This window comes from Piezobacter thermophilus (assembly GCF_055386745.1).
In genome coordinates this window covers 816,603-927,315 of sequence record NZ_AP042380.1, presented here as the reverse complement: position 1 = coordinate 927,315, position 110,713 = coordinate 816,603, and the positions used below count along the sequence as shown (strand labels likewise).

Genomic DNA, 110,713 nt, shown 5'->3' with positions numbered 1-110,713 from the left:
ACTATTACTGGTTCTGCCAGAAACACGTGCGCGAATACAATCAGAAGTGGAACTTCTTCGAAGGCACGACCGAGGCCGAGATCAACGCCCAGCAATCGCGCGACAAGGTGTGGGAACGCAAGACCCGGCCGATGAGCGACCCCGAGGCGCGGGCCTGGGCGCGGCTGGGCATCGAGGATCCGCACCAGGTTCTGGGCCCCAACGCCACCCGCAACCCCGGCCGCGCGGCGGGGGGCGGGCGGCGCCTGCCGCCGACCGAACGGCGCGCCATCGAGATTCTCGACGCCAAGGACACCTGGACCAAGGCCGAGGTACGCGCCGCCTACAAGAAGCTGATCAAGGTTCTGCACCCCGACATGAACGGCGGCGACCGCAGCCAGGAAGAGCAACTGCAACAGGTTGTCTGGGCCTGGGACCAGATCAAGGACAGCCGCTATTTCAAATAGGGCGCCGCCCCCGAAAACGGGGCAGGATGCGACTTCACTTCGTCCCTCCCGGCCCCCATATCAAGGCCAAGGGCCGGCATCGAGGCCGGCACGACAGCGCATGGCAGCCCTGCCGCGGATGCGCCCGCTCGCAACGTTCCGGCCCGATCGGCGGCCGGGCGCGGGTGAGTCTCTTGCCCTTGCCCGAGATATGTTGCACCACGGGCCGGGCAGCATGTGCCCGAAGGAAAAGGACGAATACCGATGGCCGACGGCGTGATCGACATCAACGCGAAACCCACCGAAGAGATCTCGGTCCGCGAGACTTTCGGGATCGACAGCGACATGAACGTCAAGGCGTTTGCCGAACGCAATGAACGCGTGCCCGAAATCGACCCCACCTACAAGTTCGATCGCGACACGACGCTGGCGATTCTCGCCGGCTTCACCCACAACCGCCGGGTGATGATCCAGGGCTATCACGGCACCGGCAAGTCCACCCATATCGAGCAGGTGGCCGCGCGGCTCAACTGGCCCTGCGTACGGGTCAACCTCGACAGCCACATCTCGCGCATCGACCTGATCGGCAAGGACGCCATCAAGCTGCGCGACGGCAAGCAGGTGACCGAGTTCCACGAGGGCATCCTGCCCTGGGCGCTGCGCAACCCCACCGCCATCGTGTTCGACGAATACGACGCCGGCCGGGCCGACGTGATGTTCGTGATCCAGCGGGTGCTGGAGCATGACGGCAAGCTGACGCTTCTGGACCAGAACGAGATCATCACCCCCCACCCCTATTTCCGCCTCTTCGCCACCGCCAACACGGTGGGGCTGGGGGATACGACGGGGCTCTATCACGGGGTGCAACAGATCAACCAGGCGCAGATGGACCGCTGGTCGCTGGTGGCGACGCTGAACTATCTCAGCCACGATGCCGAATGCGCGATCGTACTCAGCAAAGTGCCGCACTACAACACCGAAAAGGGCCGCCGCACGGTCAGCCAGATGGTGACGGTGGCGGATCTGACCCGCACCGCGTTCATGAACGGCGAACTCTCCACCGTGATGAGCCCGCGCACGGTGATCACCTGGGCGCAGAACGCCGACATCTTCCGCGACATCGGCTATGCTTTCCGCGTCACCTTCCTCAACAAGTGCGACGAACTCGAACGCCAGACCGTGGCCGAGTTCTACCAGCGCTGCTTTGACCAAGAACTGCCGGAAAGTGCGGCCAGCGTGAGCTTGGGGTGAACGGACACAACGCCACCTCCGCCGGCCGGACAGCCCCATACCGGCACTTTTTCTGGCTTCAAATATCCCCGCCGGAGGCAGGCGGGCGCCAGCCCGCCTCCCCGTCCCTGACGCCCCCGGCCCGCGACCGCGGCCCCGCTAATGCCCGACCTCGAGGCGACGGTTTCCCGACCCTTGCCATTTTTCGCGCCATGCCCGACAACATCGTGAGCAGACCTGCCAGCGCGGGATGAGTTTCAAGCCCGCAAGGACCGAACCCGCATGAAGAGATCCGATAACCCCGCCGATCCGTTCAAGAAGGCCCTGGCCGAGGCCGCCCGGGTGATGGCGGACGACCCGGAACTGACGGTGAACTACTCCATCGACCCCTCCGGGCTTTCGGGGGACACGATGCGCCTGCCGCAGGTCAGCCGCCGCATGGGCCGCGACGAGGTGATGCTGGCGCGCGGCACGGCGGATACCCTGGCCCTGCGTCACCGCTATCACGACGAGGCGGTGCATCTGCGCTACGCGCCCAGCGGCGACATGGCGCGGGATCTTTACGAGGCGATGGAAAATGCCCGCTGCGAGGCCGTGGGGGCACGCCACATGCCGGGAACCGCGACCAATATCGATGCCAGGATCGGTCACGAGGCACGGCAAAAGGGCTTCGACCGGATCAAGGATCCGGCCGAGGCGCCGCTGGCCGCCGCCGCCGGCTATCTGATCCGCCATCTCGCCACCGGGCGCGACCTGCCGCCCGGCGCCGACAACGTGATGGAGCTGTGGCGCGCCCACATCGAACGGCACGCCGGCGAAGCGCTCGCCGATCTGGACAAGGTGCTTGAAGATCAGGCGGCCTTTGCCCGGCTGGCACGCCAGGTGATAGCCGATCTGGGCTATGGCGACCAGCTGGGCGAGGATCCCGACACCGAAGACGACGATCGCGACGAAGAGGCCCAGCAGGACGAGGATCAGTCGGAACCGGATTCTTCGGGCAGCGAGGACCAGGACGACAGCGAGGCCGAGATCGACCCCGACGCCGAGCCCCAGGACCAGCCCGATCAGATGCAGGTGACGGCCGACGAGATGTCCGACGAAGAGATGGGCGACGAGGCTGACATGCCCGAGGCGGATGCGCCGCTGGAGCCCCCTCCCCCGCCGCCGGCTTCCGAGGCCGATCCCGAATATCGGGTGTTCCTGTCGGACCATGACGAGGAGGTGGCAGCCGAGGACCTGGCCGAGCCGGTCGAGCTGGAGCGCCTGCGCGCCTATCTGGACCAGCAGCTGGAGCCGCTCAAGGGTGCGGTGGGGCGGCTGGCCAACAAGCTGCAGCGCCGCCTTCAGGCGCAGCAGAGCCGCAGCTGGGAATTCGACCGCGACGAGGGGATCCTCGATGCCGGGCGGCTGGCGCGGGTGGTGGCCAACCCGACCACGCCGCTGAGCTTCAAGGTCGAGAAGGACACCGACTTCCGCGACACGGTGGTGACTCTGCTGCTGGACAATTCGGGCTCGATGCGGGGGCGGCCGATCTCGATCGCCGCGATCTGTGCCGATGTTCTGGCGCGCACGCTGGAGCGCTGCGACGTGAAGGTGGAGATCCTCGGCTTTACCACCCGGGCGTGGAAGGGCGGGCAGGCGCGCGAGGCGTGGCTGAATTCGGGCCGGCCGCAGCAGCCGGGGCGTCTGAACGATCTGCGTCACATCATCTACAAGAGCGCCGATGCCCCCTGGCGGCGCACCCGTGACAATCTGGGTCTGATGATGAAGGAGGGGCTGCTGAAGGAGAACATCGACGGCGAGGCGCTGGAATGGGCGCATCGGCGGATGCTGGCGCGGCCCGAGGCGCGCAAGATCCTGATGGTGATTTCCGATGGCGCTCCGGTCGATGACAGCACGCTGAGCGTGAACCCGGCGGATTATCTGGAACGGCATCTGCGCAAGGTGATCGACATGGTCGAGCGGCGCAAGGCGGTGGAGTTGCTGGCCATCGGCATCGGCCATGACGTGACTCGCTATTACGAGCGTGCCGTGACCATCACCGATGCCGAGCAGCTGGCCGGCGCCATGACCGAGCAGCTGGCGGCGCTGTTCGATTCCGATCCGCGGGCGCGGGCGCGGGTGATGGGGATCAGGAAGGCGAGTTGACGCTCGCCTGCCTCCGGCGGGGATATTTGGAGCCAGAAAAAGGACCGGCATGTTCCAGACGTTCGAGGTAACGGCCCGTCCCGAACAGGGGCCGCCGCGGCTGGCGGCGCTGAGGGCCGAAATGGTGCGCGAGGGGCTGGACGGCTTCCTGGTGCCGCGGGCGGATGCACATCAGGGGGAATATGTCGCCCCCCGCGACGAACGTCTTGCCTGGTTGACGGGGTTTACCGGCTCGGCCGGGTTTTGCGCGGTACTGGCGCAGGTGGCCGGGATTTTCGTGGACGGGCGCTATCGGACCCAGGTCAAGGCGCAGGTGGCCGAGGTTTTCTCCCCGCTGCCCTCGCCCGAGGTGAAGTTGTCCGACTGGCTGGCGCGGCACCTGCCCGAGGGCGGGCGGGTCGGATTCGATCCGTGGCTGCATGCCACCGGGCAGATCGAGACGCTGAGGGCCGAACTTTCCGGATCGGGGGTCGAACTGGTGGCGAGCGCGAATCTGATCGACCGGATCTGGGAGGATCAGCCGCCAGCGCCGATGGCACCGGTGCGGCTGCATCCGCTGGAATTCGCTGGCGAGAGCTCCGGGGACAAGCGCGCACGTCTGGCCGAGGATCTGCGGGCGGAAGGGCAGCGGGCAGCGGTCATCACCTTGCCGGATTCGATCATGTGGCTGCTCAACATTCGCGGCGGCGACATTCCCCGCATTCCGGTAGCGCATGGTTTCGCCGTTCTCCATGATGACGCCCGGGTGGATCTGTTCATGGCCGCGGCCAAGCTCGAAGGCATCCGGTCGGGGCTGGGCGAGGGCGTGACGGTTCGCGACCCCGGCGGGTTCGAGACCTTCCTGCGCGGGCTTTCCGGGCCGGTGCGGCTTGACCGTGCAAGCGCGCCGCAGGCGGTGGCCGACGCGCTGGGGGATCGGGCGGTGGAGGGGCAGGATCCCTGCCTGCTGCCCAAGGCGCGGAAGAACCCGGTCGAAATCGCGGGCAGCGCGGCGGCGCATCTGCGCGACGGCGCGGCGATGGTGGAGTTTCTCAGCTGGCTCGATGCGCAACCAGCAGGAACCCTGACCGAGATCGAGGTGGTCAAGCGGCTTGAATCCTGCCGGCGGCGCGACCGGCGACTGATGGATATCAGTTTCGAGACCATCGCCGGCACCGGCCCGCATGGGGCGATCATCCATTACCGGGTGACCGAGGAAACCGATGCGGTGCTGGAGGACGGTCAGCTTCTGGTTCTGGACAGTGGCGGGCAGTATCTGGACGGCACCACCGACGTCACGCGCACCATTGCCATCGGCACCCCCGGCGAGGAAGAGCGCCGCGCCTTCACCCGCGTGCTTCAGGGCATGATTGCCATGTCGCGGCTGCGTTGGCCAAGGGGGCTGGCCGGGCGGCATATCGAGGCCCTGGGCCGGGTGCCGCTGTGGCTGGCCGGGCAGGATTTCGACCATGGTCTTGGCCACGGCGTGGGTTCGTATCTGAGCGTGCATGAGGGGCCACAGCGGCTCAGCCGTCTTGGCGACGTCCCGCTGGAGCCGGGCATGATCCTGTCCAACGAACCGGGATATTACCGCGAAGGCGCCTTCGGCATCCGGATCGAGAATCTACTGGTCGTGCAACCCGCGCCCCCTTTGCCCGGCGGCGACGAGGGGCGCGAGATGCTGTGCTGGCGCACGCTGACCTTCGTGCCGATCGACCGGCGGCTGGTGGTGACCGAGATGCTGACGCGCGCCGAACGCGATTGGCTCGATGCCTATCACGCCGAGGTTGCCGAGCGGATCGGGCCGCACGTGAACGCGCAGGCCCGGCTGTGGCTGAACGCCGCGACCGCGCCGCTTTGACATTGCAGCAGCTTGGCGCGAGTCTGCCCCTCACCGTGCGAACGCCGGGGCGGGCCCGGGCCGTGGGCGAAACAAGGCGGGCTGACGCTCGCCTGCCTCCGGCGGGAGTCTTTCCGGCAAGAGGGAGCGGCGAGGAATCGCCAAGGGGAGGAGAACGAATGGCGGGCGAGATCAGTATCCGCAGGCTTGACGGGGTATGGACGGTGCGAACGGGGGGCGCGGTTCTGGCAGAGACCCGCAACGCACTGGAACTGCGGGAAGGGGACATGCCCCCGGTCGTCTATTTCCCGCGCGAGGACGTGGCGATGGCGATGCTGGACCGGAGCCGGAAGGTCACCCGTTGTCCGCACAAGGGCGATGCCAGCTATTTCACGATCGTCAATCGCTCGGGCCGGCTGGAAGACGCGGCCTGGAGCTACGAGGCGCCGCTGGAAGCGGTCGCGGCGATCAGGGGGCATCTTGCCTTCGATACCGGCGATGCGGTGACGGTGGAACGCTTCTGAGCCACCGGAGCGGGACGGCCGGGGCCCGGGTCAGCTGGCGATGTTGACGGTGCCACTGAGCTGTGCGCGCAGGGCATGGCGCACATCGTGGTCATCCACCGGAAGCCGCATCAGCAGGGTTCCGTCGACGTCGAAGATCTCGACCACGCGGTCGCTGAAACGGGCGCAGCCCAGCGTGTCGTAGCTGCGGCGCAGCACCGCTTGCGGGCGGCCGCGCTTGTCCTTGCGCAGCACGCGCACCTCGTTGCGAATGGGATCGAAATAGGCATCGGGCCGGTTGTCCACATGGTGGATCATCAGCATGGCCAGCCCGCACAGAAGGAAGGTCACGGACAGGCCGAGCTTGATCAGCAGGATGTCGGGGCCGACCTCGCCGCCCGGCACCACCCACATCATCCCGGCCCCGAGCACCAGCGCGGTACCGGCAATCCTGAACAGCGTCGCAACCAGCGGCCAGCTTGGCGCGAAGGAAATCAGGAGCGGCATCGCCTCCTGGAACCGCGGTGCCGGATCGGCCATTACCCGCGCATGGCTGGCGGCCATTTTCATCGTCGCGGCCATCTGCTTCATCCTGTCCCAATATCGTCGTTTTCCGGTCCGACGCCGGATTGTTTCCAGTTCAACATCGCAAAACGTCAGGAATTGGGCACGGGTTGGGAATTTGCCTGGCAAGGCACCGAATCCGGGCCGCGGGGCTTGTCCGCGCGGGCAGAGCGTGTATATGGGGCCATCCTTTCGCAAACGACATGAACCGCGCATCCCTCGTGGTGGGGCCGCGGAAGGACATCGCCCCGCCTTTGAAATGCGCCCGGACAGAAGAACAGGAGTGCACATGCCGCTGTACGAGCATGTAATGATCGCGCGCCAGGATCTTTCCAGCGCGCAGGCCGAAGGGCTCATCGAACATTTCAGCGCCATTCTTGCCGACAATGGCGGCAAGGTCGTGGACAGCGAATACTGGGGCCTCAAGACGATGGCCTACAAGATCAACAAGAACCGCAAGGGCCATTATGCCTTCATGAAGACCGACGCGCCGGCGACGGCGGTGCAGGAGATGGAACGCCTCATGCGCCTGCACGAGGACGTGATGCGGGTCCTGACCGTCAAGGTCGATGCCCACGAAGAGGGCCCGTCGGTCCAGATGCAGAAGCGCGACGAACGCGACGGCCGTCGCGACCGCCGCTGAACGCCAGCCTGAAGGAAAGGATGTAAACCATGGCCGCAAGACCGTTTTTCCGCCGCCGCAAGGTCTGCCCCTTCTCGGGCGACAACGCGCCGAAGATCGACTACAAGGACACCCGCCTGCTGCAGCGCTACATTTCCGAGCGCGGCAAGATCGTGCCCTCGCGCATCACCGCCGTATCGGCCAAGAAGCAGCGTGAACTGGCCCGCGCCATCAAGCGTGCCCGCTTCCTCGCCCTGCTGCCCTATGTCGTGAAGTAAGGAGTGGGTCAGATGCAAGTCATCCTTCTTGAACGCGTGGCCAAGCTGGGCCAGATGGGCGACGTCGTGGACGTCAAGCCCGGCTATGCCCGCAACTACCTGCTGCCCCAGGGCAAGGCGCTGTTCGCGTCCGAGGCCAATATCCGCCGCTTCGAAGAGCAAAAGGCGCAGCTGGAGGCGCGCAACCTCGAAACCCGCAAGGAGGCCGAGGCGCTGGCCGAGAAACTCGACGGTCAGCAGTTCGTCGTGATTCGTTCGGCCTCGGATACCGGCGCGCTTTACGGTTCGGTTTCGTCGCGCGACGCGGCCGAAGTGGCCACTGCCGAGGGCTTCTCGATCGACCGCAAGCAGGTGGTGCTTTCGGGGCCGATCAAGGAGCTGGGCCTGCACACCATTTCGGTGGTTCTGCACCCGGAGGTTTCGGTGGAAATCACCCTGAACGTCGCGCGTTCGGCGGAAGAGGCCGAACTTCAGGCCTCGGGCAAGTCGATCCAGGAACTGGCCGCCGAGGAAGAAGCCCAGGCAGAATTCGAAATCTCCGAACTGTTCGACGACATCGGGTCGGCCGCTTCGGACGAAGGCGAAGCACCGACCGAAGTCGCCGAAGATGCCGGCGAAAAGGAAACCGACGCCTGACCCTGAGTCACCGGTTGAAAGAATCGAAGCCGCGCGAGACTTCGCGCGGCTTTTTCGTGTTCGGGAGGTATCACTCGGCATGATCCGGCCCATGAGCCCGACAACCTCCCGGTGACGGTTATCGAATCAATTCACCATATGGTAAATTCTGCCCTGCAAATTGAGCCGGTCAGGTGCTATGACTGGAAAACTTTCACAGTACGGGGCCACCTTTCCGCTTGTGCGCAGGAACATTGATTGATCGATCGGGTACGACATGAATGACGTGGATATTTTCGTAGGAGCCCGGATACGTGCTCAGCGGATTGCCCTGGGGATGAGCCAGACCGAACTGGGCGACATGATCGGCGTGCGCTTCCAGCAGGTGCAGAAATACGAATCCGGCATCAACCGGGTCAGCGCCTCGCGCCTGTGGACCATCGCCGATGCCCTGGGGGTGGACATCAGCTATTTCTTCGACGGGATCGACAATCCGCCGGCCGAACGGATCGAGGCCGGGGAGGACTCGAATTTTCTTTCGGATCCGCGGGCGATCGAAACCGCCCGGCTGTTCCATTCCCTCCCCGAGAACCAGAAAGACGCGGTTCTCGGATTCCTTCGGAGCTTGACGCCGGGGCGCAAAGGCGAAAACCTGTCCGGACAGGAGGGAACGGACTAGCCTGCGGGCGGGGGAAAGGGGGCCCTGGATGAAACTGATCGATCTGGCCACGCGGAAGGACATCGCCGACAATGCGACTGCCTTCCTCGAAGACCTGTGCGATCGACTGGGCTTCGACTATGCCTCGTACGCGACGGTGAACCCGGTGACCGGCGACGTGCAGGGCTATGCCACCTATTCCGACGAATGGAAGCAGCACTACGGTCGCAAGGGGTTTCACCATTTCGACCCGACCCTGTACCAGGCCGCGAAAAGCATCGCGCCGGTGGACTGGGCGCGCTTTGCGCAGAACGAGAAGTTCCAGATCATCTTTCGGGATGCTGCCGATTTCGGCATCACCGACCGCGGCATGACGGTTCCGATCCGCGGCCCCTACGGGGATTGCGGCCTGCTGAACGTGACTCGCGACTGCAACGAGGGCGAATGGAAGCAACTGGCCGCACGTGTCATGGGCGACCTTCAGGTTTCGGCCGTCAATCTTCACGATACCATCATGCGCTCGGGCACGCTGTCGGCGACCCTGTTCCATCCGAACCTGTCCACCCGCGAACTGGAAATCCTGAAATGGGCCGCCGACGGCAAATCGCAGCATGACATCGGCGATATCCTGTCCATTTCGCACCGCACGGTCGAGGTTCACCTGCGCTCGGCCCGGGACAAGCTGGGCGCACTCACTACGACGCAGGCGGTCGGTCGGGCCGTCGGGCTGGGACTGATCCTGCCCGGCTGACCCAGCGGCACTTCCACCCACGCGGGTATCAAATAATCCATACGGGAATCCCCTAATAGTACGCTGGTTAATGATCGGTAACGATCACGATGCGTAATCAACTGGTAAGGGGGATACCATGATCATCGCGATCGACGGAATGAACAAAGGGCAATTCGGCGGCATCCTCGCCGACATGCACCGGCTGCGCGCGCGCGTTTTCCAGGACCGGCTCGGCTGGGAAGTCGAGGTGAGGGACGGCATGGAGATCGACAGCTTCGACGCGCTGGACCCGACCCATATCGTCAGCCTCGACGACCACGGCCGGGTAGTGGGCTGCATGCGCCTGCTTCAGACGACCGGGCCGCACATGCTGGCCGATGTCTTCTGCGCCATCCTGGACGGAGAACCGCCCCTGCGCAGCGCCCAGCTGTGGGAGGCGACGCGCTTTTGCGTGGATACCGAGCGGCTGGTGCGGGGCAAGTCGCGCAATTCCATTTCCTACGTCACCAGCGAAGTGATGATCGGCGCCTTCGAATACGCCCGGCGCGCGGGCGTTCTGGATGCGATCGCGGTGATCGACCCGGTGATGAACCGGGTGCTGATCCGGTCCGGCAACGCGCCGGTCGGTCAAGTGGGAACTCCGAAACCAATGGGAAAGGTCAAGGCCATGGCAGTATTGATGGATTGCTCGGAAGAACGCATCGCGGCGATCCGCGCCCATGCGGGAATCGAACACGACGTGTTTCTGAGCGACGACGAGGCGCTGGCGCTCTACCGGAGGTCGGAGAGCGAATCCGCAACCGCGGGCCGGGGCGAGCTTTTCGGCTATTTCGCCGAACAGCTGCAAAGCGCCGAAACCGCCGAAGAGCGCCATGCGGTAATTCGCCTGATCGAGGCGGTGCCCATAGCCGGGGCGGACCGCAAGGCCCTGCAGGCCATGGCCGCCACGCCCGCCGCAACCGGCGGCTGAGGATACACGGATACCGGGTTACCCCCGGCAGCAGTCACCCCTGCGGGTGGCCTGCCCGAAGGGATCGCGGCGCACTCCCCCCGCGGTCCCTTTGCCTTGCCGCCGCTCAGACCCCGACCCTGGGGCCGAGGCAGGTCATCTCCTCGCCCAGTTCCTCGGCCTCGTAAAGCTCGGTCGCCTGCGCGTCGTTCTCGAAGCGGGCGATCAGCCGGCCGGCTTCGAGTTCGAAACTCCAGCACTGGGGATCGGGGCGATCCTCGTAGATGAAGCAGATCAGGCCATCCTCGGCTTCGTACCAGAAACCCTTCCGGCACGCGCCATCGAGAAACGACCAGATCACCCGCCGCCCGTCCAGATAGCGTTCGGCTCCGTAGGGCGTTCCCTGGTAGCCGTAGAACAGCGTCTTGCCGCGGGTATAGGCATCGAATTCCTCGGCCGACATGGGCTGCCCTGCCACGGCGGGGCCGGCAAGGGCGAGAAGGAGAATCACGAAAGACGCGCGCATGGGGCGATTGTCGCAGATCGAAGGCCCCGAGAGCAACCTGCCTCGCCATGCGCGGCCTTCGACGAATTTCCTCTCCTGCCGGTTCGTTCGGTCTTGGCGGATGCGGGCGAAGCCGGCAGATTGCGCACATGACCGCCACACTCTTTCTCGCCGCGCTCTGCGCCGCCGCCTACCTGGTTCTGACAACCCGTCCCCCGGGGCTGCTGCGCTCGCTGGTCAAGACGGCCTCGGTCGCGCTTCTGGCGCTGGCCGCCGGGCTTGCCGGCGGACCGACGCTCCTCGTGCTGGCGCTGGCGCTGTGCGCCGTGGGTGACTGGCTGCTCTCGCGCGAAACCGAAACCGCCTTCGTCGCCGGCGTGGGCGCGTTTGCACTGGGGCATCTGGGCTATGTCGCGCTGTTCCTGACCCGGGCCGAGGCCGATCCGGCGCTGCTCGGCCAACCGCCGCGCCTTGCGATCCTTGTCGCCCTGGCGCTGTTCGGCGGCGGGGTGACCGCGCGGCTTGCCCCGCGCGCCGGCGATCTGCGCGGCCCGGTGCTGGCCTATGTCCCGGTTATCATCGCCATGGGAATTGCCGCGCTCACCCTGCCATTCGAGGGGCGGCTTGCGCTTGTGCTGCCGGCCGCGCTGTCCTTCATCCTGTCCGACCTGGTACTGGCGGCCGAGAAATTCCTGCTGCCCCCAGGGCACCCCGCCCTGCGGATCACGTCGCATGTGATCTGGCTGTTCTACTGGGGCGCACAGGCCGGATTTCTCATCGCCTTCACCTGATCCCTTTGCAACCGCGCCCGTTCGGGATTAGGTGAAGGGAAATCCACGCGGGAGTGCTGCAATGGCGTTTTTCTCGAAACTCAAGGAGCGGCTGTTCAAGTCCTCCTCCCGGATCGAAAAGGGCCTCGACGCCATTGTCGAGGAAGGCGGAACCGTCGAGAACGATCCCGAACCGGCGATCCCCGAACCCGAACCGCAACCTGGCCCGCCGCAACCCGAGGAACCGGCACCGACCCCGGAGCCGACCCCCGTCCCGCCGCCGGAAGAGCCGGTCACCGTGCCTGCGCCCGAGCCGGCCCCCACCGATCCGCAGCCCGGCCCCGCCCCGGTCGAGGTTCCCCTCCCGCCGCCGGAAACCCCGCCCGAAGCGCAGGCCGGTTCCGGTCTGCTTGGCCGGCTGCTGCGCCGGCGCGAAACCGGACCGGTCCTGCGGCGCAGGCTGGACGACGACATGCTGGAACAGCTCGAAGAGCTGCTGATCGCCTCGGACATGGGCGTGGACACCGCCATGCGCGTCACCGCCAACCTGGCCGAAGGGCGCCTCGGGCGGAAACTTTCCGTCGCCGAGATCAAGGAGCTCCTGGCTGCGGAAATTGCCCGCATCATGGAGCCGGTCGCCCGCCCCCTGCCGCTTTATCCGAAAAAGCCCCAGGTGGTGCTGGTGGTGGGGGTGAACGGGTCGGGCAAGACCACCACCATCGGCAAGCTGGCCAGCCAGCTCAAGGCTGCCGGCAAGAAGGTGGTGATCGCGGCCGGCGATACCTTTCGCGCCGCCGCCGTCGAGCAGCTTCAGGTCTGGGGCGAGCGCGCCGGCGTGCCGGTGCTCACCGCCCCCGAAGGCGCGGACCCGGCAAGCCTTGCCTTTGACGCCATGACGAAGGCGCAGGAAGAGGGGGCCGACCTGCTGATGATCGACACCGCCGGGCGGTTGCAGAACCGCGCCGACCTGATGGAAGAGCTGGCCAAGATCGTCCGCGTGATCCGCAAGAAGGACGAAACCGCCCCGCACAACACGATCCTGGTGCTGGATGCCACGACGGGGCAGAACGCGCTCAATCAGGTCGAGGTGTTCAGGAAGATCTCGGATGTCTCGGGGCTGGTGATGACCAAGCTCGACGGGACTGCCAAGGGCGGCGTTCTGGTGGCGCTGGCCGACCGCTTCGGCCTGCCCATCCATGCCATCGGCGTGGGCGAGAAGATCGACGATCTTGCCCCTTTCGATCCGCAGGAATTTGCCGCCGCACTGGTGGGGATCGATCGGTGACAAGGGCCGAAGCCGCCCGCCCGGGCCGTCGGTGCCTGTCAAAAACCCCTCTCAGGGGTGCCCCGAGCCGTCTCCGGCTCTCTCCGCGGTGCCTCTGCCCTGCGGGCACCGACGCAGGCGGCGGCGCTCCATCCATGCGTCCACCATCCGCAACAGCAGCAGAACCACGAGAGTCATCGCGGTGACGAGAACGGCCAGCGACAACCGGCCTGCGCCGCTGGCCATGCCGATCCCGCCCACCATCCACAGGCTGGCCCCGGTGGTCAGCCCGTGCACGGACCCGCCCGAATGGATGATTGCCCCGGCGGCCAGGAAGGCCATGCCGGCAGTGACCGCCTGGATCACCCGGATCGGATCCGAGCGGATCACTTCGGCATTGCCGGCCCCGGCGGCGGCCACCGCGTCGAAGGCCACCAGGGTGAACAGGCAGGCCGCCAGCGCGACCAGGATATGGGTTCTCAGGCCGGCGGGCTTGGCATGGATCTCGCGCTCGATCCCGACAAGGCCGGCAAGAAGGCCGGCCACCAGCAGGCGCAGCCCGGCAACCGCCAGCGGCAGGTCGGTTTCGGGCGGGGTGAATTGGGCAACGATGGCGTCCCACATGACGGCGCCTCCTCCTGATACATCAAGGGGTCGCGCCCGGGCGCGGAACTGTCAAGGGAAACGGCCGGGATGAGCGCGTGGCTGATCGGGCTCGAAGGGACCGAGGCCGGCCATCAGCTTGCACTGGGCCTGGCGGTGATGGCGGCCTTTCTGCACGCGGTCTTCGGCGCGCTTCAGAAGGGGCGGCACGATCCCTGGCTCAGCCGCGGCGCGATCGACGCGGCCTACGGGCTGATGGCGGCGCCATTCGCGTTGTTCGTCGTGCCATGGCCCGAACCACACATGTGGCCGATCTTCGCCGGCGCCTTCGTGATCCACGGGGCCTACAAGCTGCTTCAGGCCACCGCCTATTCCCGCGGCGCCTACACGGTGGTCTATCCGGTGGTGCGGGGAACGGGCCCGTTCTTCGCCGTGATCGGGGCGTGGATCGTGTTCGGGGAAACCTTCACCCCCGGCCAGTGGATCGGCGTCGCGGTTCTGCTGAGCGGAATTTTCGGGCTTGCCGGCTACAATCTTGCCTATCTCACGGCCGAACGCGACACCTTGCGTTCGGCGCTGGCGCTGGCGGTGCTTACCGGCATGTTCGTGGCGCTCTACACCACCTATGACGCCTATGGCATCCGGGCCACGGCCGATCCGTTCACCTTTCTGGCGTGGTTCTTCATGATCGACGGGCTGATCATGCCGCCCATCGCGTTCCTGCGCTGGCGCAGCCTGATCACGCGTCCCGCCGCAGGCCCGCTGATCCTGCGCGGCATCATCGGCGGGCTGGTGGCCTTCGCCAGCTTCGGCGCAATCATGCTGGCCACGCGGCTGGACAAGGTGGGACAGGCCGCCGTGCTGCGCGAAACCTCCACCGTGTTTGCGGCGCTGATCGGCTGGCTGGTGCTGCGCGAAACCGTCGGCCCCCGCCGGGTCGCCCTGATCGCCCTGATTGCGGCCGGTGCGGTTCTGGTTGAGATGGGCGGCTGAAGCGACTACATGGCAGGAATCATGGCAGAGCAGAAACAGATCAACCCGATCCTCAAGCAGGTGCTGGAGCTGGGGCCCCCGCTTGCATTCTTCGCGATCTACATGGCGATCCGCGACAACAGCTATACCTTCGGCGGCACGGAATATTCCGGCTTCATCGTCTCGACCGTGGCCTTCGTGCCGATCATGCTGGGGGCGATGGGGGTGCTGTGGTGGCTGACGGGGCATGTCAGCCGCCTGCAGATCTTCACCGCCTTCATGGTGATCTTCTTCGGCGGGCTCACCGCGTGGTTCAACGATGAACGCTTCTTCAAGATGAAGACCTCGATCGTCTACGGCACCTTCGCCGGGATCCTCGGCGCCGGGCTGGTGCAGGGCAAATCCTACCTGGCCTGGGTCATGGCCGAGATGCTGCCCATGCGCGATGCCGGCTGGATGATCCTGACAAAGCGCCTGACGCTGGGCTTTGCGGCGCTGGCGGTGGCCAATGAATTCGTCTGGCGCACCATGTCCACCGATCTGTGGGTCAAGATCGAAACCTTCGGCTTTCCCGCGGCCCTGTTCGCCTTCCTGTGGTGGCAGGTGCTGGCCCTGCAGCAATACATGATCGACGACTCCGACGGGGACAGCTGAGCAAGACCTGCAAGCAACGGGGCAACGCAACGGGGCCGCCCGCCCACGGCGCACGGCCCCTGTTTCCATCTCCGGGCGTTGCCGCCCCGCCCTGACGGGCCGGGCGCGCCCCTTCAGTCCCGAAGCGCCAGTGCCACGAAGCGCGGCTCGCCCCCGCGGCGCACCAGAAGCAGGATCGACTTGCGTCCGGCATCCCTGGCCTCGTCAATCCTCTTTTGCAGATCGCGGATCGTGCGCACCTTCTGCTGACCGGCCTCGGTGATCACGTCACCCGCGCGCAGCCCCTTCTCAAAGGCCTGCGAGGTTTCATCGATGTCCATGACCACTAGGCCCTGCGCATCCTCGCCAAGCCCGAGCTGCCCGCGCAACTCGTCATTCATCGGCACCAGCGTCATGCCCAGAACCTCTTTCGGGGTTGCTTCGGGCTTTGCCCCGCCATCGCGCGGCCCGGCGGCTTCGGCCTCTTCGCGCCGGCCCAGCGTCACCTTGAAGGTCTGCGTGCCGCCGTCGCGGAAGACGACGACGCGCACGGTCTTGCCGACCTCGGTATTGCCGACGATACGAACCAGAGAGCGGGTGTCCTTCACCTCGATCCCGTCGAAGGACAGGATCACGTCGCCGGCCTTGATCCCGGCCTCTTTCGCCGGCCCGTCGGGAACGTCCGTGACCAGCGCCCCGGCAACCTTGTCCAGGCCGATCGCATCGGCCACGTCCTCGGTCACGTCCTGGATGCGCACGCCAAGCCACCCGCGGCGGGTTTCGCCGAACTGCTTGAGCTGATCGACCACCCGGGACACCACGTTGGAAGCCATCGAGAAGCCGATGCCGATGGAGCCGCCATTGGGCGACAGGATCGCGGTGTTCACACCGATCACCTCGCCCTCCATGTTGAACAGGGGCCCGCCGGAATTGCCGCGGTTGATGGCCGCGTCGGTCTGGATGAAATCGTCATAGACCCCGGAGAGGGCGCGGTTGCGGGCGGACACGATGCCGGCACTGACCGAAAACCCCTGCCCCAGCGGGTTGCCCACGGCAATGACCCAGTCGCCAACCTTGGCGGTGTCGGAGTCGCCGAAGGTCACGAAGGGCAGCGGCTTGTCCGCCTCGACCTTGAGCAACGCGATATCCGTGGTCTTGTCGGTACCGACCACCTCGGCCTTGATCTTGCGGCCGTCGAGAAACTCGATCGAGATTTCGTCGGCACCCTCGATCACGTGGTTGTTGGTGACCACATAGCCATCTTCAGAGATCACGAAGCCCGAGCCCAGCGCCGTCGAACGGCGCGGACGGTTCTCGCCGCCATTGCGGTCCTGAAAATCCTTGAAGAAGTCCTCGAAGGGCGAGCCCTTGGGCACGATGCCCTCGAAGCCGGGACGCCCCTCGATCAGCGTCGTGGTGGTGATGTTGACCACGGCCGGGCTGACCCGCTCGACCAGCGGGGCGAAGCTGTCGGAGCGGGCCTGAACCATCACCGCCTGCGCCAGAACCAGAAGCGTGGCGAGAAAACCCAGCCACAGGGCCCTTGCCCGCGCCGGGGAAAGCCCCCGGACCATCGAAATTGAAACTGCGACGTGCTGCAACGGAATCCTCCTCATACCCGCGGCCGGGGCGGTGGCCCCGTGCCCTTGATGTCCTTTCTGCAAAGATGGGGCGAAAGCGGCAGCAATGCCAGCCCCGCAATCATTACAATCCTGTAATCCTGCGCCCGATCCCGCAACCGGAACCGTCGGTCAGGCGCCGAACTGCTTGGCAATCCAGACGAGGATCAGCCCGATGACCAGGCCGAGCAGCCCCAGCTGCCGGCGCGCCGCCTCTGGCAGGGCGCGCATTTCCTGCAGCAGCCTCTCGACGAGAGAAGGGGCCAGTGCCCAGACCAGCCCCTCCACGATCAGCACAAGTCCCAGCGCCAGAAGCGCAACCGCCATTACTCGGACCGGCCTCGCGCCGCCTTCTTCCCGGCCGTATCCGCCGTGTTCAGGTAGTTGAAGAACTCGGAGGTCGGCGACAGGATCAGCGATGAATTGTTGCCCGCAAGCGCCTTCTCGTAGGCATTGAGCGAACGGTAGAATTCGAAGAACTCGGGATCCCGGCCATAGGCCTCGGCAAAGATCGCATTGCGCTTGGCGTCTGCCTCACCGCGGATGATCTCGGCCTGGCGCTTGGCGTCCGAGACCAGCTCGACAACCGTCCGGTCGGCCTGGGCGCGCACCCGTTGCGCCGCTTCCTTGCCTCGGGCGATCTCGTCGGCGGCCTCGCGTTCACGTTCGGCCCGCATCCGGGAGAAGGTCGCCTCGAGGTTGGCCTGCGGCAGGTCGGTCCGCTTGAGCCGCACGTCGATTACCTCGAGTCCGAGATCGCGCGCCTCGGTAATGGCGCCGTTACGGATGCGCAGCATGAGCGCGGCCCGATCGGAACTGAGAATGTCGTTCGAACTGACCGAACCCAGCACTTCGCGGGTCTGCGCCCGCAGGATCGAGTCGAGCCGCGATTCCGCAAACGCCACACCGCCCGCACCGACCGCTTCGCGGAACTGCATGATATCCGCGATGCGATAGCGCGCGAAGGCGTCCACGACCAGCCGCCGATCATCCAGCGGCGTCACTTCCAGCGGCCCCACCTCGCGGCTGAGGATACGGTCGTCATAGGTGACGACCTGCTGGATCAGGGGGATCTTGAAGGCCAGTCCGGGATCTTCCTTGACCGCGACCACGCGGCCGAACTGGAGAACCAGCGCCTTTTCCCGTTCATCGACGATATAGATCGACGACAGGGCACCGATCGCCGCAAGGATCAGAACGGGCAGTATCAGGGCCGTTTTCCGCATCACTTCGTCTCCCCGCTCTTGCGCAGTTCATTGAGCGGCAGATAGGGCACGATTCCCTGTCCCTGCCCCTGTCCCAGCACGCTCTGGTCGATGAGGATCTTGTCCACGTTGCTCAGGACATTCTCCATCGTCTCGAGATACAGGCGCTTGCGCGTCACCTCGGGCGCCTTGCGGTATTCCTCGAGCACGGCGAGGAACCGGCTGGCCTCACCCTCGGCCTCGTTGACCACCTGCGCGCGATATCCTTCGGCCTCTTCCAGCGTCTGCGCGGCCTCGCCCCGAGCACCGGCCAGCACCTGGTTGGCATAGGCGTCGGCCTTCTTCTGCAGCCGGTCGCGTTCCTGGCCGGCGGACTGCACGGCGCGGAAGGCGTCCTTCACCGGTTCGGGCGGGTCGGCGCCATCGAAGTTCACCCGCACGATGTTCACGCCGCTGTTGTAACTGTCGAGCGTCGCCTGGGTCAGCTCCTTGAGCTTTTCGGCAATGATTCCCCGATCCCGGTTCAGGATCGGCGCGAGGTTCGATTGCGCGATGATCTCGCGCATGGCCGATTCCGACACCGCGCGGATGGTTTCGCGCGGATCACGCAGGTTGAACAGGAACTTGGCCGGATCCGAGATGTTCCAGACCACCTGAAAATCCACGTCGATGATGTTTTCGTCGCCGGTCAGCATCAGCCCGGCCTCGCTCCCGCGCGAGCCGGCGCCGATCTCTTCGGTTTGTTCGACCTTCACCGGAATCACCTCGGCCGTCACGACAGGCCAGGGGGCGAAGTTCAGGCCCGGATTGCCGATGGCCGAGAACTTGCCCAGAAACAGCTCCACCGACTGTTCCTCGGGCTTGACCGTGTAGAAACTGGCCAGCCCCCACAGGATGACCGCGGCCACCACACCAAGGCCGATCGTCCCGCGGGTCAGCATCGGACCGCCACTTCCGCCGCCCTTCCCCGGGCCGCCATTGCCGCGACCCGAACCGCCGCGCCCGCCCATCAGCACGCGCAGCTGTTCCTGCCCTTTCTTCACAAGCTCATCGATTTCCGGAATCTGCGGACCGTCCCTGTCCGGTCGGCGACCACCGCCGCCTCCGCCGGGCTTGCCCCGATCACCACCGCCACCGGAAGAACCTCCGCCCCCCCAGGGGCCACCGCTGTTACCCGCCATGTGCCCTCTTTCTGTCTCTCATGTCCACGCCGCTCGGGCGCCATTATTAAACTGTGCTCGGCAATCCGCAATTCAAGCGGTACGTACCGGGCTTCGCATCGTCACGATCTCTTCGGCCATGGTCGGGTGCACCGCCACGGTCCGGTCGAAATCCTCCTTGGTCGCCCCCATCTTCACCGCGATACCGGCAAGCTGGATCATCTCGCCGGCGCCGGGGGCGACGATATGACACCCCAGAACCCTGCGCGTGGCCCTGCTGACCACCAGCTTCATCAGGATGCGATTGCTGCGGCTCGAAAAGCAGGTCTGCATCGGCTTGAACGAATTCGAGTAGATCTCGATCGGCTCCTGCTCGCGCGCGTCCTCCTCGCTCATCCCGATGGTACCGAACTCGGGCTGGGTGAAGATCGCGGTCGGGATCAGCTCGTGATCCACCGGCGTCGGGTTGCCCCGGAACACGGTTTCCACAAAGGCCATGCCGTCACGGATTGCCACCGGGGTCAGGTTGGCCCGGTTGGTCACGTCGCCGATGGCATAAACCGAAGGCACCGAGGTCTGGCTGTATTCGTCCACGACGATCTCGCCATGGCGCCCCAGCTCGATCCCCAGATCCTCGAGCCCCAGCCCGGCGCTGTTCGGAACCCGGCCGGTGGCCAGAAGCACCTTCTCGAAGACCCGCTCGCTGCCGTTGGTGGCCCGCACGCGCACGCCGCCCGCGTCGGGCTTCATGTCGATAATCGTGGTGCCCACATGCACGTCGATGCCGTTCTGCACCATCTCCTCGCACACCAGCCCGCGCGCTTCGTCGTCAAAGCCCCGCAGGATCTGGGCGCCGCGGTAATACTGGGTCACCTCGACCCCGAGGCCATTGAGGATGCCGGCAAATTCGCAGGCGATATAGCCGCCGCCTGCCACCAGCACCGATTTCGGCAGTTCCTCGAAGTGAAAGACGTCATTCGAGGTGATCCCCAACTCGTCCCCAGGCAGCCCCGGCAGTGACGGCCGCCCGCCGGTGGCGATGAGGATATGCCTTGCCGTCTTGCGGGTGCCGTCGGCCAGTTCGACCGTGTGCGGGTCCACAAGGCGGGCACGCTGATCGAAGGTTTCGACACCGTTCGACTTCAGGATGTTGCGATAGACGCCTTCGAGCCGATCGAGCTCGGCGTGCAGCATGCCCCTGAACCTCTCCCAGTCGAAGCCGCCCCTGCTCACGTCCCAGCCATAGGCACGGGCATCGTCGACCAGGCTGCCGTATTCGCTGGCGAACACCATGAACTTCTTGGGCACGCAGCCGCGGATCACGCAGGTACCGCCATAGCGGTCCTCTTCCGCCAGCCCCACCCTGGCGCCAACCTCCCCGGCCGCCACGCGGGCTGCCCTCACGCCGCCGGAGCCGCCTCCGATGACGAACAGATCATAGTCGAAATTCATGCAGTCCTACTCCTGGTCGGCAAGATCGGTGAACAGGTTGTCGCTTTCCAGAAAGTCCAGCCGGTCATGTTCGATCGTGCCCTCGTTGATGTCGCGCAACTCGACCCGTCCATCCCCGTAGCCGACCACGACGACGTCACAGATATCCATGAACAACCCGTTTTCAACCACGCCGGGCATCTGGTTCAGCACCAGCGCCAGCTGCCGCGGCTCGCCGATGCGCCGCAGATGCAGGTCGATGATGTAATTTCCCTCGTCGGTCACGAACGGCGCCTCGCCGTTCATCCGCAACGTCCCGGTGCGGCCCAGCACGTCCATCGAGGTCAGCGTCTCCTCGATCAGCGCCAGCGTCGTCTGCCAGCCGAAGGGGATCACCTCGACCGGCAGCGGAAAGGCGCCCAGCGTCTCGACCTCCTTGCCCACATCGGCGATCACCACCATCTGGTCCGAGGCCGTGGCCACGATCTTTTCCTGCAGCAACGCCCCGCCACCGCCCTTGATCAGGTTCAGCTCGCTGTCGAACTCATCGGCCCCGTCGATGGTCAGATCAAGCCACTTCGCCTCGTCCAGCGAGATCACCTCGATCCCCACTTCCCTGGCCAGCTCCGCCGTCCGGGTCGAAGTCGGCACGCCACGAAACTTCAGACCGCCCTCGCGCACCATCTCGCCCAGGCAGCGAACCAGCCATGCGGCGGTCGATCCGGTGCCCAGCCCCACCCGCATCCCGTCCTCGACGAAGTCGGCAGCGCGCTTGGCGGCGACGAACTTGGCCTTGTCGATGGGCGACAATTCTCCGGTCATGGCAGAAACTCCCGTAACTGTTGCCGGCCTTATACGGAATGTCGCCCCCAAGCGCGAGGCCGTATTCGCATTCCCCCTTCACTCGCCCCCTCTTCCTCTTGCCCCAAATACTCCGGGGTGAATTGCCCCGGCACGGGGCAAGAGGGGCAGCGCCCCTCCCCGAAGGACGCCCGGCTTTGAACCACGGCCGCCTTTCCGATAGGAAACGTCGCAAACCGCCCTCCAACGGCCCAGGATACGCCCTATGACCCGTTCCATGACCGCGCCCTACCGCCTGCACTACGCCCCCGACAACGCCTCGCTCATCGTGCGGCTGGCGCTCGAGGAAATGGGCCTGCCCTACAGGACCGTCCTCGTGGACCGCACCCGCGCCGAACAGCGCAGCGCCGAATTCCGCACGCTCAATCCGACCGGGCTGATCCCGGTCCTGGTGACACCGCAGGGGCCGATCTTCGAAACCGGGGCGATCCTGTTGTGGCTGGCCGACACTCACGGCGCGCTGGCGCCAGCCCCACAAGACGACACGCGCGGGCCTTTCCTGAAATGGCTGTTCTTCACCTCCAACACGCTGCATGCGGATCTGCGGATGCTGTTCTACCTGGACAGATACGCCGGCCCCGACCCCGCAGCCCAGGCCGGGCTGCGCGCCAACCTCACCCCGCGCCTGCGCGAACACCTGGCCCACCTCGACGCGGTCGCCGCCGGCACGCCCGACTGGCTGCGCGAAGGGCAGCCCTCGGTCCTGGCCTTCTACATCGCCAGCCTGATGCGCTGGATGGCGCTCTACCCGCGCGGCTTCGACCGCACATGGTATCTGCCCGGCGACACGCCCCACCTGCTGCGAATCCTCGAATATCTCGAAACCCTGCCCTCGGTGCAGGCCGCGCAGAAGGCCGAGGGGCTGGGGCCCACCCCCTTCACCGCTCCGGTCCTCGCCAGACCGCCCGAAGGGAGCGCCACCTGACATGTTCCTGTCGGTCTTCGACATGTTCAAGGTTGGGGTCGGACCGTCCTCGTCCCACACCATGGGGCCGATGGTGGCGGCCGCGCGGTTTCTCGACCGCATGCGCGCCTCGCCCTTCGCCTTCGCCGGGTTGCGCGCCAGCCTGCACGGCTCGCTCGCCTTCACCGGCGTGGGCCACGCCACCGACCGCGCCACGATCCTCGGGCTGGCCGGCTTCACCCCCGACAACTACGATGCCGAGGCCGCCGAGGCCGCACTGGCCGAGATCCGCACAACCCGCACTCTCCGCCCCGAAAACCTGCCCGTGCTGCGCTTCGATCCCGCCCACGACCTGATCTTCGACCATGACCGCCCCCTGCCCGGACACGCCAACGGCATGATCCTCATGGCTACCGACGCCCAGGGCGACGTGATCCTGCAGGAAACCTACTACTCCGTCGGCGGCGGTTTCGTCCTGACCGAACGGGAACTGGCCGAGGGAAAGGATGCCAATGACGGCCCGCCCGTGCCCTGGCCCTTCGAAACCGCCGCCCGGATGCTGGAGATGGCACGAGAAAGCGGCAAGTCCATCGCCGCGATGAAGCGGGAAAACGAGATCGCGCGCGGCTGCGCCACCAGCCTGTCCAGCGGCACGGCGCGCATCTGGGAGGTGATGAACGCCTGCATCGAACGCGGCCTGAATGCGACAGGCACCCTGCCCGGCGGGCTGAAGGTCAGGCGCCGGGCCGGGGAAATCTACCGGAAGCTGCTGGCCGAACGTGGCACGAATCTCGCTGCACCGCACATGATCAACGACTGGATCAGCGTCTACGCCATGGCCGTGAACGAGGAAAACGCCGCCGGCGGACAGGTGGTCACCGCCCCCACCAACGGCGCCGCGGGGGTGCTGCCGGCGGTGCTGCGCTACTACCTCGAACACGTCCCCGGCGCCGTCCCCTCGCAGGTCGAGGACTTCCTCCTGACCGCCGCGGCCATCGGCGGGCTGATAAAATACAACGCCTCGATCAGCGGCGCCGAGGCCGGCTGCCAGGCCGAGGTGGGCAGCGCCTCCGCCATGGCCGCGGCGGGGCTGTGCGCGGTGATGGGCGGCAGCCCCGAGCAGGTGGAGAACGCCGCCGAGATCGCGCTCGAACACCACCTGGGCATGACCTGCGACCCGGTGAAGGGGCTGGTGCAGGTGCCCTGCATCGAACGCAACGCGCTGGGCGCGATCAAGGCGGTCAGCGCCGCCTCGCTGGCCCTGCGCGGCGACGGCACCCATTTCGTGCCGCTCGATGCCTGCATCGAGACCATGCGCCAGACCGGGCGGGACATGCATGAAAGATACAAGGAAACCTCGCTGGGCGGGCTGGCGGTGAACGTGCCCAACTGCTGAAGCGCCCGCGCCGCCCGGGACACTGCGGGGACCCGGCGGAGCCACGTCTCAGGGCAGCGCCACGCCCGGCGCGATGGCCCGGATCGCCGCATCCAGCGCCCGGCGCGGCACCATCACCAGCAGCCCCGGCCCGTCCAGCTCCAGGCGCACCTCGCCCAGCGCCCGGTTCGAGGTGCCCACCCGCCCGTCGGGCGCCAGCTCCAGCCCGTCGATCGGCCATTCCAGCCCGCGCGAACGCCCGCGCAGGCGGCGCATCGGGAACAGCGACACCACATCGCCCGGCACAACCCCCAGCCGCAGCCGCGAAGGAGCGTGAAACACCACCTCGCGCGCACCCAGCAGCAGGCAGGGCCGCTCGGCGCGGCGCACCAGCGCATTGAAGGCGGCCAGCTGGTGATCGACCCGCGCCCCGGTGAACCCCACGCCGATGATCAGCGGCGCATCGATATTGCGCAGGGCCTTGTCGAAATCGGTGCTGTCCTGTTCACGGATCGGAAACAGACGGGCGGCCGGAATCCGCGCGCGCAGGGCCGGAGACAACGAGTCGAAATCACCGATCACCGCCTCGGGGACATGCCCCGCGGCCAGGACCGCACCCGCCCCGCCATCCGCCGCAACGATCCTCGGCGCGCGCAATATCGCCATGTCAAGGTCATTTTCGCCAATCCAGCCGCCACCAACCAGCGTTATCGGCTCCGAACTGCGAACAATGGCTGATGAATCGGGCAATTTATCGCCCATATTGGAAACAGGCCACAATCAGGCCACAAAATGATACGGTGATGCGCATAGATTCGGTCCGCTTTTGTCGCTGTTAACATGGTAAACCGCGGCAACAAAACTGTTAGAGGACGAGCATCCGATGGTACAGAGCAACAAGGTCCTGACCGTTTCCTACGGCACGTTTTCCTGCACGCTGGAAGGGTTCGAGGACTCCTTCGAGACCATGAAGGCGATTGCCGAATACTTCCGGGATCTTGCTGCGGACGACCGGTATTTCGGGGCTGAACCTCCGCAGCCGGATGCCGAGATGCTCGCCCGGATCGCCGAACGCGAGATCGCCCGCCAGGTCGAGGCCCGGCGCGAGGGCAGCGGCATCGTGCTGCGCGCGGCCCGGCCGCTGCCGGGCAAGGCCGCAACCGAACCCACCTCCGGGTCCGCTGGCGAACCGGCCCCCGAATCACCCCCCGTCGAATCACCCCCCGTCGCGCCGTCCATCCCGCGTGAGGCGCCGCAAGCCGGAACCGTCTCTGAAAGCGGGACCGGGCACACCCCCGAAAGCGCCGCCGAAATCGCCGCCGAACCAGCGCCGGAACCGGCCCCCGAAACCGTCGTCGAACCCGCGCCCACGGCCGAGCAGGCCGCGCGACCGGCGGCAGACGAACCCGCGCCGGAAACCGCCCGGGCCGAGACCACCGAGCCCGAAACCCTCGTGGTCGAACCGGTCGCGCCCCGGCCAAGGCCCGCCCCCGACAGCATCGCCGCCAAGCTGGCCCGCATCCGCGCGGTCGTGGCCCGCAACGAACAGGCGGCGCAAGACGAAACCTACGACGAGGATTACACCGAGCCCGTCCCCGCCGGCGATTTCACGGCCATGGTGGCCGAGGACATGACCCGGGCGCTCGAGGCCGATGCCGAAACCGCCGAGGACGGGGCCGAACCCGCAGCCGGCGAAACCGGTGAGGCAGCGCCGGAAACGGCCGAAGGCGAAACCGCGGAAGACATCCCTCCCGAAGAGGACATCACCGACGAATTCGAGGCCGCTCTTGCCGAGGCCGAGGCGCCCGCCGCCCCGGAAGAGACGCTTGCCGCCGAAATCGAATCCCTTCCGCCGGTGACCGCCGCCGAAGACGCCGCCCCCGAACCGGCCGAAGCGATGGAGGAGCAGGAGCCGCAAGAGGTTGCGCAGGCGCCCGAGACCGCCGGGCCGCTTGGCGATGACACGGTCCTGAGCGAAGGCGAATCCCCCGCCGACGCCGCCCCGGAACCGGGCGAGGAAGACAGCCTGTTCGGCGATCTGCAGCAGGATCTGCCCGAGGACGAGGCCAGCGAGGACGCGGCCGGGGACGGCATGTCCAACATCCTTGCCGAAGACGGCGAAGAGGGTGAGGAATACGAGGACGAAACCGACACCGCCGAGGACGGAGAGAGCCGCGAAAGCATCGCCCGTGTCCTGCGCATCAAGCGCAGCCGGATCGAAGCGGCCATCGAGGCGGGCGAACTGGAAGAAGTGACCGAAGACGCCGGGCAGGAAGAGGCGACCGAAGAGAAGGGCGCCACCGAACCGGAGCCGCACGCCGAGGTCGAACCGGAGACCGAACTGCAGGCCGGACCCGGGCCCGAACAGGCCGCCGAAACCGTGGCGACCCCGACTGTCACCTCGCTTTCGCCCGAGGACGAAGCGGATCTCATGCGCGAACTGGCCGAGGTCGAAGCATCGTTCATCGGCGAACAGGCCGCGCAACCGGAACAGCCCGTCGAACAGAAGGAACCGCGCGACGCGGCCGCACCGCTGCTCACCGAAGACACCGATAAGGATGTCGCCCGCCTGCTCGACGAGGCGGACGAGAAGCTGAGCGATCCCGAGGCCGCGGCGCGGCACGAAACCTACGATCACATGCGCGCGGCCGTGGCCACGACCAGGGCCGAACGCATGGCCGGCGGCACCATGGGCACCTATGCCAGCGACGACCCCTATCGCGAGGATCTGGCAAGCGTGGTCCGACCGCGCCGCCTCGAAGAGGAAGAGGGAGAAGCCCCCCGCCCGCAGCGACCCGCAATCGGACGCCAGGCCCCGCTGCGGCTGGTGGCCGAGCAGCGGGTCGATACCGGCGCCGGCATTGCCGCCCGCGGAGCGGTCCGCCCGCGCCGGGTGTCATCGCGGATGATTGCCGCAGACTCCGAGGGCACGGCGATCCTGGGCCGCGGCTTTGCCGAATATGCGGCACAGACGGGCGCGCGCGAGTTGGCCGAGCTGCTTGAAGCCGCGGCCGCCTATCTCACCTATATCGAGAGGCGCGAACAGTTCTCGCGGCCGCAACTGATGTCGATGGTTCAGCAGGTCGCGACCGACCGCTTCAACCGCGAGGACGGCCTGCGCGCCTTCGGGCAGCTGCTGCGCGACGGCAAGATCGAACGCCGCGGCGGCGGGCGCTTCTCGGTCTCCGGCGAAATCGGCTTCCGCCCGGATCAGCGCGCCACCGGCTGAGCCCGCATCGCGCCATCCCTGACGAAAACGGCGGCCCGGCAACCGGCCGCCGTTTTCATTCCCTCCTTCCGGCCTCCTGAACCCGGATCAGTCCCGACCTTCGGTCTCGTCCGGATCCGCGTCCGGGTCAGCCTGCCCGATCCCGCGAAACACGAATTTGAACGGCGTGATCCACAGGAATCCCAGCACCACGTAGACGATCAGCTCTACCAGCAGCGGCGGGCGGTCCAGCCAGTTCACAACGGTGATCGACGCGACGACATAAATCGGCAACCCGACCAGCAGGATCACCAGCGACCAGCGTTTGCGGGCTTTGTACGACAGTGCCATCAGTCTGCGAACGGATCGGTGACGAGGATGGTGTCCTCGCGCTCGGGGCTGGTGGACAGAAGCGCGACCGGGCAGCCGATCAGCTCTTCGACCCGGCGCACATACTTGATCGCATTGGCGGGCAGATCGGCCCAGCTGCGCGCGCCCTCGGTCGATTCCGACCAGCCGGGCATTTCCTCATAGAGGGGGCGGCAGCGGGCCTGATGGTCGGCCGCCGTGGGCAGGTGGTCGATGCGCTGCCCGTCCAGCTCGTAGCCCACGCAGATCTTGAGCGTCTCGAACCCGTCAAGCACGTCGAGCTTGGTCAGCGCGATGCCGTTGATGCCGGAAATGGCGCAGCTCTGGCGCACCAGAACCGCGTCGAACCAGCCGCAGCGGCGCTTGCGCCCGGTGGTGGTGCCGAATTCATGGCCGCGCTCGCCCAGGCGCTGGCCGTTCTCGTCGTCCAGCTCGGTCGGGAAAGGGCCCTCGCCGACGCGGGTGGTGTAGGATTTGACGATGCCCAGCACGAAGTCGATGGCGCCCGGGCCGATGCCGGTGCCGGTGGCCGCCTGCCCCGCGATCACGTTCGAGGAAGTGACGAAGGGATAGGTGCCGAAGTCGATGTCCAAGAGCGCCCCCTGCGCCCCCTCGAACAGGATGCGTCTGCCGGCGCGGCGCTTTTCGTTCAGCACCTTCCACACGGGAGCGGCAAATTTCAGGATTTCCGGAGCTATCTCCCGCAGCGCGGTAATCAGCGCCGCGCGGTCCACCGGCTCCAGCCCCAGCCCCGCGCGCAGCGCATTGTGATGCACCAGCGCCCGGTCCACGCGGGCCTCCAGCGTCGCCGCATCGCCCAGATCGGCGACCCGGATCACCCGCCGGCCCACCTTGTCCTCGTAGGCCGGGCCGATGCCGCGGCCGGTGGTGCCGATCTTGCCCACCGAGGCCTGCGCCTCGCGCGCCCGGTCCAGCTCGCCATGAAAGGGAAGGATCAGCGGCGTGTTCTCGGCAATCATCAGCGTCTGGGGGGTGATCTCGACCCCCTGGGCGCGCAGCGTGGCGATTTCCTCCAGAAGGTGCCAGGGATCGAGCACCACGCCATTGCCGATGACCGACAGCTTGCCCCCGCGCACCACCCCCGAGGGCAGCGCATGCAGCTTGTAGGTCACCCCGTCGATGACCAGCGTGTGGCCCGCGTTGTGCCCGCCCTGAAAGCGCGCGATCACGTCCGCGCGCTCGCTCAGCCAGTCAACGATCTTGCCTTTCCCCTCGTCGCCCCACTGGGCGCCGACAACGACGACATTGGCCATGTCCGGTCCTTCTTGCGGTTTGAACGAAAACCCGCGCCCGTATAGCGGTGCGCGGGCCACAGTGAAACCGCTAATTCGACGCGGGCCCCGCCGGCAGCCCCGATCACGTTTGCGCGAGCCGGCCGGCAGGCGGGTCACGCCCACGAAATACCCGGCCGCCGGCCTGTTGACGCTGACATCGGGCCGGGTCAGTCTGACTTCATTGGTTATTTTGCTCAGTGCAACAGGGAAGAGGATTTCTGAACATGTTCGACCGTCGCCGGTTCCTGATTGCGGGAATTGCCTCGGCATCGCTTGGGTTCGCCGGGCGCGCCATGGCACACAAGAAGGGCGACGCTTACGTCCTTCCCGAAGAATACCAGCCCCGCGAAGTCAGGCTGAAGACGAAGCTTCCCGCCGGCGAGATTCACGTCGATCCGAACCAGTTTGCGCTGTTCTGGACGCTGCCCGGCAACAGGGCGATCCGCTACACTGTCGGGATCGGCCGCGGCAACCTGTACCATGCCGGCGTGTTCCATGTGGGCCGCAAGGAAAAATGGCCGCGCTGGATCCCCACAAAGGACATGATGGAGCGCCAGCCCGAGGCCTACAAGGATTTCCTCGAAGGCGGACGCTTCGAGAACGGCCAGCCCGGCGGCATCAGCAACCCGCTGGGCGCGCGGGCGCTGTATCTGTATTCGGCGACCGGACGCGACACCTATCTGCGGATCCACGGCACCAACGATCCCAGAACCATCGGCATCCCGGTGTCGAACGGCTGTGCGCGGCTCATCAACCCGCATATCGAACAGCTTTATGAACTGGTGCCGCTGAACACGCGGGTGGTGCTTTACAAGCGGGCCGGCGTGGGGCCGGCCCATTCCACCATTCCCGGCACCGAGTTCGACCGGCAGAGCTGAGCGGCAACTGGGCGGAAAAAGCCGCTTCCAAGCGGCTTTCCACGCGGTTTGCAAACCGCGTGTGCAAGGCGTTTCGAAACGCCTTGCCCCGAACCGCCGCGAAGCAGCCCTCCCGCGTCGCCCCTATACGAGACGCGAGGATTCAATGGCCGCGCGCACGAAATCCGCAAACAGCGGGTGCGGGTCGAAGGGCTTGGATTTCAACTCGGGGTGGAACTGCACGCCGATGAACCAGGGATGGTCGGTCCATTCCACGATCTCGGGCAGGCGCCCGTCGGGGGACATGCCGGAAAAGCGCAGCCCGCATTCCTCCAGCCGCTCGCGGTATTTCAGATCCACCTCGTAGCGGTGGCGGTGGCGTTCCTCGATCCGGGTCGAGCCGTAGATCTGCGCCACCTTCGACCCCTCGGCCAGAACCGCGCTGTAGGCGCCCAGCCGCATGGTCCCGCCCTTGTCGTCATCGACATTACGCTGGACGGTGTAATTGCCCTGCACCCACTCCTTGAGGTGATAGACCACCGGCTCGAACCGCTTTCGGCCGGCTTCGTGGTCGAACTCCTCGGATCCGGCGGCGGCGATCCCGGCCACGTTGCGCGCCGCCTCGATCACCGCCATCTGCATGCCCAGACAGATGCCGAGATACGGCACCTTGCGTTCGCGCGCGAACTGGGCGGCGCGGATCTTGCCCTCGGTCCCGCGTTCGCCGAACCCGCCGGGAACAAGTATGGCGTCGAACTTCTCCAGCCGGGGCGCGGGATCCTCGGCCTCAAATATCTCGGCATCCACCCATTCGACATTGACCTTGACCCGGTTGGCGATGCCGCCATGGGTCAGCGCTTCGGCAATCGACTTGTAGGCATCCTCAAGCTGGACGTACTTGCCGACGATGGCGATGTTGACCTCGCCCTCGGGGTTGAAGATGCGGTCGGCCACGTCCTCCCAGCGGTCGAGATTGGGCTTCGGCGCGGGGGTGATGCCGAAAGCGTCCAGAACCGCCTGGTCCAGCCCTTCACGGTGATAGGCCAGCGGTGCCTCGTAGATGGATTTCAGGTCCATGGCGGCGATCACCGCCTCGGGACGCACATTGCAGAACAGCGCCAGCTTGTCGCGCTCCTTCCGGGGGATGGGATATTCCGACCGGCAGACCAGGATGTCGGGCGCCAGCCCGATCGAGCGCAACTCCTTCACCGAATGCTGGGTCGGCTTGGTCTTCAACTCGCCACTGGCCTTGATGTAGGGCAGAAGGGTCAGATGCATGAAGATGCACTGCCCGCGCGGGCGGTCCTGGCTGAACTGGCGAATCGCCTCGAAGAAGGGCAGCCCCTCGATGTCGCCCACGGTGCCCCCGATCTCGCAGAGCATGAAATCGACCTCGTCGTCACCGATGGCGATCCAGTCCTTGATCTCGTTGGTGACGTGGGGAATCACCTGGATGGTCTTGCCCAGATAATCGCCGCGGCGCTCCTTCTCCAGCACGTTGGAATAGATCCGCCCCGAAGAGACCGAGTCGGTCTTGCGCGCCGCCACGCCGGTGAAGCGTTCGTAATGGCCCAGATCCAGGTCAGTCTCGGCGCCGTCATCGGTGACGAAGACCTCGCCATGCTCGAAGGGGCTCATGGTGCCGGGATCGACGTTCAGATAGGGGTCGAGCTTGCGCAGCCGCACGGAAAAGCCGCGGGCCTGCAGCAGCGCCCCCAGCGCGGCCGAGGCCAGCCCCTTGCCCAGAGACGAAACGACACCGCCGGTGATGAAGATGTAACGCGCCATGTCTGTCGGCTGCCCCCCGTGAAATGGTCAATTCTGCGAGTGCCCAGAACGGTCGGACCGACCGCAGCATCACGGGACTCCATTGTTGCAGGATTCGCGCATCCGCGCAAGTGGACCGCAAGATGCTGTTGCGATCACCTTTGTATTTTCAAGGTCTTGTGGATCAGTCCGCCCGCGGCACCTTCGGCGCGTTGTCCCCCGGCACCGGCGGAAGCAGCTCACCCGCCGGCGGCACCGCCGGCGCCGCGGGCTCTTCCGTGGCCGGCACGCTCGTGCCCAGCCGGTCGAGCACCGACGTCCCGGCGGATTTCTCGGCCGCGAGAATCGTCAGCGTGATCGACGTGCCGATGAAGGCGATGGCGAAAATCCATGTCACCTTGCTCAGCGCCGTGGCGGCCGCGCGGCCCGACATGACGCCGCCACCGCCGCCGCCCATGCCGAGACCGCCGCCCTCTGACCGCTGAAGCAGGACGACACCGATCAGGCCCAGGGCCAGCAGCAGGTGAATGATGAGAACGACGTTTTCCATGAAGACTCGCGGCGGTTGGACGTGTCGCGCGGTATGTAGGCAAGTTTGTCCGCAGGGGCAAGTGACGATTGCCGCCGCCTGCCTGCGGCGCGGTCGAGGCGCCCGAAGCCGGGGCGGCACCGGCGGGGCTGGACATGCGCACCTTTGCGGATCACACTCCGGCCCATGCCGCACGATCATCATGACGACCACCCGCACGCCCTTCTGCCACCCGAGCCGGCTCTGCGCGTGAAGGCGCTGGAAACCATCCTTGCGCGCAAGGGGCTGATCGACCCCGCCGCGCTGGATGAGATCATCGACACCTACCAGAACCGCATCGGCCCGAAGAACGGCGCCATGGTGGTGGCGCGGGCTTGGACCGACCCGGAATTCCGCGCCCGGCTGCTGGAGGACGCAACGGCGGTGGTGGCCGATCTGGGCTTCTTCGGGCGCCAGGGCGAACATGTCGTCGCGGTCGAGAACACGCCCGAGGTGCACAACATGGTCGTCTGCACGCTGTGCAGCTGCTACCCGTGGCCGCTTCTGGGCATCCCGCCGGCCTGGTACAAATCCGACGCCTACCGCTCCCGCGCGGTGCGCGAACCGCGCAAGGTGCTGGCCGAATTCGGCGTGACCCTGCCCCCGGAAACCACCGTGCGGGTGTGGGATTCCACCGCCGAGGTCCGCTACCTGGTGATTCCCATGCGCCCCGACGGCACCGACGGGCTCGGCGTCGAGCAGCTCGCCGCCCTCGTGACCCGCGACAGCATGGTGGGCACCGGCCTGCCGAAGGCCCCGGCATGAGCCGCATCCACGACATGGGCGGCCGCTTCGGCCATGGCCCGGTGGACCCCGGCCACCCCGACGATCCGCCCTTCGCCACCGACTGGCACGCCCGCGCGCTGGCGCTGACCCTTGCCGCCGGCGCGCTGGGGCAATGGACGCTGGACGCCTCGCGCCATGCCCGCGAACGTCTTGCCCCCCGCGACTATCTGAACTTCTCCTACTACGAAAAATGGCTGGCCGCACTGGCCGACCTGCTGGTGGAAACCGGCGTGCTGACACAAGAGGACCTGGCCGCCACCGACCTGGACGGCGGCACCGACGCCCCGCATCCACTCTCGACAAGGAAACTGAAGGCCGAGGACGTCAGCGGGGTCCTTGCCCGCGGAGGCCCGGCCGACCGCCCCTGCCCGGCCGAACCCGTCTTCACCACGGGCCAGAAAGTGCGCACCCGCCGCCCCGCCGAAAACCACCTTGTCGCTGGCGGCCATACCCGCCTGCCGGCCTACGCCGCCGGCGCCACCGGCCGGATCATCCGCATCCACGGCTGCCATGTCCTGCCCGATTCCAACGCCCACGGGCTGGGCGAGGCACCCGAACCGCTCTACACGGTCGCCTTCCCCGCATCCCGGCTCTGGGCCCACCCCGAGAACCCCCGCGACGAGGTGACACTGGACCTCTGGCAATCCTATCTGGAGCCCGCATGACCCGCCCTACCCTTCCTCTTGCCCGAAATACTCCGGGGGAGTCCGCCGCAGGCGGACGGGGGCAGAGCCCCCGCGACACCGCCGCCCCGAAAGCCGCGGAAATCCCGGAACCGGCATTCTCCGAACCCTGGCACGCGCAGGTCTTCGCCCTGACCGTGCACCTCAATGAATCCGGCCTGTTCGACTGGCCCGACTGGACGTGGCGCTTCGGCGAGACGCTGGCCCGACACGGGCTGAAGCGGGAACTCGACGGTGGCGACGACTATTTCAACGCCTGGCTGGAAACGCTGGAAACCCTTCTGGCCGAGATGGAAAAGGCCCCGCCGGATGAGGTAGACAGCATCCGCGATGCGTGGGAACGCGCCTATTTGTCCACGCCTCACGGCGCGCCGGTGCGACTGACCACGTGAGGCGCAGCGCGCATCGCGCCGGCCCGGCGCTGGCGGCTCTGCTCGCCGCCGGTCCGGCCCTGTCGCAGATCATGCCCGAAAGCTACGACCTGCTCGCCCGCGAGCTCGACGGGCGGATCGGATTTGAAACCCTGCCGCAGCGGCCCGAACCCGGCTTCAACCTCGACGCCCCGCTGCGTGAACCCGGCGCCTGGATCGGCGAACGCTTCGAGGGACGCGCGGTGTCGGGCCGGCCGCAGGATCGCCTCTCGGGACAGCCTGTCGCCCCGCTGGTAATTCGCGCCGGGGCGCCGGGGCGCAACCTGTCGGTCGCCTTTCACCGCGGTTTCGGCTCGAACGCCCTGTTCCCGCTGGGCCCGGCCGGCTTTCCGGCGCTGGAGGGGCGCGGCGAAGGCGCCGCTGCCATCCTGTTCGACCGCGACCAGGCCGCCATCGGGCTGATGGTGCACAGCGACTACCCCGACCCGCTGGGCACCCGCGCCCCGCAGGGCGCGGCAATCCTGCGCCTCTACACCCGCAAGGGGCAGCTCATCGCCGAAATCCGCCTTGCCCTGCAACCGGGCATCAACCGGATCGGGTTGCGCCGAGAAGGCGGCATTCCCGACATCGCCGGCATCGAGATCACCAATACCGATCCGGGCGGGGTTGCCATCGACGGCATCCTGTTCCAGCTTATCGCCCTGACCGGCTGAAACGGGAGGCGATACATGGCCAAGGGTTACTGGGTTGCACATGTCGACGTGGACGACATCGAAACCTATCGCAAATACATCGAGGCCAACGCCGCCCCCTTCGCCGAATACCGCGCCCGCTTCCTGGTCAGGGGCGGGCGACACATGATCCCCGAGGGGCACGCGAAATCCCGCACCGTGGTGATCGAATTCGACAGCTACGACAAGGCCGTCGCCTGCTACGAAAGCGCCGCCTACCAGGCCGCCAAGGCGATCCGCGATCCCGTCTCGAAGGCCGATCTCGTCATCATCGAAGGCCACGAGGGCTAGTTCCCGCTTGGCGCAGCCCCGATTGCAGGATATTTTTTCCGCCATGCCGCTGCTGAGGAAATTCTTCCAGGCCTTCCGCCCCGCCGCGCCGCCCGAGCTGCCCGATCCGGATGCGGAACTGGCGCTGGGGGCCCTGCTGGTGCGGGTGGCTCAGGCCGACCGCGACTATCAGGTCGAGGAAATCAGCCTGATCGACCGCATCCTGCAACGGCTCTACGGCCACAACGCCATCGAGGCCGCCAAGGTGCGCGCCACCTGCGAGAAGCTGCACGCCGCCGCCCCCGAAACCGACACCTTCGGCAAGCTGATCCGCGAAACCACCGGGCTGGAGGAACGCCTGGCCGCGATCGAGGCGCTGTGGGAGGTGGTCCTGGCCGATGGCGAGCAGAAGGAAGGCGAACTGAAGATCGTCGAGGACGCCCGCAAGGCCATGGGGCTGAGCTACAACGACAGCCAGGCGGCCCGCGAAAGGGTGCTGCAGCGGCGCGAGGGCTGATTCACGGTTGGCTCGGGCGGGAAGTCGGCATATATCGCCCCCATGTTCGGTGACTTCATCAGACGCCTGACCGGCCCCGATCCCGCGCCGCTTGGCCAGGCGGATGCCCGCCTTGCCCTGACCGCCCTGCTGGTGCGGATCGCGCGCTCGGACAACGACTATGCCGCGGCCGAGATCGACCGCATCGACCGCATCATCGCTCGGCGCTACGGGCTCAGCCCGTTCGAGGCAACCGCGCTGCGCCGCAAGGCCGAGGCGCTCGAATCCGAGGCCCCCGACACCGTGCGCTTCACCCGCGCCATCAAGGATGCGGTGCCCTACGAGGATCGCCGCGCCGTGGTCGAGGCCGCCTGGTCGGTCGTGCTTGCCGATGGCCGGCGGGCACAGGAAGAGGACGCGCTGATGCGCATGGTCGCTTCTCTTCTGGGGGTGAACGACCGCGACAGCGCGCTGGCAAGGCAACGGGCTGCAAGGGAATGATCGCCGCTCTGGGTATGTATGACATCGCCCCCCTGCGGGGCGCCAATGATCGATTCTGGGCGCTGATTCGCGACACACTGGGCTATGGGCCGCACCGGCTGACCCGCAACGCGGACCTGCGCGAGGTCTGGGACTCGCCCGACCTGCTGCTTGCCCAGACCTGCGGCCTGCCCTACCGGGCATGGCTGCACGGGCGGGTGCAGCTTGTCGGCACGCCCGATTACGGCCTGCCCGGCTGCCCGCCGGGGCATTACCGTTCGGTGATCGTGGTCCGGGCCGACGACCGGCGCGAGAGCCTCGACCAGTTCGCCGTCGGCACCATGGCCTTCAACGACCCGCTCTCGCAATCAGGCTGGGCGGCGGCGGTGGCGCATCTGCAGGCGCGCGGCCTTGCGCCGGCCCGGCTGCTGCGATCGGGCGGGCACGCGCTGTCCGCCCGCGCCGTGGCCGAGGGGCGCGCGGATTTCGCAGCTCTGGATGCGGTGACATGGATTCTCATGCGCGAACACGACCCGGTTGCGCGGGAGCTGCGCGAAATCGACCGCACGGAGCCGACTCCGGGCCTTCCGCTCATCACCGGACCCGGCCGCAACGCCACCGCCATCGCCGCGGCCGTGCGCCGGGCCATCGCGCTGCTTTCGCCCGAAGACCGCACCTCGCTGCACCTTCAGGCGTTGATCTCCATCCCCGCCGAGGACTACCTGTCTCTTCCCCTGCCACCGGAGCCCGAACGCGCCGCCTGAACCATCATCCCCGCTTCAGCGCCGTTTCACCGCCTGCTTCTGGCCAATTCGGCGCATTCCGATCGCCATTCGCCGTTTTGCAAGTTGCAATGCGACGGATTATCCGCCCTAGTAGCGGCCCAGACCAGACAACATGACGATATCGACCACAACCACCGGATCACCGCGTTGCAGACTTCCAGCCAGGACACGCCCCCCGTCATCGAGATCCGCGACCTGCACAAGAGCTTCGGGTCGCTGGAGGTGCTCAAGGGGGTCAACATCACCGCCCGGCGCGGCGACGTGGTGTCGCTGATCGGATCGTCGGGGTCGGGAAAATCGACGCTGCTGCGCTGTGCCAACCTTCTGGAGGACAGCCAGCAGGGCGAGATCCTTTTCAAGGGCGAGGCCGTGAAGTGGCGGGGCTCGGGCAACCACCGCCACCCAGCCGACCCCGCCCAGGTGCTGCGCATCCGCACCAACCTGTCGATGGTGTTCCAGCAGTTCAACCTGTGGGCGCACATGACCATCCTGCAGAACGTGATGGAAGCGCCGATCACCGTTCTCGGCCGCGACCGGACCGAGGTGGAACGCGCCGCCCGCGCCTATCTGGACAAGGTGGGCATCGGCGACAAGTGCGACGCCTGGCCGGCGCAGCTGTCCGGCGGCCAGCAGCAGCGCGCCGCCATTGCCCGCGCCCTGTGCATGGAGCCCGAGGCGCTGCTGTTCGACGAACCCACCAGCGCGCTGGACCCGGAGCTGGAACAGGAGGTCATCCGGGTCATCAAGGATCTGGCCGCCGAGGGGCGCACCATGATCATCGTGACCCATGACATGAACCTTGCCGCCGACGTGTCGGACCACGTGGTGTTCCTGCACAAGGGGCTGATCGAGGAGGAAGGCCCGCCCGAAACGCTTTTCGGCGCGCCGAAATCGGAACGGCTGAGGGGGTTTCTTTCCCACTCTCAGCCCGCATAATCACAACACAACAGAACCTGAGGGAGTCGATCCATGAAGAAACTGATCCTTGCCACCGCCGCGCTTGCGCTGAGCGCCGGCATGTCGCTGGCCCAGACCGTCCGCATGGGCACCGAAGGCGCCTATCCTCCGTACAACTTCATCAACGACAAGGGTGAAGTGGACGGGTTCGAGCGCGAACTGGGCGACGAGCTGTGCAAGCGCGCCAGCCTGACCTGCGAATGGGTCACCAACGACTGGGATTCCATCATTCCCAACCTGGTGTCCGGCAACTACGACACCATCATCGCCGGCATGTCGGTCACGCCCGAGCGCGACGAGGTGATCGATTTCACCCATGAATACGTCCCCGCCTCGCCCTCGGCCTATGTGGCACTTTCGGATGGCGTGGATCTCAAGGGCGGCGTGATCGCGGCCCAGACCGGCACCATCCAGGCCAACTATGTCGCCAATTCCGGCGCCACGCTGGTCGAGTTCGCCACTGCCGACGAAACCATCGCCGCCGTGCGCAACGGCGAGGCCGACGCGGTGCTGGCCGACAAGGACTACCTTGCCCCGATCGTGGCCGAGAGCAACGGCGAGTTGAAATTCGTCGGCGACGACGTGGCGATCGGCGGCGGTGTCGGAATGGGCATTCGCGAATCCGATCAGGAGCTGCGCGAGAAGTTCAACAAGGCGATCGATTCGATGAAAGCGGACGGTTCGCTCAATGCGCTGCTGAAGAAGTGGTTCGGCGAAAAGGCGCTTTTGTGGTAAATCCCTGAAACCCTGACAGGGGGCGGCCGCGGCCGCCCCCCGCATTTTCCGGCATCTCCGGCATGTTCTCCTTCTGCTCAGATCCCGACAGCCTGTCCGCCCTGCCCTGGTTTTCCTGCTACCTGACCACGGGCAAGCACATGGCGTTCTACTGGTCCTTCGGCACCGTGCTGCTGCTGCTGGCGATCACGGCGCCGGTGGCGCTGGCCTTCGGCTTTGCCGGGGCCTCGGCGGCACGGTCGCATTTTCCGCCCCTTCGCTGGCTGGGCAAGGGCTATATCGCCATCGTCCGCGGGGTGCCGGATATCGCCTTCTTCCTGTTCTTCGTGATCGCGCTGGACCAAGGCTTCGAATACATCCGCCACAAGATCAAGTGCCCCGACTGGGACCAGCCGATCCGGCAGGGCAACGACTTCATCGTCTGTCCCGAGGCCAAGCTGCCGCTGTCCACCTCGCCCCAGATCTGGCACGAAATCTACGGCTTCTCGCTGGCGATCCTGACCTTTGCCCTCGTCTATGGCGCGTTCTCGGCCAATGTCCTCTATGGTGCCATGCGCGCGGTGCCGCGGGCGCAGATCGAAACCGCCGAGGCCTACGGCATGACCCGCCGCCAGACCTTCTGGCGCATCCTCGTGCCGCAGATGTGGGTCTATGCACTGCCCGGCCTGGGCAACCTGTGGATGGTGCTGATCAAGGCCACGCCGCTTTTGTTCCTGCTGGGGGTCGAGGATATCGTCTACTGGGCGCGCGAGCTGGGCGGGGCGAAGATGGCCAAGTTCTCCTCGTACCCGCACCCGGACTGGCGGATGTGGTATTTCCTGGCGCTGCTGGTCTTCTACCTCGGCTTCACTAGGCTGTCAGAAATCGTGCTGGAGCGGATCACCCGGCGCCTGTCGCGCGGGCAGGCCACGCTGGCCGGCGAAGCGCAGAGAAAGGCCGCCGCGTGATGGAGTGCCTCGACACCATCGCGGCCTACGGGCTGCGCGCCATCGGCATCGGAGAGCGGCTTCTGCCCCGGTCCGACTTCACCCTGTGCCAGCAGTTCACGCTGATCGGCTCGGGCATGATCTGGAACATCTATTTCGGCACGCTGGCGCTGCTGTTCGGTTTCTTCCTGGCCACGGCGGTGGCGGTGGCCAAGGGGTCGCGCCGGCGCTGGCTGCGCAAACCGGCCGAATGGTTCATCTTCATCTTCCGCGGCTCGCCGCTCTTCATCCAGTTCTTCTTTGCCTATTTCCTGTTTCTCAGCCTCAAGGGCGTGAACCCGTTCTTCGACCCGTTCACCTCGGCCTGGCTGGGGGCGCTGATCGTGCTGTTTCTGAATACCTCGGCCTATTCGGGCGAAATCTTCTACGGCGCGCTTCAGTCGATCCCCAAGGGCGAGGTCGAGGCGGCAGATGCCTATGGAATGTCCGGCTGGTCGCGGTTCCGGCGGATCATCTGGCCGACCATGCTGCGCCTGGCCTGGCCGGCCTATACCAACGAGGCGATCTTCATGTTCCATGCCACCACGCTGGTGTTCTTCTCGGGCTTTCCGGCGTGGCGGCAGAAGGGGGATGCGCTCTATTACGCCAACTACTTCGCCGACAAGACCTTCAACCCCTTCATCCCCTATCCGATCCTGGCGATGTATTTCATCCTGCTGACCCTGGTCATCATCTGGATCTTCGGCCGCGCCAACCGTTACCTGAACCGCCACCTGCCGCAGGAACGCCGGGCCAGAATGCGATTCCGCCCCAATTTCCTGCGCTGATCTGCCACCACCCCGGACGGCGCGCAATGCAGGCCCGGACGGGCGCGGGGAAATTCCGCTTGCCATTTCCCCGTTTCGGATATTAGAAATTTGATCAAATTATTCAGCACGCGCGGCGGTGTCCCATGAACACGCATGACTGGCTTCGGCACAATCCCCGTATCCGGGCCGTGCATGTGGCCGCATCCGACCTCAACGGCCAGCCGCGCGGCAAGCGGATCCCTGCGCATCGCGCCGACAAGGCAATCGGAGGCGGCATCCGGTTCCCGCTTTCGGCGCTCAACCTCGATATCCGGGGCGAGGACATTCTCGGCAGTCCGCTGGTGCTGGAAACCGGGGACCGCGACGGGGTGCTGCGCCCGACCGAGCGCGGCTTCGTGCCGATGCCGTGGCTCGAAACGCCCTCGGCGCTGCTGCCGATCTGGATGTTTCACGATGACGGGCGCCCTTTTGCCGGCGATCCGCGCCATGCCCTTGACCGGGTGGTGCGGCGATACCGCGAACACGGGCTGACCCCGGTGGTGGCGGTCGAGCTGGAATTCTTCCTGATCGACGATTCCGGCGAGAGACCGCAGGTGCCGCGCTCGCCCCGCTCGGGCAGGCGGCGACGGGCGGGCGAAATCCTCTCGCTCAGGGCGCTTGAGCGTTTCGACCCGTTCTTCACCGCGCTATACGACGCCTGCGAGGCCATGGACATCCCCGCCGATACGGCCATTTCCGAAGCCGGCCCGGGCCAGTTCGAGATCAACCTCATGCATCGCGCCGATGCGCTGCGTGCCGCCGATGACGCGTGGCTGTTCAAGATGCTGCTCAAGGGCATGGCCCGGCGCCACGGGTTTGCCGCCTCCTTCATGGCCAAGCCCTATGAAGACCGTGCCGGATCGGGGATGCACGTGCATTTCTCGGTCCTGGACGAGGAGGGGCGCAACGTCTTCGACGATGGCAGCGCGCGGGGCAGCGACAGTCTCATGCACGCCATCGCCGGCTGCCTCGCGGCCCTGCCCGGAACCGCGCTGGTCTTTTTCCCGCACGATAACAGCTATGCCCGGATCGTCCCCGGCGCACACGCGCCCACCGGCATCTGCTGGGCGCATGAAAACCGCACCGCCGCGCTGCGCGTGCCCGGCGGCGATCCGGCGGCGCGGCGGATCGAACAACGGGTGGCGGGGGCGGACGTGAACCCATATCTGGTGATCGCGGCAGTGCTGGGCGCGGCCCTGAACGGGATCGAGGACGCACGCCTCCCCCCCGCCCCGGTGACCGGCAATGCCTATGAGCAGGACCTTCCCCGCATCCCTTCGCAATGGGCAGACGCCATCGACCGCTTCGAATCCGATGCCGAGGTGGCGCGGATATTTGCGCCGGATCTGATCCGCAACTATGTGATGACCAAGCGGCAGGAACTGGGCTACATACCGGACCTGTCGCCGCCCGAACGCATCGATATCTACCTCGAATCGGTCTGACGCAGCGCCCCACGGCGCCCGGCATGGGCCGAAAGCAATGGTGAGACATGAAGATCGGCATTCTCCTGACCGGACACGCCCCCGATGACATGATCGAACGGACCGGCGATTACGACCGGATGTTCCGCGAGCTTCTGTCGGGGCATGGATTCGACTTTAAAACTTGGGCGGTGGTGGACGGGCAGTTCCCCCCCGGCCCCGGCGCCGCCGATGGCTGGCTGATCACCGGATCGCGCCACGGCGTCTATGACGAGCTGCCCTGGATCGCCCCGCTCGAGCAGCTGATCCGCGACATCCACGCGCGCGGGCTGCCGCTCATCGGCATCTGCTTCGGCCACCAGATCATCGCCCGCGCCCTGGGCGGCCGGGTCGAGAAGTTCTCGGGCGGCTGGGCGGTGGGGCGGACCAAATACGATCTGGGCGGGCGCAAGGTGACTCTGAACGCCTGGCACCAGGACCAGGTGACCGAACCGCCCGAAGGCGCCCGGGTGGTGGGCAGCAACGATTTCTGCAGATACGCCGCGCTGGCCTATGGCGATCACGTCTGGACGCTTCAGCCCCACCCCGAATTCGACAACGCCTTCATCCGCGGCCTGATCGAAACGCGTGGTCGCGGCGTGGTGCCCGACGCGGTTCTGGACGATGCGGCGGCGCGGCTTAACGGGCCGAACGATGCCGCGGCGATGGCCGAAGACATGGCCCGATTCTTCCTCCGGCACGCCGGAACCGACACAACCGACACGACCAAACGGAATGCGAGGGCCTGATGGCCAAGACATGGACAGACCAGTTGCCCGAAGCCGCGCGCGCCTATCTGGACGGCAGGCGCCTGGACGAGGTGGAATGCATCATCCCCGACCTGCCGGGCATTGCCCGCGGCAAGGCGGTGCCGGCCTCGAAATTCGCCCGGCAGGCACAGTTCCACCTGCCCGACAGCATCTTCTTCCAGACCATCACCGGCGAATGGAGCCGCGCCGCGGGCGATGAGGGCTATATCGAACGCGACATGGTCCTGACCCCGGACATGAGTACCGCCAGCGCCGCGCCATGGACCGCCGACTGGACGCTGCAGGTGATCCACGACGCCCATGATCGCGACGGCAACCCGATCCCCTTCAGCCCCCGCAACGTGCTCAGGAAGGTGGTGCAGCTCTACCGCGACCGGGGGTGGGAGCCCATCGTCGCCCCCGAGATGGAGTTCTACATCGTCGCCCGCAACCTCGACCCGGCCCGCCCGATCGAGCCGATGATGGGCCGCTCGGGCCGTCCGGCGGCGGCGCGCCAGGCCTATTCGGTAACCGCTGTGGACGAATTCGGCCCGGTCATCGACGACATCTACGACTTTGCCGAGGCCCAGGGCTTCGAGATCGACGGCATCACCCAGGAGGGCGGCGCCGGCCAGCTGGAGATCAACCTGCGCCATGGCGACCCGGTGAAGCTGGCCGACGAGGTGTTCTATTTCAAGCGCCTCATCCGCGAGGCGGCGCTGCGCCACGACAGCTTCGCGACCTTCATGGCCAAGCCCATCGAGGACGAGCCCGGCAGCGCCATGCACATCCACCACTCGGTGGTGGACATCGAGACCGGGCGCAACCTGTTCTCGGGCCCCCAGGGGGGCGAGACCGACCTGTTCTTCGGCTTTCTCGGCGGGCTTCAGACCCACATGCCCGAGGCCATCGCCATCATGGCCCCCTATGTGAACAGCTATCGCCGCTATGTGAAGGACTTTGCCGCGCCGATCAACCTGGAATGGGGGCGCGACAACCGCACCACGGGGCTGCGCATCCCGCTTTCGGGCCCCGAGGCGCGGCGGATCGAGAACCGCATCGCGGGCATGGACTGCAACCCCTATCTGGGCATCGCCGCCTCGCTGGCCTGCGGCTATCTGGGCATGGTCAACGAGCTGTGGCCGCGCAAGCAGTGCAAGACGGATGCCTACCGCGGCGAAGGCGACATCCCCCAGGTGATGGGCGACGCGCTGGACCAGTTCGAGGCTGCAAGCGCATTGCACGACATTCTCGGCCCCGAATTCGCCCGCGTCTATCTGGCGGTGAAACGGGCCGAATACGAGGAATTCCTGCAGGTGATCTCGCCCTGGGAGCGCGAGCACCTGCTTCTGAACGTCTGACCCCGCCGCCGGCCGAGAGAGGCACGCCATGAACCTTCTCCACTCCAACGACCGGCGCGGGGAATATCCACGCAGCTGGTACGCCGCGACCGCCCGCCCGCTGGACCCCTTCCCGCCGCTCAGGGGCGAGACGCGGGCCGATGTCTGCGTGGTGGGGGCGGGCTATACCGGGCTGTCGGCGGCGCTGCACCTGGCCGAAGCCGGCCTCGACGTGGTGCTGATCGAGGCCCACCGGGTGGGCTTCGGCGCCTCGGGGCGCAATGGCGGACAGCTGGGCAGCGGCCAGCGGGTGGAGCAGGACCAGCTGGAAAGGCTGGTCGGACGCGACGATGCCGCGAAGCTGTGGCAGATGGGCGAGGACGCCAAGGCGCTGGTGCGCGATCTGATCGCGCGCCACCGCATCGACTGCGACCTGAGGCCGGGCATCCTGTGGACCGGCTCGACCCCGGCGGATGTACGCCACCTGCACGAATACGGCACGCTGCTGCGCGAACGCTACGGTTATGAGCAGATCGAGCTGCTCGACGAAGATGCCTGCCGCGCCATCTGCCCCTCGCCGGACTATCGCGGCGGCTGCCTCGACATGGGCGGCGCGCATCTGCACCCGCTCAACTTCGCGCTGGGGCTGGCGCGGGCGGCGGCGAAGGCGGGGGTGCGCATCCATGAGAACACCGAGGTCCACCATATCGAGGAACACCGCCCGGCGGTGGTGCGCACCGAGAAGGGGCGGGTGGTGGCCGATCACGTCATCCTCGCCTGCAACGGCTATCTGGGCGGGCTGAACCGCAAGGTGGCGGCACGGGTGATGCCGATCAACAACTTCATCGTCGCAACCGAACCACTGGGCGAGGATGCCCGGCAGGTGCTGGCCCGCGACGTGGCGGTGGCCGACAACCGCTTCGTGATCAACTATTTCCGCCTCAGCTCCGACGGGCGGCTGCTGTTCGGCGGCGGCGAAAGCTATGGCTACCGCTTCCCGCGCGACATCGCGGCGGTGGTGCGCAAGCCGATGACGAAGGTCTTTCCGCATCTGCGCGACGTGCGCATCGACTACGCCTGGGGCGGCACGCTGGCCATCACCATGAAGCGCCTGCCCTACCTGGCGCGGGTGGCGCCCAACATCCTGTCGGCCTCGGGCTATTCCGGCCACGGGGTCGGCAACGCCACCCAGGCGGGGCAGCTGATGGCGCTGGCGATCCGGGGCGAGACGGAAGGATTCGACACCATGGCGCGCCTGCCCGTGCCCCCCTTCCCCGGCGGGCCGGGGCTGCGCACGCCGCTCCTGGTGCTGGCCATGACCTGGTTCGCCCTGCGCGACCGGCTGGGGCTCTGAAGACCGACCGGAAACGAGACGCTCTGCCCCCCCGCGAACACCCCGGCAACACCCCCTCCTTCCTCTTGCCTGCAAATACTCCGGGGGTGAATTGCCCCGCAGGGGCAAGAGGGGGCAGCGCCCCCTCCCCGGCTCCCCCGCCCCCGAACGCCACCCGCACGGGAAAGGACCCTTGGCTTGACAGGACATCTGATTTAGAATTTCCGAAGGACGGATTAAGGAAAACGAAATATGCAACAGGCTCCCGACGTTCATCAGGCCGAACCCATCCCCGAGGCCGCGCGCGAGGCGATCGAGGCGCTTTTGCAGTCGGGCGACCTGTTCCGCTACACCGCGCCTGAAAACGCCCCGGTATCGCTGCTGGAGGCCGAATTCGCCGCGCTGATCGGGGCGCGCTATGCGCTGGCGGTGTCGTCCTGCTCGGCGGCGCTGTTCCTGTCGCTCAAGGCGCTGGGGCTGCCGCGGGGGGCGCGGGTGCTGATCCCCGGCTTCACCTTTGCCGCGGTGCCCTCTTCGGTGATTCATGCCGACTGCGTGCCGGTGCTGTGCGAAGTGGGGGACAACTACCGCGTGGACCTGCCCGATTTCGCAGCCAGGCTGGACGGGGTGCAGGCGGTCATCATCAGCCACATGCGCGGGCATACCTCGGACATGGACGCGATCATGGAGCTGTGCTCCGCGCGCGCCATTCCGGTGATCGAGGATGCGGCCCACTCGCTCGGCACCACCTGGCGGGGGCGCAATATCGGCACCATCGGGCGGGTGGGCTGCTTTTCCTTCCAGTCCTACAAGATGATCAATGCCGGCGAAGGGGGGATTATGGTCAGCGACGATGCCGACCTGGTGGCACGCGCGGTGATCCTCTCGGGCGCCTACGAGCACAACTGGAAAAAACATCCCGTCCTGCAGGACGCCTTTGCCCGGTGGCAGAACCGGCTGCCGCTGTACAATCTGCGCATGTCCAACCTGGCGGCAGCAGTGATCCGCCCGCAACTGCCCGAACTGGCGCGCCGCGTCCGCCAGGGCCGGGCCAACCACGATCACGTGGCCGCGCGGCTGAACGCCTCGCCCTGGATCGAGGTGCCCGCCCCCCTGCCCGGCGAGGAACGAGCGCCCGATTCCATCCAGTTCAACCTGCGCGGGCTGAGCGACGACCAGACCCGCGCCTTCGTCGAGGCGGCGGCGGCGCGCGGGGTGGGCGTGCAGGTCTTCGGGATGAGCACCGACAATGCGCGCGCCTTCTGGAACTGGCAATTCCTGCCCGACCTGCCCGATCTGCCCCGCACCCGCGCCATGCTGATGCGGGCCTGCGACGTGCGCCTGCCGGTGCATCTGAACCGCGCCGATCTGGACCTGATTGCCGACATCATTCTGGACGCGGTAACCGAGGCGACAGGACCGGCCCGCGCCTTCGGGACCTGACCCAGAAGACGAAACTTCAACTCAGCCTGGACAGCTTCTCCTGCAGCTCGGCAAGCTGCTTGCGGATTGCCTCCAGGTCTTCGGCGCTGCCACCGCCCTTGCCGCCCTCGTCTTCCGCGCCTTCCTGCCCTGGCCCCGACCACTGGCCACCCAGCCCCTTGGTCATCGCCTTCAGGAACGCCTGCTGCTGGGCCTGGATCGCCTCGAATCCCGGCATCTTCGACATCGGGTTCAAGGCGTTCATGTTTTCCATGATCCTGGCCTGGCTCTCGCGCAGCATCTCGAAAGATTGCTGCAGGAACTGCGGCATCACCCCGCCGCCGGGCAGCATGTAGGCGCGCACCAGATCGTTGAGCACGTTCACCGGCAACACGTTCTCGCCCCGGCTTTCGTGTTCGGCGATGATCTGGAGCAGGTATTGTCGGGTCAGGTCGTCGCCGGTCTTGAGATCGATGATCTGCACTTCGCGCCCGTCACGGATGAAACCGGCGATATCCTCGAGCGTCACGTAATCGCTGGTCTCGGTATTGTAGAGCCGCCGGCTCGCGTAGCGTTTTATCAGAAGCGGTTTGTCCTTGTCGGCCACCTCGTTTCCTCCCCGACATTGCGATGCAGAAAACACTATGCGAGCGCAGAACAAAATGAAAGACCGGCGCGAACGGGCAGATCCCCTTCCCCGCCCCACCGCGCGAATGGCCGTTCCCGGGCCGGACAAGAAAATGGGCGGGCCAAAGGCCCGCCCTTACAATTGCACCGACTGGGAGGAGGAGGGTTGGTGCAATGTTGTCCGTATTCTTACTTCGCAGCCGCTTTCCTGGTGGCAGCGGTGACTTCGCTGGTCGCCTTCTTGACTGCGGCGGTCGCGTCCTCGGCGGCGGTCTTGCCGGCAGACATCAGAAGCTCGACGGTATCCATCTGAACCTTCTTTGCGATCTCGGCGAAGGCGGCCATGTTCTCGGCAGCCACTTCGGCCGAAGAGCTGGCGAAATCGGCGAAAGCCTTGGCGTAATCGGCGGGTTCGGCCTTGGCCTTGGACACTTCGGCCAGCTTGGCGATGGTGTCCTTGGTCCACTTGTTCGACAGCTCGACCGATTTCTCGGCGGCGTTCAGCGCCACGCCGGTCAGTTTTTCGTTCAGTGCCGCGGTGTTCCTGAAGGCGCCTTCCAGCGCCGATGCGTCAACGGGGAATGCACCCATGAAGTCTTTCATGATCCCGGTGAAATCCTGAGTCTTTGCCATGTCCTGATCCTTTCATGCTTTCCGGGATCGTCCCGGATCGCGTCATCCTGTCTGAGGACAATATGCATTCTGCAACGCAGCATTTCAAGAGGAAAATGCCGCGTTGCAGCAAAAAAGTTTCAACTCGATATCAACGGCTTGCCCGCGCCCTCACGTAGGTGCCCGGCGCGGGGCACAGTGGCGGGTGAGTCGAATCACCCGGTTTCCGGGCAGGAACCTTCTTGCCCGAGCGCGGTCGCAGCCATGCCTCCCAGCGCGGCCACCACGACCCCTGGTGATAGGTGGCCCCTTCCATCCAGCCTTCGGCATCCCGGCCCAGGTCGTCATTGGTGTAGTGACCGTATTTCTTCTTGCTGGGCGGATTCACGATCCCGGCGATATGCCCCGATTCCGAGACGACAAACGTCTTGTCCTTCGCCCCCATCATCTGCACGCCGCGATAGCAGTCCTTCCACGGCGCGATGTGGTCGCCTTCGCAGGTAATCGCCATCAGCGGCACGCTCACGTCGCGCACGTGCAGGCGATGGCCCATCAGTTCGAACCCGTCGGTGACGAACGCGTTGCGCTGGCACAGGCCGCGCAGATACTGCATCACCATCCGGGCCGGCAGGTTGGTCCCATCGCCGTTCCAGTAGAGCAGATCGAAGGCCGGCGGCGTCTCGCCCAGCATGTAGCTGCGAATGGCCGGCAGATAGACCAGATCGTTGGGCCGCAGATAGCTCATGGTGCGGGCCATGATGAACGAGCGCAGCATTCCGTGCTCCTTCACCTCCTTTTCGATCTCGTCGATGAAATCCTCGTGCAGGAAGGGGGTGAACAGGCCCTGATCGGAAAAATCGGTCAGCGCGGTGAAGAAGGTCGCCGATTTCACCGACCGATCGCCGCGCTGCTTGAGCAGCGCCAGCGTCAGCGCCAGCGTGGTGCCGGCGATGCAGTAACCCACCGCATTCACCTGGCGGACGCCGCAGATCTTCTTCGCCTCCTCGATCGCGGTCAGGAAGCCTTCCTCGATATAGTCCTCCATGCCTGTATCGGCGAAGGATGCGTCGGGGTTCACCCAGCTGACCACGAACAGGGTATAGCCCTGATCGACGATCCAGCGGACGAGACTGTTTTGCGCCTTCAGGTCGAGGATGTAGAACTTGTTGATCCAAGGGGGGAAAAGGACGATCGGAATCCGGTACACGGTATCGGTGGTCGGCGCATACTGGATCAGCTCCATCAACCGGTTGCGAAACACCACCTCGCCCGGCGCGGTGGCAATGTTGCTGCCGATCTCGAAGGCGCTTTCGTCGGCCAGCCGCACCACCAGCTCGCCGTCATTGGCCTCGAGATCCGCCACCAGGTTCTCCAGCCCCCGGACCAGCGATTCGCCATTCGTTTCCAGCGCCTTCTGCAAGGCATCCGGGTTGGTCGGCAGGAAATTCGTCGGCGCCATCATGTCGATGATCTGACGGGTGAAATGGGTCAGCCGCCGCTTTTCCTTCTCATCCAGATCCTCGACCGAGTCGACCGCCCTTTGCAACGCCTCGGCATTGGTCAGATACTGCTGCTTGATGAGATTGAAATAGGGGTTGGAATTCCACAACGGGTTGGAAAAGCGCCGGTCGCCCCGGCTCTCGCCTTCCTCATCCTCTCCGCTGCGCAGCCCTGTCAGCGCCCGCTGGGCCTCGGCGAAATTCAGAACCGACCGGCTCCAGTATTCCACCTGCTGCTCCATCAGCCTGGCCGGGTTCTGCATGGCCTGCGTCCAGAACGCCATGGCCGCCTTGGCAAGCACTTCGTGATCGGGCGCGGTCAGGGCCGGATTGTGCGAGGTCTTGCGGGACATCACCTCGATCAGGCGCCTGGAAAGCTCCTCGACCCGGGCCATGTTCTCCTTGAGCTTCTCAAGGTTCACGGCGGCCGGAACAGCTGCGCCATCTTCGCTTGTTGTCATTTTAACAAATCCCTCATACTCTCGCTGCTGTGCAGAATAACGTGGCCGTCGCCGGGGGGGAAGCGGCGAATGGCCGGGTGGTTTGTGGACGCGCGAAGGAGCTCCGAATGCGTTACCTGATGACCTATGACCTGATGGAGTCGGCCCGCAACGCCAACCAGTGGCTGGGCGCGACGGCACTTTCCTTCGCCTCCTACCCGGTGTTCAGCATGGTGCCGAACCCGATGCTCGACTGGATGGCCGCCTGGGGGGAAGTGACCGAACGCACCTATCAGCGCATGGTCGCCAGGCCCGACTGGGGAATCCGCACCTTTACCTGCGAGGACGGCAAGGATCACCTGGTGGAAATCGTGCCGGTGGTGGAACGCCCCTTCGGCGACCTAATCGAATTCCGCGTCAATGGGCGCAAGCCGATGCCGCGCAAGGTGCTTCTGGTCGCACCCATGTCCGGCCACTACGCCACGCTGCTGCGCAGCACGGTCAAGAGTCTGATCGTCAACTGCGACGTCTATATCACCGACTGGCACAATGCCCGCGACATTCCCGTGTCGGAAGGCAGGTTCGACATCGAGGACTATACACTCTACCTTGTCGATTTCATGCGCGAACTGGGGCCTGACACCCACGTGATCGCGGTATGCCAGCCGGCGCCGCTGACGCTGGCCGCGACCGCCTACCTGGCCGAGCGCGACCCCAAGGCACAGCCGCAGACGCTGACCCTGATCGGCGGCCCGATCGACCCCGACGCCACCCCCACCGAGGTGACTGATTTCGGCCGCCGCGTGACCATGGGCCAGCTCGAGGAAATGGCGATCCAGCGCGTGGGCTTCAAGTACAAGGGCGTGGGCCGGATGGTCTATCCGGGCCTTCTGCAACTGGCCTCGTTCATGTCCATGAACATGGAACGCCACGCCACCGCCTTCAGCGAACAGATCAATCGCGTGATGCGTGGCGAGGCATCGGATCACGATGCCCACAACCGGTTCTACGACGAATACCTCGCGGTGATGGACATGACCGCCGAGTTCTACCTTTCCACGGTCGAGCGCATCTTCAAGAATCGCGAAATCGCCCGAAACGAATTCACGGTGAAGGGCCACCGGGTGGATATCGGCAAGATCACCGATGTCGCGGTGATGACCGTCGAAGGCGGCAAGGACGACATTTCCGCCCCCGGGCAGTGCATCGCCGCGCTTGAACTCACCACCGGCCTTGCCGACGACCGAAAGGCCCATCACCTCGAACCCGAGGCAGGTCATTACGGCATCTTCGCCGGGCGGTCGTGGCGCGACAACATCCGCCCTCTGGTGATCAGTTTCATGGACGCCAACAGCCGTGGCAAGACCCGCACACGCAAGCCTGCCAACCACAACGCCGCTGCGAAATAGCCCGATGGCAAGGCCCGGACAGGACGAACCGCTCGGCTTCTCATGCACCTGCGGGGCTGTCCGCGGCCACCTCTCGCCACGGGCCGCTGCCCGGGGCACGCGGCTGACCTGCTTCTGCCGCGACTGCCGCGATGCGCAGCGCCTTCTGGGCCAGCCCGACCCCGCCCCCGATGGAGTCGATCTGCTTCAGATCACACCGGACATGATCACCTTCGAGACAGGGCTGGACCGCGTCGGCCTGCTCCGGCTGACGCCCAGGGGTCTAATGCGGTGGTACGCAACCTGCTGCGGGGCCCCGCTTTTCAACACGCTCGCCTCGCGCCGGCTGCCATTTGCCGGTGTGGCGGTTGCGCGGCTCGACGACCCCGGCCGCCTGCCTCCGGCGCGCATCCGGCTGTTCCGGCGCGACGCGGCCGGCAAGGTCCGCACCGAAGGCGGAGGCCGCATGGCCGCCGGGGTCTTCGCGCGCATGGCCACGGCCGCCCTGTCCGGCCGCTGGCGGGACAACCCCTTCTTCGACGAGGCCGGCAAACCGATCGCGCCCGCCCGCATCCCCGCCCCCGACGAACGCGCCGCCCTGCGCGATCACGCGGGCGACTGATCCAGCCACGCCCGCATAGCCCGCGTCACCTCCTCGGGCCGCTCCAGCGTCGGCAGGTGACCAGCGCCGGAGATGATCTCCAGCCGCGCATCCGGGATCAACGCAGCCATGAACTCGTGGCGTTTCACCGGGGTCAGCGCATCATGTTCGCCGCACAGCACCAGCGCCGGCGCCTTGCACTTGCGCAAGGTGCCCTGCTGATCTGGACGCCGCTGCAGCGCGCGCGACTGGCGGATGAACAGCTCCGGGCCCAGCTCTTCGGCCATGGCATACATCTTTTCAAGTATCGCCATCCGCTGCGGCCCCGGCGCCAGGAAGGACGGCCTCAGCGCTTCGCGCATCACCTCGCCCAGCCGCCCGGCCCGCGCCTGCGCGATCCACGGCTCGCGCAGAGCAGCGATCTGCGGCGGCTCGGCCAGCGGATCGGTGTCCATCAGGCAGATCCGCGCCACCCGCTCGGGCACCCGGCGCAGAACTTCCATCGCCACGATCCCGCCCATGCTCAGCCCGGCCAGCGCGAACCGGCGCGGCAGCTGATCCAGAATCGCCTCGGCGATCGACTCGATCCGCTCGCCCAGGGAAATCGGCGCCACCATGACCGCGCGCTCGCGGGAAAACTCGGTAATCTGCGGCTCGTAGAGCCGCGCGTCGCACATCATGCCCGGCAGGAAAACCAGAGGTTCGACCATTCTCACCCGCCCCCCAGAACGTCCAGAACGGCGCGCTCGATGATCCCCAGGCAGCGCTCGTCGGAAAAGCGGTGATCGGCCCCCTTGACCAGCGTCAGCCTCATGTCGGGGCACTCGGTATGCTCCAGCAAGCGCAGCGCCGTCTCGACCGAAACCGCCGTATCGGCCGTCCCCTGCAGGCAGCGCACCGGAAACGGCAACCGCAGCGGTGCACGCAAAACCAGATGCCGCCGGCCATCCTCGATCATCCGCGCGGTGACGATATAGGGCTCCATGTAGTCCGAAGGCAACTCCACGTGCCCCACCTCTTCCAGCGCCCGCTTCTGCGCCTCCGAAAAATTCGCCCAATACCCGTCCTCGGTGAAATCCGGCGCCGCGGCGATGGTCACCATGCCGGCAATGCGCCCGGGCATGGCACGGGCCAACAGCAGCGCCTGCCACCCGCCCATCGACGAGCCCACCGGCACCACCGGCCCCTCGGTCAGCGCCGAAACCGCCGCCACCGTATCCTCGTGCCAATCGCCGATGCAGCCCTCCTCGAAACGGCCACTGCTCTCGCCATGCCCGGAATAGTCGAACCGCAGAAAGGCCCGCCCCTGCGCCTGCGCCCAGGCCTCCAGATGCACCGCCTTGGTGCCCTCCATGTCCGACTTCAACCCGCCCAGGAACACGATCCAGGGGCCCCGCCCCTCGCTGCGGTGATAGGCCAGCCGCCGGCCCTGCGGAGTCTCCAGAAACGCCTCGGCAACCATTGCATCTCCCCCTTGCCCGCGCCCATCATGCACGCAGGGCCGGGATGCGCAATTCCCCTTCCTCTTGCCGGAAATACTCCGGGGTTCGGGGCAGAGCCCCGATCCGCGCGCAGCGCAGATCGGCGCGCGCCGCAGGCGCTCCGCCCGACCGCAGCCGCCTCAGCACCCCAGCCCCAGCCGCTCGAGATGCGCCACGCCCTCCACGACCCGGTCGAACTCGCGTACCTCGACGATCAACCGCGGGCGCGCGGCGCACATCTGAAGCGCCTCGAACACCGCATGCCAGCCGATATTGCCACACCCCGGCGGCCAGTGCCGGTCGGCATAGCCGTCGGTGTCGTGCAGATGCACATGCCCCAGCAGCGCACCGGCATCGCTGATGTAGCGATCCGCCGGAGCCGCACCGCACATGTTGTGCGCCCAATGGGCGTGACCGACATCCACCGACAGCCGAAGCGCCGGGCTGTCCGCCGCCTCCACCACCGCGCGACGATCGGCCGGATCGCAGTCCTGAATGTTCTCCAGCACCATCTCCACGCCGATATCCTCGGCGCGCGCAATCGCCGGCTCCAGCGTATCCAGAATCGCCGCGACGCGACGTTCCCGATCCTTCGGCGCATTGTCCAGATTGTGCGCATCCCAATAATCATAGGGCGAATGAATCACCATCTGGGTCGCCCCCAACGCCTCGCAGACCGCCAGCGCCTGATCCAGCCGCGCCTGCACCAACGAGCGGATCTCGCGGTCCTTCACGTCCAGTTCGAACCCGGCAAAGGGGCCGTGGATGCCCAACCGCCCATCCCAGCCGTCCAGCTTCTCCTTGGCCATGGCGATGAAGGGTTCCGGCGCGCGCAGGATGTCCACCATGCTGAATTCGGGCAGCTCCAGGTCGCGATCCCTCTCGAACAGCCAGTCGCTGTGACGGTCGAGATCCAGCACGCTGAGCTGCGCGCCAATCACGGGAAGCTCGGCCATGAACCAACGTCTCCTCACTCGGGGCAGTTTCGGCCATCCTGACCGACACGCCCGCAGAGGCAAGGGAAAAGACAACCGCCCGGCGCCTCCGCATCGGGCGACATGATCGCGGCAATTGCCTCGCATGACCCCCCGCCCCGAACACCGAGGAGACGCGGGGGCCGGGCCTCGGTCAGCCCTTGCCCTTCCAGGGCACCAGCCGGCGCTCCAGCCAGCGCATCAGGATGTCGATGCCGAAACCGATCACCCCGATCAGGATGATCCCCATGATCACGATGTCGGTGTTCTGGAATTTCGATGCCACCATGATCATCATCCCCGCGCCCTTCTCGGCGGCGACAAGTTCGGCGGCAACCACCGTGCCCCAGCACACGCCCATCGCGACCCGCGCGCCGGTGAACAGCTCGGGCAGCGAATTGGGCACGATCACGTGGCGCATGATCTGGCTCTTGCTTGCCCCCAGAGAATAGGCCGCATGGACCTTGGAAATCCGCACCCCGGACACACCCGACCGGGCCGCAATCGCCATGATCCACAGTGCGGCAAGAAACAGCAGCACGATCTTGCCCAGCTCGCCGATGCCGGCCCAGATGATGACCAGCGGAATCAGCGCCAGCGGCGGAACCGGGCGCATGAATTCCACGATCGGGTCGAACCAGCCACGGAACCAGTTGGACAGCCCCATGGCATAGCCCAGCGGAATGCCCACCAGCGAACCGAAGAAGAAACCGACAACCACGCGCATGAGAGAAAATCCCAAGTGCTCCCACAGGGTCGCACCGCGGAATCCCTCGCTGGCGATCTCGATCAGCCGCTTGACCACATCCTCGGGCGGGGGCAGCCAGATCGGCTCCATCTGCCAGCCCGTATAGGGGGTGATGATCAGCGCCCCCTTGTCCGAAAGCGTCACGGTGGCGTTTTCCACCGCAACCACCGGCTTGGGCCGGTCGGCCGCATCGGCCTCGCCCCGCCGGGCCGGGTCATAGTCCACCGACACGCCCGCAATCTCGACGATCCGCGCGCCGGCCTTGCGCCTGAAGCCTTCCTCGTCGTTCCTGTCCCAGCTCAGCTGCGCGCTGCGATAGGCTCGAATGACGATCCCGTCATTTTTCGCCGGCCCCTCGCCGGGATCGATTTCCGGCTTTTCCCCCTTCTTCCCCGGCGCCGCGACCCGCCAGAACACCGTCGCCTCGTCGCGCCGGCCGTCTCGGGCCTCGACGACATAGGTGAACCGGCCGTCGCCGATATAGGGGCCGGGCATGTGCAGAAAGGCCGGAACCAGCGCCGAGCCGGTAAAGATGCCCCACAGCAGGAACAGGGTGGCAATCGAGATGACGCTTGCCACGCGATCGGGGATCACCGCGCTTTCGTCCCCGAACGTCACGGTCTTGCGCGCCGTCAGCCCGGTACGCACCGCGCGCCGAATCGCCCTGTTCACGACGAGATACGAGCCAGCGAAGATCGCCAGATAGATCAGGAACGGAACCATGCTGGTCATGTCGCGACCTCCGCCCGGCCCATGATCTCCTCTTCCATGTTCCAGATCATGTTGAGGATTTCCTCGCGGGTGGGATCGTAATCGGGATGTTTCTTGATCTCGCGCAGGTCCGCGCCGACGCCGAGATCGGCAAAGGGCAGCCGGTATTCCCTGTGGATCCGCCCCGGCCGCGGCGCCATCACGATCAGCCGTTCACCCAGAAGCAGCGCCTCCTCGACCGAATGGGTGATGAGGATGATCGTCTTGCCGGTCTCCTTCCACAGCCGCAGCACCAGAGACTGCATCTTTTCGCGGGTGAGCGCATCCAGCGCGCCCAGGGGTTCGTCCATCAGGATCACGTCCGGGTCGTTGGCCAGGCACCGGGCCAGCGCGACCCGCTGCTGCATCCCGCCGGAGAGCTCGTAGATCGCCTTGTCCTTGAAGTCGGCAAGTCCCACCACGTCGAGCAGGTGATCGACGATCTGCTGCATCTCGGCCTTCGGCATGCCCTTCATGCGGGGGCCGAAACTCACGTTTTCCCGCACGTTCATCCACTCGAACAGTGCCCCCTGCTGGAACACCATGCCACGTTCCGGGCCGGGCCCCGTGACCGTGCGCCCGTTGATCGCGACCCGCCCCTCGGTCGGGGCGAGAAATCCTGCGACGATGTTGAGAAGCGTCGTCTTGCCACAGCCCGAGGGGCCGAGGACGCTCATCAATTCACCCGCCTTCAGGTGAAGCGTGACATCCTTGAGCGCCTGAATCGACGTGCCGCCCGGCAGGTCGAAGCGCATGGAAACGTTGTCGATCGAAAGTTCGGCCATGTCCTTCCCTGTCCCGCGGCCTGCCGGGGCGCGGCGGCATGCCACCGGCCCGCAGCGCCGCTTGAACGTTGCAACGGCCGGCCCGCCCGGGACAGGGCGGGCCGGCCGATTTTCCGGACTACATCCTGCTGGCCGCCGTCAGCGGACCGACATTGACCGCGCCCTCGTAGGATTCGAGCGCCTTGTCGATGCTGCCGGCCTTCACGAACACGTCGGCCACGCCCTTCATGAATTCCTGCGCACCGCCGCCCAGCCACTTGGGCGAAAGCTGCTCTTCGATCGAGGGGAAGACGAAGGTGGCGATGGTTTCGGCAGTGGCGTCCACATCCATGCCGGCATCCCTGGCGATGACCGGGATCATCTCGTCCTTCATCTTGCCGCTGTTCCACATCTCGTTGGCATCCGCCGTGACGCGCAGGAACTTTGCCACCAGATCGCCGTTTTCGGCGATGAAGGATGCCGGCGCACTGGTCACGTCGAAGACCAGGATGCCCAGTTCCTCCTTCTCGGCGCCGGTCAGGAGCACGTTGCCGTGTTCCTTCATCCGGCGCAGCGCGCCACCCCAGCCGCAGGCCATGTCCACATTGCCCTGCGCCAGCGCCGCCGCGCCTTCGGCCGGGGCCATGTCCACCACCGTCATGGTGCCGATATCCACACCGAAGTGGTTCATCTGCTTGAGGAAGCCGTAATGCGCAGCGGTGCCCAGCGGAACGGCGACCTTCTTGCCCTCAAGCTCCTTCGCGTTGGTCTTGTCGATCTCCAGGTCCGAGCGCACCACGCAGTTGTCATTGTCGGAATAGGAGACCGCCACGTCGAGGATCTGCAGATCCTGCCCGGCGCTGACCGCCACGACGAAGGGCGGCACGCCCTGGCTGACGCTGATCTGCACGTCGCCCGACGCCATTGCCGCGCTCATCGCAGTGCCGGTGTCGAAGCTGACCCACTTGACCGGCACCCCCAGCTCCTTGTCATAGGTGCCCATCTGCTTGGCGTATTCGAACGGCATCGGCCATTCGAGGAAATACCCCACCGTGAGTTCCTGCGACAGCGCCGGCAGCGCCCCCGCGAATACGGCAAGTCCGGTCACCGCACCCAAAAGCCTGGCCTTGATCTTCATCGTCATCTCCCTTGTCGCTTCTGACGCCCCTTCCGGGCGGATTTGTTGACGGCGTCCCGTCCGGCGCACGGCCCCTTTCACGGCATTGCCGTACGGACCATGCCCTCGGCCATGATCGGAACGCAATTCCGGTAACCGATCAACGATTTTTCCCGCGGGCCCGTGACCGCCTTCCCACCCCGCTGCCCGGCGCCACGAAAGGAACGGGAAACATTTCCCCGGATTTTCAATCGACTATCGGTGCCCCCAAGTCCGCCGCGACAAACTTCTCCATAAAACTGGCCCCAAATCACGGCCGCAACTGGACCTATAGACGGGCGGCGATTTGGCGTTTCTGATAGGGGAACGACTCTGGCCGCGCTGCGGGCCTGCGGTCGCGCCCGATTTCCTGAACCGAAAGGACATGTCATGGACGGCACGTTCAAGCAAAACGACATTCGCCACATCGTCGAGACCGACAAGGCCCGCATCTGGCACCACCTGACCCAGCACAAGCCGTTCGAGACCACCGACCCGAGGATCATTCTCGAAGGCAAGGGAATGCGCGTTTGGGACCAGAACGGCAAGGAGTACCTCGACGCGGTGTCGGGGGCGGTCTGGACCGTCAATGTCGGATATGGCCGCGAATCCATTGCCAGGGCGATCCATGACCAGCTGATGAAGCTGTGCTATTTCGCCCAGTCGGCCGGTTCGATCCCCGGCTCGCTGTTCGCCGAGAAGCTGATCGAGAAGATGCCGGGGATGAGCCGGGTCTACTACACCAATTCCGGCTCGGAGGCCAATGAGAAGGCCTTCAAGATGATCCGCCAGATCGCCCACAAGAAACATGGCGGGAAGAAATACAAGATCCTCTACCGCGACCGCGACTATCACGGCTCGACCCTTGCGGCGATGTCGGCCGGCGGGCAGGACGAGCGCAACATGCAGTATGGCCCCTTTGCCCCCGGCTTCGTCCGGGTGCCGCATTGCATGGAGTACCGCAAGGACGAGTTGGGTCTGGGCCATCTTTCGGGGCGCGATTTCGGCATCGCCGCCGCCAATCTGATCGAGGAGGTGATCCTGCGCGAGGGCCCCGAAACGGTGGGGGGCCTGTGCCTTGAGCCGGTGACGGCGGGTGGCGGCGTCATCACCCCTCCCGAGGGCTACTGGGAGCGGGTGCAGGAGATCTGCCGCAAATACGACATCCTGCTGCATATCGACGAGGTGGTCTGCGGCATCGGGCGCACCGGCAGGTGGTTCGGCTATCAGCATTACGGGGTGCAGCCCGATTTCGTCACCATGGCCAAGGGGGTCGCTTCGGGCTATGCGGCCATTGCCTGCTGCGTGACCACCGAGGAGGTGTTCGAGATGTTCAAACAGGATCCCTCGGACAAGCTGGACTATTTCCGCGACATCTCGACCTTCGGGGGGTGCACGGCAGGACCGGCGGCGGCGCTGGAAAACATGCGCATCATCGAGGAGGAGGGGCTGCTCGACAACTGCACGGCCATGGGCGAGCGGCTGATGACCAACCTGAACGCGCTGATGGACAAGCACGAGGTGATCGGGGACGTGCGCGGCAAGGGGCTGTTCTGCGGGGCCGAGCTGGTGCGCGACCGCGGCACGAAGGAGCCCGTGGCCGAGGCCGATATTGCCCGGGTGGTGGCCGAATGTGCGGCGCAGGGGGTGATCATCGGAGCGGCCAACCGCTCGATCCCCGGCCGCAACAACGTGCTGTGCTTTTCGCCGGCACTGATTGCCACGGCCGACGATATCGACGAGATCACCGGCGCGGTGGATGTGGCCCTGGGCCGGGTGTTCGGCTGAACCCCTGCATTTCGGACCGTCATGGCCGGTCCGACCGGGGCGGGGGGCTCTGCCCCCCGCACCCCCCGGAGTATTTCGGGCGAGATGAAGATGCGGGGCAGGGCCCCGTGTCACGGCACCGGCCGGACGGCCGGTGCCGCGCATCTGTCGGGGCACTGCCTCAGCCCTTGAACACCCGGTAGATTGCCGGGATCACCAGCACCGTCAGCAGGGTCGAGGACAGCAGGCCGAACAGCAGCGAAATCGCCAGGCCCTGGAAGATCGGGTCCGCCAGGATCACGAAGGCCCCGATCATCGCCGCCACCGCGGTCAGCAGGATCGGCTTGAACCGGATCGAACCGGCGGCGATCAGCGTGTCGATCAGCGGAATGTCCGGCCCGCCCTCGTGGCGGATGAAGTCCACCAGCAGGATCGAGTTGCGCACGATGATGCCCGCCAGCGCGATGAAGCCGATCATCGAGGTGGCCGAGAACGGTGCCCCGAACAGCCAATGGCCCCCGATGATGCCCAGGAAGGTCAGCGGGATCGGCGTCAGGATCACCAGCGGCAGCCGGAACGACCCGAACTGCGCCACCACGAGGATGTAGATGCCCAGCATCGCCACCGCGAATGCCGCCCCCATGTCGCGGAAGGTGACCCAGGTCACTTCCCACTCGCCGTCCCACAGGAGCGTCACCCTGCTTTCGTCCTCGGGCTGACCGTTCAGGCGGATTTCGGGCTTGAGCCCCTCGGGCCAGTCCATCCTGTCCAGCTCATCGGCCACGGCCAGCATCCCGTAAAGCGGCGCCTCGAAGGTGCCGGCCAGCTCGCCGGTCACCATCTCGGCCGCACGGCCGTTGTGGCGGAAGATCGGGAACGAGGCGCGTTCTTCGCGCAGCTCGATCACGTCCCCCAGTTCGACCACACCGCGCGCACCCGGCAGCACGTTGGCCGGGATCGGTGTGGACAGGAAGCGTTCGTCCAGCACCCTGTCGGCCTTGTCGCGCTCGACCCGGATCGGGATCGGACGGCGCCCGCCGCCGCGATGGGAATAGCCCACGGTCCGGCCGCCGTTGAGGATGGCAAGCGTCGAAAAGACGTCCTGCTCCTGCACGCCAAAGAACTCCAGCTGGTCGGTCGAGATGGTCACCCGCAGCCGCCGGCTCTGGGTGCCGAAGCTGTCATCCACGTCCACCACGAAGGGCACCGATTCGAACGCCTGCCGGATCTTGCGCGCTGCCGCCCGGCGGGTTTCCGGGTCTGGCCCGTAGACCTCGGCCAGAAGGGTCGAGATCACCGGCGGTCCCGGCGGAGATTCGACCGTCTTCAGCACCGTGCCTTCGGGCAGGTCGAGCTTCGCGATCCGTTCGCGGATTTCCAGCGCGATTTCGTGGCTGGTGCGTTCGCGTTCGTCCTTGGGCAGAAGCTTGATCTGAACATCGCCCAGCTGCGGTTCCTGGCGCAGATAGTAGTGGCGTACCAGCCCGTTGAAGTCGAACGGCGCCGCCGTACCCGCATGGGTCTGGGTGGTCACCACCTCGGGCATGTCCAGAACCGCCCGGGCCACGTCCTGCGCCACCCGGTCGGTGGCCTCGACCGAAGCGCCCTCGGGCAGGTCGATCACCACCGAAAGTTCGGACTTGTTGTCGAAGGGCAGCAGCTTGACCGTCACATCGCGGGTGTAGAACGCAGTCATGGATCCGAAGCTGAGCCCCGCGGTGATCAGCAGGAAGGCGAGCGAGCGGAACTTCGTCTTCAGGATCGGCCGCGCCACCACGGCGTAGATCCGCCCCAGGATGCCGCCGGGATGGCCGCCATATTCATCGTCCTGGGCATGGGCCGACATGTCCGCCTTGCCGGCGAATTTCAGCATCAGCCAGGGCGTGATGATGACCGCCACGAAGAAGGAAAAGATCATCGCCGCAGAGGCATTGGCGGGGATCGGACTCATGTAGGGCCCCATCAGCCCGCTGACGAACAGCATCGGCAGCAGCGCCGCCACCACCGTCAGCGTGGCGACGATGGTCGGGTTGCCCACCTCGGCCACCGCCCGGATGGCCTTGGTCTTGCGGTCCTCCTTGTCCTTCATCCCCCAGTGCCGGGCGATGTTCTCGATCACCACGATGGCGTCATCGACCAGGATACCGATCGAGAAGATCAGGGCAAAAAGCGACACCCGGTTGAGCGTGTAGCCCATGATCCACGCCGCGAACAGCGTCAGCAGAATGGTCACCGGGATCACGATGGCGACGACAAAGCTCTCCCGCCAGCCGATCGCCACCAGGACCAGGAACACGATCGACACTGTGGCCAGCCCGAGGTGGAACAGCAGTTCATTGGCCTTGTCATTGGCGGTTTCGCCATAGTTCCGCGTCACCTCGACGGCGACGGTCTCCGGGATCAGCTGGCCCTCGAGGCCCTCGACCCGTTCGAGGATCTGCTCGGCCACGACCACGGCATTGGCGCCGGCCCGCTTGGCAATGGCCAGCGTCACCGCCGGCGTGCGGATGATCTCGCCGTTCTCCTCTCGGCTGACATTGGCCACGATCTTGTCCGAAGTGTCGGGAACATAGCTGACATCGGCCACATCGCGCACATAGACCGGACGGCCGTCGCGGGTGGTCAGCAGCAGGTTGCCGATTTCGGCCGGCGCGCGCAGGGTCTCGCCCGCCACCAGCGGGATCTGCTCGCCCTTGTCGCGGATGAGCCCGGTCGAAAACGCCCGGTTGGCGGCCTCGACCTTGCCGGCCAGCTGCTGCAGCGTCACCCCGTAAAGCGCCAGCCTTTCCGGGTCGGGCGCGATGCGGATGGCCTCGGGGCTGTCTCCGACCAGATAGGTCAGCCCCACATCGCCGATCTTGGCGACCTCGACCTGGAGTTCGCGGGCAATCCGCGTCAGGTCGTTGGCGGTCATCTCGCCCGCTTCGGGTTTCGGCGTCAGCGTCAGCGTCACGATCGCCACGTCGTCGATTCCGCGCCCGACGATCAGCGGCTCGTCGATGCCAACCGGGATGCGGTCCATGTTGGCGCGCACCTTGTCATGCACGCGCAGGATCGCGGCATCGGCCGAAGTGCCCACCTCGAAACGCGCCGTGACCATGGCATAGTCGTCGCGGGTCGAGGAATAGACATGCTCGACCTCGTTGATGCCCTGCACGATGGTTTCCATCGGCTCGGTCACCAGCTTGACCGCGTCCTCGGCCTTGAGCCCCGGAGCCTGCATGTGGATATCCACCAGCGGCACCGAGATCTGCGGCTCTTCCTCGCGCGGCAGGCTGATCAGGGCCACAAGCCCCATGGCCAGCGCGGCAAGGATCATCAGCGGCGTCAGCGGCGAGCGGATGAACGCGCGCGTCAGCCCGCCGGCGATGCCCAGTGGCACCGGCTTTTTCTGCTGCTCACTCATCTTCCGTCACCACGACGTCGTTCTCGGTCAGTCCGCTGAGCACTGCGACCATCTCGACCCCGTCGATCTCGTGCCGTTTGCCGAGGACGACGGCGCGATCGACCGGTTCGCCGCCCGGCCCCTTCACCTTCACGAAATCCAGGCCCATGCGGGTCGTCACCACCTCGGCGGGCACCAGCAGCGCCGTGTCATAGGCCACCGGCAGGCTGACAAGGACACGCGCGTTGACGAATTCGCTCGACAGGCCCTCGACCTCGACATCGGCGATCACGCGCCCGTTCTCGATCTTGGGATAGACCTTGGCCAGGCGCCCGGTCTGGCTTTCTTCGCTGCCGCCGATGCGGATATCCATCCCTTCCTTGAGAAAGCGCGCGTGGCGTTCGGGCACCGCCAGGCGCAGGAAGAAGCCGCCGCCGGCAATGGAGGCGACCACTTCGCCCGGCATCAGCACCGACCCGGCCGTGACCGGCACGCGGATCACGCGGCCGCTGATCGGAGCCAGCACGGCCCCTTCGGCAACCCGCTCTTCCAGCACACGACGTTCGGCGCGGGTCGCCTTGATGTTGTTTTCCAGAACCTCGACCTGGGTACGCAGCGAATCAAGCTGCTGGGCGGTGGCCACTCCGCGCTTGAGCAACCCCTCGCCGCGGGCCAGCTCGGTCCGGGCGTTTTCCAGCTGCGACAGCAGCGCCTCGGTCTTCGAATCGATCGACTGCATCTGCAGCGCCAGCTTCGGATCGTGGATAACCCCGATCTGCTGCCCCTTCTCGACAAGGTCGCCCTCTTCGATGGTGATCTCCTGCAGCGTGCCGCCGATCCGCGAGCGGGCCGGCACCGTATCGCGCGCCTCGACCCGACCGAACACCGACTTCCATTCCGTTACCAGCATTTTCCTGACGGGCACTTCGGCCGCCGCCGCCAGGGGCACCAGCGCCCCGATCAACATTCCAAGCATCAGCCTGCGCATCGTCTCAACCCCGCGTTCCAAACTTCGCCGCCCTCATATGCGGTTTCGTGAATATATTTCAATCCCGGTTTTCATGGTCGCAGGAAACAACCGGCGCGAAAACCGGAAAAAGACCGGAAAACCGCCCGGCACAAGGAAATGTTACGCTGCGGCACGGGAAATGGCGGCATCTGCCTCAGGTCGCGCCCGGAAGGTATTTCCCGGTATTTTCCACGATCCAGTCCAGCACCGAACGAACCGCCTGCGCAGGTTCGCTGTCGGCGCGGTGAACGATGAACCAGTGCCGCACGATCGGCATGCCCCGCGCCCGCACCGCCACCAGCCGGCCCGACTCGAGCTCCTCATGCATGGTATGAGCCGACAGGATCGCGACCCCCAGCCCGGCGATGACCGCCTGCTTGATGGTCTCGTTCGATTCCATCTCGGTATAGGCATATTCCCGCCCGCGCCCGATCTCGTCGAGATAGCGCATGGTCAGGATCCGCGTGCCCGAACCGGGTTCGCGCAGCACGAAATGCTGCGACAGGATGTCCTCGGCGCCGACCGTTTCCCCGCAGGCCAGCGGATGTCCCGGCGGTGCAACCAGAAGGTGGGGATGCTCGCCAATCGACTGGGCGGTGACCAGAGGCGCCCTCGGCGGGCGGCCCATGATGACCAGGTCCAGCTCGTCGCTTTCCAGATACTGCATGATCCGTGCCCGGTTGCCGATGCGCAGCACCACGTCGATGTCGGGGAAGGCCTCGCGCAGCTTCACCACCAGCCGCGGCGCATAATATTTCGCGGTGCTCACGACGCCCAGCGTCACCGTTCCCGACAACCCCCGGGCCAGCGTGTCGATCTGCCGGATCGCCTTTTCCAGCGCCGAGTGGGAAATGTGATGGGCACGCAGAAGCGCCCTGCCCTCGGGCGTGGGCTGAAACCCGTCGGCGGTGCGGGACAGAATCGGACGGCCGATGATTTCTTCCAATGCTTTCAACTGGCTGTGAACCGCCGGCGGTGTTAGCGACAACATTTCCGCCGCGGCCGAAATCGTCCCTGTCTCGCAGACCTGCGACAATGCGCGCAACTGCTTGATTGTTATGGCGTTGAGACGCTGCATTCAGAAAAATCTAATCCACATTCAGAAGATTAAAATTTATTAGAATACTGGAACGGCAATATCAACCTTCCTGGAACCCGAGGTTGGGAGGCCTCTCCACAGATGGATCACACCCCTGTCATTTCCGACGACCTGATTCCCGAAAACCTGCGCCCCGTCATCCGGGCGCTGGCCGGGATCGCGACCGAACTGACCCGGACCATCGCCCGCGGCCCGCTGGGCGGCGCGCTGGGGGCCGAGGTGGGCGAAAATACCGACGGCGACCACCAGAAGGCGCTGGACGTGCTCGCCGATGAACGCTTCGCCGCGGCGCTGGCCGGCGCTGGCGTGCGCTGGTATGCCTCGGAGGAACGCGAAGACGTGGTCGAGATCGATGCGGGCGGCACGCTTGCGCTGGCCATCGACCCGCTGGACGGCTCATCCAACATCGACGTCAACGTGTCCATCGGCACGATCTTCTCGATCCGGCCGGCGCGGGAGGGGGGCGAGGAAAGCTTCCTGCGCCCCGGAACCGAGCAGATCGCCGCCGGCTATTTCATCTACGGCCCGCAGACGGCTCTGGTGGTGACCTTCGGCGACGGCGTGCAGCACTACGTGCTCGATCCGGAGGAGCGCGTCTTCAAGCTGGCCGACGCGGGAATGAAGATCCCCTCCAGCTCGACCGAATTCGCGATCAATGCCTCGAACTACCGCCACTGGTCGAAGCCCATCCGCGCCTATATCGACGACTGCCTCGCCGGCAGCGAAGGCCCGCGCGGGCAGAATTTCAACATGCGCTGGGTGGCCTCGCTGGTGGCCGAGACGCACCGGATCATCTCGCGCGGGGGGATCTTCCTCTATCCCGGCGACGCCCGGCCCGGATACGGGCAGGGGCGGCTGCGGATGGTCTATGAATGCGCCCCCATCGCCATGCTGGTCGAACAGGCCGGCGGGCGAGCCACCAACGGGACCGACCGCCTGCTGAACCAGACGCCCGACAAGCTTCACGCGCGCACGCCGCTGGTGTTCGGATCGACCGACAATGTCGATCGCGTGACCGCCTATCACGACCTGCCCGACGAAGAGGTCTCGGCCCTCTTCGGTTCGCGCGGGCTGTTCCGCACATGAGGTGAACAAAGACATGTCCAGGAAGCACCCGATCATCTCGGTCACCGGCTCGTCCGGCGCCGGCACCACGACCGTCAAGGAAACCTTCATGCAGATCTTCCGCCGCGAGGGCGTGAAGGCGGTGACGATCGAGGGCGACGCCTTTCACAAGTACGACCGCGCCGCGATGAAGGCCGAGCTGGAGCGCCGCAAGGCCGCCGGCGACGAGACCTTCAGCCATTTCAGCTATGACGCCAACGAGCTGGAAGAGCTGGAGAAGGTCTTTCGCAGCTATGGCGAGACGGGCAAGGGCTACACCCGTCACTACGTCCATGACGAGGCGGAGGCCGAGATGTGGGGCGCGCCCCCGGGCACCTTTACCGAATGGGAGGAATTCGAGGAAGGTTCCGACCTTCTCTTCTACGAAGGCCTGCATGGCGCGGTGGTCAACGACAAGGTGAACCTGGCCGAACTGGCGGATCTCAAGATCGGCGTGGTGCCGGTCATCAATCTGGAATGGATCCAGAAGATTCACCGCGACAAGGCCGCGCGCGGCTATTCCACCGAGGCTGTGACCGACACCATCCTGCGGCGGATGCACGCCTACGTGCACTGCATCTGCCCGCAGTTCATCCAGACCGACATCAACTTCCAGCGGGTTCCGGTGGTGGACACCTCCGACCCCTTCATCGCCCGCTGGATCCCGACCCCGGACGAAAGCCTCGTCGTGATCCGCTTCAGGAACCCGCGCGGCATCGACTTTCCCTATCTCGTCTCGATGATCCAGGGATCGTGGATGAGCCGGGCCAACTCGATCGTCATTCCGGGAAACAAGCAGGACCTGGCAATGCAGCTGATCTTCACCCCGATGATCGAACGTCTCGTTTCCGAATCAAGGCGCGCCTGAGGTAGACCTAATGAACCAGCAAAGCCGGATCAGCACCGACAGCGAAAAGCTGATGGCCAATGCCATCCGCGCCCTTGCCATGGACGCCATCCAAGCCGCGAAATCCGGCCATCCCGGCGCGCCGATGGGGCTGGCCGACGTGGCCACGGTGCTGTTCAACCGCTTCATCAACATCGACCCCGCGGCCGACCGCTGGCCCGACCGCGACCGCTTCGTGATGAGCGCGGGGCACGGCTCGATGCTCGTCTATGCCATCAATCACCTGCTGGGCTATGACGACATGGGGATCGATCAGCTCCGGCATTTCCGGCAGTGGGGCTATCGCACTGCCGGGCACCCGGAATACGGCCATGCCAAGGGGATCGAGACCACCACCGGCCCGCTGGGCCAGGGGATCGCCACCGCCGTCGGCATGGCCCTGGCCGAGCGGATGCACAATGCCCGCTTCGGCGATGCGCTGGTGGATCACTGGACCTATGTCATCGCCGGCGACGGCTGCCTGATGGAGGGCATCAGCCACGAGGCCATCGACCTGGCCGGGCATCTGCGGCTGGGCCGGCTGGTGGTGCTGTGGGACGACAACCGCATCACCATCGACGGCTCGACCGATGTGTCCACCTCGATGAACCAGCAGATGCGCTTCGAGGCCGCCGGCTGGCATGTGCAGTCGGTGGATGGCCATGACAACGAGGCCGTCGCCGCCGCCATCGCCGCCGCCCGCGCCGACGCGCGCCCCTCGATGATCGCCTGCCGGACGATCATCGGCTTCGGCGCCCCCAACAAGCAGGGCACCGCCGCCACCCACGGGGCGCCGCTGGGGGACGAGGAGATCGCCGCCACGCGCCAGGCGCTCGGCTGGCGCTGGCCGCCCTTCGAGGTGCCGCAGGAGGTCCATGACGCCTGGCACGCGATCGCCGCCCGCGGCGCCGCCGCCCGCAAGGCGTGGGAGGAGCGCCTCGCCGCCCATCCCCGGCGCGCGGCCTTCGAGGCCTCGCTGGCCGCGCCCGATGCCGAGGCGCTGGGCCGGGCGATGAGCGAATACAAGGCGCGGCTGTCGGCGGATGCGCCCAGAGTGGCCACCCGCAAGGCCAGCGAAATGGCGCTGGAGGTGGTCAACGCCACCCTGCCCAACACGGTGGGCGGCTCGGCCGATCTCACGGGGTCGAACAACACCCGCACCGGGGGCATGACCGATGTCACCCGCGAGGATTTCTCGGGCAACTACATCCGCTACGGGGTGCGCGAACATGCCATGGCGGCGGCGATGAACGGGATCGCGCTGCATGGGGGATTCGTCCCCTATGGCGGGACGTTCCTCGTCTTTGCCGACTACTGCCGCCCGGCCATCCGCCTGTCGGCGCTGATGAAGCAGCCGGTCACCTATGTGATGACCCATGATTCCATCGGCCTGGGCGAGGACGGCCCCACCCATCAGCCGGTGGAGACCATCGCCAGCCTGCGGGCAATGCCGAACCTGACCGTGATCCGCCCCGCCGATGCGGTGGAAACGGCCGAGGCCTGGGAAATCGCCGCCACCGCCACCGCCACGCCGACGGTGCTGTGCCTGTCCCGCCAGGGACTGCCGACGGTGCGCACCCGCCATGTCGAGGCCAACATGGTCGCCCGCGGCGCCTATGTGCTGCGCGATCCGGGAGGGGCGCGCGACGTGACGCTGATCGGAACCGGCTCGGAGGTGGAAATCGCGCTCGACGCGGCCGCGACGTTGACCGCCGAAGGGCTGCGCGTGGCAGTGGTCTCGGCCCCCAGCTTCGAGCTCTTCGCCGCCCAGCCCGAGGCGTGGCGCCGCGAGGTCCTGGGCATCGCCCCCCGGGTGGGGGTCGAGGCCGCCATCCGCCAGGGCTGGGATCTGGTGCTGCGTCACAAGGACGCCTTCATCGGCATGACCGGCTTCGGCGCCTCGGCACCGGCGGCCGATCTCTACCGCAATTTCGGCATCACCGCGCAGGCGGTCGCGCAGGCGGCCCGCGCGCTCATCGAACGGGGAAGCGACAAATGACCGTGAAAATCGCCATCAACGGCATGGGCCGCATCGGCCGCTGCACGCTGGGGGCCATCGTGGAATCGGGGCGCAACGACATCGAGGTGGTCCGCCTCAACGCCACCGGCCCGATCGAGACCAACGCCCATCTGCTGAAATACGACAGCGTGCACGGCCGCTTCCCCGGCGAAATCCGCGTCGAAGGCGACACCATGGATGTCGGCCGCGGCCCGATGAAGGTCTTTTCCACCTACAACCCGACCGAACTGGACTGGGAAGGCATCGACGTGGTGCTGGAATGCTCGGGCAAGTTCAACTCGAAGGAAGCGGCCTCGGTCCACCTCGCCCGCGGGGCGAAGAAGGTGCTGGTCTCGGCCCCTGCGAAGGGTGCCGACCGCACCGTGGTCTTCGGCGTCAACAATGACGCGCTGCGCCCCGACGACCTGATCGTCTCCAACGGCTCATGCACCACCAACTGCCTGGCCCCGGTGGCCCGGGTGCTGCATGAGGCGGTGGGCATCGAGCACGGGATCATGACCACGATCCACTCCTATACCGGGGACCAGCCGACGCTGGATCGCCGCCACAAGGACCTCTACCGCGCCCGCGCTGCCGCCATGAGCATGATCCCCACCACCACCGGCGCGGCCAAGGCGATCGGGCTGGTCCTGCCCGAGCTCGACGGCAAGCTGGACGGCTCGGCCATTCGCGTGCCCACGCCCAATGTCTCGGCCGTCGACCTGACCTTCCGCGCCGCGAAATCGGTCACCGCGGCGGATATCAACGCGATCATCGAAGAGGCCGCCAGCGGCGCCATGCGCGGCATTCTCAGCTATGAAACCGAGCCCAAGGTGTCGGTGGACTACAACCACAACACCCACTCTTCGAACTTCGCCGCCGATCAGACCCGGGTCATGGACGGCCGTCTGGTGCGGGTGCTGGCCTGGTACGACAACGAATGGGGCTTTTCCTGCCGCATGGCCGACAATGCGGCGCTGATGGGGGGGATGTGATGGCCCTGCCGCAGCTTTTCGACATGGAGATCCGCGGCCGCCGGCTGCTGGTGCGGGCCGATCTGAACGTTCCGGTCGAGAGCGACCGCATCACCGACAGCACCCGCATCGACCGCTTTGCCGCCGGCATGAAGCCGCTGCTGGCGCGCGGCGCCCGCCTGGTGGTGCTGACCCATTTCGGCCGCCCCGACCCGGCCGCGCCGGCGGCGGAGTTCTCCGTCGAGAAACTGGCCGAACCGCTGGCGAAGGCGCTGGGCCGGCCGGTGCGCTTCGCCCACAGCTGCATCTCGGCCCATGCGGTGGCCGCTTCCGAGATCCTTGCCGATGGCGAGGTGCTCCTGTGCGAAAACCTGCGCTTTCATGCCGGCGAGACGGCCAACGATCCCGCCTTTGCGGCGGCGCTGGCGCGGCTGGGCGACATCTATGTGAACGACGCCTTTTCCTGCGCGCACCGGGCCCATGCCTCGACCGAGGCGCTGGCCCGCCTGCTTCCGGCCGCCGCCGGGCCGCTGCTGAGCGCCGAGGTCGCCGCGCTTGAGGCTGCGCTGGATTCCCCCCGCCGCCCCGCGGTGGCCATTGTCGGCGGAGCCAAGGTTTCGACCAAGATCGCGGTGCTGAAGAATCTGGTGGGCAAGCTGGACCACATCATCATCGGCGGCGGCATGGCCAACACCTTCCTGTTTGCCGAAGGCGCGCCCATGGGCCGTTCGCTGCACGAGCCCGACCGGGTGGAAACCGTCCACGAGATCCGCCGCCTGGCCGGCGAATCGGGCTGCACCCTGCACCTGCCCCGCGACGTGGTGGTGGCGCGCGAACTCAAGCCCGGCGCCCGCAAGCAGGTGGTGGGCGCCCGTGAATGCCCTTCGGACGCGATGATCCTCGATGCCGGGCCGCGGGCGCTGGCCGATTTCGACATCGTGCTGTCGGAATCGGAAACCATCCTGTGGAACGGCCCGCTGGGCGCCTTCGAGGTGCCGCCCTTCGACCAGTCCACGATCCTGCTGGCGCGCTCGGCCGCCGATCTCACCCGCCAGGGTCTGGCCGTGACGGTGGCCGGCGGAGGTGATACGGTGGCGGCGCTGAATCTCGCCGGCGTCGCCGACGACTTCACCTGCGTCTCGACCGCCGGTGGAGCGTTTCTGGAATGGCTGGAGGGCAAGACGCTTCCCGCAATCGCGGCCCTGGAGGGGCCGGCCAAAGCTGCCTGAAGAAGGAAACACCGAAGATGGCTCTCATCACGCTTCGTCAACTTCTCGACCACGCCGCCGAGCATGGCTATGGCGTGCCCGCCTTCAACATCAACAACATGGAGCAGGGCTTGGCGATCATGCGCGCGGCCGATGCCTGCGACGCGCCGGTGATCCTGCAGGCCAGCCGCGGCGCGCGCGCCTACGCCGGCGACATCATGCTGCGTCACATGGTTACCGCTCTGGCCGAGATGTATCCGCATATCCCCGTCTGCCTGCACCAGGACCACGGCAACAACGAACAGACCTGCCTGTCGGCAATCCGCCACGGCTTCACCTCGGTGATGATGGACGGCTCGCTCGAAGCCGACATGAAGACGCCGGCAAGCTACGAATACAATGTCGAGATCACCGAGCGCGTGGCGCGCATGGCGCACTGGGTCGGCGCCTCGGTCGAGGGCGAGCTGGGCGTGCTGGGCAGCCTCGAGACCGGCGAGGCGGCGAAGGAGGACGGCTCGGGCGCCGAGGGCAAGCTGTCGAAGGAGGATCTGCTGACCGATCCCGATCAGGCCGCCGATTTCGTGGCGAAGACGAAGGTGGACGCGCTGGCGATTGCCTGCGGCACCAGCCACGGCGCCTACAAGTTCTCGCGCAAGCCCACCGGCGACATCCTGGCCATCAGCCAGATCGAGGCCATCCACGCCCGCATCCCCGATGTGCACCTGGTCATGCACGGCTCTTCCAGCGTGCCGCAATATCTTCAGGATCTGATCAACGAATATGGCGGCGACATGCCCCAGACCTACGGCGTGCCGGTCGAAGAGATCGAACGCGGCATCCGCTCGGGGGTGCGCAAGGTCAATATCGACACCGACTGCCGCATGGCCATGACCGGCCAGTTCCGCAAGGTGGCGCAGGAAAACCCGTCGCAGTTCGATCCGCGCAAGTTCCTGATCCCGGCCATGGAAGAGATGGAAAAGCTCTGCCGCGACCGCTTCGAGCGCTTCGGCACCGCCGGCAACGCCGCCAAGATCACCGTCATCGACATGGACGAAATGGCCCGGCGCTATGCCGACGGCGCGCTCGATCCCGCGGCAAGCCCGGCGAGCGCCGCCTGAACCCGTCGCCGGGCGGGGCGCGGCCGGGCCCGGCCCGCCGACGCCCGCGCTCCGCCCCCATATCCCTTGCGAGGCTGCCCATGACCATCGACCGTTCCATCAAGATCGCCCCCTCGATCCTGTCTGCCGATTTCGCCGATTTCGGGCGCGAGATCCGGGCCATCGAGGCCCAGGGCGCCGACTGGGTGCATGTGGACGTGATGGACGGCCACTTCGTGCCCAACCTCACCTTCGGCCCGCCGGCGGTGAAGGCATTTCGCCCCCATGTGACGACCTTCATGGACGTGCATCTGATGATCGCGCCGGTGGACCCCTGGATCGAGGCCTATTCGCAGGCCGGCGCCGACATGCTCACCGCCCATGTGGAGGCCGGCCCGCACATCCACCGCACGCTCCAGGCGATCCGCGCGGCCGGCATGAAGGCGGGCGTGGCGCTCAACCCCGCCACCCCGGCCGCGGCGGTCGAGCACCTCCTCGACATCTGCGACATGGTGCTGGTGATGACCGTGAACCCCGGCTTCGGCGGGCAGAGCTTCATCGACATGACCGAGAAGGTGCGCCGGCTGCGGACGATGATCGGCGAGCGCCCGGTCCATATCCAGATCGACGGCGGCGTGACGCCGCAGACCGCACCGCTGGTGGCGGCGGCCGGTGCCGACGTGCTGGTGGCCGGCTCGGCCGTGTTCCGGGGCGGCTCGGCCGACAACCCCGGCGCCTACGGCGAAAACATCCGCGCAATCCGCCAAGCCGCCGAAGGGGCGCTTGCCGGTGCGGCCTGATCCTTTTCATTGTGCAACATTCACCAATGCGCAATCATGAATGGGTGATGACACCGCTGGAAGGGGAGGACCGGCATTGGAACTGACACGCAGATTCCTGTTGCAAGGCGCGGGTGCGGGGCTGGGCCTGGGCGCCCTGGGCATCCGCCCCGCCTGGAGCGCCACGACATTGCGCCTGGGCCCGATGGAGCTGACGACGCTTTCGGACGGCTACCTCGTACAGCCGGCCTCATTCGTTCTGGCCGAGCTGCAGGAAGAAGACTACCAGCCGATCCTCGAACGCTACGGCATCTCGTTCGAGGAGTTTCGCCCCGAATGCAACGTCACCCTGCTGCGCGACGGCGAGCGGGTGGTGCTGTTCGATGCCGGCTCGGGCTCAGGCTTCGTGCCAACTGCGGGTGAGCTGCCGCAGGCGCTGGAGGCCATCGGGCTGGATCCCGTGGAGGTCACCCATGTGATCTTCACCCACGGCCATGCCGATCACCTGTGGGGCATTCTGGACGATTTCGACGAGCCGTTCTTCGCGCAGGCGCAGCACATGATGGGCCGGGCCGAGTTCGACTTCTGGTTCGACCCCGACACGGTGAACAGGGTGCCGGAAAACCGGACCGGCATGGCCGTGGGCGCCAAGCGGCGACTCGACCTGATGGGAGATGCCTTCACCCTGTTCGAAGACGGCGACGAAATCCTGCCCGGCCTCGCCGCGCGGATGACCGCCGGGCACACCCCGGGGCACATGTCCTTCGAGCTGCGCGCGGGATCGCAGTCGGTGATGATCCTGGGAGACGTGGTGACCAACCACCACCTGAACTTCGAACGCCCCGACCTGCCTTCGGCGCCCGATCAGGACAAGCAGATGGCGGCCGCGACCCGCCGCCGCCTGCTCGACCGCCTCGCCGCCGAACAGATACCGGTGATCGGCTTTCACCTGCCCGGCGGCGGTTTCGGCCGGGTCGAGCGGCGGGAAAGCGGTTTCCGCTTCGTGCCGGCCGAGGCCTGAGCGAAAGGCAGGAGACCACCATGGCCGCCATTCCCCCGGTCTGCGAATTCGGCCTCAAGGCCCCCGACTTCACCCTGCCCGGCACCGACGGCCGGACCTGGAGCCTGCGCGACGTGGCCGGCCCAAGAGGCACGCTGATCATGTTCATCTGCAATCACTGCCCCTATGTGCTGGCGGTGATCGACCGGATCGTGCGGGATGCGAAGGATCTGCAGGCGCTGGGGATCGGCGTGGCGGCGATCAGTTCCAATGACGCGACTGCCTACCCCGCCGACAGCTTCGACAACATGAAGAAGCTGGCCGCGCGGCACGGATTCACCTTCCCCTATCTCTACGACGAAAGCCAGGAGGTGGCGCGCGCCTATGGCGCCGTCTGCACGCCGGACTTCTTCGGCTACAACGCCGATCTCGAACTGCAGTATCGCGGCCGGCTGGACGCCTCGCGCAAGCAGACCGGCCCGCCCGACCTGCGCCGGGATCTGTTCGAGGCGATGAAGCAGGTGGCCGAAACCGGCCGCGGCCCGGCCGAGCAGATCCCCTCCATGGGCTGTTCCATCAAGTGGAAGGAATCCGCGTGAGCGCCATCGTCTTCGACCTTGACGGCACGCTGGTGGACAGCGCGCCCGACATCCGCGACATCGCCAACCGGGTGCTGGCCGAACAGGGGGCCGGGCCGATCTCGCTGGAGCAGACCCGCAGCTACATCGGCAATGGCGCCGCCGTCTTCGTCGAACGCATGAGCGCCGCCCGCGGCATCGCCCCCGACCCCGATCGCCTGGCCGCCATGCACGCCCGCTTCGAAGAGCTCTACAACACCGCCGCCGGCCTCTCGCGTCTCTACCCCGGCGTGGCCGAGGCCCTGCGCGGCCTCAGGGAGCGGGGCTTTGCGCTGGGCCTGTGCACCAACAAGCCGATCCGCCCGGCCCGCTTCGTGCTTGCCCATTTCGGGCTGGAGGGGCTGTTCGACGTGGTGCTGGGCGGCGACAGCCTGCCCAAGCGCAAGCCAGACCCGCAGCCGCTGCTTCATGCCTTCGACAGCCTCGGCCGCAGCGCCCGCATCTATGTGGGAGACAGCGAGGTGGACGCCGAAACCGCCCGCCGCGCGGGCATCCCCTTCCTGCTGTTCACCGAAGGCTACCGCAAGAGCCCGGTGGCCGCCCTGCCCCACGCGGCCAGCTTCTCCAGCTACGCCCTGCTGCCCGAGCTGGCGGAAACGATCCTCGAAGACGCCACATGACCCCGAAGGCCCTGATCTTCGACGTGGACGGCACCTTGGCCGAAACCGAAGAAGCCCACCGCCGCGCCTTCAACGAAGCCTTCGCCGCGGCCGGGCTGGACTGGCACTGGAGCATGGCCGACTACGCCGAACTCCTGCGCACCACCGGCGGCAAGGAACGCATGCGCGCCCATCGCGAGGCCACCGGACACGGCCCCTCGGACGCGGAAATCGCCCGGCTGCACGGGGAAAAGACCGAACGCTACGCCCGGATCGTCGCCACCGGCGAACTGGCGCTGAGACCGGGCGTGGCGGCGCTGATCGCGACGGCCCGCACGCGCGGGCTGCGCATCGCCGTGGCCACCACCACCAACCGCCCAAATGTCGAGACCCTGTGCCGCGCCTGCTGGAGAAAACCCGCAGACGAAATCTTCGACGTGATCGCCGCCGGCGACGAGGTCAAGGCCAAGAAACCCGCCCCGGACGTGTATGAACTGGCCCTCGCTCGACTGGGAATGCCCCCGACCCGGGCCATCGCCCTCGAAGACAGCCGCAACGGCGTCCTCTCGGCAAAGGCCTCTGGTCTCCGGGTCGTGGTCACTCCCTCTGCCTACACCGCCGACGACGATTTCGCCGATGCCGACTGGATCATCCCCTCGCTCGAACCGCCGAACCTGCCGCCACCGCTGCACATGACCGAATAGCCCGTCCGGCCCCTTCCTCTTGCCGGAAATACTCCGGGGGAGTCGCGGCCTGCCGCGACGGGGGCAGCGCCCCCACCCCCCCTTCAGATCCACTTGGCAAGGGGGGGCAGGCTCATCAGCACCGCGTCCGGGTCGTGCCCGGTGGCCAGACCGAACTTCGTCCCCCGGTCATAGACAAGGTTGTATTCGGCATAAAGGCCGCGATGGATCAGCTGGACGTCCTTCTCCGCCTCGCTCCAGCCCTGCACCCGGCGCCGCTCCACCAGCGGCAGGTAGGCCGGCAGAAAGGCCCGGCCGATATCCTGTATCAGCGCGAAATCCGCCTGCCAGTCACCGGTGCAGTAATCGTCCATGAAAATGCCCCCCACCCCGCGGGCGCGCCGGCGATGCGGGATGTAGAAATATTCGTCCGCCCAGGCCTTCAGCCGCGGATAGAGCCCCTCTCCATGCGGATCCAGATGCGCCTTCTGCACCGCGTGGAAATGCGCCGTGTCCTCGTCATACTCGATGCAGGGGTTGAGATCGGACCCGCCGCCGAACCACCACCCGTGCGGGGTCCAGAACATGCGCGTGTTCATGTGCACGGCCGGCACATGCGGGTTCTGCATATGCGCCACCAGGCTGATGCCCGAGGCCCAGAAGCGCGGATCATCCTTCATCCCCGGCATGCCCTTGCGCGCCATCATCGCCTTTTGCGCGGCCTCGCCCAGCACCCCGTAAACGGTCGAGACGTTCACCCCCACCTTCTCGAACACGCGCCCGCCACGCATCACGCTCATCAGCCCGCCGCCGGCGTCCCCCCCGTCCTCGGCCGCCCGACGCGTCTTCTTCACCTCGAAGCGCCCCGGCTCGGCCCCGGACAGCGGGCCCTCCGCATGGCTGTCCTCAAGCGCCTCGAAAGCCGCCACGATCTCGTCGCGCAGCTTGCGGAACCATGCCGATGCGGTGGCCTTCTCGTTATCCATCAGGTTGGTCATTCGGGGCCTCCTTGTCGGCGAGCATGTCAGTGGGCAGGAACGGAGACCGCGTCCAGAAGGCTGCGTCCCCCGTCAAGAGTCAGGATCTGGCCGGTCATGAAACACGATGCCTCCGAGGCAAGGAAGCGGGCCGTTTCCGCCAGTTCCCGGGCGTCGGCAATGCGGGCCAGCGGCGTGCCGCCGGCAATTTCCTCGCGCCAGTCGCGCCTGTCGCGCAACACCGCCTGGAGCGAGGCGCTCATGACCGACCCGAAGGCCACCGCGTTGACGCGGATACGGTGCGGCGCCAGCGCCACCGCCAGCGACCGCGTCATCTGGTCCAGCGCGGCGGCGCTGATGGAATAGCCCAGCAGATCGGGCAGGGTCCGGTGCGCGGCGATCGAGCCCAGGTTGATAATGGTTCCGACCGGGCCCTCCTCGCGCCCCTCGGCCTGCCGGATCATCCGCCGGGCCACGTGTTGCGACAGGCGCAGCGCCGGTATCAGGTTCTGCTGCAGCAGCCCCATGACCGAATCATCCTCCGCATCCAGCGGATCTGTGGTGCCGAACTGGCGCGCGGCATTGACCAGGATGTCGATCTGCTCGAACGCGTCGATCGTGGCCGACAGAAGGTTGGCGATGGTCAGCTTCTCGCGCAGGTCTCCGGCGAAATAGCGGACATTCCCCTCCTCGGCCTGCGCGCCGAGTTCCTCGACAAGCCCCTTCTCGTCGATATCGGCGAACATGACATTGGCGCCGGCTTCGGCGAAATGGCGCCCGATGGCCAGGCCGATGCCGTTTGCGGCCCCGGTGACGATGGCGGTCTTGCCGGCAATGGAAAGGGACATGGGTTTTCTCCGTGTTGGCGGGCGGCAGCTTAGCCCGGTTCACCCGCCCGCGCGAGAGGATGTGCGAGAGGGCGCCCGCGAACCCCGCCGCAGGGGGCGGGCCGCGTACAGGATCTTGAAGCGGTTGTCGCCGCCGACCTTCCGGATCTCGCGGAACAGTGCCGCAAGCGTGGCCTCGTAGGGAAGGTGACGATTGGCCACCAGCCACAGGCTGCCCGAAGGCGACAGCACCCGCGCCGCGGCCTCGGCAAACGCCCGGCCCAAGTCCGGGTCAGCGGCGCGGCCGGTGTGAAACGGCGGATTGGTCACCACCGCATCCAGCGGCTCCGGCGGCTGCCATGCGCACGCATCGGCCCAGTGGAACCGGGCGCGCGGGTCAGAGACGTTGATGCGCGCGCAATCCAGCGCCACGCGGTCGGCCTCGACCAGGTGCAGGGTCTCGATGTCCGCGCAGCCGGCCAGGCGGGCGGAAAGATAGCCCCACCCGGCGCCGAAATCGGCAACCCGCCGCCCCGGCCGTTCCGGCAGCGCATCGGCCAGAAGGCGCGAGGCCGGGTCGATCCCGTCGGCCGAAAACACCCCCGGCGCGGTCACGAAGCCGTCGGCGCGCTGTTCGCCGGCGGCCCGCCAGTCGGCGAAGGCGCGCGCGTCCGGGCGGAACCAGAAGATGCGGCCGTGCGCCTTGACCATCGCGCCCGCTACGGCGACGCGGCGCCGGACCTCCTTCAGCAGGCTGTCGATGCCGTCGGTCTTGGCCCCGTCCACCACCACCAGATCCGAAGCGCTGCGGCAGCTTTCGGCAATCATCGCCCGCGCCAGCGCCCTGGCCCGCGGCAGGAACAGGATCGCCGCAGCACATGGCCCCTCCGCCGCGGTGGCACAGTCGAACCCGGCGGCGGCAAAATGATCATGGAAGGGCCGGAAAGGCTGCACCACCCGCAGCCTCTCGCGCGGCAGCGGCGCAAGATCGTGCTCCGGCGTCGGCAGCAGCACCGCAACGGTGCCCTCGGCCGGCAGCACCAGGCCGCCCCCGTCAAGGGCCATCTTCAGGCGACGCGTGTTCATGGCCGGCGGCTCAGTCCTCGCGCTCCATGGTGCACTGGAGCGGGTGCTGGTGACGGCGGGCGAAATCCATCACCTGACCCACCTTGGTTTCGGCAATCTCGTGACTGAATACCCCGACGACGGCAAGGCCCTTCTTGTGCACGGTCAGCATGATCTCGAACGCCTGGGCGTGGTTCATGCCGAAGAACCGTTCCAGCACATGCACGACGAACTCCATCGGCGTGTAGTCGTCGTTCAGCAACAGCACCTTGTAGAGCGGCGGGCGGCGCGTGCGGGTCCGGGTTTCGACAAGAACCGAAGTCCCGTCGCCTCCCCCCCCCGGCTTGTCCGACATCTTCAATGGCTGTAGCAACATCGTGCGTATCGACTTGTCTGCGCCTGGTTTCTGCAGCGTCCCTTATACAACCTTCGCACGCCTTTGGAAAAGAGAAAGCGAACAGCCGCGCCATGACCGCCCCCCTGACCACCATCGCCTTCGACGCGGACGATACGCTGTGGCACAACGAACGCTTCTTTCGCCTCACGCAAGAGCATTTCACCGCGCTGCTGCGCGATTTCGCCGAGCCCCAGCAGCTGATGCAACGCCTGCTGGCAGCCGAGAGGCGCAATGTCGGGCGCTATGGCTACGGGGTGAAGGGGTTTGTCCTGTCGATGATCGAAACCGCCATCGAGGTCACCGACGAGCGCGTGCCGGCGCGGGTGATTCGCGAACTGGTCGCGGCGGGACAGGACATGCTGGCGCATCCGATCGAACTTCTGCCCCATGCGCGCGAGGCGGTCGAGGCGCTGGCCGCTGACTACCGCATCCTGCTCATCACCAAGGGCGATCTGCTGGACCAGGAACGCAAACTGGCGCAGTCGGGGCTGGGCGAGCTGTTCCACGGGGTCGAGATCGTGCCCGAGAAAACCGCCGCCACCTATGCGCGCATCTTCGCCCGCCACGGCGAAGGGGCCGGGCGCGCCATGATGGTCGGCAATTCGATCAAATCCGACGTGGTGCCGGCGATCGAGGCCGGCGGCTGGGGGGTGCATGTCCCGCACGGCCTGACATGGGAGCTGGAAAAGGCCGAGGCGCCGACCGGAGCGCGGCGCTTTCGCATACTGCCGGATCTGGGCGCGCTGCCGGAACTGGTGGCCGAGATCGGCCGGGACGCGGGCGCCTCCGGCCCCTGAGCGCGCCGGATCAGTCGCCGCCGCGCGGCAGTGTCAGCGTTGCCCGCAACCCGCCCCCGGCCCGGTTTTCAAGCGTGATGCGCCCGCCCTGCGCGGTCAGGATCGAACGCGCGATGGACAGGCCCAGCCCGGTGCCTCCAGTTTCCAGCGAGCGCGACTTTTCCAGCCGCACGAAGGGTTCGAACACGCGGGCCAGCTCCTCTTCGGGGATGCCGGGGCCGTCATCATCCACGATGATGGCCCCGTCGGGGCGCAGGCTGACCCGGGCACGCCGGCCATAGCGCACGGCATTGCCGATCACGTTGCGCAACGCCCGCCGCGTGGCCCCGGGACGCAGCCTTGCGGTGACAGGTTCGGACGGCGGCGTGAAGGTCACGTCCTCGCCGGCCTCGGCCATCTCGGCGCACAGCGCCCCCACATATTCGCCCAGATCGACGGTTTCGGCCGACTCGTTCACCGCCATGCCACGGGCGAAGGACAGGGTGGCCTCGGCCATCTGCTGCATTTCCTCGATGGAGGCGATCAGCCGCTCGCGGGTCTCGTCGTCATCGACCATCTCGGCCTGCACCCTGAGCGCCGTCAGCGGCGAGCGCAGATCGTGCCCCAGCGCCGCCAGCAGCTGGGTGCGATCCTCGACGAAGCGGTGGATGCGCTGCTGCATCTCGTTGAATGCGCGCGTCAGCCGCTGCAGCTCTTCGGGGCCGGTGGGCGGCAGCGGCGCGACCGCCTCGCCGCGTCCGAAGCGGGCGGCGCTGTCAGCCAGCGCCCGCAGCGGCCCGATCAGCCGCCCCAGCGCCACCCACACCGCCACGGCGATCAGCACGGCGCTGGTCACGAAGGTGAACACCGCCGGCAGCGCCCATTGCGGCGGCGGGCGGTGAAAGCGGGTCTCCACATTCAGCCAGTCGCCCCCCGACTTTCCCTCCGACAGGCGGATCGATATCGCCATTTCCACCGCCGCCACCGGCAGATCTCCCATCATCCGGCGGTGCATCCGGCGCATCTCTTCGGTCGTCCAGCGGCGAAACCGGCCGTTCGGAGCCTGGCTGCGCGCGTGTATCTCGACCCGGACATCCGCCCCCGGCGGGCGGCCCAGATAGCGCGCCAGCCGCGCCGCCATGTAGGGGCTGGCATGTTCGTCGCCCTGCACCACCGGATCGGGATCCAGCGAAAACTGCACCAGCGGCGAATTGGCGGCACGCAGGATGGCCGGGACGTTGGCGGGATCGGCTTTCTCCAGCAGCATGGCCACATTGGCCGCCCGTGCTGCCGCCTCCTGCCCCAGCGCCGCCTGCACCGCCAGGCTGCGCTCGCCGGCGAAGAACCACAGGCTGGTGAACTGCGCCAGCGCCAGAGCGGCAAGAATGATGAGCAGAAGCCGCCCCCGCAGGGACCGCGGCACCAGTTTCATTCCAGCACCTCGACATCGCAGCTCAGGCAGTATCCGCCGCCGCGCACGGTGGTCAGGATCTCGGGGGTGGAGGGGTCGCGTTCGATCTTGCGGCGCAGGCGACTGACCTGGTTGTCGATGGTGCGGTCGAAGACATGAGCCTCGCGCCCCGTGGTCAGATCCAGCAGCTGGTCGCGGCTGAGCACGAAGCGCGGCCGCTCAAGCAGCACGCTGAGCAGGCGAAACTCGGCCGTGGTCAGGCGCTCCTCGTGGCCCTGCTCGTCGGTCAGCACCCGCCGGTCGGTATCCAGCGTCCAGCGATCGAAGCGGATGCGGCGGCCCTCGATCCGCTCGGGTTCGTGGTTGCGCCCCGCCCGGCGCAGGATCGCCTTGATCCGGGCCAGCAGCTCGCGCGGGTTGAAGGGCTTGGGCAGGTAGTCGTCGGCCCCGATCTCCAGCCCGACGATGCGGTCGGTCTCTTCGCCCAGCGCGGTCAGCATGAGGATCGGCGCCACCCCTTCGGCCGAGAGGCGCCGGCACACCGACAGCCCGTCCTCGCCCGGCATCATCACGTCCAGCACGATCAGGTCGAAGCGCGCGGCCCTGAGGCGTGCGTCCATCTCGACCGCATCACGGGCGGTGGTGGTGCGATAGCCGTTGCGCTCCAGATAGCGGCTGACGGCGTCGCGGATTTCCCGGTGATCGTCGACGATGAGGATATGCGGACGGTGTGTCATGTTTGTCTCTCTAGCGCGTTCCGCCACGCGCGGCACCTGCGGGGGCCGGCGAATTTGTCGCGGAATGTATCAAGGCCGGATCTTGCGACAATTCGATACCAAAATGATCCCTGGCCGGCATTCCCTTGCGACTGAAGCAGCTTAGATTCGTGTCACGGGAAACGAGGCAACTTATGAAAGGTGATGCCATGAAACGCAAAGGCTTCCACGCACTGAAACTGGCTGCGACGACCGCGATCGTGACCGCTCTGGCGGTTCCGGCACTGGCCCATGGCATGAGCGGTTCGGGCTGGTCCACCGGCCCCAAGGGCGGCCAGATGATGGGCCCGCAAGGCGGCAGCATGATGGGCGGCGGCCAGGGCGGCATGATGGGTGCCCAGGGCGGCGGCATGATGGGCCCGCAAGGCGGCAGCATGATGGGCGGCGGCCAGGGCGGCATGATGGGTCCGCAAGGTGGCGGCATGATGGGCATGATGGGCATGATGCGCGGCATGATGGGCGGCGGCATGATGGGCCCGCAAGGCGGTGGCATGATGGGCGGTGGCATGATGGGCATGGGCGGCATGGGCGCCATGGCCGAAAAGTTTGACGCCAACGGCGACGGCAAGCTTACCCCTGACGAACTCCGCACCGGCCTGACCGCGAAGCTCAAGGAATTTGACGCCGACGGCAACGGCTCGCTCTCGCTCGAAGAATTCGAGGCGCTGTACGCCGCCATGATCCGCAACCGGACCGTGGACAAGTTCCAGTTCCTCGATGATGACGGCGACGGCCAGGTGACCGAGGACGAGATCGCCAAGCCCGCGAAAATGCTCGAGCAGATGCAGAAAAAGCGCAAGCAGATGCACGAGCGGTGGGAAAAGAAACATGCCAAGAAGGCCGGCGGCCAGGGCCGGATGATGCAGGGCAACGCCCAGGGTCAGGGCAGCGGCATGATGCAGGGCAACGGCATGATGAAGAATGACGACATGATGAAGGATGACGGCCAGGGCCAGATGATGCAGGGCCAGAAGAAGAAGCAGGGCGACAACTGACGCCCTCCAGCGGGCGGTGGCGGGTCGCCGCCGCCCTTTTGCGGTGACAGGAGGCGGCCATGATGGGTTATGGTTTCGGAGGCATGGGTTTCGCGGGGGGACTGATCGGACTTCTGGTCTTGATTTTCCTTGTCCTCGCCATAGCTGCCCTTATCAAGTATCTTAGAAGCTGAATGTGAAAGGAAACGGACATGTCCTATACCATCGACCGGTTGATCGCCGACGGCAACATCGACACCGTCGAGGCACGTGTGCGCGAGGTGCTGGGCAAGCACGGCTTCGGCGTGCTGACCGAAATCGACGTGAAGGCGACGATGAAGAAGAAGATCGACAAGGACATGCCGGGCTACAAGATCCTTGGCGCCTGCAATCCGAACATGGCCTGGCAGGCCATCGGGCTTGAGCCGCGGGTGGGCGCCATGCTGCCCTGCAACGTCATCCTGCGCGAGGTCGAAGGCGGCGTCGAGGTCAGCGCCATCGACCCGGTCGCCTCGATGCAGGCGATCGACAATGACGGGCTGAAGAACGTCGCCAGCCAGGTCCGGGACATGCTCGAGGCGGTCGTGGCCGAACTCTGAGCGCCACGGGATTGAACCGGATCGAGGGCCGTCCCGAAAGGGTCGGCCCTTTTCGCTGCGTCCCCCCGGTTGCCGGGTGTCGCATCGCGGCAATGGTTCTGCCGCGCTTTCCCGGCAGACCGATTGCGAAGTGGGAAAATTCCGGCCGGCGCGATAGATTGAACCTGCCACCGCGAAATGCTTTCGCGGATCCGTGTTGCAAAAGGTTCAAGAGGTTCCATGAACGCCACCCGACGCTTCTCCGCCCGCTTTCCCGGCCTTGCCGCCCTGACCATCGCCTTCCTGCTGGCCGCCATGCTGCCGGGGGCCCCGGCGCAGGCCCAGTCGGCGCCGTTCAGGCAGGCCTTGGCACAGGCGGTGGCAGGTGATCCCGAAATCGCCGCCTTCTATGCCGCGCGCGACTACAGGCCGATCTGGACCTCGAAACGCGACCGCAAGCGGCGCAACGCGTTCCTCGCAGCGCTTCGGCAGGCCCCCGCGCACGGCCTTCCCCGCGGCATCTACGACGCCGCCGCCGTCCGCGCGGATTTCGCGAACATGCGCGGCGCCAGGCGCGCAGCACAGGTCGAGGCCCGCACCACGCGGCGCTTCGTGGCTTATGCCCATGACATCCAGAGCGGCATCGTCCTGCCCGCGCGGGTGGATCCGAACATGACCCTGCCTCCGCCGCGGCGCAGCACGCGGCAGCTTCTCGAAGCCTTCGCGAAAAGCTCGCCCGCCGGTTTCCTGCGGGCACTGCCGCCGCAGGGCAGCGGCTACGGAGCCCTGCTGCGCGAAAAGGCGCGCCTGCAGAAGATCGCGGCAAATGGCGGCTGGGGGCCGCAGGTCGGCGTCCGGGGGCTGAAACCGGGCCAGTCGGGCGCGGCGGTGGCCAGGCTCAGGGCGCGGCTGGGCCGGATGGGTTATCGGTCCGGCAGTGGCGCCACCTATGACCGGGCGCTCGAACAGGCGGTGGCCCGGTTCCAGGCCGATCACAGCCTGATCCCCGACGGCGTGGCCGGCCCGGCGACGATGGCAGCGGTCGATACGCCGGCCTCGACCCGGCTGATGCAGGTGGTTCTGGGGCTGGAGCGGATGCGCTGGCTGAACAAGCCGCTGGGGCGGCGCCACATCATCGTCAACGAGGCGGCGTTCAAGGTCAACGTCTTCGATCGCGGCCGGTCGGTCTACGAAAGCCGGGTCGTGGTCGGTCAGCCGGGGCGCTGGCGCACGCCCGAATTCCAGGACCGGATGACCCACATGGTCGTCAACCCGTCATGGTATGTTCCGGCCTCGATCGCCGGGCGGGAATACCTGCCGCTGCTCAAGCAGAACCCCAATGCACTGGCCCGGCAGGAGATGGAAATGACCGACGCCTCGGGTCGGGTCGTCAACCCGGCGACGGTGGATTTTTCGCGCTATGACAAGGACAACTTCCCCTTCAGCCTGCGGCAGAAACCTTCGGCCGGCAATGCGCTGGGCAAGGTGAAGTTCCTGTTTCCCAACAAGCACGCGATCTATCTGCACGACACCCCCGCCAAGTCCCTGTTCAACCGCGACCTGCGCGCCTTCAGCCATGGGTGCGTGCGGGTGCACAAGCCCACCGAACTGGCCTACCTGCTGCTGAGCTGGCAGACTTCCGACCCCAGGGGACTGTTCGACCGCACGGTTGCCTCGGGCAAGGAAACCCGGATCGATCTGAAAGAGCCGGTCCCGATCTATCTCGTCTATCGCACGACCTACGTGGACCCGGACGGCAAGGTGAAATTTGCCGCCGATACCTACCGCGTCGACGCAAAGCTGTGGAAGGCAATGCAGGCGCAGGGCGTGTCTCTGGGAAGCTGATCCCGCTGCCCTCAATCCGGTGGCAGGCGGTCCAGCTCGTTGAGCAGGTCGAGCAGTTCCTCGTAGCGCTCAGCGCCCATGCGCCGGCGCACCTGCTCCATCAGGGCCACCGCATCGGCAAGGTTGGCGGCGATCAGCTCGGCGCCCTGGGCGGTGATCTCGACGATCTGCCGGCGCCCGTCATCAGGGTCGGGCTTGCGCCGGATCATGCCCTTGTGCTCCAGCTTCTGAAGGATGCGCGTGAGGCTGGGCAGCAGCAGGCAGGCCAGCTCGGCGATGCGGGTGGGATCGAGGGGCCCGGATTCGTCCAGAACGCGCAGGACGCGCCACTGCTGTTCGGTGATGCCGACATCGGCCAGCATCGCCCGGATCGGTCCCATCACCCGCTCCCGCGCGCGCAAGAGTGCGATCGGCAGCGAGCGGTCGGTGCTGGGCAGTGATCTGGTCATGCCTCCGTCTTACCCATGCCGGGCCGGGATGCAAAGCGCGAACCCGGTTGTCACCCTCCTTGACACCCTCCTTGACACGGGCGCGCCATTCCGTGAACTTGTTAAAGACAGCCTGCGGGAGAGCCGGCGATGCCGCATGTGATCGTGGATTACTCGCCCAACATGGAAGACCGCGTGGACATGGCCGCGCTGTGCGACGTGCTGCGCCGGGCGGCGATCGAGACGGGCGTCCTGCCGATGGCCGGGCTCCGGGTGCGGGCGGTGCGCGCCGATCACGTGTCCATTGCCGACGGCGACCCCGTCCATGGCTATGTGGACATCTCGGTGCGGCTGCGCGGCGGGCGGCCCCTGGCGGCGCGCAAGGCCGCGACCGAACATGTATTTGCCGCCGCACGGGCCTTTCTGGAACCGGTCATGGCACGATATCCGGTGGCCCTCTCGTTCGAGATGCGTGATATCGACCCCGAGCTGTCACCAAAATGCGGAACCATCCGCGACCACCTGCAAGGGAACGCCTGATGGAATGGGAGGAATTCGGCCGCTGGGGTCGGCGCATTGCCGACTGGGCGCGGCAATACCGTGAGACGGTGGCCGCGCGCCCGGTGCGCGCGCAGACCCGCCCCGGCGAGATCCTGAACGCCCTGCCCGCCACACCGCCCGAGGCGCCGGAGGATATGGAGCGGGTATTTGCGGATTTCGAACGCATCGTGATGCCGGGGATCACCCACTGGCAGCATCCACGCTTCTTCGCCTATTTCCCGGCCAATGCCGCCCCCGAATCGGTACTGGCCGAATTCCTCGTCTCGGCCATCGCGCCGCAATGCATGCTGTGGCAGACCTCGCCGGCGGCAACCGAGATGGAAACCCGGATGATGGACTGGCTGCGCCAGGCGGTGGGCCTGCCCGAGGGCTTTTCCGGGGTCATCCAGGACAGCGCCTCGGGTGCCACGCTGGCGGCGGTGCTGACCATGCGCGAGCGCGCCCTGGGCTGGGCCGGCAACCGCGACGGCCTGGCCGGGCAGGCGCCGGTGCGGGTCTATGCCTCGTCCGAGGTGCACAGCTCGATCGACCGGGCGATCTGGATTTCCGGCATCGGGCAGGAGAACCTGGTGCGCATCCCCGTCCGCGGAGAGCGCCGCGGCATGGACCCGCAGGCGCTGGAGGCCGCGATCACCGCCGACCGGGCGGCGGGACGACTGCCGGCGGGGGTGATCCTGTGCGTGGGCGGCACCGGCACCGGCGCCACCGATCCGGTGGCCGAGGTGATGGAGGTGGCCACGCGCCACGGACTTTATACGCATGTGGATGCGGCCTGGGCGGGGGCGGCGATGATCTGCCCCGAATTTCGTCCGCTCTGGGCGGGGGTGGAGCGGGCCGATTCGGTGGTGCTCAACCCCCACAAATGGCTGGGGGCGCAGTTCGACTGCTCGGCCCATTTCCTGCGCGCACCCGAGGATCTGGTGCGCACGCTGGCGATCAGCCCCGAATACCTCAAGACCCATGGCGCCGAGGGGGTGATCAACTATTCCGAATGGTCGATCCCGCTGGGCCGGCGGTTCCGGGCGCTCAAGCTGTGGTTCCTGATCCGCGCCTACGGGCTTGCGGGGCTGCGCGCGCGCATCCGCGATCACGTGCGCTGGTCGCAGGCGCTGCATGAGCGGGTGGCGTCGATGCCGGGTTTCGAGATCGTGACGGCTCCGATGTGGTCGTTGTGGACGTTCCGTTTTGCACCCGGGGGGGCGGCCGATCTTGACGATCTGAACCTGCGGCTGGTCAATGCGGTGAATGACGATGGCCGGATCTATCTGACCCAGACCCGGGTGGATGGCCGGGTGGCGATCCGCTTCCAGGTCGGTCAGTTCGACACCACCGAGGCGGATGTGATGCAGGCCGGCGACGTGATTGCGGAAATCGCGGCCGGGCTGGAGCGATGATCCGGCCGGACGGCCGGCAGAGGAGGAGAGGCAGATGTCCGCACCCGAAAACACGTTCAAGCAGGCGCTGGCGCGCGGGGAGACCCTGATCGGCTGCTGGCTGAGCCTTGCCGACGCGCAGGCGGCAGAGATGATGGGCACGGCCGGTTTCGACTGGCTGGTGATCGACGGCGAGCACGCGCCCAACGACATCCGCTCGATCCGCGACCAGCTGATGGCGCTGGCGGCCAGCCCGTCGCATCCGGTGGTGCGGGTTCCGGTGGGCGAGGCGTGGCTGATCAAGCAGGTTCTGGATGCGGGCGCGCAGACGGTACTGGTGCCGATCGTGGAGAGCGCCGAACAGGCGCGGGTGCTGGTGCGGGCCTGCCGCTATCCGCCGCAGGGCGTGCGCGGCGTGGGCGGGGCGGCAGCGCGGGCGACGCGGTTTTCGGCGATTGACGACTACATCGCCACGGCCGATGCGCAAATGTGCCTTCTGGTGCAGGTGGAGACCCGCGCCGGGATGGCGGCGCTGGACGACATCCTTGCGGTGGAAGGCGTGGACGGCGTGTTCATCGGCCCTGCCGATCTGAGCACCGACATGGGATTTGCCGGCAATTCGGCCGCGCCGGAGGTGCAGGAGGCGATTGCCGGGGCGATTGCCCGTATCCGGGCGGCGGGGAAGGCGCCGGGTGTGCTGGGCGTGACCGAAGCGGCGATCGGGGGCTACCTGGACATGGGCGCCCGGTTTCTTGCCATCGGCATCGATGCGCTGATACTGGTGCAGAATGCGCGTGCCCTGGCTGCAAGGTGGAAGGCCCGTGCGCAGGGTTGATGGCGGGGGCCGGTTTCACGGGGGGCTCTGCCCCCCGTGCCCCCCGGAGTATTTCCGGCAAGAGGAAGAGGCAGGCGCGACCGGGGCAGGGCGCCAAGGGGGAGTGGACGGAGAGCAATGCAGGCAGGTCTGATCGTCTTGTGTCTGGCATATGTGCTGAGCCAGTTCTTTCGCGCCTTTCTGGCGGTACTGGCCGGGCCGCTGCTGCGCGATCTCGGAGCGCGACCAGAGGATCTGGCGACGGCATCGGGGCTGTGGTTTCTGGCCTTTGCGCTGATGCAGTTGCCGGTGGGCTGGGCGCTGGATCATCTGGGGCCGCGGCGGACGGCGGCGGGGCTGCTGTTGCTGGGCGGCGGCGGTGGTGCGGCCCTGTTCGCCCTGGCCACGGCGCCCGTTCATGTCAGCATTGCCATGGCGCTGATCGGGATCGGGTGTTCGCCGGTGCTGATGGCCTCCTATTACATCTTTGCCCGCGAATACCCCCCGGCCCGTTTCGCCACGCTGGCGGCGCTGATGCTCGGGGTCGGCTCGGCCGGCAATCTGGTGGCCTCGTGGCCGACGGCTCTGGCGGCCGAGCTGATCGGCTGGCGCGGCACGCTGGCGGGGCTGGCCGCGCTGTCGGCACTGGTGGCGGCGGGCATCTTCGTGACCGTGCGCGATCCTGTCCGCGCGCAGGGCGGCGAGAAGGGGTCGCTTCTTGATCTGCTGAAGCTGCCCGCGATCTGGCCGATCCTGCCAATGATGTTCGTCAACTACATGCCGGCGGCAACCATTCGCGGGTTGTGGGCCGGCCCCTATCTGTCCGACGTGTTCGGGCTGAGCACGACGCAGATCGGGCAGGCGACGCTGCTGATGGGGGCGGCGATGATTGCCGGCACCTTCGCCTACGGTCCGCTGGACGGCATTCTGGGCAGCCGGAAATGGGTGGTCGTGGGCGGCAATCTGCTGGGACTGGCGGCGCTGGCGGGGCTGGCGGTGATGATCGATGATCACGTCTGGCTGTCGGTGGCGCTGATCGCGGCGGTCGGTTTCCTGGGCGGCTCGTTCCCCGTCATCATGGCGCATGGGCGGTCGTTCTTTCCGCCGCATCTGGTCGGGCGCGGGGTGACGCTGCTGAATCTGTTCGGGATCGGTGGGGTCGGGGTGATGCAGTTCGCCTCGGGGCGGGTGCACGAACGGTTCTCGGGCGGGTCCGAGGTGGCCGCCCCCTATGTGGCCATCTTCACCTTCTTCGCGGTGACGCTGGCGCTGGGGGTGGCGATCTACCTGTTCAGCCGCGACCGGATGGACTGATCTGCCCCTTTTCCCCCGCCGGCTTTCCCGATAGAGAAGCGCAGCCGGCCCGGGCGGCCGGCGCAACTGGACCCGCAGCTGGAGATGGAAAGATGGGTTACCGAGTCGTCGTCGCAGGCGCCACGGGCAATGTGGGCCGCGAAATGCTGAACATCCTGGCCGAGCGCCAGTTCCCGGTGGACGAGATTGCCGCGCTGGCAAGCCGCAAATCGCTGGGCACCGAAGTCAGCTTTGGCGACAGGACGCTGAAGACGCAGGATATCGCGCAGTTCGATTTCGCCGGCTGGGACATTGCCCTGTTCGCCATCGGATCCGAGGCGACGCAGAAATACGCTCCCATCGCGGCAGGCGCGGGCTGCGTGGTGATCGACAACTCCAGCCTGTATCGCTATGATCCCGAGGTGCCGCTGATCGTGCCCGAGGTGAACCCCGAGGCGATCGAGGGCTACGCGAAGAAGAACATCATCGCCAACCCCAACTGCTCGACCGCGCAGATGGTGGTGGCGCTCAAGCCGCTGCACGACCGGGCGCGGATCAGGCGGGTGGTGGTGAGCACCTACCAGTCGGTCTCGGGCGCCGGCAAGGAGGCCATCGACGAGCTGTGGGACCAGACCAAGGGCATGTATGTGCCGGGGCAGGAGGTCGCGCCGAAGAAGTTCACCAAGCAGATCGCCTTCAACGTGATCCCGCATATCGACGTCTTCATGGATGACGGCTCGACCCGCGAGGAATGGAAAATGGTGGCCGAGACCAAGAAGATCATGGACCCGGCCATCAAGGTCACCGCAACCTGCGTGCGGGTGCCGGTCTTTGTGGGCCACGCCGAGGCCATCAACATCGAGTTCGAGGACTTCCTCGACGAGGACGAGGCCCGCGACATCCTGCGCGAGGCCCCGGGCATCCTGGTCGTGGACAAGCGCGAGGATGGCGGCTACGTCACCCCGGTCGAATGCGTGGGCGACTATGCCACCTTCGTCAGCCGCATCCGGCAGGACGGCACCATCGACAACGGTCTGAACCTGTGGTGCGTGTCCGACAACCTGCGCAAGGGGGCGGCGCTGAACGCCGTGCAGATCGCCGAGGTTCTGGGCAACCGGGTGCTGAAAAAGGGCTGACCCGGCGGCATCCGTCCGGCCCGCCGGCACGCAAGGCGGTGGCAGGCCGGGTTGCCGATCAGACCGGAACGAAGGCGTCGCTTTCGGGGTCGTAGCACTCCAGCGTGCCGTCGCCGATATCGGTGCGCAGGCCGTGCAGGCTGAGAACGCCGTTCTCGACCGCTTCGGCCACGAAGGGGAAGGTCATCAGGTTCTCAAGCGAGGTCAGAATCGCCTGCCTTTCCATCTCGCGCGCCCGTTCGGCCGGGTCGGAGATGCCCTCGACCCGGTCATAGCGAGGCCGCAGAAGGTCGATCCAGCGGCCCACGAAACTGTCCTGCCCCTCCAGCTGGGGGGCCTCGCCCCGGCACATGTCGATGCAGCCCTGCACCCCGCCGCACTGGGCATGCCCCAGCACGATCAGGTGCACCACCTTCAGCACCGTCACCGCATATTCCACCGCGGCCGAGGTGCCGTGATGGCGGCCGTCGGCCTCGCAGGGCGGGACAAGATTGGCGATATTGCGGTGGATGAAGAATTCCCCCTCGTCCGCACCGAAGATCGAGGTGACATGGATCCGGCTGTCGCAGCAGGAAATGACCATGGCGCGTGGGCGCTGCCCCTCGGTTGCAAGACGCTGATACCAGCCGCGGTTTTCCTCCCACGAGGTGGCCTTCCAGCCATGATAGCGCTGCACGAGGTAGCCGGGCAAAGGCTTGGCGTGTTTCATGTCATCCCCCTCATCCTGATCGGTTCCTGCGCAGATAGGATGCATTGGCGCAAAATTCGAGAGTTTTCCGGCAAGCGGCGCAACCTTTTGCAAACTTCTTCCCTGTCACATTGAACGCGGTCGTGGGGGCCGGGAAATCGGGGTGACGTGGTGGAAAGATTGTTGACGCTTGCGATAATGGAATCGGTTCGGCTCGATCCGGACCGGCTGGAACAACTCTACCGGCAAATGGGTCCCGGCGCGGCCGAGGACGTGATCTGCCGCGCGGTCGAGGAACTGGCCATACGCCTGACCCGCTGCGAACGGGACTGGCGCGGCGGCGACATGACCGCGCTGCGCAAGCATGCCCGCTCGCTGATTGCCATAGCCGAGCAGATCGGCATGACCGCGCTGGCCCGCGTTGCCGGCGACGTGACCCGGACCATAGATGCCGGCGACTGGCCGGCCATCGGCGCCACGCTGTTCCGCCTGATCCGGGTGGGCGAGCGGTCCCTGACCGCGGTGTGGGACACCCAGGATCTGTCGGTCTGACCGGAGGCGCGGCGTCCTGCCCGGCTTTGGGGGCTTGCGGGCGCCGCCGGTCGGGCTACCTTGTCACCGACTCAGGCAGGAGAGCGACACCATGCCCCCGACCTTCGCCCCGCGCGACGACAGGACCCTTCCCCTTCACGTCATCGACAAGGGCAACTGCCCGGAATGGCTGAAGGAACAGCCCGACCGGCTGCGCAGCTGGGCCGAGGCCAACGGCTTTGACGGCAGCGCCGGGAAGGTGCTGGTGGTGCCGGGCACGGATGGCCGGCCGGAGATGGCGCTGGCCGGCTACGGCTCTGCCGCCGACCGGGCGCGCAAACGCTTCATCCTGGCCGAGGCCGCCGCCCGCCTGCCCGCGGGCAGCTATGACATTGCCTCGGGCCTGACGGGTGCGGCGCTGGAGGTGGAATGCTTCGGCTGGCTCATGGCCGGCCATGCCTTCGACCGCTACAAGGACCGGTCCGGTGCCGCCGCCCGGCTGGTGGCCCCCGAAGGTGTCGATGCGGCGCGCATCGAGGCTTGGGCCGCGGCCGAGGCCCTGACCCGCGACCTCATCAACACCCCTGCCGCCGACATGGGCCCGGCCGAGCTCGAATCCGCCGCCCGCGAGCTGGCAGAAGGCTTCGGAGCAACCGTCGCGGTGACCGCCGGAGAGGCGCTTGCGCGGGGCTTTCCCATGATCCATGCGGTCGGGCGCGCCGCCGCCCGCGACCGCGCCCCGCGGCTGATCGAGCTGCGCCGGGGTGATGCGGGGCCGCGGCTGACGCTGGTGGGCAAGGGGGTGTGCTTCGACACCGGCGGGCTCAACCTCAAGCCCGGCAACAGCATGGCGCTGATGAAGAAGGACATGGGCGGGGCGGCCACGGTGCTGGGGCTTGCCCGGGCGATCATGGCGCTGGATCTGCCGCTGCGGCTGCGGGTGCTGATTCCGGCGGTCGAGAACGCCGTCTCGGGGGCGGCCATGCGTCCGGGCGACATCCTCACCTCGCGCAAGGGGCTGACGGTCGAGGTCAACAACACCGACGCCGAAGGCCGGCTGGTGCTGGCCGACGCGCTGGCGCTGGCGGACGAGGAGGCGCCGGATCTGCTGATCTCCATGGCCACGCTGACCGGGGCGGCGCGGGTGGCGGTCGGCCCCGACATCGCGCCCTTCTATACCGATGACGATCAACTGGCCCGGGCGCTGTCCGAGGCCGCCGCGCGGATGGCCGACCCGGTCTGGAGGATGCCCTTCCACGCCCCTTACGAGACGATGATCGAACCCGCCGACGCCGATCTGGACAATGCGCCCTCGGGCGGATTTGCCGGGTCGATCACGGCGGCGCTGTTTCTGCGCCGGTTCGTCTCGGCCCCGCGCTATGCCCATTTCGACATCTATGCCTGGCAGCCCAAATCCGCTCCGGCCCGCCCGCGCGGCGGTGTCGGGCAGGGGGCACGGGCGATCCTCGACGCCCTGCCCCGGCTGCTGGGGGGGTAAGGCCCGTGCCCACCCCCAACCCGTCGCCCGACACGCTTGCCGACACCGGCCCCGCCGGGCGCAGGCGCCGGATCATCCGCCCCCTGGCCGACCTGCGCGCGGCACCGGACGGTCCGCGCGACAGGCAGCTGCTGTTCGGCGAAACGGTGACCGTGCAGCGCGAAAGCGACGGCTGGGCCTTCGTCCGGGCCTGCCGCGACGGCTACGAGGGCTGGCTGCGCAGCGACCTCCTCGGCCCGGAGCGCGCCGCCACCCACCAGGTCGTCGCGCGGGCCACACATCTCTATGACGCCCCGGACATGAAATCGCCCGAGCGCGCGGCGCTGTCCTTCGGCAGCCGTGTGACGGTGATGGCCGAACATGATGGCTTCCTCGAGACCCCCGAGGGCTTCGTGCCGCGCCCGCATCTTCAGGCGCTGGACAGGCCCCTGACCGATCCGGTCGAGGCCGCGGCCAGGCTTCTGGGCACGCCCTATCTGTGGGGCGGCAACAGCTGCTGGGGGATCGACTGTTCCGGCCTGGTGCAGGCGGCCCTGCTGGCCTGCGCCCGCCCCTGCCCCGGCGACAGTCACCAGCAGCAGGCCGCGCTGGGCACCAGCCTGCCAGAGGGGACCGAGCCGATCCGGGGCGACCTGCTGTTCTGGAAGGGGCATGTGGCAATTGTCGCCGGACCCGAACTGCTGCTGCATGCCAACGCCTTTCACATGGCCGTCACCTATGAACCGATGCGCAGCGCGCTGGCCCGGATCGCGCGCCAGGGCGACGGTCCGATCCTGGCGCACAAGCGGCTGTGACCTCCCCCCGGCGGGGCGGAAAATTGCCGCGCTTGGTGACACTGTCACCGACAGCGCCCGCGTCACCGCGCGACAAGGGGCAGTCACCCTAAACCCGAACGGAAAGGACATCTCATGTCGCACAACGAAGGAACCCTGGACCGCGTGATTCGCATCATTGTCGGGCTCGTACTGCTGTCGCTGGTCTTCGTCGGCCCGCAGACACCCTGGGGGTGGATCGGCCTGGTGCCGCTGGTCACCGGCCTGATCGGAACCTGCCCGATCTACAGCGTCCTCGGCATCCGCACCTGCAAGACCCGAAACTGACGCAGGCAGCGGGGGAACAGCAGAACCGGGCGGCCTGAAGGTGGCCGGCCCGGGCGTTGTCCTGTCTTCCCCGCGGCAGGCCGGGGGCGGCTCAGTCGTGCCGGATCATCGCACGCAGCCGCGCCCAGCCACCGGGGGATACCACCCAGGACAGCCCGTATCCGGTTACGAACCCGCCCAGATCGGCCACCCAGTCGCGGCTGCCCCCGAAGATCAGCCCGAACAGCAGCTGAATGCCCATCAAAAAGGCAATCAGCGTGAACGCCCGCATCTGGTTCGCCCCGATCCGTGCCAGCGAGAACTGCAGCAGCCAGGTGAAGGCCCCGATCAACCCGTAAACCGCCGGGAAACCTCCGATCAGCGGCATCGGATCGTTCAGCAGCACGGCATAGGCCAGCGCGCCGCCAATGGCCGAAACGAAGAACACCGCCAGCATGGCCAGAGCTCCGAAGGATTCGGCCACCATCTTTCCCATCGCCAGAAGGAACACGCCCACGAACAGCGCATGGGTGAACGAGGCATGCACGAAGGGATAGGTGACGAAACGCAGCACATGCTCGGCCGGCCAGCGCCCGTTCTCCCACATCCAGTCGAAGATCTCGCCGGAAAAGGCCCATGACTGGATCGCCGCCAGCCGCCAGCCCACCGCCTGCGCTCCGCCGACCAGCCCCCTTTCCCCAAGGGAAAATGCCGCCTCGATGCCGACGATGATCACGAAAAGCGCCACCACCACCGGAGGCAGCGGATTGACCGGGGCATGAAGGCCCTGCCTGTCGTCCTCGTCATTCATGCCTGTCACCTCCTGGCCTCCTGCGACGCACGCGCGTGCCCCGCGCCGGTTGACGATACCGGGCCCCATGGGTAAGCGACACGCGGCCATATTACCAGACGGGAGTTGCCGCCATGAGCGAAACCAGTTTCACGCCGCGGGTGTTCTCGGGCATCCAGCCCTCGGGCGGGCTGACGCTCGGCAACTATCTGGGCGCGATGAAACGCTTTGTGGACATGCAGGAAGAAGGTCGCTTCGAAACCATCTACTGCATGGTGGACCTGCACGCGATCACCGTCTGGCAGGACCCGACCGCCCTGGCACGCAACACGCGCGAACTCTGCGCGGGCTTCATCGCCGCCGGCATCGACCCGGAACGATCGATCCTGTTCAACCAGTCCCAGGTGCCCGAACACGCGCAGCTGGCCTGGATCTTCAACTGCGTGGCCCGCATGGGCTGGATGCAGCGCATGACCCAGTGGAAGGACAAGGCCGGCAAGAACCGCGAAAATGCCTCGCTGGGCCTGTTCGCCTATCCGGCGCTGATGGCCGCCGACATCCTGATCTACCACGCCACCCACGTCCCCGTGGGCGAGGACCAGAAGCAGCATGTAGAGCTGACCCGCGACATCGCCGCCAAGTTCAACCACGACTACAAGGTGGACTTCTTCCCGCTGTGCGAACCGGTGATCGAGGGCGCCGCAACCCGGGTGATGAGCCTGCGCGACGGCTCGAAGAAGATGTCCAAATCCGACCCCTCGGACATGAGCCGGATCAACATGACCGACGACGCCGACACCATCGCGAAAAAGATCCGCAAGGCGCGCACCGATCCAGACCCGCTCCCCTCGGAGGTCGATGGCCTGAAAGGCCGCCCCGAAGCGCGCAACCTCGTCAACATCTACGCCGCCCTCGACGACACCACCCCCGAAAAGGTGCTCGCCGAGATGGGCGGCAGGCAGTTTTCCGAATTCAAACCCATGCTCGCCGAACTCGCGGTTGCCAAACTTGCCCCGATCTCGGCGGAAATGGCCCGGCTGATGGCCGACCCGGCCGAGATCGACCGCATCCTGACCCGCGGTGCCGAACGCGCCCGCGCAATCACCGCGCCGATCCTGCGCCGCACCTACGACATCGTGGGCATGGTCGGTCCAGCTACCTGAAACCGACCCCTGCCCGAGCTGGACCTCACCCTGCCCCCCTTCCTCTTGCCCCAAATACTCCGGGGGTGAATGGCGTGCTCGCACGCCAGAGGGGGCTGAGCCCCCTCCCCCGCACCACCCACAGCCCGCCTCATGCGGCCGCGCAGGAAAGAGCCTCCCGCACGATTTCCTCGGCCACTTCCTCGGGGCCGACACTGCGACTCCTGGCCCGGTTCAGAATACGCTCCAGCGTCCGGTCCAGCGCCGCCAGCTTCTCGCTCACCCAGACCTCGCGATCCTCGATGCGCAAGATCTCGGTCGCCACATTGATGATCCCGCCACCATTGGCCACGAAATCCGGGGCATAAAGAATTCCGCGCGCATGCAGACGCGCCCCGTCGCCAGCCTGGGCCAGCTGGTTGTTGGCACCACCCGCCACCACCCGAGCCTGCAACCGGGGAATGGTACCGGCGTTCAGGATGCCACCAATCGCACAGGGGGCGAAGATATCTGCCTCGGCCGCCACGATCTCCGACGAAGAAACGACCTCGGCACCAAAGGCCGCACGCGCCCGCTCAGCCGGAGCAGACTCCACATCCGCCACGATCAGCCGCGCCCCGGCCCCATGCAGCAGCCCGCACAGATGCATCCCCACATGGCCCAGACCCTGAACCGCGACGACGCGGCCGCGCAGATCACTGCTGCCCAGCGCATGCCGCGACGTGGTGCGGATGGCGTTGAAAATGCCGCGCGCGGTCACCGGAGACGGATCGCCGCTGGCAAAAGGCCCGTCGGCCAGCCCGGCCACGTAACGGGTCTCGGCCCCGATCAGCCCCATGTCGGCCGGGGTCATCCCCATGTCCTCGGCGGTCCAGTAGCGCCCACCCAGCGACTCCACCACCCGGCCGAAGGCGGCCAGCAGCGCCGGCGACTTGTCGCGCGCCGGATCGCCCATGATCACCGCCTTGCCACCGCCCAGCGGCAGACCGGCCGCGGCGTTCTTGAACGTCATGCCCCGCGACAGGCGCAGCGCATCCTCCAGCGCCTCGCCCTCGCCATCATAGACACGCATCCTGACCCCTCCGGCCGCGGGGCCAAGCTGCGTCGAATGCAACGCCACGAATCCCCGCAATCCGCTGTCCGCATCCTCGAAACGGATCACCCGCTCGTGGCCAGGGGCATCGATTTCGTCAATCTTCATCACTCTCCTCCATGGTCGCGGCACGAGTTTGCCACGCGCAGAAGAGTGATTTTCACCAAGCTTGCCGTTCTTCGCGCCCAGCATTAGTGATATCATCTAAAATCTGATATGATTTTGGAGTCTATCTCCATGGACGCCATCGACCGCAGAATCGTCGCCGCGCTCCAGCGCGACGGACGCATGAAGATCACCGAGCTGGCACAGGCGGTCGGGCTGTCCCCCACCCCCTGCGCCCGCCGGCTGGAACGGCTGGAGCGGGAGGGGGTCATCACCGGCTATGCGGCCATCGTCGATGCCGCCAGGCTGGGGCTGCCGGTGACGATCTTCGTGTCGGTCGAGCTCGACCGACAGGACCGCGACGCCATCGGCGCCTTCGAACGCGCCATTCGCGACTGCAAGGAAGTGATGGAATGTCACCTGCTGACCGGATCGCGCGACATACTTCTTCGCGTGGTGGCGGCGGATCTGGCCGCCTTCGACGCCTTTCTGGAAAACCGCCTGATGCGCATCCCCGGAATCAGCCGGCTGCGCTCGAATTTCGCGCTGCGCACCATGCTGCGGCGGGACGTGCTGCCGATGCCCGACTGACCGCCCCACACGGCCCGGCAGATGCAGAACATGTCTGGACTTCTGACCCATTCCGGCCTTACCCTGCCCCGGTCATCACGGGAGGCACACACAATGGCGACCGGCACCAATATCCGCACCTGGTTCGACGGCAAGTGGCACGACGGAGACGTGCCGATCATGCGCGCGGCCGATCACGGCGCCTGGCTGGGATCGGGCGTGTTCGACGGGGCGCGGTATTTCGACGGGCTTGTCCCGGACCTGGACAAGCACTGCGCGCGGGTCAACAACTCGGCCGAGGCGCTGATGCTGACACCCACCGTCTCGGTCGAAGAGATGGTCGGCATCATCCACGAAGGCCTTGCCGCCTATCCGCGCGATGCGGCCGTCTATATCCGGCCCATGTACTGGGGCATCAATGGCGACCGTTCGGCAATCGTGCCGGACGGGGGCGAAACCGGCTTTGCCATCTGCCTCGAGGAAATTCCCATGGCCCCCGCCGACGCCTCGGTGACCCTGACCCGGACCCGGTTCCGCCGCCCCGTGCTGGAAAACGCGGTGGTCAATGCCAAGGCCGGCTGCCTCTACCCCAACAACGCCCGCATGCTGGTCGAGGCCCGCGCCAAGGGATTCACCAACGCGCTGGTGGCCGATGCCATGGGCAACGTGGCCGAAACCGCCACCGCCAACATCTTCATGGTGCGCGACGGCGTGGCCTTCACCCCGATCCCCAACGGCACCTTCCTGGCCGGCATCACCCGCGCCCGGCACATCGCCAACATGCGCGCCGACGGCATCGAGGTGGTGGAAAAGGTGCTGACCTTCGAGGATTTCGAGGCCGCCGACGAAATGTTCATGTCCGGCAACATGTCCAAGGTCACCCCGGTCACCGCCTTCGAGGAACGGCGCTACCAGATCGGCCCGATCACCCGCCGGGTGCGCGAACTCTACTGGGACTGGGCCGCCTCCACCCGCTGAAGCCACGCAAATGACGCGTTGCCTGACCGCAGGTCCTGGTGCATGATCCCCGCAAAAGGGAACGAATTACCATGCGCAAATTCCTTGTGGTTCTGGACAACAGCACCGAGTGCCTGAACGCCATGCGCTTCGCGGCGATGCGCGCCGCGCATACCGGCGGGGGCGTCACCATCCTGGCCATCATCCCGCCCGAAGAGTTCAATCACTGGCTGGGCGTGGGCGAGGTGATGCGCGAAGAGGCGCGCGAGCGGATCCACGCGCATTTCGAGGTGTTTGCCAAGTGGATGCGCGACAAGCAGGGGGTGGACCCCGAGCTGGTGATCCGCGAAGGCGAAGCGGTGCCCGAGATCCTCGGCCAGATCAAGGACGACCCGGAAATCGGCGTGCTGGTTCTGGGCGCAGGCACGGACAAGAGCGGGCCGGGACCGCTGGTGACCCAGCTCAGCCGTGCCTCGGGGACGCTGCCGATCCCGATCACGCTGGTGCCCGGGCACCTCAGTAAGGAACGGCTGGAGGCCATCACCTGACCACCTGCGGGTCACGCCACCGCCCCCCCACGGCGCATGCCGAAAAAGTCGGGAAATTCCGCCATCCGCCCTTGAAGCTATAGTGACTATAGCTCCTATCTTCCGCGCAATCGGATGATTCGCGCGAGGAGATCATGAATGGCGCATGATGGGCACCGGCACGAGGCCACGGATGGGCATGGGCATGACCACGGGCACGACCACGGGGCGGGCGGCGGCTGCTGCGGGGGCGGCGACGGCGCCATGTGCGGCGACATCGGTCCTGTCGGCAACGTCGATGCACAGGGGCGCAGCTTTCGCGTCAACGGGCTGGACTGCGCCGAGGAAGTCGCGATCCTGAGCAAGGTTCTGGGCCCCGAGCTGGGCGGCACCGAACATCTGGCCTTCGACGTGATCAACGGCCGGATGACGGTGCTGGACACGGCCGGGTCCATCGGCGACGACAAGATCATCAAGCTGGTGGCCTCCACCGGCATGAGCGCCAGGCCGTGGGATGCAGATTCCGCCGAGGCCGACCGCGCGGCACATCTGCGCCGGCAGGGCCGCTTCACCGCCGTGTCGGGCGGGTTCTGGGGGCTGGGCCTGCTGTGGCACATCCAGGAAAACGGCCTGTCCGGGGCAATACGGCTGTTTGCCGGCCACGGACAGGCCCCGATGCCCCTGCCCGAGGCAGTTCTTTTCCTGGCTGCGATCATTGCCGGGGTCTGGCTGGTGGCGCCCAAGGCGTGGTCCTCGGCACGCCGCCTGTCGCCGGACATGAACCTTCTGATGATCATTGCCGTGACCGGCGCCATCTGGCTGGGCGAATATTTCGAGGCCGCCACCGTGGCCTTCTTCTTCGCGCTGTCGCTGTATCTGGAAAGCTGGAGCGTGGGCCGGGCCCGCAACGCGGTTGCCGCGCTTCTGGACCTGGCGCCGCCGGTGGCGCGGATCATCCGCGAAGATGGCTCCGAAGAGGAGGTTCCGGCGGCTTCGGTCACGGTTGGCACCCGCTTCGTCGTGCGCGGCGGCGACCGGATCCCGCTGGACGGCGAGGTGGTCGAAGGCGTGGGCAGCGTCAACCAGGCGCCGATCACCGGGGAAAGCGCCGAAGTGCCCAAAGAGCCGGGCGACGAGGTCTATGCCGGCACCATCAACGGCGTCGGCACCCTGGTGATCCGCGCCACGAAGCCGGCCACGGATACGGTTCTTGCACGCATCATCCGCATGGTTGGCGATGCCCATTCCCGGCGCGCCAATGTCGAACAATGGGTGGCGAAATTCGCCCGCATCTATACGCCCATCGTGATGATCGCGGCCATCGCGCTGGCGGTGCTGCCGCCACTTCTGGCCGGCGGTGCGTGGGATTACTGGTTCTACAACGCGCTGGTGCTGCTGGTCATCGCCTGTCCCTGTGCGCTGGTCATCTCGACCCCGGTGTCGATCGTGGCGGCGCTGGCCTCCTCGGCCCGGCACGGGGTGCTGATCAAGGGCGGCGCCTATGTCGAGGCCCCGGCCAGAATCACGGCGCTGGCCATGGACAAGACCGGCACCATCACCGAGGGCGAACCCGAGGTCGCGTCCCTCCACCCGCTGGGCGAGAGCTCGGAGGAAGAACTGCTGCGCGTGGCGGCGGCGCTTGAATCGCGTTCGTCCCACCCGCTGGCACGGGCGATCCTGGCGCGCGCCAAGGTCGGCGGGCTGGAGGTGGCCGCGGCGGACGAAACCGAAATCGTGCCGGGGCGCGGCGTGCAGGGGCGGATCGACGGGCGCGCAGTATGGCTGGGATCGGACCGTTTCGCGGCCGAAAGGGGCCTCGCCGCACAGATGCCGGAAGAGCTGCGCGAGCGCATCGAAGGCGCAGGCAGCACGCTGGTGGCGGTGGGCGATGGGGAGCGCCTGCTGGGCGTACTGGAGCTGCGCGACCGGATCCGCCCCGATGCGCGCGGGATTGTGGCGCGGCTGCACGATCAGGGCGTGCGCACCATCGTGATGCTGACTGGCGACAATGCCCGCACCGCGCAGGCGGTCGCCCGCGCGGTCGGGATCGACGAGGTGCGCGCCGAGCTTCTGCCCGAGCAGAAGGTCGAGGCCATCGAAGAGCTGGTCGCCAGCCACGACATGGTGGCGATGGTGGGCGACGGGGTGAACGATGCCCCGGCCATGGCGCGGGCGCATCTGGGCATCGCCATGGGCGCGATCGGCTCGGACGCGGCGGTGGAAACGGCCGATATCGCGCTGATGACCGACGATATCGGCAAGCTGCCCTGGCTGATCGGCCATTCCCGCCGGACGCTGGCGATCATCCGCCAGAACATCGCCTTCTCGCTGGGGGTGAAGGCGCTGTTCTTCGGTCTCACCGCCTTCGGCATGGCCAGCATGTGGGGGGCGATCGCCGCCGATGTGGGGGTATCGCTGCTGGTGGTGATGAACGCGCTGAGGCTGCTTGACGGCAAGGCCGAGGGCGCCGCGCCCGGCGGCGGAGAGCCAGCCCGCCGCCCTGCCCCCGCCAAGGAGGCGCTGGCACCGGGGCAGTGACCCCGGCACAGCCGGGCGAGCTGCACAAGGCGAAGACACGCCCGCGGGCGGACCGGAGCCGGAGCCGCGACACCACCCCCCCCGTCCTTCCTCTTGCACCAAATACTCCGGGGGTGAACGGGCCGCAGGCCCGGAGGGGGCAGCGCCCCCTCCCCGCCCCCTAGCTCGCCGCGAACCAGGCCAGCCCCCCACTCCACAGCACGTAATCCGCGATCAGCGCCACGAAATGCAGGAACAGATAGCTGAGCGACTGCCGGAAATAGCGTTTTTCGGCGGCGAATTCGTCCGCCTTCGCCGTTGCATCGTCACGCCGCATCAGCATCCACGCCCCCAGCACGAAGCGCAGGTTGAGCACCCCCGCGGCCGCCAGATAGACCGGCCCGGCGCTGCCCCAGGCAACCGGCAGGAACGCGGTCACCGCCAGCAGGCAGGCGTAGATGAAGATCTGCCGCCGGGTGGCCGGGTGGCCGTGGGTCACGGTCAGCATGGGCACGCCGGCGCGGGAATAGTCATCCTTCATGAACAGCGCCAGCGACCAGAAATGCGGTGGCGTCCACATGAAGATCAGCAGGAACATGAACACGCTTTCCGGCGCGATGCTGCCGGTCGCCGCCGCCCAGCCGATCATCGGCGGCAACGCGCCCGATGCCCCTCCGATGACGATGTTCTGCGGCGTCCGGCGCTTCAGCCAGATCGAGTAGATCACCACGTAGAACAGGATCGTGAAGGCCAGCAGCGCCGCCGCCAGCCAGTTGGCAACCAGCCCCAGCGCTATGACGGAAAATGCCGACAGGGCCAGGCCGAAATTCAGCGTCGCCTGCCGCGAAATCCGGCCCGAAGGGATCGGCCGGTTGCGGGTGCGCTTCATCAGGATGTCGATATCGGCATCCCACCACATGTTCAGCGCCCCCGCCGCCCCGCCACCCAGCGCGATCAGCAGGATCGAAAGAAGGCTGGGCCAGAACTGCAATGGTGCGGGCGCGACGATGTATCCGGTCGCCGCCGTGAACACCACCAGCGCCATGACCCGCGGCTTCAGCAGCAGGACCCAGGTCCGCAGCGTCGGCCGCGCGGGCGGAGCAGGGGCGCGGGCTCCGGTCAGGATTGTCGTGTCGGTCATCGGTATATTCACCTCTTGCGTGCCGGTGCGGGCCGCAGCGCCCGTGCAGGCGCTCCGGCCCGGTATCGGTCACATCTTCATCGCCATGCCTTCGGTGGCCATCTGGCCCATCATCCCCATCTGCATGTGATAGGGCAGCATGCACATGAACATCCACGAACCGGGCTCTTCGACCTCCATCACGAAGGAGAACTCGCCCCCCGGCAGCACCAGGGCCCGCTCGTAGAGCGCCTCGTGTTCGTAGAGGTTCCAGTCGGCCCGGATCGCCCGGTAGGTCACCGCGTTCATCAGCGGCGGCGACATGAACATGAATTCATGCGGGATCTGGCCGCCGTTCTTGACCGTGAACTTGATGCGCTCGCCGGGTTTGACGTCGATCATCATGTCCGAGAATTTCCACTCCGACATGGTCAGGGTGATTTCCCGGTCATAGGCGCCATCGGGCATGAACAGAAGGCCGCCTTCGGCCTCTGCCTTTTCCAGATGGGCCCCGGCCTTCGGACCGGTGGCGGACTCGTCCATCTTCATGCCGCCGGACTGATCCCCCTGCGCCATCTGCATCGTCCCTCCGTCAGACCCCTGTTCCATCTTCATGGAACCGTCAGAGCCCTGCTCCATCTTCATGGAGCCATCGGAGCCTTCGCCCATTTTCATGGAGCTGTCCGAACCCTGATCCATCTTCATGCCGCCCATGTCCATGCCACCCATCATCTTCTCATAGGCAGCCATGGCGATTTTCAGCTGCTCTTCGTCGGATTCGGGCACCTCGAAGACATGCATTTCCTCGACCGCCTCATCCTCCTCCAGGTTGACCTCCTCGGGCAGGACGCCCTGCTCGCGGAACTCGGTCACCAGGCTCTTGGGCGGTGGCAGCTGGCCGATCGGCCCCACCCCCAGCGTGGTCAGCCAGGCGACAAGAAGGCCGCCGACGATTCCCAACAGAACAAATCCTCTGATCATGATTCCTGTCTCCTCATTCTGCCGGTTGCGCGGCGGCTTCGCCGGGGGCCGGATCGGTTTCCACGGCCCACGGGTCTTCCGGGGCCTCGGTGCCGTAACGGGCGCTCCAGGCGATGTTGACGATGAAGGCGATGAAGCCCAGGCCGATCAGGAATCCGCCGATGGTGATCGCCAACTGCGCACCCGGCCAACCCGAGATCGGAAGGTAGTCATAGACCCAGCGCGGGAAGTAGAGATACCCCGCCACGCCCATGCCGGTGACCTTGGTGAACAGGCCTACCTGCCACAGCCAGAAATGCCAGTTGGCCAGGCGCTGGTTGAACATCCTGCCCGTGAAATACGGATACAGATAGTAGAACCCGGCAATGGCCATCTGCCCGGTGAAGCCGAAGAACATGGCGTGGAAATGCGCCGGGATCCAGTAGCTGTTGTGGATGAAGTCGCTGTCGGGCGCGATCTGCGCGTTCAGGAACGCCGTCGCCCCGCCATAGACGATGAAGGCGATCGAGAAGATCATGAACTTGAACGGGATCGCCCGCCGCGCGCTGTCCGGGATCGGCGCCATGAACAGCGTCGAGATCCAGTTGAACACGTGCAGCACCGACGGGATGAAGACCAGCATCGTCAGGATCTGCACGAAGCGCTGATAATCCCCCGACACGGTATAGACCGGCTGGAAGTGGTGCGGCCCGATCGGCATGGCGCCCAGCGCCAGCAGGATGAAGGCCACCACGCCGGACCAGTAGCTCCACATGGGGTGGCCCAGAAAACGCGGCATGATCGTGTAGATGATCGCGATTGCCGGCACGAAGGGCAGGTAGACTGCCGGGTGGCCATAGGTCCAGAACACGTACAGGAAGAACTGGACGCTGCCGCCGCGCGAGGGATCGAAGAACGCCGTCTGCGTCCACCGCAGCCCGTCGGCCAGCAGCCCGAAGCCGGCAAAGCCCAGCGGGATGACCGAGATCATGAACAGCAGCCCGATGGTGCCCGCGGCCCATGCCATGAGCGGCGTCTTCGCGAAGCCGCCCTTCCAGGAAATCGCGTTGCGGAACAGCACCGCGCCGGCCAGGAATTCCGAGATCGCCACCAGGATGATCGCCAGATGCCCCATCCAGATCAGCGGATTGCCGGTTCGGAAGGACATCGGCGCATAGGCCGTCCAGGTGAAGTCGGGCCGGCCGATCACCAGCAGCACCGCAGCGACGATCAGAACCCAGTAGCTGGCCTGTGCCGCACCTGTCCACAACAGCCGGTCATTACCCAGAACCTTGGGCAGCATGAAGTAGTTGATCGACACCACGAACGGGATCAGGAAGCCGAACACCATGACCATGCCATGCAGGGTCATCAGCGTCATGTAGACCCGCGCGCCATTCGATTCCCCCAGAACCTGAACGCCGGGAAATGCCAGCTCCGATCGGAATACCAGCGCGAAGAATCCGCCCAGCGCCAGCATGATCAGCGAGGTGAACATGCCCTTGAGCGCGATGTGCCGGTAGTCGTTCGAGAACATCAGTTCCTTGAACGAAACCTTCCCAACAAGGTTTTCCGGTTTCCAGTGCGCCGGGTTGCCCCGGACCACGTTGTCTCCAGCCATCAGATATTCCCCCCTGTCACGGCGATCGAGGCCGTCTTTTCCTCATCTTCGACAACCAGCCAGGCCTTCATCTGGGCATGGCCGACGCCGCAGTAATTGACGCATTGAATCAGGTACTTGCCCGGCTCGTCCGGAGCCTTGATCCACACTTCGCGCTTGCTGTCGGGATCGATTTCTGCGGTGATCTGCGCCACCGGGATGTTGAACCCGTGGATCACGTCGTTGCTGACGATCTTGAACAGGACCTTTTCACCCGGCTTGACGATCGCTGCGTTGCGGGCAATTTCCCCGTTTTCGTTGATGAAGGCGAACCCCCACTGAAAGGCAATCACGCTGTAGACCCGGTCGAAGGCTTCTTCGCCGGCGCCGTCATAGTTGCCGGACACCTTCTTCACGTCCGAATTCAGGTTCTGCTGGTAGGCGGTGTAGGTATTGGTGCTGAGCCGGTCCGCATACCAGACCAGCCCCAGCATCACCGCGACGAACGCGAATTCGAAGGTGTAAGTCGGCTTCCAGCGCCGTTTCATGAGGACGGCGGCCAGCAACATCACCATCCCCAATACGGTGAATGATGCCGTTATCGCCATCATGATTGCTTGGGGGCCCCATATTCCCAGTGCATTTTCCATTCTGATCTCCTCCCCGATGGCAGAGGTGCCGCGCACCATCCGCATCAGGACTTCCCTGTCGGTTGAATGACGCTGATGTGCGTCCGGACATGCGCCCGGCCGAGGCGGGGCGCGCCGGCGCCGGCTCCCGTCTTCGGGAGGGACGGCGCCTATGTTTCAGCTTCGTGGTGGCTGAAATCTGGTATCGGGCGGCGATGGCCAGTGGCGGCTGATCTCGGCCCGGCGAACCGGCCGGGTGCCGCTTTCGAACGGAAGCGGCTCGACCGAGCTCACGGCCGCATCGCAGGCGCAGCAGGTGCCGCCCGCCTGAAGCATAAGGAGTTTCTCGACAAGAAGACCGCCGGCGTTTTCGGCGCAATAGGCCGTTTCCGTCGGATCGCGACGCACATGAACGGCATTCACGTCTTCGGGACCGTGCCCGCCAGGCAGGTCCGCCCACCCCATGGTCGCCGTGGCGACGGTGAGAAACAGCATCAGACCAAAGCTGACGCCCTTATGGAGCAGCGAATTCATTAATCGCTATGTAACATTTAAAATTCCAGCCCGCAACTATCGTCTTATCAAGTCCCGATTTGAGAAACATTCTTCCCCTCAACCGCCGAATTCGGCCACGGAATTTCTCTGATCCTTGCCGGATGCGGCGCGACGGCGCACCCGCCCGGGGGAAATGCGCCTTGACCCGCACTTAATGATATAACTATATGTCATTAGGACATTCTGCCGCCACTGCTCCGGAGGAAACGATGGCAACGGCCGGATCCGGCAACGCTGCATCCCTTGCATCGCTGATCGACGAACGTCTGCCGACGCCGCTCTATCACCAGGTTTACCTGGTGCTGCGGAACAAGATCCTGTCGGGCGCCTACGCCTTCGAGGAAACGCTGCCCGGGGAACAGGAAACCATGGAGCTGTTCGGGGTTTCGCGAATCACCGCCAAGCGCGCGCTCGACGAACTTGCCGAGGACGGCTTCGTAAAGCGCGAGCGCGGCCGCGGCACCAAGGTCATCTACCGCGCCCCGACCCCGCCGGTCGAAGCCAGCATCGAGGGCCTGCTGGAAAACATCCTTGCCATGGGCCTGGAAACGCAGGTCGACCTGCTGGAATTCGGCTATGTGCAACCCGATGCCGAGGTCGCCGCGCTGCTGCGCTGCAAGCCCGGCGCCCCGGTCCAGCGCGCAATCCGCATCCGGCGCATCGAGGACGAACCGTTTTCCCACCTGACGACCTACGTGCCCGAGGACATCGGCCGCACCTTCGGTCGCGAGGACCTGGCCTCGCGGCCCATGCTGGCACTGCTGGAACGCAGCGGCATAGTGATCGGTCGCGCCGAACAGACCATTTCCGCGACCCTTGCCGATGCCCTCGTGGCGCGCACGCTCGATGTTCAGCTCGGGTCGCCGCTGCTCAGCATCCGGCGCATCGTCTTTTCGCGGGACGAAAGACCTGTCGAATACATTTCCGCGCTCTACCGCCCCGATCGCTACCAGTACCGGATGAACCTCACCCGGGTCGGCGAGGATGGCAGGCGATCGTGGTCGATGGACGGAACGTGAGGGGAAACGACAAGAACCGGCACATCAATCATGGGAGGATGGAGATGGCCAAGGATATCACGACAACGACAAGACGGACATTCATCAGGAATGCCGCCGGCGGCGCCGTCGCGGTCGGGGCGCTGGGCCTGCCGATGGTGGCGCGGGCCGCCGCCGCGGTGAAGGTGGGGATCGTGCACCCGGTTACCGGCTGGGCGCAGTATTCCGGCAGCCAGTGCCGGGCCGGCGCGATGATGGCGGTCGATGAAATCAACGCCGCCGGCGGCATCAGGTCGCTTGGCGGCGCGATGATCGAACCCGTCCTGGGCGACGCCCAATCCAAGCCCGAGGTCGGCGCGGCCGAGGTCGAGAAGATGGCCGAGGCCGGCGTGTCCGCGATCGTCGGGGCCTATGCGTCGAACATCAGCCTCGCCACCACGCAGGCGGCGGCGAAATACGGCATCCCGCACGTGGTCGATGTGGGTGTGAGCGACAAGATCGTCAGCCGCGGACTGACCAACACCTTCCGGTTCGGCCCCGGTTTCGGGGCGATCACCAAGACCGGCGTCGCCAGTTTTCTGGCCATCAACGAAGCCGCCGGCAGCCCCACCAGGACCGTGGCCATCGTCAACGAAGAGACCACCGGCTTCGGCGCGGGCATCGCGGGGATCATGACCAAGGGGCTGGAGCCTGCCGGGATCGAGGTGGTCGAGGTGCTCTCGCACCCCACGCCCAACAAGGATTTCCGCAACATCGTGCTGAAGCTGAAGGAGATCGACCCGGACGTGGTGATCCCCTCGCATTACTACAACGAAGGCGTGCTGTTCCTTCGCACCCTGCAGCGCCAGAAGGTGACACCGAAGGCAATCTACTCGGTTCTGGGCGGGGCATCGTCGCAATACCGCTTCCTGGCCGAATTCCCCGACGCGGCGCAATACGTGATGGACTGCAACCACTGGTTCGACCCGAAAAACCCCGCCGCCCTGGCACTGAAGAAGAAGACTGAGGATGCAGGCCTGTTCTACAGCTACGAGGTGTTCCTGGCCTACACGGCAATGATGTTCACCGCGGACGCGATGGAGCGTGCGGGATCCGCCGACCGCGAGGCGATCACCGAGGCGATGGCGTCGAGCACCTGGTCGGGATCGATCATGCCCTACGGCCCGACGAAGATGGAGAACGGCCAGAACACCGGTGCGCGGCCGCTGGTCATGCAGGTGCAGGGCGACAGGATCAACGTGATCCACCCCGCCGAATACGCCGAGGCAGAGGCCATTTTCCCGCGCCCGATGTAGGGACCCACGCTTTCCGCGCCGCCGGCCGCGTCCGGCACACCACTCACGGGGCCGGGATGTCCGGCGGGGGTGCGCCCCTGCCGGACGGTTCCGGGGCGGCCGGCGCGGAAAGGCAGATGACACGACCGGGGCCGCACAGGCAGCGGATGGACCGGGCAGGCATGGCGAGAGGACATGGAGTTTTTCGGACTGACACTTCCCTCCTACGGCTGGGAGACGGTTCTGGGATCGGCCGTGAGCGGCGTTTTCCTGGGCGCGATATACGCCCTGGTGGCGCTGGGGCTGACGCTGATCTACGGCGTGCTGCACATCATCAACTTCGCCCACGGGGCGCTGCTGATGCTGGGCATGTACGGCGTCTTCTTCCTCTGGAAACTGGCCGGGATCGATCCCTATCTGGCCATGCTGATCGTGGTGCCCGGCGGCTTCGCCTTCGGCTATCTGCTGCAGCGGTTCGTCATCGGCAAGGCCAGCCACGGCCGCGACGAGATCATCCTTCTGGTGACGCTGGGCCTTTCGATCGTCATCGAGAACGGCGCGCTGTTCTTCTTCTCGGCGACCGAGCGTTCGGTCCTGGTGCCCTATGATCTCGACGGGATCGACCTGGGCGTGACCTACGCCGTCTGGCCCGAGATCGCGGCGCTGGCGGGATCGCTGGCGATCACCGGGGCGCTGTGGGTGTTCATGATGCGAACCGATACCGGCCGGGCGATCCGTGCGGTGGCACAGGAACGCCGCGGCGCGCAGCTGGTCGGGATCAACGTGGATCACATCTTCGCCGTCACCTTCGGCCTCGGCACCGCCATCGTCGCCGCCGCCGCCAGCCTGCTGGCGCCGACCTACCCGGTGCATCCGCAGATCGGCAACCTGTTCGTGCTGATCGCCTTCACCGTGGTGGTCCTCGGCGGCATGGGCAGCTTCGTCGGCGCGCTGGTAGGCGGGTTCCTGATCGGGGTCACCGAACAGCTGGGCCGGCTCTACATGGGCGAAAGCCTGGGCGTCATCACCGTCTCGGTGATCTTCATCCTGGTCCTGCTGCTGCGTCCGACCGGGCTTTTCGGGCAACGCTCGGGTCAGGGGTAAGGAGATGACGGATCGTTCCCGCATGGCCGGATGGGTGATCATCGCGCTGGCGCTGACGCTGGCGCCGGTGGCGCTGGGATCGGGCCGCTGGGTCGAATTCCTTGAACTGACGCTGTTCGTCGCCGTGCTGGGCCAGGGCTGGAACGTGCTGGGCGGCTATGGCGGGCAGTATTCGTTCGGCAATGCAGTGTTC

The 110,713-nt window shown here is 66.5% G+C and carries 113 protein-coding genes (2 of these 113 only partly in view); 72 read left to right on the top strand and 41 right to left on the bottom strand.

Going from position 1 to position 110,713, the window contains the following annotated elements; translation table 11 throughout:
• The 5 genes from ACZ5CM_RS04410 to ACZ5CM_RS04390 all read left to right on the top strand — a co-directional run.
• Positions 1-446: the 3' portion of a J domain-containing protein gene (locus tag ACZ5CM_RS04410; protein WP_464641511.1), read on the top strand. It extends 178 nt beyond the left edge of the window; 446 of the gene's 624 nt are visible here — the last part of the coding sequence; its start codon lies beyond the left edge, outside the window; its stop codon occupies positions 444-446.
• Positions 447-689: 243 nt separating this feature from the next.
• The gene (gene cobS / locus ACZ5CM_RS04405; RefSeq protein WP_464641510.1) at positions 690-1,676 is read left to right on the top strand and encodes a cobaltochelatase subunit CobS; all 987 of its coding nucleotides are present in this window, start codon (positions 690-692) and stop codon (positions 1,674-1,676) included.
• Positions 1,677-1,937: 261 nt separating this feature from the next.
• Complete coding sequence (cobT, locus tag ACZ5CM_RS04400; protein WP_464641509.1) at positions 1,938-3,803, top strand: cobaltochelatase subunit CobT; 1,866 nt, start codon at positions 1,938-1,940, stop codon at positions 3,801-3,803.
• A gap of 49 nt (positions 3,804-3,852) precedes the next feature.
• Positions 3,853-5,643 carry an aminopeptidase P family protein gene (locus tag ACZ5CM_RS04395; protein ID WP_464641508.1) on the top strand — a complete coding sequence of 597 codons (1,791 nt, stop codon included), beginning with the start codon at positions 3,853-3,855 and terminating at the stop codon, positions 5,641-5,643.
• Between the two features lie 158 nt (positions 5,644-5,801).
• The gene (locus tag ACZ5CM_RS04390; protein WP_464641507.1) at positions 5,802-6,146 is read left to right on the top strand and encodes a DUF427 domain-containing protein; all 345 of its coding nucleotides are present in this window, start codon (positions 5,802-5,804) and stop codon (positions 6,144-6,146) included.
• 30 nt (positions 6,147-6,176) lie between these two features.
• On the opposite strand, the gene ACZ5CM_RS04385 is transcribed toward ACZ5CM_RS04390, so the two are convergent.
• Positions 6,177-6,707, bottom strand: a complete 531-nt coding sequence (locus ACZ5CM_RS04385) for a hypothetical protein (RefSeq protein ID WP_464641506.1) — start codon at positions 6,705-6,707, stop codon at positions 6,177-6,179.
• Positions 6,708-6,978: 271 nt separating this feature from the next.
• On the opposite strand from ACZ5CM_RS04385, the gene rpsF reads away from it, so the two are divergent.
• From rpsF to ACZ5CM_RS04355, 6 genes are all read left to right on the top strand, one after another.
• Positions 6,979-7,332, top strand: coding sequence for a 30S ribosomal protein S6 (gene rpsF / locus ACZ5CM_RS04380; protein WP_464641505.1), 354 nt, complete (start codon positions 6,979-6,981; stop codon positions 7,330-7,332).
• Positions 7,333-7,361: 29 nt separating this feature from the next.
• The gene (gene rpsR / locus ACZ5CM_RS04375) at positions 7,362-7,589 is read left to right on the top strand and encodes a 30S ribosomal protein S18 (RefSeq protein WP_464641504.1); all 228 of its coding nucleotides are present in this window, start codon (positions 7,362-7,364) and stop codon (positions 7,587-7,589) included.
• A 12-nt stretch (positions 7,590-7,601) separates the two neighbouring features.
• Positions 7,602-8,225, top strand: coding sequence for a 50S ribosomal protein L9 (gene rplI, locus ACZ5CM_RS04370; protein ID WP_464641503.1), 624 nt, complete (start codon positions 7,602-7,604; stop codon positions 8,223-8,225).
• A 256-nt stretch (positions 8,226-8,481) separates the two neighbouring features.
• On the top strand, positions 8,482-8,883 hold the full coding sequence (locus ACZ5CM_RS04365) for a helix-turn-helix domain-containing protein (RefSeq protein WP_464641502.1): 402 nt from the start codon (positions 8,482-8,484) through the stop codon (positions 8,881-8,883).
• 28 nt (positions 8,884-8,911) lie between these two features.
• Positions 8,912-9,613, top strand: a complete 702-nt coding sequence (locus ACZ5CM_RS04360) for a LuxR family transcriptional regulator (protein ID WP_464641501.1) — start codon at positions 8,912-8,914, stop codon at positions 9,611-9,613.
• Positions 9,614-9,731: 118 nt separating this feature from the next.
• Entirely contained in the window at positions 9,732-10,565 is an 834-nt protein-coding gene (locus ACZ5CM_RS04355; protein ID WP_464641500.1) for an acyl-homoserine-lactone synthase, read from the top strand.
• Between the two features lie 106 nt (positions 10,566-10,671).
• On the opposite strand, the gene ACZ5CM_RS04350 is transcribed toward ACZ5CM_RS04355, so the two are convergent.
• Positions 10,672-11,070: a hypothetical protein gene (locus tag ACZ5CM_RS04350; RefSeq protein WP_464641499.1), complete on the bottom strand. Its 399-nt coding sequence runs from the start codon at positions 11,068-11,070 to the stop codon at positions 10,672-10,674.
• A gap of 128 nt (positions 11,071-11,198) precedes the next feature.
• On the opposite strand from ACZ5CM_RS04350, the gene ACZ5CM_RS04345 reads away from it, so the two are divergent.
• Both ACZ5CM_RS04345 and ftsY read left to right on the top strand, forming a co-directional pair.
• Entirely contained in the window at positions 11,199-11,840 is a 642-nt protein-coding gene (locus ACZ5CM_RS04345; RefSeq protein ID WP_464641498.1) for a lysoplasmalogenase family protein, read from the top strand.
• Between the two features lie 61 nt (positions 11,841-11,901).
• Complete coding sequence (gene ftsY / locus ACZ5CM_RS04340) at positions 11,902-13,104, top strand: signal recognition particle-docking protein FtsY (RefSeq protein WP_464641497.1); 1,203 nt, start codon at positions 11,902-11,904, stop codon at positions 13,102-13,104.
• Between the two features lie 51 nt (positions 13,105-13,155).
• Here the strand turns inward: ftsY and ACZ5CM_RS04335 are convergent, their stop codons facing one another.
• Positions 13,156-13,707 carry an MgtC/SapB family protein gene (locus ACZ5CM_RS04335; protein ID WP_464641496.1) on the bottom strand — a complete coding sequence of 184 codons (552 nt, stop codon included), beginning with the start codon at positions 13,705-13,707 and terminating at the stop codon, positions 13,156-13,158.
• Positions 13,708-13,776: 69 nt separating this feature from the next.
• Between ACZ5CM_RS04335 and ACZ5CM_RS04330 the strand changes: the two genes are divergently transcribed.
• Complete coding sequence (locus ACZ5CM_RS04330) at positions 13,777-14,679, top strand: EamA family transporter (RefSeq protein ID WP_464641495.1); 903 nt, start codon at positions 13,777-13,779, stop codon at positions 14,677-14,679.
• A gap of 21 nt (positions 14,680-14,700) precedes the next feature.
• The gene (locus ACZ5CM_RS04325; protein ID WP_464641494.1) at positions 14,701-15,312 is read left to right on the top strand and encodes an inner membrane-spanning protein YciB; all 612 of its coding nucleotides are present in this window, start codon (positions 14,701-14,703) and stop codon (positions 15,310-15,312) included.
• A gap of 113 nt (positions 15,313-15,425) precedes the next feature.
• Here ACZ5CM_RS04325 and ACZ5CM_RS04320 read toward each other — a convergent pair whose 3' ends face one another.
• The 6 genes from ACZ5CM_RS04320 to rpiA form a co-directional block, all read right to left on the bottom strand.
• Positions 15,426-16,865, bottom strand: a complete 1,440-nt coding sequence (locus ACZ5CM_RS04320) for a DegQ family serine endoprotease (protein WP_464641493.1) — start codon at positions 16,863-16,865, stop codon at positions 15,426-15,428.
• A 177-nt stretch (positions 16,866-17,042) separates the two neighbouring features.
• The gene (locus ACZ5CM_RS04315; protein WP_464641492.1) at positions 17,043-17,237 is read right to left on the bottom strand and encodes a DUF2065 family protein; all 195 of its coding nucleotides are present in this window, start codon (positions 17,235-17,237) and stop codon (positions 17,043-17,045) included.
• Entirely contained in the window at positions 17,237-18,136 is a 900-nt protein-coding gene (gene hflC, locus ACZ5CM_RS04310; protein ID WP_464641491.1) for a protease modulator HflC, read from the bottom strand. Before hflC ends, ACZ5CM_RS04315 begins: the two co-directional genes overlap by 1 nt.
• Complete coding sequence (gene hflK, locus ACZ5CM_RS04305; protein ID WP_464641490.1) at positions 18,136-19,296, bottom strand: FtsH protease activity modulator HflK; 1,161 nt, start codon at positions 19,294-19,296, stop codon at positions 18,136-18,138. The genes hflC and hflK overlap by 1 nt, the downstream gene beginning before the upstream one ends.
• A 72-nt stretch (positions 19,297-19,368) precedes the next feature.
• Positions 19,369-20,727 carry a glutathione-disulfide reductase gene (gene gor, locus ACZ5CM_RS04300; protein WP_464641489.1) on the bottom strand — a complete coding sequence of 453 codons (1,359 nt, stop codon included), beginning with the start codon at positions 20,725-20,727 and terminating at the stop codon, positions 19,369-19,371.
• Positions 20,728-20,733: 6 nt separating this feature from the next.
• Positions 20,734-21,528 (bottom strand): ribose-5-phosphate isomerase RpiA, encoded by a 795-nt coding sequence (gene rpiA / locus ACZ5CM_RS04295; RefSeq protein ID WP_464641488.1) that lies wholly within the window; start codon positions 21,526-21,528, stop codon positions 20,734-20,736.
• Between the two features lie 256 nt (positions 21,529-21,784).
• Here rpiA and ACZ5CM_RS04290 point away from each other — a divergent pair, with 256 nt between their 5' ends.
• Positions 21,785-22,492: a glutathione S-transferase family protein gene (locus ACZ5CM_RS04290; protein WP_464642484.1), complete on the top strand. Its 708-nt coding sequence runs from the start codon at positions 21,785-21,787 to the stop codon at positions 22,490-22,492.
• A gap of 1 nt (position 22,493) precedes the next feature.
• Positions 22,494-23,867 carry an L-serine ammonia-lyase gene (locus ACZ5CM_RS04285; protein WP_464641487.1) on the top strand — a complete coding sequence of 458 codons (1,374 nt, stop codon included), beginning with the start codon at positions 22,494-22,496 and terminating at the stop codon, positions 23,865-23,867.
• Between the two features lie 48 nt (positions 23,868-23,915).
• Here the strand turns inward: ACZ5CM_RS04285 and ACZ5CM_RS04280 are convergent, their stop codons facing one another.
• Complete coding sequence (locus ACZ5CM_RS04280; RefSeq protein ID WP_464641486.1) at positions 23,916-24,512, bottom strand: thiamine diphosphokinase; 597 nt, start codon at positions 24,510-24,512, stop codon at positions 23,916-23,918.
• 217 nt (positions 24,513-24,729) lie between these two features.
• Between ACZ5CM_RS04280 and ACZ5CM_RS04275 the strand changes: the two genes are divergently transcribed.
• Entirely contained in the window at positions 24,730-27,075 is a 2,346-nt protein-coding gene (locus tag ACZ5CM_RS04275) for a chemotaxis protein CheA (protein WP_464641485.1), read from the top strand.
• 87 nt (positions 27,076-27,162) lie between these two features.
• Here the strand turns inward: ACZ5CM_RS04275 and ACZ5CM_RS04270 are convergent, their stop codons facing one another.
• Both ACZ5CM_RS04270 and ACZ5CM_RS04265 read right to left on the bottom strand, forming a co-directional pair.
• Complete coding sequence (locus tag ACZ5CM_RS04270; RefSeq protein WP_464641484.1) at positions 27,163-27,405, bottom strand: DUF2842 domain-containing protein; 243 nt, start codon at positions 27,403-27,405, stop codon at positions 27,163-27,165.
• The gene (locus ACZ5CM_RS04265) at positions 27,405-28,697 is read right to left on the bottom strand and encodes an adenylosuccinate synthase (protein ID WP_464641483.1); all 1,293 of its coding nucleotides are present in this window, start codon (positions 28,695-28,697) and stop codon (positions 27,405-27,407) included. The genes ACZ5CM_RS04270 and ACZ5CM_RS04265 overlap by 1 nt, the downstream gene beginning before the upstream one ends.
• 245 nt (positions 28,698-28,942) lie before the next feature.
• Between ACZ5CM_RS04265 and ACZ5CM_RS04260 the strand changes: the two genes are divergently transcribed.
• Positions 28,943-29,596 (top strand): L,D-transpeptidase, encoded by a 654-nt coding sequence (locus tag ACZ5CM_RS04260; RefSeq protein ID WP_464641482.1) that lies wholly within the window; start codon positions 28,943-28,945, stop codon positions 29,594-29,596.
• Between the two features lie 123 nt (positions 29,597-29,719).
• On the opposite strand, the gene ACZ5CM_RS04255 is transcribed toward ACZ5CM_RS04260, so the two are convergent.
• Together ACZ5CM_RS04255 and secG are read right to left on the bottom strand one after the other, a co-directional pair.
• The gene (locus ACZ5CM_RS04255; RefSeq protein ID WP_464641481.1) at positions 29,720-31,363 is read right to left on the bottom strand and encodes a CTP synthase; all 1,644 of its coding nucleotides are present in this window, start codon (positions 31,361-31,363) and stop codon (positions 29,720-29,722) included.
• Between the two features lie 163 nt (positions 31,364-31,526).
• Positions 31,527-31,892, bottom strand: coding sequence for a preprotein translocase subunit SecG (gene secG / locus ACZ5CM_RS04250; RefSeq protein ID WP_464641480.1), 366 nt, complete (start codon positions 31,890-31,892; stop codon positions 31,527-31,529).
• A gap of 165 nt (positions 31,893-32,057) precedes the next feature.
• Between secG and nthA the strand changes: the two genes are divergently transcribed.
• From nthA to ACZ5CM_RS04165, 17 genes are all read left to right on the top strand, one after another.
• The gene (gene nthA / locus ACZ5CM_RS04245) at positions 32,058-32,675 is read left to right on the top strand and encodes a nitrile hydratase subunit alpha (protein WP_464641479.1); all 618 of its coding nucleotides are present in this window, start codon (positions 32,058-32,060) and stop codon (positions 32,673-32,675) included.
• On the top strand, positions 32,672-33,361 hold the full coding sequence (gene nthB / locus ACZ5CM_RS04240) for a nitrile hydratase subunit beta (protein WP_464641478.1): 690 nt from the start codon (positions 32,672-32,674) through the stop codon (positions 33,359-33,361). The genes nthA and nthB overlap by 4 nt, the downstream gene beginning before the upstream one ends.
• A gap of 101 nt (positions 33,362-33,462) precedes the next feature.
• Entirely contained in the window at positions 33,463-33,771 is a 309-nt protein-coding gene (locus ACZ5CM_RS04235) for a nitrile hydratase accessory protein (protein WP_464642482.1), read from the top strand.
• Positions 33,768-34,463: a hypothetical protein gene (locus tag ACZ5CM_RS04230; protein ID WP_464641477.1), complete on the top strand. Its 696-nt coding sequence runs from the start codon at positions 33,768-33,770 to the stop codon at positions 34,461-34,463. The genes ACZ5CM_RS04235 and ACZ5CM_RS04230 overlap by 4 nt, the downstream gene beginning before the upstream one ends.
• A gap of 15 nt (positions 34,464-34,478) precedes the next feature.
• Entirely contained in the window at positions 34,479-34,772 is a 294-nt protein-coding gene (locus tag ACZ5CM_RS04225; RefSeq protein WP_464641476.1) for a DUF1330 domain-containing protein, read from the top strand.
• Between the two features lie 49 nt (positions 34,773-34,821).
• Positions 34,822-35,268 (top strand): tellurite resistance TerB family protein, encoded by a 447-nt coding sequence (locus ACZ5CM_RS04220; RefSeq protein ID WP_464642480.1) that lies wholly within the window; start codon positions 34,822-34,824, stop codon positions 35,266-35,268.
• Between the two features lie 42 nt (positions 35,269-35,310).
• Positions 35,311-35,748 carry a tellurite resistance TerB family protein gene (locus ACZ5CM_RS04215; protein ID WP_464641475.1) on the top strand — a complete coding sequence of 146 codons (438 nt, stop codon included), beginning with the start codon at positions 35,311-35,313 and terminating at the stop codon, positions 35,746-35,748.
• Entirely contained in the window at positions 35,745-36,491 is a 747-nt protein-coding gene (locus ACZ5CM_RS04210) for a phosphate/phosphite/phosphonate ABC transporter substrate-binding protein (protein WP_464641474.1), read from the top strand. Before ACZ5CM_RS04215 ends, ACZ5CM_RS04210 begins: the two co-directional genes overlap by 4 nt.
• 168 nt (positions 36,492-36,659) lie before the next feature.
• Positions 36,660-37,448 (top strand): ABC transporter ATP-binding protein, encoded by a 789-nt coding sequence (locus tag ACZ5CM_RS04205; RefSeq protein ID WP_464641473.1) that lies wholly within the window; start codon positions 36,660-36,662, stop codon positions 37,446-37,448.
• Positions 37,449-37,481: 33 nt separating this feature from the next.
• Positions 37,482-38,204 carry a transporter substrate-binding domain-containing protein gene (locus ACZ5CM_RS04200; RefSeq protein WP_464641472.1) on the top strand — a complete coding sequence of 241 codons (723 nt, stop codon included), beginning with the start codon at positions 37,482-37,484 and terminating at the stop codon, positions 38,202-38,204.
• 62 nt (positions 38,205-38,266) lie between these two features.
• A complete protein-coding gene (locus ACZ5CM_RS04195) occupies positions 38,267-39,151 on the top strand; it encodes an ABC transporter permease (protein WP_464641471.1) in 885 nt (294 codons plus the stop codon).
• Positions 39,151-39,957, top strand: a complete 807-nt coding sequence (locus ACZ5CM_RS04190; protein WP_464641470.1) for an ABC transporter permease — start codon at positions 39,151-39,153, stop codon at positions 39,955-39,957. The genes ACZ5CM_RS04195 and ACZ5CM_RS04190 overlap by 1 nt, the downstream gene beginning before the upstream one ends.
• Positions 39,958-40,082: 125 nt before the next feature.
• Complete coding sequence (locus ACZ5CM_RS04185) at positions 40,083-41,423, top strand: glutamine synthetase family protein (protein WP_464641469.1); 1,341 nt, start codon at positions 40,083-40,085, stop codon at positions 41,421-41,423.
• A gap of 47 nt (positions 41,424-41,470) precedes the next feature.
• The gene (locus ACZ5CM_RS04180) at positions 41,471-42,190 is read left to right on the top strand and encodes a type 1 glutamine amidotransferase (RefSeq protein ID WP_464641468.1); all 720 of its coding nucleotides are present in this window, start codon (positions 41,471-41,473) and stop codon (positions 42,188-42,190) included.
• The gene (locus ACZ5CM_RS04175; RefSeq protein WP_464641467.1) at positions 42,190-43,551 is read left to right on the top strand and encodes a glutamine synthetase family protein; all 1,362 of its coding nucleotides are present in this window, start codon (positions 42,190-42,192) and stop codon (positions 43,549-43,551) included. Before ACZ5CM_RS04180 ends, ACZ5CM_RS04175 begins: the two co-directional genes overlap by 1 nt.
• Positions 43,552-43,579: 28 nt before the next feature.
• Positions 43,580-44,884: an NAD(P)/FAD-dependent oxidoreductase gene (locus ACZ5CM_RS04170; protein ID WP_464641466.1), complete on the top strand. Its 1,305-nt coding sequence runs from the start codon at positions 43,580-43,582 to the stop codon at positions 44,882-44,884.
• Between the two features lie 231 nt (positions 44,885-45,115).
• A complete protein-coding gene (locus ACZ5CM_RS04165) occupies positions 45,116-46,306 on the top strand; it encodes a DegT/DnrJ/EryC1/StrS family aminotransferase (RefSeq protein WP_464641465.1) in 1,191 nt (396 codons plus the stop codon).
• A gap of 16 nt (positions 46,307-46,322) precedes the next feature.
• Here ACZ5CM_RS04165 and phaR read toward each other — a convergent pair whose 3' ends face one another.
• The 3 genes from phaR to phaC form a co-directional block, all read right to left on the bottom strand.
• Positions 46,323-46,892: a polyhydroxyalkanoate synthesis repressor PhaR gene (phaR, locus tag ACZ5CM_RS04160; protein ID WP_464641464.1), complete on the bottom strand. Its 570-nt coding sequence runs from the start codon at positions 46,890-46,892 to the stop codon at positions 46,323-46,325.
• A gap of 209 nt (positions 46,893-47,101) precedes the next feature.
• On the bottom strand, positions 47,102-47,545 hold the full coding sequence (locus tag ACZ5CM_RS04155; RefSeq protein WP_464641463.1) for a phasin family protein: 444 nt from the start codon (positions 47,543-47,545) through the stop codon (positions 47,102-47,104).
• A gap of 130 nt (positions 47,546-47,675) precedes the next feature.
• Entirely contained in the window at positions 47,676-49,484 is a 1,809-nt protein-coding gene (gene phaC / locus ACZ5CM_RS04150) for a class I poly(R)-hydroxyalkanoic acid synthase (RefSeq protein WP_464641462.1), read from the bottom strand.
• A gap of 107 nt (positions 49,485-49,591) precedes the next feature.
• Between phaC and phaZ the strand changes: the two genes are divergently transcribed.
• Positions 49,592-50,872, top strand: coding sequence for a polyhydroxyalkanoate depolymerase (gene phaZ / locus ACZ5CM_RS04145; RefSeq protein WP_464641461.1), 1,281 nt, complete (start codon positions 49,592-49,594; stop codon positions 50,870-50,872).
• A 4-nt stretch (positions 50,873-50,876) separates the two neighbouring features.
• Complete coding sequence (locus tag ACZ5CM_RS04140) at positions 50,877-51,473, top strand: DUF6151 family protein (protein ID WP_464641460.1); 597 nt, start codon at positions 50,877-50,879, stop codon at positions 51,471-51,473.
• Here the strand turns inward: ACZ5CM_RS04140 and ACZ5CM_RS04135 are convergent.
• The 6 genes from ACZ5CM_RS04135 to ACZ5CM_RS04110 form a co-directional block, all read right to left on the bottom strand.
• Positions 51,458-52,162, bottom strand: coding sequence for an alpha/beta fold hydrolase (locus tag ACZ5CM_RS04135; RefSeq protein ID WP_464641459.1), 705 nt, complete (start codon positions 52,160-52,162; stop codon positions 51,458-51,460). The genes ACZ5CM_RS04140 and ACZ5CM_RS04135 overlap by 16 nt on opposite strands.
• Before the next feature lie 2 nt (positions 52,163-52,164).
• Entirely contained in the window at positions 52,165-52,914 is a 750-nt protein-coding gene (locus ACZ5CM_RS04130; RefSeq protein WP_464641458.1) for an alpha/beta fold hydrolase, read from the bottom strand.
• Positions 52,915-53,073: 159 nt separating this feature from the next.
• Positions 53,074-53,889 carry a sugar phosphate isomerase/epimerase family protein gene (locus tag ACZ5CM_RS04125; protein WP_464641457.1) on the bottom strand — a complete coding sequence of 272 codons (816 nt, stop codon included), beginning with the start codon at positions 53,887-53,889 and terminating at the stop codon, positions 53,074-53,076.
• Between the two features lie 172 nt (positions 53,890-54,061).
• Positions 54,062-55,378: an ABC transporter permease gene (locus ACZ5CM_RS04120; protein WP_464642478.1), complete on the bottom strand. Its 1,317-nt coding sequence runs from the start codon at positions 55,376-55,378 to the stop codon at positions 54,062-54,064.
• Between the two features lie 5 nt (positions 55,379-55,383).
• Positions 55,384-56,190: a taurine ABC transporter ATP-binding protein gene (locus tag ACZ5CM_RS04115; protein WP_464641456.1), complete on the bottom strand. Its 807-nt coding sequence runs from the start codon at positions 56,188-56,190 to the stop codon at positions 55,384-55,386.
• Positions 56,191-56,308: 118 nt separating this feature from the next.
• Complete coding sequence (locus ACZ5CM_RS04110; protein WP_464641455.1) at positions 56,309-57,307, bottom strand: taurine ABC transporter substrate-binding protein; 999 nt, start codon at positions 57,305-57,307, stop codon at positions 56,309-56,311.
• Positions 57,308-57,715: 408 nt separating this feature from the next.
• Here ACZ5CM_RS04110 and ACZ5CM_RS04105 point away from each other — a divergent pair, with 408 nt between their 5' ends.
• On the top strand, positions 57,716-59,113 hold the full coding sequence (locus ACZ5CM_RS04105) for an aminotransferase family protein (RefSeq protein ID WP_464641454.1): 1,398 nt from the start codon (positions 57,716-57,718) through the stop codon (positions 59,111-59,113).
• Positions 59,114-59,273: 160 nt separating this feature from the next.
• On the opposite strand, the gene ACZ5CM_RS04100 is transcribed toward ACZ5CM_RS04105, so the two are convergent.
• The 3 genes from ACZ5CM_RS04100 to cbbR all read right to left on the bottom strand — a co-directional run bounded on the left by ACZ5CM_RS04100 (position 59,274) and on the right by cbbR (position 64,564).
• A complete protein-coding gene (locus ACZ5CM_RS04100; RefSeq protein WP_464641453.1) occupies positions 59,274-62,498 on the bottom strand; it encodes an efflux RND transporter permease subunit in 3,225 nt (1,074 codons plus the stop codon).
• Positions 62,491-63,465: an efflux RND transporter periplasmic adaptor subunit gene (locus ACZ5CM_RS04095; RefSeq protein WP_464641452.1), complete on the bottom strand. Its 975-nt coding sequence runs from the start codon at positions 63,463-63,465 to the stop codon at positions 62,491-62,493. Before ACZ5CM_RS04095 ends, ACZ5CM_RS04100 begins: the two co-directional genes overlap by 8 nt.
• Positions 63,466-63,640: 175 nt before the next feature.
• Positions 63,641-64,564, bottom strand: a complete 924-nt coding sequence (cbbR, locus tag ACZ5CM_RS04090; protein ID WP_464641451.1) for a LysR family regulator CbbR — start codon at positions 64,562-64,564, stop codon at positions 63,641-63,643.
• 102 nt (positions 64,565-64,666) lie between these two features.
• On the opposite strand from cbbR, the gene ACZ5CM_RS04085 reads away from it, so the two are divergent.
• From ACZ5CM_RS04085 to ACZ5CM_RS04035, 11 genes are all read left to right on the top strand, one after another.
• Positions 64,667-65,671: a class 1 fructose-bisphosphatase gene (locus ACZ5CM_RS04085; RefSeq protein WP_464641450.1), complete on the top strand. Its 1,005-nt coding sequence runs from the start codon at positions 64,667-64,669 to the stop codon at positions 65,669-65,671.
• A 13-nt stretch (positions 65,672-65,684) separates the two neighbouring features.
• Positions 65,685-66,557, top strand: a complete 873-nt coding sequence (locus tag ACZ5CM_RS04080; protein ID WP_464641449.1) for a phosphoribulokinase — start codon at positions 65,685-65,687, stop codon at positions 66,555-66,557.
• A gap of 10 nt (positions 66,558-66,567) precedes the next feature.
• Entirely contained in the window at positions 66,568-68,574 is a 2,007-nt protein-coding gene (tkt, locus tag ACZ5CM_RS04075) for a transketolase (protein ID WP_464641448.1), read from the top strand.
• Entirely contained in the window at positions 68,571-69,569 is a 999-nt protein-coding gene (gene gap, locus ACZ5CM_RS04070) for a type I glyceraldehyde-3-phosphate dehydrogenase (protein ID WP_464641447.1), read from the top strand. The genes tkt and gap overlap by 4 nt, the downstream gene beginning before the upstream one ends.
• Positions 69,569-70,777 (top strand): phosphoglycerate kinase, encoded by a 1,209-nt coding sequence (locus ACZ5CM_RS04065; protein WP_464641446.1) that lies wholly within the window; start codon positions 69,569-69,571, stop codon positions 70,775-70,777. Before gap ends, ACZ5CM_RS04065 begins: the two co-directional genes overlap by 1 nt.
• 17 nt (positions 70,778-70,794) lie before the next feature.
• Positions 70,795-71,874, top strand: coding sequence for a class II fructose-bisphosphate aldolase (gene fba, locus ACZ5CM_RS04060; RefSeq protein WP_464641445.1), 1,080 nt, complete (start codon positions 70,795-70,797; stop codon positions 71,872-71,874).
• An 80-nt stretch (positions 71,875-71,954) separates the two neighbouring features.
• Positions 71,955-72,653 (top strand): ribulose-phosphate 3-epimerase, encoded by a 699-nt coding sequence (gene rpe / locus ACZ5CM_RS04055; RefSeq protein ID WP_464641444.1) that lies wholly within the window; start codon positions 71,955-71,957, stop codon positions 72,651-72,653.
• Between the two features lie 76 nt (positions 72,654-72,729).
• A complete protein-coding gene (locus ACZ5CM_RS04050) occupies positions 72,730-73,653 on the top strand; it encodes an MBL fold metallo-hydrolase (protein ID WP_464641443.1) in 924 nt (307 codons plus the stop codon).
• A gap of 20 nt (positions 73,654-73,673) precedes the next feature.
• Entirely contained in the window at positions 73,674-74,231 is a 558-nt protein-coding gene (locus ACZ5CM_RS04045; RefSeq protein ID WP_464641442.1) for a thioredoxin family protein, read from the top strand.
• Positions 74,228-74,890 (top strand): phosphoglycolate phosphatase, encoded by a 663-nt coding sequence (gene gph / locus ACZ5CM_RS04040; RefSeq protein ID WP_464641441.1) that lies wholly within the window; start codon positions 74,228-74,230, stop codon positions 74,888-74,890. Before ACZ5CM_RS04045 ends, gph begins: the two co-directional genes overlap by 4 nt.
• Entirely contained in the window at positions 74,887-75,573 is a 687-nt protein-coding gene (locus tag ACZ5CM_RS04035) for an HAD family hydrolase (RefSeq protein ID WP_464641440.1), read from the top strand. The genes gph and ACZ5CM_RS04035 overlap by 4 nt, the downstream gene beginning before the upstream one ends.
• A gap of 83 nt (positions 75,574-75,656) precedes the next feature.
• Here ACZ5CM_RS04035 and hemF read toward each other — a convergent pair whose 3' ends face one another.
• Genes hemF through clpS form a run of 4 tightly spaced genes read right to left on the bottom strand, consistent with a single transcriptional unit; the run spans position 75,657 to position 78,776 of the window.
• Positions 75,657-76,550 (bottom strand): oxygen-dependent coproporphyrinogen oxidase, encoded by an 894-nt coding sequence (gene hemF, locus ACZ5CM_RS04030; protein WP_464641439.1) that lies wholly within the window; start codon positions 76,548-76,550, stop codon positions 75,657-75,659.
• Between the two features lie 26 nt (positions 76,551-76,576).
• On the bottom strand, positions 76,577-77,377 hold the full coding sequence (locus ACZ5CM_RS04025; protein WP_464641438.1) for an SDR family NAD(P)-dependent oxidoreductase: 801 nt from the start codon (positions 77,375-77,377) through the stop codon (positions 76,577-76,579).
• 39 nt (positions 77,378-77,416) lie between these two features.
• A complete protein-coding gene (locus tag ACZ5CM_RS04020; RefSeq protein ID WP_464641437.1) occupies positions 77,417-78,442 on the bottom strand; it encodes a class I SAM-dependent methyltransferase in 1,026 nt (341 codons plus the stop codon).
• 10 nt (positions 78,443-78,452) lie between these two features.
• Positions 78,453-78,776, bottom strand: a complete 324-nt coding sequence (clpS, locus tag ACZ5CM_RS04015; protein ID WP_464641436.1) for an ATP-dependent Clp protease adapter ClpS — start codon at positions 78,774-78,776, stop codon at positions 78,453-78,455.
• A gap of 113 nt (positions 78,777-78,889) precedes the next feature.
• Here clpS and ACZ5CM_RS04010 point away from each other — a divergent pair, with 113 nt between their 5' ends.
• Positions 78,890-79,615, top strand: a complete 726-nt coding sequence (locus ACZ5CM_RS04010) for an HAD family hydrolase (RefSeq protein WP_464641435.1) — start codon at positions 78,890-78,892, stop codon at positions 79,613-79,615.
• A gap of 10 nt (positions 79,616-79,625) precedes the next feature.
• Here ACZ5CM_RS04010 and ACZ5CM_RS04005 read toward each other — a convergent pair whose 3' ends face one another.
• Together ACZ5CM_RS04005 and ACZ5CM_RS04000 are read right to left on the bottom strand one after the other, a co-directional pair.
• On the bottom strand, positions 79,626-81,026 hold the full coding sequence (locus tag ACZ5CM_RS04005) for an ATP-binding protein (protein ID WP_464641434.1): 1,401 nt from the start codon (positions 81,024-81,026) through the stop codon (positions 79,626-79,628).
• The gene (locus ACZ5CM_RS04000) at positions 81,023-81,742 is read right to left on the bottom strand and encodes a response regulator (protein ID WP_464641433.1); all 720 of its coding nucleotides are present in this window, start codon (positions 81,740-81,742) and stop codon (positions 81,023-81,025) included. The genes ACZ5CM_RS04005 and ACZ5CM_RS04000 overlap by 4 nt, the downstream gene beginning before the upstream one ends.
• A gap of 125 nt (positions 81,743-81,867) precedes the next feature.
• On the opposite strand from ACZ5CM_RS04000, the gene ACZ5CM_RS03995 reads away from it, so the two are divergent.
• The 3 genes from ACZ5CM_RS03995 (at position 81,868) to ACZ5CM_RS03985 (ending at position 85,178) form a co-directional block, all read left to right on the top strand.
• A complete protein-coding gene (locus ACZ5CM_RS03995) occupies positions 81,868-82,776 on the top strand; it encodes an EF-hand domain-containing protein (RefSeq protein WP_464641432.1) in 909 nt (302 codons plus the stop codon).
• 191 nt (positions 82,777-82,967) lie between these two features.
• Positions 82,968-83,354: a DUF302 domain-containing protein gene (locus ACZ5CM_RS03990; protein WP_464641431.1), complete on the top strand. Its 387-nt coding sequence runs from the start codon at positions 82,968-82,970 to the stop codon at positions 83,352-83,354.
• Positions 83,355-83,573: 219 nt separating this feature from the next.
• Complete coding sequence (locus tag ACZ5CM_RS03985; protein ID WP_464641430.1) at positions 83,574-85,178, top strand: L,D-transpeptidase family protein; 1,605 nt, start codon at positions 83,574-83,576, stop codon at positions 85,176-85,178.
• Positions 85,179-85,189: 11 nt separating this feature from the next.
• Here ACZ5CM_RS03985 and hpaR read toward each other — a convergent pair whose 3' ends face one another.
• A complete protein-coding gene (gene hpaR, locus ACZ5CM_RS03980) occupies positions 85,190-85,627 on the bottom strand; it encodes a homoprotocatechuate degradation operon regulator HpaR (RefSeq protein WP_464641429.1) in 438 nt (145 codons plus the stop codon).
• Between the two features lie 129 nt (positions 85,628-85,756).
• Here hpaR and ACZ5CM_RS03975 point away from each other — a divergent pair, with 129 nt between their 5' ends.
• The 5 genes from ACZ5CM_RS03975 to ACZ5CM_RS03955 all read left to right on the top strand — a co-directional run bounded on the left by ACZ5CM_RS03975 (position 85,757) and on the right by ACZ5CM_RS03955 (position 90,783).
• Entirely contained in the window at positions 85,757-86,146 is a 390-nt protein-coding gene (locus tag ACZ5CM_RS03975; RefSeq protein WP_464641428.1) for a 5-carboxymethyl-2-hydroxymuconate Delta-isomerase, read from the top strand.
• Entirely contained in the window at positions 86,146-87,561 is a 1,416-nt protein-coding gene (locus ACZ5CM_RS03970; RefSeq protein WP_464641427.1) for a pyridoxal phosphate-dependent decarboxylase family protein, read from the top strand. Before ACZ5CM_RS03975 ends, ACZ5CM_RS03970 begins: the two co-directional genes overlap by 1 nt.
• Positions 87,562-87,595: 34 nt before the next feature.
• Positions 87,596-88,375 (top strand): aldolase/citrate lyase family protein, encoded by a 780-nt coding sequence (locus tag ACZ5CM_RS03965; protein WP_464641426.1) that lies wholly within the window; start codon positions 87,596-87,598, stop codon positions 88,373-88,375.
• A gap of 117 nt (positions 88,376-88,492) precedes the next feature.
• Entirely contained in the window at positions 88,493-89,668 is a 1,176-nt protein-coding gene (locus ACZ5CM_RS03960) for an MFS transporter (RefSeq protein WP_464641425.1), read from the top strand.
• Between the two features lie 92 nt (positions 89,669-89,760).
• Positions 89,761-90,783 (top strand): aspartate-semialdehyde dehydrogenase, encoded by a 1,023-nt coding sequence (locus ACZ5CM_RS03955; protein WP_464641424.1) that lies wholly within the window; start codon positions 89,761-89,763, stop codon positions 90,781-90,783.
• A 58-nt stretch (positions 90,784-90,841) separates the two neighbouring features.
• Here ACZ5CM_RS03955 and ACZ5CM_RS03950 read toward each other — a convergent pair whose 3' ends face one another.
• On the bottom strand, positions 90,842-91,492 hold the full coding sequence (locus tag ACZ5CM_RS03950; RefSeq protein WP_464641423.1) for a carbonic anhydrase: 651 nt from the start codon (positions 91,490-91,492) through the stop codon (positions 90,842-90,844).
• Between the two features lie 177 nt (positions 91,493-91,669).
• Here ACZ5CM_RS03950 and ACZ5CM_RS03945 point away from each other — a divergent pair, with 177 nt between their 5' ends.
• From ACZ5CM_RS03945 to ACZ5CM_RS03930, 4 genes are all read left to right on the top strand, one after another.
• Positions 91,670-92,023: a hypothetical protein gene (locus tag ACZ5CM_RS03945; protein WP_464642476.1), complete on the top strand. Its 354-nt coding sequence runs from the start codon at positions 91,670-91,672 to the stop codon at positions 92,021-92,023.
• A 91-nt stretch (positions 92,024-92,114) separates the two neighbouring features.
• Positions 92,115-93,500, top strand: a complete 1,386-nt coding sequence (locus ACZ5CM_RS03940; protein ID WP_464641422.1) for a leucyl aminopeptidase family protein — start codon at positions 92,115-92,117, stop codon at positions 93,498-93,500.
• Between the two features lie 5 nt (positions 93,501-93,505).
• Entirely contained in the window at positions 93,506-94,294 is a 789-nt protein-coding gene (locus tag ACZ5CM_RS03935; protein ID WP_464641421.1) for a C40 family peptidase, read from the top strand.
• Between the two features lie 114 nt (positions 94,295-94,408).
• On the top strand, positions 94,409-94,600 hold the full coding sequence (locus tag ACZ5CM_RS03930; RefSeq protein WP_464641420.1) for a YgaP family membrane protein: 192 nt from the start codon (positions 94,409-94,411) through the stop codon (positions 94,598-94,600).
• 91 nt (positions 94,601-94,691) lie between these two features.
• On the opposite strand, the gene ACZ5CM_RS03925 is transcribed toward ACZ5CM_RS03930, so the two are convergent.
• Positions 94,692-95,390, bottom strand: a complete 699-nt coding sequence (locus ACZ5CM_RS03925; protein ID WP_464641419.1) for a rhomboid family intramembrane serine protease — start codon at positions 95,388-95,390, stop codon at positions 94,692-94,694.
• A gap of 113 nt (positions 95,391-95,503) precedes the next feature.
• Between ACZ5CM_RS03925 and trpS the strand changes: the two genes are divergently transcribed.
• Positions 95,504-96,532 (top strand): tryptophan--tRNA ligase, encoded by a 1,029-nt coding sequence (gene trpS, locus ACZ5CM_RS03920; protein ID WP_464641418.1) that lies wholly within the window; start codon positions 95,504-95,506, stop codon positions 96,530-96,532.
• A gap of 130 nt (positions 96,533-96,662) precedes the next feature.
• On the opposite strand, the gene ACZ5CM_RS03915 is transcribed toward trpS, so the two are convergent.
• Positions 96,663-97,712, bottom strand: coding sequence for a Leu/Phe/Val dehydrogenase (locus tag ACZ5CM_RS03915; protein ID WP_464641417.1), 1,050 nt, complete (start codon positions 97,710-97,712; stop codon positions 96,663-96,665).
• A gap of 129 nt (positions 97,713-97,841) precedes the next feature.
• Between ACZ5CM_RS03915 and ACZ5CM_RS03910 the strand changes: the two genes are divergently transcribed.
• From ACZ5CM_RS03910 to ACZ5CM_RS03895, 4 genes are all read left to right on the top strand, one after another.
• Positions 97,842-98,300 carry an Lrp/AsnC family transcriptional regulator gene (locus tag ACZ5CM_RS03910; protein ID WP_464641416.1) on the top strand — a complete coding sequence of 153 codons (459 nt, stop codon included), beginning with the start codon at positions 97,842-97,844 and terminating at the stop codon, positions 98,298-98,300.
• 93 nt (positions 98,301-98,393) lie between these two features.
• On the top strand, positions 98,394-99,257 hold the full coding sequence (locus ACZ5CM_RS03905; RefSeq protein ID WP_464641415.1) for a branched-chain amino acid aminotransferase: 864 nt from the start codon (positions 98,394-98,396) through the stop codon (positions 99,255-99,257).
• 71 nt (positions 99,258-99,328) lie between these two features.
• Entirely contained in the window at positions 99,329-99,784 is a 456-nt protein-coding gene (locus ACZ5CM_RS03900) for a universal stress protein (protein ID WP_464641414.1), read from the top strand.
• A 138-nt stretch (positions 99,785-99,922) separates the two neighbouring features.
• Positions 99,923-102,301 (top strand): heavy metal translocating P-type ATPase, encoded by a 2,379-nt coding sequence (locus ACZ5CM_RS03895; protein WP_464641413.1) that lies wholly within the window; start codon positions 99,923-99,925, stop codon positions 102,299-102,301.
• A gap of 160 nt (positions 102,302-102,461) precedes the next feature.
• Here ACZ5CM_RS03895 and cyoE read toward each other — a convergent pair whose 3' ends face one another.
• The 5 genes from cyoE to ACZ5CM_RS03870 form a co-directional block, all read right to left on the bottom strand.
• The gene (gene cyoE / locus ACZ5CM_RS03890; protein WP_464642474.1) at positions 102,462-103,403 is read right to left on the bottom strand and encodes a heme o synthase; all 942 of its coding nucleotides are present in this window, start codon (positions 103,401-103,403) and stop codon (positions 102,462-102,464) included.
• Between the two features lie 87 nt (positions 103,404-103,490).
• The gene (locus ACZ5CM_RS03885; RefSeq protein ID WP_464641412.1) at positions 103,491-104,381 is read right to left on the bottom strand and encodes a multicopper oxidase domain-containing protein; all 891 of its coding nucleotides are present in this window, start codon (positions 104,379-104,381) and stop codon (positions 103,491-103,493) included.
• Positions 104,382-104,394: 13 nt separating this feature from the next.
• On the bottom strand, positions 104,395-105,981 hold the full coding sequence (locus ACZ5CM_RS03880; RefSeq protein WP_464641411.1) for a cytochrome c oxidase subunit I: 1,587 nt from the start codon (positions 105,979-105,981) through the stop codon (positions 104,395-104,397).
• Positions 105,981-106,655, bottom strand: coding sequence for a cytochrome c oxidase subunit II (locus tag ACZ5CM_RS03875; RefSeq protein ID WP_464641410.1), 675 nt, complete (start codon positions 106,653-106,655; stop codon positions 105,981-105,983). Before ACZ5CM_RS03875 ends, ACZ5CM_RS03880 begins: the two co-directional genes overlap by 1 nt.
• Positions 106,656-106,766: 111 nt before the next feature.
• Entirely contained in the window at positions 106,767-107,123 is a 357-nt protein-coding gene (locus ACZ5CM_RS03870) for a hypothetical protein (RefSeq protein WP_464641409.1), read from the bottom strand.
• Between the two features lie 230 nt (positions 107,124-107,353).
• Here ACZ5CM_RS03870 and ACZ5CM_RS03865 point away from each other — a divergent pair, with 230 nt between their 5' ends.
• The 4 genes from ACZ5CM_RS03865 to ACZ5CM_RS03850 form a co-directional block, all read left to right on the top strand.
• Positions 107,354-108,163: a GntR family transcriptional regulator gene (locus ACZ5CM_RS03865; protein WP_464641408.1), complete on the top strand. Its 810-nt coding sequence runs from the start codon at positions 107,354-107,356 to the stop codon at positions 108,161-108,163.
• 44 nt (positions 108,164-108,207) lie between these two features.
• Positions 108,208-109,437: an ABC transporter substrate-binding protein gene (locus ACZ5CM_RS03860; protein ID WP_464641407.1), complete on the top strand. Its 1,230-nt coding sequence runs from the start codon at positions 108,208-108,210 to the stop codon at positions 109,435-109,437.
• Positions 109,438-109,611: 174 nt separating this feature from the next.
• Positions 109,612-110,520 carry a branched-chain amino acid ABC transporter permease gene (locus ACZ5CM_RS03855; RefSeq protein WP_464641406.1) on the top strand — a complete coding sequence of 303 codons (909 nt, stop codon included), beginning with the start codon at positions 109,612-109,614 and terminating at the stop codon, positions 110,518-110,520.
• 4 nt (positions 110,521-110,524) lie between these two features.
• Positions 110,525-110,713 carry the 5' portion of a branched-chain amino acid ABC transporter permease gene (locus ACZ5CM_RS03850; RefSeq protein WP_464641405.1) on the top strand. It continues 831 nt past the right edge of the window, so the window shows 189 of its 1,020 coding nt (coding positions 1-189); it begins with the start codon at positions 110,525-110,527; the stop codon falls past the right edge of the window.

Bases quoted from the DNA above. Each gene is read 5' to 3' on its own strand.
- ACZ5CM_RS03925 (WP_464641419.1), bottom strand. From the start codon at position 95,390: ATGAATGACGAGGACGACAGGCAGGGCCTTCATGCCCCGGTCAATCCG.
- ACZ5CM_RS04255 (WP_464641481.1), bottom strand. From the start codon at position 31,363: ATGGCGCGTTACATCTTCATCACCGGCGGTGTCGTTTCGTCTCTGGGC.
- ACZ5CM_RS04290 (WP_464642484.1), top strand. From the start codon at position 21,785: ATGACCGCGCCCTACCGCCTGCACTACGCCCCCGACAACGCCTCGCTC.
- ACZ5CM_RS03965 (WP_464641426.1), top strand. From the start codon at position 87,596: ATGTCCGCACCCGAAAACACGTTCAAGCAGGCGCTGGCGCGCGGGGAG.
- ACZ5CM_RS04330 (WP_464641495.1), top strand. From the start codon at position 13,777: ATGAGCGCGTGGCTGATCGGGCTCGAAGGGACCGAGGCCGGCCATCAG.
- ACZ5CM_RS03880 (WP_464641411.1), bottom strand. From the start codon at position 105,981: ATGGCTGGAGACAACGTGGTCCGGGGCAACCCGGCGCACTGGAAACCG.
- ACZ5CM_RS03905 (WP_464641415.1), top strand. From the start codon at position 98,394: ATGGCGACCGGCACCAATATCCGCACCTGGTTCGACGGCAAGTGGCAC.
- ACZ5CM_RS03985 (WP_464641430.1), top strand. From the start codon at position 83,574: ATGAACGCCACCCGACGCTTCTCCGCCCGCTTTCCCGGCCTTGCCGCC.
- ACZ5CM_RS04190 (WP_464641470.1), top strand. From the start codon at position 39,151: ATGGAGTGCCTCGACACCATCGCGGCCTACGGGCTGCGCGCCATCGGC.
- cobT (WP_464641509.1), top strand. From the start codon at position 1,938: ATGAAGAGATCCGATAACCCCGCCGATCCGTTCAAGAAGGCCCTGGCC.
- rpsF (WP_464641505.1), top strand. From the start codon at position 6,979: ATGCCGCTGTACGAGCATGTAATGATCGCGCGCCAGGATCTTTCCAGC.
- ACZ5CM_RS03990 (WP_464641431.1), top strand. From the start codon at position 82,968: ATGTCCTATACCATCGACCGGTTGATCGCCGACGGCAACATCGACACC.
- phaZ (WP_464641461.1), top strand. From the start codon at position 49,592: ATGCGTTACCTGATGACCTATGACCTGATGGAGTCGGCCCGCAACGCC.
- ACZ5CM_RS03875 (WP_464641410.1), bottom strand. From the start codon at position 106,655: ATGCGGATGGTGCGCGGCACCTCTGCCATCGGGGAGGAGATCAGAATG.
- ftsY (WP_464641497.1), top strand. From the start codon at position 11,902: ATGGCGTTTTTCTCGAAACTCAAGGAGCGGCTGTTCAAGTCCTCCTCC.
- gor (WP_464641489.1), bottom strand. From the start codon at position 20,727: ATGAATTTCGACTATGATCTGTTCGTCATCGGAGGCGGCTCCGGCGGC.
- ACZ5CM_RS04270 (WP_464641484.1), bottom strand. From the start codon at position 27,405: ATGGCACTGTCGTACAAAGCCCGCAAACGCTGGTCGCTGGTGATCCTG.
- cobS (WP_464641510.1), top strand. From the start codon at position 690: ATGGCCGACGGCGTGATCGACATCAACGCGAAACCCACCGAAGAGATC.
- ACZ5CM_RS04365 (WP_464641502.1), top strand. From the start codon at position 8,482: ATGAATGACGTGGATATTTTCGTAGGAGCCCGGATACGTGCTCAGCGG.
- ACZ5CM_RS03865 (WP_464641408.1), top strand. From the start codon at position 107,354: ATGGCAACGGCCGGATCCGGCAACGCTGCATCCCTTGCATCGCTGATC.
- ACZ5CM_RS03915 (WP_464641417.1), bottom strand. From the start codon at position 97,712: ATGAAGATTGACGAAATCGATGCCCCTGGCCACGAGCGGGTGATCCGT.
- hpaR (WP_464641429.1), bottom strand. From the start codon at position 85,627: ATGACCAGATCACTGCCCAGCACCGACCGCTCGCTGCCGATCGCACTC.
- ACZ5CM_RS04345 (WP_464641498.1), top strand. From the start codon at position 11,199: ATGACCGCCACACTCTTTCTCGCCGCGCTCTGCGCCGCCGCCTACCTG.
- ACZ5CM_RS03970 (WP_464641427.1), top strand. From the start codon at position 86,146: ATGGAATGGGAGGAATTCGGCCGCTGGGGTCGGCGCATTGCCGACTGG.
- ACZ5CM_RS04265 (WP_464641483.1), bottom strand. From the start codon at position 28,697: ATGGCCAATGTCGTCGTTGTCGGCGCCCAGTGGGGCGACGAGGGGAAA.
- ACZ5CM_RS04130 (WP_464641458.1), bottom strand. From the start codon at position 52,914: ATGGTTGCCGAGGCGTTTCTGGAGACTCCGCAGGGCCGGCGGCTGGCC.
- ACZ5CM_RS04335 (WP_464641496.1), bottom strand. From the start codon at position 13,707: ATGTGGGACGCCATCGTTGCCCAATTCACCCCGCCCGAAACCGACCTG.
- gap (WP_464641447.1), top strand. From the start codon at position 68,571: ATGACCGTGAAAATCGCCATCAACGGCATGGGCCGCATCGGCCGCTGC.
- ACZ5CM_RS04140 (WP_464641460.1), top strand. From the start codon at position 50,877: ATGGCAAGGCCCGGACAGGACGAACCGCTCGGCTTCTCATGCACCTGC.
- ACZ5CM_RS04010 (WP_464641435.1), top strand. From the start codon at position 78,890: ATGACCGCCCCCCTGACCACCATCGCCTTCGACGCGGACGATACGCTG.
- ACZ5CM_RS04260 (WP_464641482.1), top strand. From the start codon at position 28,943: ATGTTCGACCGTCGCCGGTTCCTGATTGCGGGAATTGCCTCGGCATCG.
- ACZ5CM_RS04065 (WP_464641446.1), top strand. From the start codon at position 69,569: ATGGCCCTGCCGCAGCTTTTCGACATGGAGATCCGCGGCCGCCGGCTG.
- ACZ5CM_RS03960 (WP_464641425.1), top strand. From the start codon at position 88,493: ATGCAGGCAGGTCTGATCGTCTTGTGTCTGGCATATGTGCTGAGCCAG.
- ACZ5CM_RS04395 (WP_464641508.1), top strand. From the start codon at position 3,853: ATGTTCCAGACGTTCGAGGTAACGGCCCGTCCCGAACAGGGGCCGCCG.
- ACZ5CM_RS04165 (WP_464641465.1), top strand. From the start codon at position 45,116: ATGCAACAGGCTCCCGACGTTCATCAGGCCGAACCCATCCCCGAGGCC.
- ACZ5CM_RS03900 (WP_464641414.1), top strand. From the start codon at position 99,329: ATGCGCAAATTCCTTGTGGTTCTGGACAACAGCACCGAGTGCCTGAAC.
- nthA (WP_464641479.1), top strand. From the start codon at position 32,058: ATGCCGCACGATCATCATGACGACCACCCGCACGCCCTTCTGCCACCC.
- ACZ5CM_RS04225 (WP_464641476.1), top strand. From the start codon at position 34,479: ATGGCCAAGGGTTACTGGGTTGCACATGTCGACGTGGACGACATCGAA.
- secG (WP_464641480.1), bottom strand. From the start codon at position 31,892: ATGGAAAACGTCGTTCTCATCATTCACCTGCTGCTGGCCCTGGGCCTG.
- ACZ5CM_RS03950 (WP_464641423.1), bottom strand. From the start codon at position 91,492: ATGAAACACGCCAAGCCTTTGCCCGGCTACCTCGTGCAGCGCTATCAT.
- ACZ5CM_RS03885 (WP_464641412.1), bottom strand. From the start codon at position 104,381: ATGATCAGAGGATTTGTTCTGTTGGGAATCGTCGGCGGCCTTCTTGTC.
- hflC (WP_464641491.1), bottom strand. From the start codon at position 18,136: ATGCGGAAAACGGCCCTGATACTGCCCGTTCTGATCCTTGCGGCGATC.
- fba (WP_464641445.1), top strand. From the start codon at position 70,795: ATGGCTCTCATCACGCTTCGTCAACTTCTCGACCACGCCGCCGAGCAT.
- ACZ5CM_RS04210 (WP_464641474.1), top strand. From the start codon at position 35,745: ATGATCGCCGCTCTGGGTATGTATGACATCGCCCCCCTGCGGGGCGCC.
- ACZ5CM_RS04275 (WP_464641485.1), top strand. From the start codon at position 24,730: ATGGTACAGAGCAACAAGGTCCTGACCGTTTCCTACGGCACGTTTTCC.
- ACZ5CM_RS04315 (WP_464641492.1), bottom strand. From the start codon at position 17,237: ATGGCGGTTGCGCTTCTGGCGCTGGGACTTGTGCTGATCGTGGAGGGG.
- ACZ5CM_RS03975 (WP_464641428.1), top strand. From the start codon at position 85,757: ATGCCGCATGTGATCGTGGATTACTCGCCCAACATGGAAGACCGCGTG.
- cbbR (WP_464641451.1), bottom strand. From the start codon at position 64,564: ATGCAGCGTCTCAACGCCATAACAATCAAGCAGTTGCGCGCATTGTCG.
- ACZ5CM_RS03940 (WP_464641422.1), top strand. From the start codon at position 92,115: ATGCCCCCGACCTTCGCCCCGCGCGACGACAGGACCCTTCCCCTTCAC.
- ACZ5CM_RS04115 (WP_464641456.1), bottom strand. From the start codon at position 56,190: ATGGCCGAACTTTCGATCGACAACGTTTCCATGCGCTTCGACCTGCCG.
- ACZ5CM_RS04390 (WP_464641507.1), top strand. From the start codon at position 5,802: ATGGCGGGCGAGATCAGTATCCGCAGGCTTGACGGGGTATGGACGGTG.
- ACZ5CM_RS04080 (WP_464641449.1), top strand. From the start codon at position 65,685: ATGTCCAGGAAGCACCCGATCATCTCGGTCACCGGCTCGTCCGGCGCC.
- hemF (WP_464641439.1), bottom strand. From the start codon at position 76,550: ATGACCAACCTGATGGATAACGAGAAGGCCACCGCATCGGCATGGTTC.
- rpe (WP_464641444.1), top strand. From the start codon at position 71,955: ATGACCATCGACCGTTCCATCAAGATCGCCCCCTCGATCCTGTCTGCC.
- ACZ5CM_RS03855 (WP_464641406.1), top strand. From the start codon at position 109,612: ATGGAGTTTTTCGGACTGACACTTCCCTCCTACGGCTGGGAGACGGTT.
- ACZ5CM_RS04285 (WP_464641487.1), top strand. From the start codon at position 22,494: ATGTTCCTGTCGGTCTTCGACATGTTCAAGGTTGGGGTCGGACCGTCC.
- trpS (WP_464641418.1), top strand. From the start codon at position 95,504: ATGAGCGAAACCAGTTTCACGCCGCGGGTGTTCTCGGGCATCCAGCCC.
- ACZ5CM_RS03910 (WP_464641416.1), top strand. From the start codon at position 97,842: ATGGACGCCATCGACCGCAGAATCGTCGCCGCGCTCCAGCGCGACGGA.
- tkt (WP_464641448.1), top strand. From the start codon at position 66,568: ATGAACCAGCAAAGCCGGATCAGCACCGACAGCGAAAAGCTGATGGCC.
- ACZ5CM_RS04155 (WP_464641463.1), bottom strand. From the start codon at position 47,545: ATGGCAAAGACTCAGGATTTCACCGGGATCATGAAAGACTTCATGGGT.
- ACZ5CM_RS03860 (WP_464641407.1), top strand. From the start codon at position 108,208: ATGGCCAAGGATATCACGACAACGACAAGACGGACATTCATCAGGAAT.
- ACZ5CM_RS04035 (WP_464641440.1), top strand. From the start codon at position 74,887: ATGACCCCGAAGGCCCTGATCTTCGACGTGGACGGCACCTTGGCCGAA.
- ACZ5CM_RS04135 (WP_464641459.1), bottom strand. From the start codon at position 52,162: ATGGTCGAACCTCTGGTTTTCCTGCCGGGCATGATGTGCGACGCGCGG.
- rplI (WP_464641503.1), top strand. From the start codon at position 7,602: ATGCAAGTCATCCTTCTTGAACGCGTGGCCAAGCTGGGCCAGATGGGC.
- ACZ5CM_RS04180 (WP_464641468.1), top strand. From the start codon at position 41,471: ATGAAGATCGGCATTCTCCTGACCGGACACGCCCCCGATGACATGATC.
- ACZ5CM_RS04085 (WP_464641450.1), top strand. From the start codon at position 64,667: ATGGATCACACCCCTGTCATTTCCGACGACCTGATTCCCGAAAACCTG.
- clpS (WP_464641436.1), bottom strand. From the start codon at position 78,776: ATGTCGGACAAGCCGGGGGGGGGAGGCGACGGGACTTCGGTTCTTGTC.
- ACZ5CM_RS04095 (WP_464641452.1), bottom strand. From the start codon at position 63,465: ATGCGCAGGCTGATGCTTGGAATGTTGATCGGGGCGCTGGTGCCCCTG.
- ACZ5CM_RS04360 (WP_464641501.1), top strand. From the start codon at position 8,912: ATGAAACTGATCGATCTGGCCACGCGGAAGGACATCGCCGACAATGCG.
- ACZ5CM_RS04320 (WP_464641493.1), bottom strand. From the start codon at position 16,865: ATGGTCCGGGGGCTTTCCCCGGCGCGGGCAAGGGCCCTGTGGCTGGGT.
- ACZ5CM_RS04125 (WP_464641457.1), bottom strand. From the start codon at position 53,889: ATGGCCGAGCTTCCCGTGATTGGCGCGCAGCTCAGCGTGCTGGATCTC.
- ACZ5CM_RS04195 (WP_464641471.1), top strand. From the start codon at position 38,267: ATGTTCTCCTTCTGCTCAGATCCCGACAGCCTGTCCGCCCTGCCCTGG.
- phaC (WP_464641462.1), bottom strand. From the start codon at position 49,484: ATGACAACAAGCGAAGATGGCGCAGCTGTTCCGGCCGCCGTGAACCTT.
- ACZ5CM_RS04350 (WP_464641499.1), bottom strand. From the start codon at position 11,070: ATGCGCGCGTCTTTCGTGATTCTCCTTCTCGCCCTTGCCGGCCCCGCC.
- ACZ5CM_RS04185 (WP_464641469.1), top strand. From the start codon at position 40,083: ATGAACACGCATGACTGGCTTCGGCACAATCCCCGTATCCGGGCCGTG.
- ACZ5CM_RS04175 (WP_464641467.1), top strand. From the start codon at position 42,190: ATGGCCAAGACATGGACAGACCAGTTGCCCGAAGCCGCGCGCGCCTAT.
- ACZ5CM_RS03895 (WP_464641413.1), top strand. From the start codon at position 99,923: ATGGCGCATGATGGGCACCGGCACGAGGCCACGGATGGGCATGGGCAT.
- rpiA (WP_464641488.1), bottom strand. From the start codon at position 21,528: ATGACCGGAGAATTGTCGCCCATCGACAAGGCCAAGTTCGTCGCCGCC.
- ACZ5CM_RS03945 (WP_464642476.1), top strand. From the start codon at position 91,670: ATGGAATCGGTTCGGCTCGATCCGGACCGGCTGGAACAACTCTACCGG.
- ACZ5CM_RS03870 (WP_464641409.1), bottom strand. From the start codon at position 107,123: ATGAATTCGCTGCTCCATAAGGGCGTCAGCTTTGGTCTGATGCTGTTT.
- ACZ5CM_RS04110 (WP_464641455.1), bottom strand. From the start codon at position 57,307: ATGAAGATCAAGGCCAGGCTTTTGGGTGCGGTGACCGGACTTGCCGTA.
- ACZ5CM_RS04200 (WP_464641472.1), top strand. From the start codon at position 37,482: ATGAAGAAACTGATCCTTGCCACCGCCGCGCTTGCGCTGAGCGCCGGC.
- ACZ5CM_RS04120 (WP_464642478.1), bottom strand. From the start codon at position 55,378: ATGGTTCCGTTCCTGATCTATCTGGCGATCTTCGCTGGCTCGTATCTC.
- ACZ5CM_RS03955 (WP_464641424.1), top strand. From the start codon at position 89,761: ATGGGTTACCGAGTCGTCGTCGCAGGCGCCACGGGCAATGTGGGCCGC.
- ACZ5CM_RS04280 (WP_464641486.1), bottom strand. From the start codon at position 24,512: ATGGCGATATTGCGCGCGCCGAGGATCGTTGCGGCGGATGGCGGGGCG.
- ACZ5CM_RS04100 (WP_464641453.1), bottom strand. From the start codon at position 62,498: ATGAGTGAGCAGCAGAAAAAGCCGGTGCCACTGGGCATCGCCGGCGGG.
- rpsR (WP_464641504.1), top strand. From the start codon at position 7,362: ATGGCCGCAAGACCGTTTTTCCGCCGCCGCAAGGTCTGCCCCTTCTCG.
- ACZ5CM_RS04045 (WP_464641442.1), top strand. From the start codon at position 73,674: ATGGCCGCCATTCCCCCGGTCTGCGAATTCGGCCTCAAGGCCCCCGAC.
- ACZ5CM_RS03930 (WP_464641420.1), top strand. From the start codon at position 94,409: ATGTCGCACAACGAAGGAACCCTGGACCGCGTGATTCGCATCATTGTC.
- ACZ5CM_RS04325 (WP_464641494.1), top strand. From the start codon at position 14,701: ATGGCAGAGCAGAAACAGATCAACCCGATCCTCAAGCAGGTGCTGGAG.
- ACZ5CM_RS04355 (WP_464641500.1), top strand. From the start codon at position 9,732: ATGATCATCGCGATCGACGGAATGAACAAAGGGCAATTCGGCGGCATC.
- ACZ5CM_RS04005 (WP_464641434.1), bottom strand. From the start codon at position 81,026: ATGAAACTGGTGCCGCGGTCCCTGCGGGGGCGGCTTCTGCTCATCATT.
- ACZ5CM_RS04170 (WP_464641466.1), top strand. From the start codon at position 43,580: ATGAACCTTCTCCACTCCAACGACCGGCGCGGGGAATATCCACGCAGC.
- ACZ5CM_RS04385 (WP_464641506.1), bottom strand. From the start codon at position 6,707: ATGGCCGCGACGATGAAAATGGCCGCCAGCCATGCGCGGGTAATGGCC.
- hflK (WP_464641490.1), bottom strand. From the start codon at position 19,296: ATGGCGGGTAACAGCGGTGGCCCCTGGGGGGGCGGAGGTTCTTCCGGT.
- ACZ5CM_RS04025 (WP_464641438.1), bottom strand. From the start codon at position 77,377: ATGTCCCTTTCCATTGCCGGCAAGACCGCCATCGTCACCGGGGCCGCA.
- nthB (WP_464641478.1), top strand. From the start codon at position 32,672: ATGAGCCGCATCCACGACATGGGCGGCCGCTTCGGCCATGGCCCGGTG.
- ACZ5CM_RS04020 (WP_464641437.1), bottom strand. From the start codon at position 78,442: ATGAACACGCGTCGCCTGAAGATGGCCCTTGACGGGGGCGGCCTGGTG.
- ACZ5CM_RS04000 (WP_464641433.1), bottom strand. From the start codon at position 81,742: ATGACACACCGTCCGCATATCCTCATCGTCGACGATCACCGGGAAATC.
- ACZ5CM_RS04215 (WP_464641475.1), top strand. From the start codon at position 35,311: ATGTTCGGTGACTTCATCAGACGCCTGACCGGCCCCGATCCCGCGCCG.
- ACZ5CM_RS04105 (WP_464641454.1), top strand. From the start codon at position 57,716: ATGGACGGCACGTTCAAGCAAAACGACATTCGCCACATCGTCGAGACC.